This window comes from Akkermansia sp. N21116, assembly GCF_029854705.2.
GTDB lineage: Bacteria > Verrucomicrobiota > Verrucomicrobiia > Verrucomicrobiales > Akkermansiaceae > Akkermansia.
This window is the reverse complement of record NZ_CP139035.1, coordinates 1,325,529-1,440,871: the sequence shown is the minus strand read 5'-3', so window position 1 is coordinate 1,440,871 and position 115,343 is coordinate 1,325,529. Positions and strand designations below refer to the sequence as shown.

Below are 115,343 nucleotides of genomic sequence, written 5' to 3'. Positions count from 1 at the left end.
ACCAAAAGTCCCATGTCCGTTCGTGTTGCGGCCCGTATAATCCGCTCCCAGCAAAATCTCATGAGCCACGGTACCCGTACGAACCTTGGCAAGAGCCTGGCCGTACACGTTCCAGTTGGTCGAACGTGTATCCGACCATGCGTATTCATAGTACCCTTTCCCTGTTGCAATGACAGAATTGTAATACTCCAAGGCACTCACCTTCCTGTTGGGAGCCCCGGACGACAAGGCCCACAAATTATAATCCACATCACTGTAGCCCAGTCCGGCCCCGGTACGGATCGTCCAGGTACTGTCCAGTTTCTTCTCCAGATTCACCTGCATCAACGCCCCTTTGTACTCGTCGCGCGACAGAGGGCCTCCGTACCATGCATTGTATGGACCGACAAACTGTCCGCCAAGAACCGGAATCCCCTGGTAGGCAGGCATATCGATGTATTGGAAACTCAAATTCAGGGAAATCTTCGTGCGGCTGTCGGGCTTCCATAAAAATGACGGAGAGATCACATACTTCTGCCCACCGTCAGCTCCGCCTTTCAGCCAGAACGGGTGTTCGTATTCTCCGACAAAAATCGTCCGCATGCCCAACTGTCCGTTTGTCCTGTTCCAAACACGGTTATTGTCTCCCACAAGACGGTACTTTTGACCGCCGCCTTCCGTCAGACGCGTATAGGCCATAATGTCCGTTACATTTTCCATCAACGGCTGTTTCAGATTAAGCACAATTGAACCACCCGCTCCGTAAGGCCCCATGGTCGAAGTTTGTCCGCCTTCCAGCGAACCGATGGGGCCTTTAACAACTTCCACTTGTTCAATCAGGGAAGAATCCAGCACGATCCCCATTCCATCCGGCAAAGGCATCCCTTGGAGAGTCACATCGCTACCGCTATAACCGCGGATGGAATATTGACCTGCTGTCCGGGAGTACAAAGTCGAGCCTCCCGAGGAAACGGACGTATCGTACGCCAAAGCCTCATCCAAATTGTCCACGTTGGTAGCTTCCAGCAAATTGCGGGTCAACACATTGACCGTTTGAGGAGACAGTTCGGGAGCCAACTCCGTTCCCGTGGCTCCGGTTACCGTCTCTGCCCGGAAAGGATCGGGAGCCTTGTCGGCAACAACCATTTCAGTCATCGTCTGAACCGGAGCGGCATCACTTGCCCCAACCGATAAAATCCCACAAACAACAGCAAAAGCATGTCCCGGATAAGATGTAAAGTGTCGCATCGGTTTCAATGCCTAACATCAAACCAAGGCGCTGTCGAATCCAAATAATAGCCAAATTCGATCTTTTTCGGTCTTTGATTCCTGACTTGCTGTAATGCTTCTGACGAGTAAATACGCCGTTCGTCAAAGTTGCGGCATACCTTTTCGGGAAGCAACTCCGACGGCCCGCCGCCCGCTCACTCTTAAACGCACGCTGACTTAAACCCAAGCCTGGTCATCCTCTCCGGGAGGGACAGAAGTGCGGATGTCCTGAATGGAAATAGACAGAGAAGTCCTCCCTCGGAACACATTGCGGTCAATGGTAAAAGCAATGTCCCAGGGAGGTTCGGGAAGATCGAAGTCTGCTCCGTTGAAGAAAATGGCGTCGCGTTCGACAAATCCTTGCCGCATAAACAATTTCAAATGGTTATTGCCGGCACGCTTCGGCGGTTCCGTCGGGAAAATCCCGCGGGACATGAACACCGGCAGCGGATTCGCATTGCCGAAAGGTTCCAGCAACTCGTAGCTATCCAGCAAATCCAGAGTCAACTCCGCAAACGTCACTTCGGCATCAATGAGAAGAATAGGCATCCTCTGCTGAGGCGTCGTTGTCTCTTCCACATAACGGTTGAACTTCTCACGGAACATGTCCAACTGTTTTTCCTCAATGACAAGACCGGCAGCCATGTCGTGGCCGCCTCCGGAAATCAGGCAATCCGAACAATAATTGATCGCCTGCACCAGCGAGACGCCGGGAATCGCCCGCCCGGAGCCTTTGCCGACTCCCGTGGAGTCAATCGCAATGACGAAAGTCGGCTTGTAATATCTTCGCATCAACTGGGACGCCACAATACCGACCACTCCAGGATGCCAGGAACGGGAACCCAGCACAATCACATGATCCCGAGACGGATCGAAATCCTTCTGAAGCATGGCAATAGCCTCCGACCTTATCGTCTCCTCCTCCTCCTGACGCTTCTTGTTATGCCCGTCAAGCAACTGGGCAAGCTGCTGGGCACGGTCGGAATCCATCGTCAACAACAGTTCCAAGGCATCCATCGGCGCGTCCATGCGTCCTGCGGCATTAATGCGGGGACCGATGCGGAAACCGACATGGGCGGCGGTCGGCACGGCGGACAATCCCGCCAGCGTCGCCAGCATTTGCAACCCCATGTGACGGCTGCTTACCAGGCGTTTCAGGCCGTGGCGGACAAGAAGGCGGTTTTCATCTACCAGAGGAACAATATCCGCCACCGTTGCCACAGCGACGAGATCCATATATTGTTTCAGGTCGAAATCTTTCAGCTTGCGTTCCTTGAGAAGCGCGTGAGTCAGCTTGAACACCACCCCCGCACTGCATAGATAAGTATAAGGGCTGTTGTCTTCAACCTTGGGATTCACCACTGCGACTGCGGCAGGAAGCCCCTGAGGACCGGCTTCGTGATGATCCAGAATAATAACATCGATACCGCGGTCACGGAGTTCCTCCACTTCATCCACGGACGATGTGCCGCAATCCACAGTAATAATCAAAGTCGGATCGCAGTCGATTTCCTCCAGGCATCGTGCCACTCCCTGCTCGCTCAAACCGTAGCCTTCGCGAGAACGGACGGGGATAAAAAGGCGGGGTTCCAAATCGTATGCCCGCAAGATGGCTTGCAACAAGGCGACGGAGGTTACTCCGTCCACATCGTAGTCACCATAGATACATACGCTTTCGCCTGCATCCACAGCCTTGAAAATACGGTCCACGGCGGCACGCATGTCCGCAATCAGGTAAGGATCCGTCAAATCGGATAGCCGCGGATACAAAAACTGTTCCGTCTCAATGCCTCCGCCATGTCCCCTCCTCAGCAGCAAATGCCGGACAAGTTCCGGAATCCCTTCCGGGAAATCCGCATCTTTCCCGTGTTCATTCGCGCACGAAGGACGCATCTGCCAATGAAACCCGGAAATCATGCGCGCATATTCAGCCCATAACGCCAACGGGTCAAGGATGGAGTGCGATATTCTCTTCCTTGAACAAATTCCGAGTAACGAAAAGAAGTACTCCGAGCCGTACGTAGCAAGACATTTCAAATACCCGTCACATCTCATGGATGACTTCCAATAATGGATAGGCAAGAAAGTAGACACATGTAAGAAACAAACAAACCTGTAGAACAAAAAGAGCAGCAATCAAACGGAAAGGAACTTCTTTCAGAATCAGGCACAATTCCACTACGGCTGCGGCCAGCATCAGAACGAGCAACACCATCCAGGTCATCACCGGCCATGCTTTGATCGTTTCGATCATGGGAACCAATCGCACGTAATGCGTGTAAAATGCATACCCCCCGAACAATACTGCCCCCAAAAGATTCAACCAACCGCAAACGATCAAAATTTTGCGTCCCAAATTGACTAGGCTTTCCTCTGTTTGTTCATCCCCGGCTACACGGTCAACGCCGGGATCTACCCTTTTCTTCATCATAGGATATCATCTATTCTGCATAGGATGACTTGTCAACATGAATACTGGAATTAACATAGATTTCCTGGATTTTATCCATTATCAAAAAATATTTTGAACTGGATTTTCTGAAGAAACTGCTGGTCACCAAATCCGAACGATATGAATAACTATCCGGAGGAACAGAAAAACCTGCAAGCATAGTCTTTCCATGGAATATCGCCTTCTCCGTCTCTTCGGAAAAATTAAAACGACCAATGACCGAAACCTGAAGAAGAATCATTCTTCAACGGTTTCGTCCATTGATCGCAGCCGCTTCCATAAAGAAGCACGCCGGTTCAGAGTTCGTAGTATGTATAGCCGTTCAGGCCTGAACGGAACACGTCCATTGCTTTACGGCGTTCTGCGGGAGTGATCCTTCCGGATGATACAGCGTTCTCCGCCAGTGTCCGGAATTTGTCAATCAAAGCTTTGGGATCGTATTCGACATACGACAGGACATCAGCAACAGTATCTCCCTCTACCTCGTGAGTATAGACGGGACGTCCTTCTTCCAGATGGACGCCGACGACATTCGTATCTCCGAGCAAATTGTGCAGGTCTCCCAGGGTTTCCTGGTAGGCTCCGACGAGGAAAACTCCGACATAGTAGTTTTCATCCGGAGCCACATCGTGCAGAGGAAGGGCCTTGGCAACGTCTTCCCGGTCGATAAAATGGTCGATCTTCCCGTCGCAATCGCAGGTAATGTCGGCAATGACGGCTTTGTTGGTGGGCCGTTCGTCGAGACGCTGCAAAGGCATCACTGGGAACAACTGGTCAATAGCCCAGGAGTCCGGCAGGGACTGGAACAGGGAAAAGTTGCCATAGTAGAAGTCTACCATAGAACAGGACAATTCGCGCAAATCCTCGGGAATCGTCTCCATCTCGGTCAACATCAAAGAAATACGTTTGAGGATGTGCCAGTAATAAGCTTCGCCCACACCGCGTTCGCGGAGCGTACTATTGCCGTAGAAAAACTGGGCACGCAACTGGTCGCGGTAGTAGCAGGCATCGTTGTAGCATTCCTGCAGATTTTTGCGGGAAATGATGCGGTTCGTCTCTGCCAGGCATTTGAGCATTTCCGAAGCATTTTCAGGCATGGCCGGCGGTTCGTCAGTTCCGGGAGCGCTGGTCACATCCAGAATATTGAACACAAGTACGGAATAATAAGCCACGACGGCACGACCGGATTCCGTAACAAGCGTCGGATGCTCGACATCGTATTTGTTGCAGACTTCCCCGACTACTTCCACGACGTCACGGGCGAATTCCGCGATGGAGTAGTTACAGGACGAATGAAAGTTAGTCTTGGAACCATCGTAGTCCACGGCCAGCCCGCCGCCCATGTCGAGCACCTCCAATGGAGCTCCTTCCCGGACGAGATCCACATAGATGCGTGCGGCTTCCGTCAACCCCTCGCGGATCACGGAAATATTCGGAATCTGGGATCCTTGATGGAAATGAAGAAGTTTCAGGCAATCCAGATACCCTTCCTTTTTCAGTTTATCGACAGAGTCGATCACCTGGGCCGTATTCAAACCGAACACCGACTTGTCGCCGGCAGATTCCTGCCATAGGCCGGATCCCTTGGTCGCCAAACGGACACGAATTCCCAGATTGGGGCGGATCTTCAATTTTTCAGCACGGCGAAGAATCACCTCCAATTCGGAGGGCATTTCCAAGACAATGAAGATGTTGATGCCCAGTTTTTGCGCCGTCAGGGCAAGGTCGATAAATTCGTCATCCTTGTAGCCGTTGCAAATCAGATAGGCATTCGGATTATGCATGTACGACAATGCGGCAATCAGTTCCGGTTTGGAACCGGCTTCCAGACCGTAATCGTAACACGTGCCAAATTCGGTAATTTCTTCGATGACCTGTCGCTGCTGATTGACCTTGATCGGGTAAACTCCCTGATACTTACCCTGGTATTTCGCCTCTTTGATCGCATTGCGAAAACTCTCGTTGAGTTCCTTGATACGGCAGCGAAGCAAGTCGCGGAAACGGAACAGGACGGGAACCGTCGTTCCTCGTTCTGCTAGCCCCTCCACCAGATCGGTCAGGCAAACGTCCTTGCGAGAGTCATCCTTGTCCGTAAGGCGCACGGTCACTTCCCCGCTTTTATTAACGCGAAAATACCCGTTGCCCCAGTCGTCAATTCCATACAATTCTGCAGAATCGGAGTGATTCCAGCCTCGTACCTTTTGTTTGATTCCTTCCCTGCGTGTTCCCATGTTCGTAAAATTCAAAAATAATTAGAATGCCTCACCGGGCTTTTTTTATCCAAGTCGCGACCGGAAATCACCGTACGTGAACTCCCTCACCGTTTTCAGCCGCCCATCCCTATCCTGCAAGACAATATCGGGGTGGCGCACACCATTGAAAAATGTTGTTTTGACCATCGTATAATGAGACATATCGTCAAACACAAGCACGTCCCCCACGTCCAAGGCACGGCTGAATGAATAATCGCCGATCACATCCCCGGCCAGGCAGGTTGGAGAACCCAATCTGTATGTTTCCACCTGCTCTCCAGCGCCTCCCGCCCGCAAATACGATTCATCCGATAAGCGGACAGCCGGAAAATACGCCGAACAACCGGAATCACGACCACTCCCCCTCTCGACGAGAAAAACATCCGGACGATACGGCATCTCCAGAACGTCTGGCATATGGGCAGATGCGGAGATATCCAGAATGGCGTGCCGGAATCCATCCGACTCAAACACGTCCAACACGTTGCAGCGCAACACGCCCGTATGGACAGCCACAGCCTCTCCGGGTTCCAGCCAGACTTCTATTCCATATTTGAGACGAAGCCCGCGCACCAGTTCAATGAGAAGCTCCCTATTGTAGTCCGGCTTGGTAATCCAATGCCCGCCGCCGAGATTCAACCACGTAATCTCCGGACGCGACAGCACGCTTCCAAAATCCTTTTCCAAAACTTCCAGCGTCAATGCCAAATCCTCCGCTCCCTGTTCGCAAAGCGTATGCATATGCAATCCGGAAATACCGGAAATATCCGTACCAAGCACATGCCCGGCCACCACCCCCAGGCGCGAACCGGGAGCACAGGGATCGTACAAAGCCGTATGTCCGGTCGAACACCGGGGATTGACGCGCAAGCCGCATTTCAATTCCCCCTTCTGGAAGCGGGGATGGGCCATAACGGTTGCCCGGAATTTCTCCCACTGGGTCATACTGTTAAAATCCAAATGGTTCGAGATCTCCAGCAACTCCACCAAATCATCGTCGCTGTATGCCGGAGCATAAGTCAACACCTCTCCTCCGAATTCTTCACGGGCAAGACGAGCTTCCCATACGCCGGAAGCGCAACACCCGTCCAGATACGGACGAATGGACGGAAAAGATGCCCAGGAAGAAAACCCTTTCAAGGCCATGACAATCCTGCAGCCGGCGGCATCGGCGACTTGACGGAGGATACGGGCGTTGCGAACCAACGCCTCCAGATTCATAATGTAGGCTGGCATCAATGGACTGATCTCAAGCTATGCACAAAAACGCGTTTGGCGAGCAAAAATATCAATTCGGACAGCTAATAAGACCATATTGTCACACTTCTGTTCATTTTTTACCCGCACCTGACACATTTTCCCTTGAAAAAGCAGACGATTTCCAGTTTCATATAGAAACACATAAAACCTATGAGCACCATGAAGCCCCTTCGTTCCATCGCCATGCTTGCCATCGGCGTAACAGCAGGTCTGTTTGCCACCAGCTGCCATCACGTTGCGCCCAATTCCGCTTCGCAGAAACTTTACAACTCCTCAGTCACGGAAGTGTACGGATTTAATGGAAGCATGGCCCCTGCAAGTCGCCAGTTCCAAGCATACGGTCCCATCCCCGAAAAGGCGAAAGCCGCCATGGTGGAATACCTGAAGGACGCCAAATGGAAGACTGCAGACTATATCCATCCCCAGCAGTTCATCCAGGTGGATAATGCAGGCTGGATCCTCTGCACCAGCACCAACGGACAACTCGTCGGATTCCTCGTGCCAGAACGTGCCACAATCGAAAACGTTAAAAAATTCCCTACCTGCGGCAATTACAAACTGCTCGTCAACGAAACGCCCGAAGCTCCGGCCCTGGCTTATGAAATCCTGAAGGGACTTCAACATTCCGATGCCTACCGTCAGAGCATTCGCAAGAGACTCGGCCTTGAACCCACCGTGTTGACTGAGCCCGCTTCCGCAGCACTCCCCCAGAAAGAAGCACCCAAGGCTCCGGCCAAGCAGAGTGCCGCCCCCACGCCTAAGGCAGACTCAACAGCCAATGATGCTGACGAGACCGGAGCCGACAAGGAAGAACCTGCGGCTGACGGAGCCTCCTCCGCGGATACGACAGATGCCACAGCCGGTTCCGACGACATTTTCGGAGAAGGCGCTACCGCTGACGACACGAAAGATCCTGCTGCAGCTGATGACACCAAGGAACCCGCAGCTGACGACACATCTTCCAAGGACCCCGAACCTGCTGCCGATCCCGCTGCAGCCGGAGACGATCCCTTCTAAAAAATAATTCGAATCAGTTCAATCCATCAGGGAGCGGCACACACGAAATGTGGGCCGCTCCTTTTTCGTTCCCGCCACTTTCCAGAACAAAAAAAACGCAGCATTCTCTCCACTTTGTTTTCCAAAGTAAGGGTCAAGGGCAAGAGTCTCCGACACTCCATCTATTAACGGTAATTCGTCTGCAACAAATACCGTTGCACTTCCTCCAGATCCGTCGCAAGGATTGGCACTTCAAAAAACTGGGAAGGAGCAATCTTATGCTGTTCCCACATATCGAGAGAAGCATCCGGCACGCGACCGGACTCCACAATGACATCCTTGATCCACGCGGACTGGGGAAGCCTTCGGGCTGCTCTCGCTGTAACCGGCAACCTCCGTCTCCAGTTCGTTCCACCGACCGTTCCCGGCACATTGAGCCGCCAATCCAAATCGAACAACTCCGTCCACATCAAAGCCGCATAATCCGAGCGGGATTTCATCAACGCCAGGAACATGGCATTCTTTACCGCTTCATTCCACGGACAAATCATGGATTTGGCATCCACTCCGCAGTAATCGGCAAACCAGTTCAGCAGACGCAAAGAATTCGCGGCATCCCGGCGAATCCCCTCCTGTGCGGCACTGCTTGTATCAGCCAGAACTCCCCGTTTGAAAAGTCCGGCCTTCTTGGCAAGTTCCACTGCCCTGTACGCATCGTTCCACGTTTCCATGATCGTCGAAAAATCATGCGTCCCGTACGTAGCAAACGAACAGGGATTATACCTGTCTCCCTGAATAATCCTTCCATCGGAGTCGATCTCCCAGTGCGGAATCTTGAACCCGGCAATGCCAAGCTGTCTCATGTTCGGGCGGACATAGTCCGGGACGCAACCCAGATCTTCACCGACTACGCGGACGCCGGACGCCGCCGCCAGCAAGACCCGCAAGTACAGATCCCCGGCAATCAAGTTCTGCTTCCTGTCCCAGGCATTGTCGTCCCCGCGGGGCTTGAAACCGGGCAGGCGCCCTCCCGTCCGGGCCGCCGCCTCTTCATAACTCAGAGGCAGGAACGTTTCATTCTCCGTAGGCTTCCAAGGAAACGCGTAAATTCGATAAAACCCAAGGATATGATCAATCCGGTAAATTGTGAAAATAGCCGCCGTATAAGTCAGGCGCCTCCGCCACCAGGCGTAATTGTCATGAGCCATCACATCCCACCTGTACAGGGGAATTCCCCAATTCTGTCCCCATTTCGCTGTAAAGGGATCCTGTGAGAACGCTCCTTCGGCGGGAGCTCCGCCACACCAGTCCGTATCAAACAAATGCCTCTCAAAAAATACATCCGAACTCGCCATCGAAACGCCAATGGGAATATCTCCCATCAGGGCCACACCCCGGTAGTCCGCATACTTGCGCAACCGTCCGAACTGCCGGAAAGCCACCCACTGGAGCCATTTCTCGAATTCCTTTTCGTCCTCATATTCGGAGGCAATTCTGCGAGCATTATTCGGATCCTGCTCCGGCCAATGCCACCATACATCCGTACCGAACAAACTGCTCAACACCTTGAAGCAGGCAAAATCATCCAGCCATTGATCTTGCTGAGCCTTCCATTCCTCAAACTCATTCCTCAGGCCTTCCAACACCTTGTCTGTCTGAAATTCACTCCAGCACTTCCGAAACACATGATACTTGAATCGCCGCACTTTAGGATAATCGACCAGGCAATCCCCTGACGGATACTGGGAAGCCGGAGCATCATTCACATCAAAGGAAATCCTCTCCTTCATTCCCGGGAGAGACCAGGGCTCCATCGCGATATAAAGCGGCTCCAAGGCAATGGAACTAATGGCCGAATACGGAGACGGCGTCTCATCATTTCCCAAGGCATTCACCGGCAACAACTGGAGGAAGCCAACGTCATAATCAGCCGCCCAGTCGATCCATTCCCGCAGGGCAATCAAATCCCCAATGCCATGGTCGTTATTACGCCGAACGGAAAAGAGGGGAAGCACAATCCCGGCTAACCTGTGTGTGTTGGAACTGGACATGAAAAATGCGTTGGAATGGAAAAAACATCCGTCCGGTCACTTCCGCTTCGTAGCGAAGCCTCCCGACCCGATGCAGAAGAGATATTAATTGTTGTCAACATACCATGGCCCATGCATCTCAACAAGGGAAACATGTAAGGAAAGGTGTCAGAAGCGCCCCTTTCCCATTTTATACAGGGATATCCGTAAAACACTGTCCTTCATCGTCATCACTGCTCCGGCACGAAAGAGTATATGACACCGGAAAACGCGGCATCATGACGAAAGCGGAGCGCGACAGCCCCCCTTTTATCTTGAATCGGAGCACAGCTCACCTACTGTAGGCAATGTGAGTCTGGTGCTACATTACGACTGTCTTGCGGGCATTAGCGGCGACATGAATCTTGCCGCCCTTCTGAATCTTGGCGTCCCCTTCGACCATCTTGTCCGGGAATTGGCAAACCTGCCTCTGGAGGGCTATCATATCGATGTTTCCACGGATTCCAAAAACGGAATCATGGGAACGCGTGTTGATGTCGTTCTTGATGAAAAGAAACACGACCACCATCACCATGGACATCACCACCATGAACACCGGACGCTGACCAATATTGAAAGCCTCCTGGCTGCCAGTACGCTTTCAACAAATGTCATCGAAACTTCCCTTAAAATTTTCCGGCTTCTGGCAAATGCGGAAGGCAAGGTGCACGGCATGCCGCCCGAAGAAGTCCATTTCCACGAAGTAGGAGCCGTCGATTCCATTGTCGATATTGTTGGAGCCGCCATCTGCCTGGATTATTTGAAACCGGATTCCATCACCTCGTCTCTCGTGGAGCTGGGTTCCGGAACCATCCGCTGCCAGCACGGAGTCATGACCGTCCCAGCCCCGGCCACAGCGTTGCTTGCCACCGGTTTCCCTCATGGGATCGGCGGTACGGATCACGAAGCGACTACTCCGACAGGCGCCGCCTACATTGCCGCCATGGTCGGAACCTTTTCCCCCCGTATCCAAGGTATTTGCCGGGCCGCGGGCATAGGCATCGGCCACCGGGATTCCAAATGCCTGCCGAATATCCTCCGCGTCTTCCTCTACGAAACGGAAACGAACAACGCCTCCAGAGAATCCATCCTCATTCAGGAAGAAAACCTGGAAATCCATGCCAACATCGACGACATGACGCCGGAACACCTCGCCTTTCTCGCTGAGCGCCTCTTCGAAGCCGGTGCCTGCGACGTCTGGCAGGAACCCATTGTCATGAAAAAAGGGAGGCTCGCCACCAAAGTCTGTTCCCTGCTTCCCCCTTCCCGCCTGGACAATGTCCGCGACGCCTTTTTCCGGCATAGCACAACACTGGGCATACGCATCCGCACTGTCGTTAAATCCGCACTTCCTCGCAAGAAAATTACTGTAACAACCCCATGGGGGACACTTCCTGCCAAGTTGGCGGAATCACCGGACGGCGCCATCCGCCTCAAACCGGAATACGATGCCTGCCGGGACATGGCGCAGGACTACCACATCACCCTCGAACAAATACGAAAGGAAATCTCCCGTAACGAAAGCCATGATGACTAGACGCGAATCAGATCTGGAAGAAATCCTCAAGCACCACGGACGCATTGCCGTCGCCCTCTCCGGAGGCGTAGACAGCTCGGTTCTGCTCGGTTTTGCAGCTAATGTCCTCGGCAGCGACCATTGTATCGCTTTCACCATCCAATCACCCTACATGATGGAGGAAGAAGTCGAGGATGCACGAGAATTGTGCTCCCACCTCCATGTCCGCCACCGCGTTCTGGAAGTCGGCATCCCGGAAGATATCGCCACGAATCCGCCCGATCGTTGCTACCTGTGCAAAAAAAGACTCTTTAACGTCTTGCGCGAAGAAGCATCCCGGGAAGGATTCCGCTATCTGGCGGACGGCACCAATGCCGATGACTCCCCGGAAGACCGCCCGGGTATGCGAGCCCTTGTCGAAGCGGGTATCGCCAGCCCGCTCCGCGAAGCAAGGATCGGAAAGGCCGACATCCGCGAACTCGGGCGCAAACTGGGCATCCAGGCAAAAATTACCGAAAAACCTGCGTATTCCTGCCTGCTGACCAGACTGGAACACAACCGCCCCGTCCAGGAAACCCTCCTCACCAATGTGGATCGGGCGGAACAATTCCTGCGCGACGCCGGATTCCTCTCCTGCCGGGTCCGCGTCCACGGAACACTGGCACGCATTGAACTCAGCCGCGACTCATGGCCCGCATTCTTCACTCGGGATATGCCTCCTGCCGTTTTCGAACGCTTTTCCCAGTTGGGTTTTGCCTTCGTCACTCTCGACCTGCGGGATTACACCATGGGCAATATGACTCCCCCGACGCCTCCCTCCACCCCATGAACCCGGACGAACAAATCCTCCGCGATTTCAAATGCGGAGCCCTGACTCTCGAAGAAACGCTCGCCAACCTGAAAGCCAACCGCCTCGCCAATCTGGGCCATACGCGGCTTGATCTCGCCCGCAAGGAACGGACGGGAATCTCAGAAGTGATCTATGGCGAAGGAAAAACACCCGCCCAGATTCTGGAAATCGCAGAACGCCTGCTCAATGCCGGTCATAATGTCCTTGCCACACGCTTGACACCCGAAGGACTCGACGCCTTCGGATCCCGCTTCCCCGAAGCGGCGCTCTCCCCGACAGCCCGGCTCGTTTCTATCGTCAGGACGCCTGTACCCGTTTCAGGCGGAACAGTCGGCATCGTCAGTGCGGGGACATCGGACATGCCGGTCGCGGAAGAAGCGGCGCTCACCGCCACATTCCTCGGCAGCCGTGTCGAACGCTTTTACGACTGTGGAGTTGCAGGATTGCACCGCCTGCTGGATGAATTGGAGAATATTCGCCGAGCCAAAGTCCTGATTGCCGTCGCCGGAATGGAAGGTGCCCTCCCAACCGTTCTGGCCGGACTCGTCCGAGTCCCGGTCATTGCCGTACCTACCAGCATCGGTTACGGCACAGGATTCAAGGGACTCTCCGCTTTGCTCTCCATGCTTAATTCGTGCGCTAACGGCGTCAGTGTCGTCAACATCGACAACGGATTTGGCGCCGGATTCAACGCCCATTTAATCAATACCCTCGCCTAAAAATTCTGGGAAAATTCCCGATTCCTTCCATGAACTCTCTTGACTCCCGAAAATGATTCGCGTAATTACGTAACAAGTTACGTAATCAATTACACAATTATGCCAGCCATTGATTTTTTTAAGCGGACGGGGCAGATGGCCATCGGAAGCCGGCTACGAATGCTCACCGACAAGATCACCGAAGATGCCGGTCGGATTTTCACTCTGTACGGCGTATCCATCAAGCCGAAGTGGTTTCCGGTCTTCTTCGTTCTATCTCAAGGAAAAACAGGCACAGTAACGGACATAGCCAAGGAAATAGGGCATTCTCATCCGTCCGTCAGTAAAATCGTCAGGGAAATGCTTACCGGCGGTCTTGTTCAGGAAATCCGGGATGAGACTGACAAGAGGAGGAATGTCATTATGCTGTCTTCCCAAGGACAACTCATGGCGGAAGCCATCAAGGCCCCGTATGCCGATGTCACCGAAGCCATCGAAAGAATTTCCGAAGAAACGCAGCACGACCTGTGGGAAGCGCTTGGCGAATGGGAGCAACTTCTAGAAAAACAGCCACTCATTCAGCGCGTTCGGGAAGTCAAAAAAGCGAGGGAGAGTAAATCCATTGCTATCGTTCCCTACGAACCACGGTATCAACCCGTATTCCGTTCCCTCAATGAAGAATGGATTACCGCACATTGGCAAATGGAAAAATCGGACTACAAGGCACTGGATCATCCCCAGGAGTACATTCTAGACAAAGGAGGGTACATCTTCGTCGCCCTGGACGCGGGAGCACCGGTCGGAGTCTGCGCCCTGTGTAAACTGGATGATCCGGATTATGATTATGAACTCGCCAAACTGGCGGTTAGTCCGAAGGCGCAGGGCAAAGGCATCGGTATTCTACTGGGAGAAACAGTCATCCGAAAAGCCATGGAATTGGGAGCTCAAAAAATATTTCTGGAAAGCAACACCATTCTGGAACCAGCCACCCATCTCTACCGGAAACTGGGGTTCCAGGAATTAAAAGGCCATCATTTATCCTATGCAAGAGGCAACATCCAAATGAAATTGACACTGGTTCCATTCCGAAACAAAGAATAGGACACAATTTGCATACAGACACAAATAGGTAAGACTCAATGCTTGCCTCCAACTAAAAATAACTTAGGATAGGGATGCTCTTCAAGGAGAGAAGCGCATTTCACCCCCCGATCACCCCCAATTTTATGAACGCTGATTTGCAAAGGAGAGAATTCCTTAAAAAGGGATTTGCCGTTGGTGCGGCATTTTCCCTGATCGATCTCGGCGGCCTGTTCGCCGCAGAAACTCCGGCTTCCCCGTCCGCTCCGGCAGGGAAGTCCTCCGGCACGCCGGATCTCGTCGCCGTTCGCGGCGAAGACCGCGTCGCCATGCTGGATGCCGCCCTTGAGGCCCTCGGCGGCATTACCGCCTTCGTCAAACCGGGACAAACGGTCGTTATCAAACCTAACGCCGCATGGGATAAACCTGCCGATCTGGCAGCCAACACCCACCCCAGCCTCGTCAGCCACATGGTTGAACTTTGCAAAAAAGCCGGGGCCAAGGAAGTTTGCGTCTTCGACCACACATGCGATGCATGGCAGCGTTCCTACGCCAATAGCGGCATTCAGGAAGCTGTCGAAAAAGCAGGCGGTCAGATGGTTCCCGGCAACGACGAAAGCATGTACGTGGATCGCGAAGCCCCCAATGCCGTCAAACTCAAGCAGGCCAAGATCCACAAGCTTATCGCAGAATCCGACGTCTACATCAACATGCCCGTTCTCAAGCATCACGGCGGAGCTGTCATGACAGGGTGTCTCAAAAACGTCATGGGTCTCGTTTGGGATCGCGGATTCTTCCACAAAAACGACCTCCAGCAATGCATCAGCGACGGAGTCCTGCTCCGTAAGCCGGACCTGAACATCCTGGATGCTTTTACCCCGATGATGCGCAACGGTCCCAAGGGCAAGGATGCTACAGACCTCCTGTCTACCAAGACCCTGATCGTCTCCCGCGATCCCGTCGCTTGCGATGCGGCTGGCGCCATGATCCTGGGACATAAGGCAAACGGCATCAAGCACGTTGAACTAGCCGCGGCCGCCGGACATGGCCGTTGCGACATTGACCAACTCAATATCAAACGCATCAAACAGGCCTAACGTCCGTTGAACAGTCTTGCACAGGATATCCGGCCCTCCCGGCTCGGGTATACTGGATATCCTGTCGCATTTTGGCAAACAAATTCTACACCGTGGCAACCCAAGTTCCGTTCCGGTGTTTGATCTCTTAGAGCATGAACGATATTCCCCCAGCCAATTCCCCATCACAGTCCCGACGGAAGAAGCCAGCCCCCGCCGGCAAACACTTCTATCTCCTGCGAGTATTGAGGATCATCATCGCCGCCATCGTTCTAGGACTCTTCACAATTGCCTTCGCAAACATTTTCCAGCTTCTGCCTAACTCCTGGGGTCATACGCTGGCCGAGTTCCAATTCACCCCTGCCCTGCAAAGCACACTTTCCGGTGTCATCGTACCATCCGCTATCATTCTGGCAGGACTGCTGGCAGCCACTCTTCTTTTCGGACGAGTATACTGCTCGTTCCTCTGTCCGCTGGGGATTTTCCAGGATGTACTGATCCGCATTTCCCGGATGCTTAAAACAGGCAAGGCAAAAGCATTCCGCTACGCTCCTCCCGTCCGCTGGATTCGGGGAACCGTCCTCGCTCTGGTTATCCTCTCCATGTTAACCGGCATCGGCAATCTGCTCATGTGGCTGGATCCATACAGCCAGTTCGGACGCATGATGAGCATGGTCTTCCGCCCGGCACTGGCTGAAATCAACAACGTATTCGCCGGACTCAGCGACACCTTTTATCATATCCCTCCGGACTGGATCTATGTCGGAGCCGTCACATTCATCCCGTTGGCCTTGCTGGCTGTCATCTGGATCATGGCTCTGCGCAAAGGCCGCCTCTATTGCAACACCTTGTGCCCCGTCGGCGCCTTTCTCGGCCTGATTTCCCGGTACTCCGCCTTCCGTCCGACCATCGACAAATCGGCATGTATCAAATGCGGCATGTGCATGAAGTCCTGCAAATCCCAATGTATCGACTTGAAAAAGGGAGACATCGATTACAGCCGTTGCGTCAACTGTTTTGACTGCTCTTCCTCCTGCAATGAACGCGGCATCCACTACCGCTTCACCTGGCGTACCCGCAAAGAAGGTTCTCCGAAGGACAGGTCTGAAAAATCCGGCGGACGCACCGGAAAGAAAACCGAAAAGCCCCAGGCTCCATCCGCGGAACAAGTCATGAACGCCCTGCCCTCCGGTAACAGGCGAGCCTTCCTGGGAGCTACATTGCTCGGTGCCGCTGCGACCATCAACACCAAAACCGGGAACAAATTCACCCGTACCGCCTCTTCTCCGGCAGCTCCGTCCGCCCATGCCATCTCGCCTCCGGGCAGTAAAAGCGTCCGGCACTTCCTCGATTTCTGCACAGCCTGCCACCTCTGTCTGGAAGCCTGCCCGACCAAATGTCTTCGTCCCGCCTACATGGAATACGGTTTGAACGGCATCCTCAAACCACACATGGACTTTTCGGAAGGCTTCTGCAACTTCGACTGTACTTCCTGCGCCGATGTCTGTCCGGCCGGAGCCATCCGCCCGATTGATCTTGCCGAAAAGAAACATACGCGCATCGCCAAAGCGGAACTACACCTGCCCGAATGCATTGCGGCCTGCGACAAAACAGACTGCGGAGCCTGCTCGGAACACTGCCCGACCAAGGCACTGGACATGGTAGACATCCAGCAACCCTCCTGGGACGCAGACAGCTGCATTCTCTGCGGAGACTGCACCCATACCTGCAAGGTAAAGGCTGTCTCCATCGTCAAAGACCGCATCGTCATCGACTACGACAAATGCACCGGCTGCGGAGATTGTATCAAAACCTGCCAGGGTTCTGCCCTGGAAATGAAAAAATCCCGCTGGAACATCCGTATCCCGAAACTTTCCGTCCAATACTGCATCGGCTGCGGTGCCTGTGAATTTGCCTGTCCCGTCAAAGCGGTACGCATTCATGCCATCCCCGTCCACGAACAAGCGGAGGTACTCGTCCAAAAACAGGTCGAAGACCCTAATGCCGGTAAAGATTTCGCATTCTGATGTTCATTCACCATGTCCTGGATCTACCTCATTCTGGCCGGATTGTTTGAAATAGGTTGGCCCCTCGGGTTCAAACTGTCGCAAACAGGCCCTCAGTCGGGCAGCAAAATGCTGGCATGGATATCCTTTTCCGTTGCCAGCATGGCCGCCAGCGGTTTTTTCCTCTGGTTGGCCCAGCGTTCCATCCCTATCGGTACAGCCTATGCCGTCTGGACGGGTATCGGTGCTCTCGGTACATTCACCATAGGCATCGCTTTCTTCGGTGATTCCAACAATGTCTGGCGCATGATGGCTGCCACATGCCTCCTTATCGGGATTATCGGACTTAAACTGGCACCCGCGCATTCGTGAATGTTCCAAGCGGGTCCAAAAAATTCTGTATGACACAGGAGTTCTTTGCACATCGATCCGATGAGCAGTAGTAATTCTCGCGAATGCAACCCTGCACGCCAACCATCAACATAACGACAACCAAAGGATTTACCTTTGGCTACTATTGGTGGCGTACCTTTTCTTCGGAACGGGGGAATCCCGCTGTGCAGGCGTAACATTATCATGCCAATAAAGTTTTTCTGAAAACTGCTTTGATTCCCCCGCAAGAATCAAAGCAGTTTTTTTATTGTCCCTATCCAACCCTCCACCCCAAACATCCCTCTATGGAACCCACTCCAACAATCACCCTGGAACAAAAAAGCAGACGGCTGAATGCCGACCTGGAAACCCCGATCAGTCTGTTCCTGAACGTCACCCGAAACGGAGACAAGGCCCTGCTCTTTGAAAGCGCCGAAGTGGACGGCAAATGGGGCCGTTTCAGCGTTATTGCCTGCGATTTCCTTCTGACGGCATCCTGCGCTAACGGAAAGCTTGACGTGAAAACGGAAGACAAAAGGCTTAGCACCCTGACCTCCCTAACCGGCATGCCCTACCCGGATGGCATCCGGCGGATAATGCAAGCCATCACCCTCATTCCCGACGACAAAAAACAGCCCCCGATTACTCGTGCCCTCTACGGCTACTTCGGTTACGAAACATCCGCCCTCTTCCTGCCCAAGCTGCAAAACTCCATCCATGTCTCCGACGCGGAAGCCTGCCTGGTTCTGCCCGGCACCGTCATCGTCTTCGATCACCTTTACAACCGACTCACGCAAATAAGCCTGGGCGATCACCGAGACCTCTCCTTCCGCCACCCGGGGGAAACGGCCGCTCCCGTCATCGGTCCGGTCACTCGTACCCCCGATCAACAGGGATATATGGACGGCGTCCGCAAAGTGCGGGAACTTCTCCACGACGGAGAAGGCATCCAGGTCGTCCTCGCTACCCAGGCTTCGGCCGATTTCCAGGGAGATCCCTTTACCCTGTACCGCCGGATGCGCAGCATCAATCCCTCCCCTTACATGTTCTACATGGATCTTCCCGGCCTGCGTCTTTTCGGTTCCTCTCCGGAACTCCTTGTTCGCTGTACCGGAGGCACCCTCCAGCTTTCCCCCATTGCCGGAACGCGCAAGCGTGGTGCCACGGAAGTGGAAGACTCCGAACTCGCCGCCGACCTCCTGCAGGATCCCAAGGAACGAGCTGAACACGTCATGCTCGTCGATCTCGGCAGAAACGACCTCGGCCGTCTTGCCACACCCGGCTCCGTCAAAGTGGAAAGACTCATGGAAATCGAACGCTTTTCCCACGTTATGCACATGACGTCCCGAGTCATGGCCCGCCTCCAGCCTGATCTGGAACCCATCGACATCCTTGCGGCAACCTTCCCCGCCGGTACCGTCAGCGGTGCCCCCAAAGTCCGGGCCATGGAAATCATCGCCGACACCGAACCCCTCCCTCGCGGGCCCTACGCCGGATGTATCGGATGGCTCGGACTCGATAAGGATACCGTCCACATGGACGCCGGTATCACCATCCGCAGCATGTGGGAACGCAACGGAAAGATCTACTGGCAGGCAGGCGCCGGCCTCGTATACGACTCCAAGCCGGAGAACGAATGGCAGGAATGCTTGAACAAAGGGAAAATTATTGACGTCATTTTAACCGGAGAAGACCATGTTTCTACTCATTGATAACTACGATTCATTCACTTACAACCTCGTCCAGGCATTCTACACGCTGGGCCGAAACCCCGTTGTCCTCACCAACGACGACCCCCGTATCCTAGAACTTGCGACGGATCCCGAACTGACAGAAGTCTGCCTTTCTCCAGGACCCAGCCATCCCGCCAACGCCGGATTATGCCTGGAATTCCTCAAGAGATTGCCGGCACACATCCCGGTACTCGGAGTCTGCCTCGGACACCAGCTTCTGGGGCATTTTGCCGGAGCGGAAGTCAGCCGCGCCCCCTATGTGATGCACGGTAAATGTTCCGACATCGACCACGATGAACAGGGCTTGTTCGAGGGAATCTCCAATCCGATGAAAGTGGGCAGGTACCACTCTCTTGTCGTCCAATCTCCGGAAAACGCACCCAATCCCCGTTTCACCGTCACCGCCCGAGGCCCGGAAAACGAAGTGATGGCTCTCCGCTATAATGACCGCCCGTGGGTTGGCGTCCAGTTCCACCCGGAATCCATCCTGACTCCGGAAGGTCTTACCCTCCTGGCCAACTTCCCCAACACAATCCTCCCCGATCAGCACCGGGAACGCCGTGTCTCGAACATCCTTGATACACTGGCCGAAGGCAACGACCTGAGCGCGGAAATAGCCGCCTCCGCCTTTGCCAGCCTGATGGACGGACACATGACCTCCTCGCAGGCAGGCTCCTTCCTGATGGGGCTGCGCATGAAAGGAGAAACACCTCTGGAACTAGCCTGCGCCATGAACATCGGCCTCAACCGTGCCGTCCGCGTCAACGGTATCGAAGGTAAAGCCATCGACATCGTCGGCACAGGCGGCGACGGCCGTTCGTCCTTCAACTGCTCCACCGTCACTGCCTTGACAATGGCAGGTATGGGTTACAAAGTCATCAAGCACGGTAACCGAGCCGTCTCGTCTACATGCGGTTCCGCCGATGCTATTGAAGCTCTGGGGCTTCCCCTTGACACCACTCCGGATCAAGTCAAAGACATGCTCTCCCAGCGTAACTTCACTTTCCTCTTCGCTCCGAACTACCACCCGGCCTTCCGCAATGTCGGTCTCATCCGGAGGGAACTGGGAGTCCGCACCATATTCAATCTCCTGGGTCCTCTGCTCAATCCGGCCCGTCCATCCCACATCCTGCTGGGAGTCGCACGGCCGGAACTTGTCGGTCTCATCGCCGAAGCCCTCAAAAAGTCGCACTTCGAAAAAGCCGCCGTTGTCCACGGGGCCGGAGGCTATGACGAACTCACTCCCATCGGTCCGGCCATGGTAGCCATCGTCCGCAACGGCAAACGCGAAGACATCACGGTCGAACCCTCCTCCTTCGGCATCGCACCATGTACTCCTGAGGAACTCACCGTCCGAACCAAGGACGCCGCCGTCCGCGTCCTCCACGAGCTGCTCGAAGGCAGAGGTACCCGCCCCATGCAGGACATGGTAGCCCTCAATCTCGGACTGGCCATCTACCTGATGGAGGACGACCAGTCCCTGCCCCTCTGCATAGCTCGTGCCAGGGAAGCCGTTACAGCCGGCGTAGGAAGGAAACCGCTCCATGTTGCTTGATAACTTCAAAAAAGCCAAGGAACCGGAAATCCGGGAACTCCGCCGTCTGGAACGGGCGGGCCTTTTGCCGGTTCCTCGGCAGGGCCGCCGTCCGGATTTTCTCCAGGCCTTGCAGGCTCCTCCTTCCGACCAGTCCCTGGCTATCATCGCGGAGTTCAAGCAGGCTTCTCCTTCCCGCGGAATCATCGCCGAAGGGTTAAGTCCGGAACTCGTCGCCGAACAATACGCCCACGCCGGAGCTTCATGTATTTCGGTATTGACGGAAGAACAATTCTTCAAAGGAGAACTGGGATTCCTGGATCGCATGGCAGCTCCCGGAGTTCCACTCCTGCGCAAAGACTTCATCATGGATCCTCTGCAAGTGACGGCCACAGCCGCCACAGCTGCCTCGGCTATGCTCCTGATCGTCCGTTTTACTCCGGATGCCGGGTTGTTGCGGACCCTCCGGGAACAAGCTGAAAGCTTCGGCATCCATGCCGTTGTCGAAATCTTCGATGAAGCAGACTTGATACTTGCCCGCCAATCCGGAGCGCGCATCATCCAAGTCAATGCCCGCGACCTCGACACGCTGAAAACCGACCGGCAAATCTGCCTTGATCTCGTCCGGTTCCGCCAGGATGGAGAAATATGGATCGCCGCCTCGGCCATGGAACAACCATCCCACCTCACCGCCGCCGCACAAGCCGGTTACCACGCAGCCCTCATCGGTACGGCCCTCATGCAAAACGGCAAACCGGGAGACAACCTCTCCTCCCTCATCGCCAACCTTCACTAATTTTATCATGAACCAATCACTTCGCATCAAAGTATGCGGCATCACCCACCAGAGCAATCTGGACACCTGCATGGGCATGGGCGCCCAATTCTGCGGTTTCATCTTCCACAGTCGCAGTTCCAGATATATCTCCCCCAACCGGGCAGCAGGGCTTCAAAGCGCCCATCTCAAACGAGTCGGTGTTTTCGTCAAACAAGACGAACAGGAAATCAAACGCATCATGGACATCGCACGCCTAGACTTTGCACAGCTTCACGGTCCCCAGTCCATCGCCTGTGCCAAAGGCATTGGAGCAGACAAAATCATCCGTGTCCTCTGGCCGCAGCAATACGCCTCCGTACGGGAACTTCAAGCCGACATGGAACGCCATGCCGACTCCTGCTCATGGTTCCTCCTGGACGCTGGTTTCCACGGGGGAGGTAGCGGGAAACCACTTGACTGGAATGCTTTGAACACGCTGCAATCTCCCCGTCCCTGGTTCCTTGCAGGCGGACTTTCCTCCGCCTCCCTCGCCCAGGCTTTGACCTCCTGCAAACCGGATGGAGTCGACCTCAACTCGGGTGTCGAATGGGCACCCGGCCACAAATCTGCCTCTTCGATTCTTTCCGCCATGCGGGCTATCGACCCCTATCGTCACCGTCAACTTACCCCCATCACAACACATGAATAAAAAAGGATACTTCGGCAACTTCGGCGGCCAATTCGTCCCGGAAGCACTCATGCCCCTTCTCACCGAATTAGAACGCGCCATGGGGACCATCATGCAAAGCCCCGAGTATAAAACGGCCTACCAGGACTTGCTCGTCAACTATGTCGGCAGGGAATCCCCTCTGACTTTCTGTCCCAATCTTTCGGAAAAACTAGGCATCCGCCTATGGCTCAAACGGGAAGACCTCAACCACACGGGAGCCCACAAAATCAATAATGCCCTTGGACAGGCCCTCCTCGCCAAGATGATGGGTAAAACCCACCTCATCGCCGAAACAGGTGCCGGTCAGCATGGTGTCGCCACCGCCACTGCGGCAGCGCGCCTCAACATGCGCTGCACCATTTTCATGGGAGCTGAAGATGTTGAACGGCAGGCAACCAATGTCATGCGCATGAAGCTCCTCGGAGCAGAAGTATTCCCCGTGGAAACAGGATCCCGCACACTCAAGGATGCTATCAATGAAGCTCTGCGCTACTGGATCGCCCACCAGCACGATACCCTGTACTGTTTCGGTACGGCAGCCGGGCCCCATCCTTTCCCGATTCTCGTTCGTGAACTCCAATCCATTATAGGCAAGGAAGCCCGTGCCCAAATGCTGAAACGGGCAGGCAAACTGCCGGATTATGTCGTCGCCTGCGTCGGCGGCGGCTCTAACGCTATCGGTATTCTACACCCCTTCATCAAAGACACGGATGTCAAACTCATCGGTGTCGAAGCAGGGGGCACCGGAGAACCCGGATGCCAAAACTCCGCCCCGATCAACCTGGGGTCCCCCGGAGTCCTGCACGGTCACATCACCATGCTTCTGCAAACCGGAGACGGGCAGATCATGCCCTCAAGCTCCATCTCCGCCGGACTGGACTACCCGGGCGTCGGACCGGAACACGCCCACCTCGCAGAAACGGGACGCGTTCACTACGGTATCGTGTACGACCAGGATGCGCTTGAGGCATTTTCATCCCTTTGCCGGGAAGAAGGCATCATCCCGGCTCTGGAATCCTCCCATGCCCTGGCCTGGGTTCTCAAAAATGCCGAGACTCTCCCCGAAGGATGCGACGTACTCGTCAACCTCTCCGGACGCGGAGACAAAGACCTAGGCATTGTCAGCCAATATATCCAATTCTGATCTGCTACCACTTCACTCATTTATCATGAATACGATTCATCCGCTTCACCAAGCCATTCTGGATGCCCATGAACAGAAAAGGAAAGCAGTCATTCCTTTCCTGACAGCCGGATTCCCTACCCCGGACACCTTCTGGTCCGTTATGGAGAATATGGACCAAGCCGGTGTTGACATCATCGAAATCGGAGTTCCCTTTTCCGATCCCGTCGCCGACGGCCCCGTTATCGAGAACGCCTCCCGCAATGCTCTTGAAAACGGCATCTCGCTCCGCTGGATCATCGATGGGCTCAAGCAAAGGCGCGGCAAGTTCCGCGCTAAAATCGTTCTGATGGGATATGCCAACCCCTTCCTCCAATACGGGCCGGACAAACTGGCTCTCGATGCTGCCATCGCGGGTATTTCCGGTTTCATCGTTCCCGATATGCCTCTGGAGGAAAGCGGCATCTTCCGCAAACCATTCGATGCCCACAACCTGGCTCTAATCACGCTCGTCGCTCCCAACACGACGGAAGAACGCATGCGTGAATATGCTGCCATATCCAAAGGATTCGTGTACGTCGTCTCCGTCCTTGGCATTACAGGAGGCAAAACCAGCCTGACAGACACTGTTATCGAAACCATGCGCCGTGCCCGAGCCTGTTTCGACATCCCGCTCGCTCTCGGATTCGGTCTCCAAAATCCGGAGCAACTTGAAGAACTCCCCTTCGACGCCCAGCCCAACGCCGCCGTTCTCGGCAGTGCCCTGATCCGCCACATTGAGGCAGGGCATTTAGCCGGCGACTTCCTGCGCCCCTGGGTAAAACGCTAAAAAGAACCTTCCTTCTTCTTTCTCCCATCGCCGCCCGTTGCCTTTGTAGCAGAGGGCGGCGATTGCATTCCTGAAAGAAAGACCTCTTCTCACGCGTAGTTTCTTACGAGTGAATAGGAAAACCATACATCAGCCATTCTTCGTTTCGGCATGGATCGTCCTGACATGCAGCTTCGCTGCCTTATGCCCGGCAAAAATACCTCAGGAACACATGGAGCACATCCCGGGTCTCCTCTCCGAAGGAGTCCCTTCCTCCAAGTCTCCCGAGCAGGACTGGGAAGAAGAATTTTCTTACCTCGAACAGGAAATTACCAGGATCGGCAGCAATCATTTCAATTTGGAAAGGCTAACTCGGGAAGCCCTACGCCCCGACTCCGTTTACCGAACTACGGATAAAACGCCATCCGACATCGTACTTAGACGGACAAAAGCCCTGCTGAAATACCTGCAACAACATCAAGGTAAAACCGACTCCGACGATCTCAGCAAAATCCAACAGAAACTAGAGGACTGGGAGCGACGCCAAACAGTCACCCCCCCTGTTGAACGAACAGGCAGGTTGCAAGCCTTCAAAGAACTTTGTGCCATCAGAAGGACCTTGTCCTTCCGTAATCCCTTGCTTGCAGAATTAGACGCCATCGTCTTCCTGACTCATTACAGTCAACGCCAGGGACAAGGAGAAATCCATATCGTCGACCAATACTTCGGATTCAATGCCAAGCCCGGAGGATCTCCTTTCATCCTGCAGCAGCCATTTTCCTCCCATCCCGTTGCCCGCCCCCTGATACGGGAAACACCGGTCTCTCATGGAAAAAACAAAGGGAAACCCTTAAAAAACGGTTCTTTCCTCTCACTGGAATTGAACTACGATGCGGACAAACTTTATTTTGCCTGGACCCAGGCCGTCCATACCCCAGTTACAGGCAAAGAAGACTGGTCGCACAATTTCGGAACCTACGACGACCTGATGCGGCGTCCCCCAGACTACCACCATTACTTCTGGGAACCGGACAGGGTATACCACATCTACAGCCTGGATTTGAAAAACGGAGAACTCCGGCAACTCACCGACGGCAACTTCAATACGATTGATCCATGCGAACTCCCCAATGGCCGCATCGTTTATATTTCCGACGAACAAGGAGCCAATCAAAGGTGCGGAGCCAGGTGGATCGGAGCAGGTGTCTTGCACTCCATGAAACCGGACGGTACCGACGCCTACCCCCTTAGTTTCCACGAAACCAACGAATGGCAGCCCAGCGTCACCAATGAAGGCATGATCGCCTATACCCGATGGGACTATGTCGATCGTGACGATGACGGGGCTCATCACCTGTGGCAATGCTATCCGGATGGAAGAGACCCGAGAGCCCTCCATGGCAACTATGCCGAAAAACGGGAAAACCGCCCCTGGGCGGAATTGGGGTATCGCTCCGTCCCCGACAGTCATAAACTCGTCGCCGTTGCCGCACCTCATCACGGTATTGCCTATGGATCGCTGATTCTCGTCGATCCCTCGATTCCCGATGATGGAGCTATGTCACAGGTCAAAAGAATCACTCCGGAAATTCATTTTCCGGAAGCCGAAAGAAGCCCCGGATACCCATTCGACAGAGGCCAGGCTTCCGGAGGCGAACATTTCGGGACTCCATGGCCATTGAGCGAAGACTTCTACCTCTGCGTCTATGACCGAGACGGTCATGACTACGGACTATACCTCGTTGACAGTTTTGGCAACAAGGAACTTCTTTGGCAGGATGCCCAGGTTCCCTGCCTCGATCCCATCCCTTTCACTCCCCGCAAACGCCCGGGAATCATCCCCGACATGACCACTCAGTCAGCAGATGCCCGTAAGCCGGAAGAAGCTCCGTCGAATATTGCAGAAACATTTATCCTCAACGTTTACGATACGGAACGCCCTCTACCTCCCGGAGTCAAGGTAAAATGGATCCGCATCGTCAACCTGTTTCCAAAATCCAATGTCTTCGCCAATGAACCGAACATTGGTATGGGAGATCAAAGCCTGGCGCGCGGAAGCCTCGGCATCGTTCCCGTGGAAAAAGACGGAAGCGCCTTCTTCCTCATGCCTACCAATGTCAACGTTTACTTCCAGCTTCTGGATGAAAACAAACAGGCTATCCACTCCATGAGGTCATCCACCTACGCCCATTCCGGAGAAAGGTTATCCTGCATGGGGTGCCATGAAAACCGGTTCACCGCACCAAAAAGCCTGCGACAGGGGACTGCACTGGCACTTCGGAGAAAGCCCTCTCTCCTGTCTCCCGAGCCGGACGGTTCCTATCCCATGACATTCGCAAGGCTCGTCCAACCGGTACTGGATAAAAATTGCGTCCGATGCCACAGCAAACATGTCTCCAAGGCCCCGCGTCTCGACGGGGACACATTCTACATCACCCAAAATGCCCAGGGAGAACCCCAACGTACCGACATCAGACACGGGTGGAGCAATGGATACGAGACTCTCCACAGATGGGCATGGACCCGGCATGGAGGCAATGGCATCTATTGGAACCAAAACAAGTTCACCTACTCAGTACCCGGCGAAGTTGGAGCTCAGGCCTCTAAATTGCTGCCCTTCCTGCAACAAGGGCACAAAAACCTGAAGCTCGCTCCAACAGACCTTTACCGGATTACTCTGTGGATGGATTTGAATTCCAACTTTTACGGCGACTACAAAGACGAAAAGGCTCAGGCGCGCGGCGAAATCGTCACACCGAAATTCGGAGTCCCAAAGCCCCCCTACCTTTTTCTGGAACAAGGTCTCTCGTATGGGAATGAATTTTGACGTTCTATCACTTACCTCATGTCTCGATCCATTTCCGTCACTAACATCCGCACATTTCAAAATGTCACGGAGTTTCGGAAAAATGGTTGATAGACGCTACACGAAATGTCTTATTTGATTGCGTTTTTCCCCCTTCTCCATCCATGTCTGCTACACCATCAAGACGTTCCGCTTTGAAAAAAACCATTTCCTTCGTATTGCTGGCCTGTGTCGCCGGATTCGCACTCACGCCGGGAGGCAGGCAAACCATTGCAGGGTTCATCCAAATGACACCCATTGAAAAACCGAAAATCGCCAAACCGCAAACACCGACTGGTTATCTCACCGTCAAAAATGCCAATGTCGATATCTTCATTGATGCCTTGGGAACGGTCACTCCCCTGCAAACAGTCACCGTCCGAAGCCGGGTGGAAGGCGAACTCATGAAACTAAACTTCAAAGAAGGTTCAATAGTCCGGCAAGGTCAGATCATAGCCGAACTCGACCCGAGACCGTACGAGGCGGCGCTCATGCAGGTTGAAGGCCAGCTTGCCAAAAACAAAGCTTTGCTCGACAATGCCCAAAGAGATTTGGAACGCTATCAGTCTCTGCTCCGGGAGAACGCTATCGCCAGCCAGGAAGTCGATACCCAGGCAGCCCTGAAGAATCAGTATGAGGCTGCTATCATCTCCGATAGAGGCAATGTCGATGCAGCCAAACTGGAACTCGGCTATACCAAGATCACATCTCCCCTGACCGGACGCGTCGGTTTGCGGCAGGTGGACATCGGCAACATCATCCGTCCGTCCGATGCGGAAGGAATCGTGACCATCACACAAGAAGATCCCATCTCCGTCCTCTTCTCTGTTCCATCACAATACCTCTCGGATATCACAGCTCCGGTACGCGCCGGCCAAAAATTGGAAGTTGAAGCCTGGGACCGGGACAACAGAAACAAGATCGCAGACGGGTTCCTAAAAACAATCGACAATGCGGTCGATCCCGGCAGCGATATGCTAAAGCTCCGCGCCGTTTTTGACAATCCCGAGGGAATTCTCTTCCCCAACCAGTTCGTCAACATCAAACTGAAGATCGACACACTGGAAAATATCCCCCTCGTCCGTGACATTGCCATCAGAAGGGGGACCTCGGGGGAGTTCGTCTATATCATCACCGACGAAAACAAGGTGAAAATGCGCCCCGTCACCACAGGTCCCGCCAAGAATAACATGATTGCCATCATCAACGGCATCAAGGCAGGAGAACGCGTTGCCATCGACGGGCTTGACCGCCTGAGAGACGGAACGGATATCATCCCCATCGATCGAGAAGCCCAGGCACGGGAAGAAACACCCCGGACTGATTCCGTCCAGTAACCGGAAATCCCGCATTTCTTCACCGAAACCATGAACTTCTCACGGCTGTTCATTCTGCGCCCCATCGCAACAACGCTGCTCATGGTAGCGTTGCTACTGTCCGGCCTGATCGCTTATAAACAACTCCCTGTATCCGCTCTCCCTCAGGTGGATTACCCCACGATCCAGGTCCTGACGATGTATCCCGGAGCAAGCCCGGACGTCATGAACGCCGCAGTCACAGCCCCCCTGGAACGCCAGTTCGGACAAATGCCCGGATTGACGCGCATGACATCCTCCAGTTCAGGAGGAACCAGCACCGTCACCTTGCGATTCGGGCTGGATATCCCCATGGACGTCGCCGAACAGCAGGTACAGGCCGCCATCAATGCGGCGGACTCCATGTTGCCCAAGGACCTGCCCTATCCTCCCATTTACAATAAGGTCAACCCGGCCGATGCCCCTATCCTGACTCTGGCCATTACCTCCGAATCCCTTCCTCTCCCTAAAATGAGGGACTTCGTCGATACCCGCCTCGCGCAGAAACTCTCCCAAATCAGCGGAGTCGGTCTCGTTACCCTCAGTGGCGGACAACGCCAGGCCATACGCATCCAAGTCAATCCTACCGTCCTCGCATCCAAAGGGTTGACGTTGGAAGACGTCCGTACCACCATCGACAACAACAATCTCAACCAGGCAAAAGGCAGCTTCGACGGACCAACCATGAGTTCAACGATCAACGCCAACGACCAGCTCCGCAATGCGGAAGAATACATGGAGCTGATCATTGCTTATAAAAATGGAGCCCCCATCCGCATCCGCGATGTCGCGACCGTCGTTGAAGGTCCGGAGAATGAATTCCAGGCGGGATGGGCCAATGCGACTCCGGCTATTATCGTTAATATCCAGCGACAACCCGAGGCAAACGTCATTGAAGTAGTGGACAAAATACATGCCTTGCTCCCCACTCTCCAACAGAATCTTCCGGGAGATATCGACGTCACCGAGCTAAGTGACCGGACAGTCACCATCCGGGCCTCGGTCCATGATGTCCAGAAGGAACTGATCATGTCGGTCATCCTCGTCGTTCTGGTCGTTTTCCTTTTCCTGAGGAATATTTCCGCAACGTTGATTCCCGGATTTGCCGTACCCCTTTCCCTGATAGGAACCTTCGGCATTATGTACCTTTTGGGCTACAGCCTGAACAATTTGACGTTGATGGCCCTGACCATTGCCACCGGTTTCGTCGTGGACGATGCCATCGTTGTCGTAGAAAACATCGCCCGATACCTGGAAAAAGGGGAATCCCCCCTGCAGGCAGCCTTAAAAGGAGCCAAACAAATCGGATTTACCATCATCTCGCTTACGGTCTCCCTCATTGCCGTTCTGATTCCTCTGCTCTTCATGCAGGATGTCGTCGGCCGCCTCTTCCGGGAATTCTCCGTCACCCTCGCCGTCGCCATTCTCATCTCCGGCTTTATTTCCCTGACGCTGACGCCGATGATGTCTGCCAAACTCCTGAAACCCGCCTCGGAACAACGGAACCAAAACCGTCTCTATCGGGCTACGGGAGCTATGTTCGACGGTATGATTTCCCTGTACGGGAAAATCCTGGAAGTCGTTCTCAGGCACAAAACAGCCACCATGGCTGTCGCCGCCATCACCCTGTTAATGACCGTCTGGCTCTATGTAATCATTCCCAAAGGATTCTTCCCCACACAGGATACGGGAATCATCCAAGCCATTACCGAAGCACCCGAAGACATTTCCTTCTCGGCGATGGCAAAAAAACAACAGGAACTGGCTGCCATCATTCTGGAAGATCCCGATGTCCAAAGCCTATCGTCCTTCATCGGAGTTGACGGAGACAATAACGCTCTGAACACGGGGCGCATGCTCATCACCTTGAAACCTCTTGAAAAGCGCCATTCGCGAGCCCCCGGTATCATTCAGCGCATTCAGAAAAAAACGGAGGGCATTACAGACATGTCCCTCTTCATGCAGCCGGTTCAGGACCTCTCCGTAGAAGACCGTGTCAGCAGTACGCAGTTTCAAATGACTCTCGACTGCCCGCAGTCCGAAATCTTGGAAGAATGGGTTCCCAAACTCATCGACAGTCTCAATGCCCTGCCCGAGTTATCGGACGTAGCGGATGACTTCCACAATGATGGCAGACAAGTCTTCGTCGAAATCAACCGCGATCAGGCCGCACGCCTCGGCATCACGACGGCAGATGTCGACAACGCCCTTTACGATGCTTTCGGACAACGTCTCGTCTCGACAATCTTCACGCAGACCAACCAATACAGAGTCGTTCTGGAAGTCGGGAAAAACTTCAGGATGTCGCCAAGCTCTCTCAACAACATCTACGTCACGTCATCTTCCGGGCAACCTGTTCCCTTGAACAACATTGCCAGGATCACCGAGAAAAAAGCGTCCCTTGCCATCCATCGCAAAGGTCAATTCCCCTGTGCGACCGTCTCGTTCAATCTCGCTCCCGGCTACGCCTTGGGAGAAGCGGTTGAAGCGATCAAAAAGACTGAAAACGATATCGCTCTTCCGGCATCCATCCGTTCCGAATTCGAAGGCTCCGCCCAGGCTTTCCAGGCTTCTCTAAGCAACACCCTGTGGCTCATCATCGCCGCCGTCGTCACGATGTACATTGTCCTGGGCGTGCTCTATGAAAGTTATATCCATCCCATTACCATCCTCTCCACCCTGCCCTCTGCCGGAGTCGGAGCCTTGTTTGCCCTGTTCATCAGCAGAAGCGGCCTGGATATCATCGGTATTATCGGCATTATCCTCTTGATCGGCATCGTCAAAAAGAACGCCATCATGATGATCGACTTTGCCCTGGATGCTGAACGAAGACATGGACTTTCTCCCCGGGATGCCATTTTCCAGGCCTGCATCCTGCGTTTTCGTCCCATTCTCATGACAACCATGGCCGCCCTGTTCGCCGCTATTCCTCTGATGATGTCCAGTGGCGTCGGGGCGGAACTGAGAAGCCCCCTCGGTATCGCCATGGTCGGAGGACTGCTCTTCAGCCAGTTGCTGACACTGTTCACCACCCCCGTCATCTATCTGTTCTTCGACCGCTTCACTGGTTCCCGCCACAACCGTCCCGCCCCGCAGGAGCAGGAAACTATCCAATAGCCACCCCCGCGCCATGGAGTTCCTGGAAATCTTTATCAAAAGACCCGTTGCAACAACCCTGCTTTCGCTGGGACTGGCTCTCCTCGGACTCGTTGCATTCAATCTCCTGCCCATCGCTCCGCTGCCGGAAGTAGACTACCCTACTATCAATGTACGAGCCAACTTCCCCGGAGCCAGTCCGGAAACCATGGCAGCAACCGTCGCCACTCCGCTGGAACGTTCTTTAGGGCGCATCTCCGGTATCTCGGAAATGACCTCCTACAGTTCTCTTGGACGTTCGAACATCACCATCCAATTCGACCTCGACAAAAACATCGACCAAGCCGCCCGGGAAGTCCAGGCTGCCATCAACTCTTCCCGTGCCATGCTGCCGTCGGGTATGCCTAACAACCCGACCTACCGAAAGGTCAACCCGTCCGACGCCCCCATCCTCATCCTCGCTCTCACTTCCGATACTCAGTCCAGAGCCAGGATGTACGATGTTGCCTCCACTCTCCTTTCCCAAAAACTCTCCCAGATCGAAGGCATAGGCGAAGTCACTATCGGAGGAGGTTCCCTGCCTGCCGTACGGGTTCGAGTCAACCCTGCCTCACTCGCTAAATACGACCTGAACTTCGAAGACATCAGGAAAGCCCTGACAACTGCAAATCTCACCATTCCCAAGGGGTTCATCCATGGAGAAGATCTTTCATGGAGCATTTACACCAACGACAAACTCAGTACCGCCGATGAATTCGCCCCTCTCATCGTGGCCTACAAGGACGGAGTACCCATCCGTCTCTGCGACATCGCATCCGTCACCGATGCGATGGAAAACGACCGTAACTACGGCCTTTGCAACGGACGCGAATCAATCATTCTCATACTTTTCCGAGAAAGTAACGCCAATATCATCGAAACGATCAAACGCGTTTACGACACTCTCCCGGCACTCAAAGCCCTCATCCCGGCAGAAATGAACATTGAGCCGACCCTGGACCGGACCCCTTCCATCAAAGGAGCCCTTCATGAAGTGGAACGGTCATTGATCCTCTCCGTCTCTCTGGTCATCCTGGTCGTCTTCCTTTTCCTGAGAAAAATCAAGGCCACCCTCGTCCCGGCCGTTACCGTTCCCCTGTCGCTGCTGGGAACCTTTGCCGTCATGTATGCCTGTGGATACAGCATCAACCAAATATCCATGATGGCCCTCATTGTCGCAACGGGGTTTGTCGTAGACGATGCTATCGTCGTTTTGGAAAATATCTCCCGTCACCTCGAAACCGGACTCTCTCCTCTGCAAGCTTCGCTTAAAGGTGTCCGGGAAGTCGGATTCACCGTCATCTCCATCAGTCTCTCCCTCGTGGCCGTTTTCATTCCCCTCCTGCTGATGCAAGGTATTATCGGACGGTTATTCCGGGAATTTTCCATCACACTGGCCGCAGCCGTTCTAATCTCGATGGTCATATCCCTTACAACAACTCCCATGATGTGCACCCGCCTCCTGAGCGGGAAAAAGAATAAGCCAACCCGGCAAGAGCCGCAAAAAAACACCCTGGCTCGAACGGCAGCCACATTCAGCAATACCCTGACCTCGCTCTACGAAGCTTCCCTCAAACTGGCCCTGGCTCACAAGCGAATCATGATGACGATCTTCTTCCTCGTTATCGGACTGAACGGCTACCTCTACTACATCATCCCCAAAGGCTTCTTCCCCGAACAAGATCTGGGACGCCTGCGAGCATCCATCCGTCCTGACCAGAATACCTCTTTCCAAACGGCCAAAGACCATCTGATCCGCTTTGGCGAAATTCTCTATAACGATCCCGATGTCACCACAGTCTCCGGTCACACCACAGGATCCGGAGGAGCAAGCTTCTTCGTTGCCCTCAAACCCTTGGACGAACGCCGGAACCGGGCTTCTTCGCGCGACATCGCCACCCGTATCCGGAACAGCACGATCAATCTCCCCGGAGGCCCGATCTACGTCAACGTCCCCCAGGAAATCCGCATCGGAGGTCGCTCCAGCGACTCACTCTATCAATACACCTTGCTCTCCGACAATGTCGATGACCTCCGGGAATGGGTGCCCCGTCTTGAAGATGCCTTCAAATCCGTTGAAGGCATCACAGACGTCATCAGCGACCAGCAAATCCAAGGCAAGGAAGTATTCCTCGACGTCAACCGGGATGCCTCCACCCGATGGGGAATCGACTTCCGCTCCATCAACTCCGCTCTCAACAGTGCCTTCGGGCAAAGACAAGTCGCCACCATTTACAATCCTCTTAACCAGTATAGGGTCGTCCTGGAGGCGGAAGGAAACTATCTTGAATACCCCACATCGTTAAAATCCATCTACGTCCGCAATAAAGCCGGGCAATCCGTCTCCCTCAGCAGCATCTCGGAAACCGTTTCATCCGTTACTCCTCTTTCGGTCAACCATCAGTCCCAATTTGCAGCAGGCACCATCTCCTTCAACCTGAAACCCGGCTACGCTCTCAGCGATGTCTCGCCCATTATCGAAAACCTCGTTCAAACCATGAATCCTCCCGATACCATGAGAGGTAGCTTCCAGGGCACCGCCAAAGCCTACAAGGATCTCACCTCTAGTCAGATCATTCTGGTTATCTCCGCCATCCTGGCCGTCTACATCGTTTTGGGCATCCTTTACGAAAGCTACATCCACCCCCTGACCATACTCTCCACATTGCCGTCCGCCGGTGTCGGGGCTTTGCTGGCCCTGCTTCTGTTCAAGACAGAATTCACAGTCATGGCTCTCATCGGAGTCGTCCTCCTGATTGGCATCGTCAAAAAAAACGCTATCATGATGGTAGACTTTGCCCTGGCAGCCGAACGCAATGAGGGTTTGTCTTCCCGTGAAGCGATCCTCAAAGCATGTATGCTGCGTATCCGTCCCATTCTCATGACCACCATGGCCGCTATCTTCGGAGCTGTTCCCCTGGTTATCAGCCGGGGAGATGGAGCCGAAACGCGCCAACCCCTCGGAATGGCCATCATCGGAGGACTTATTCTCAGCCAGCTCCTGACCCTCTATACAACGCCCGTCGTCTACCTGTACATGGAACGTTTCCAGAGATGGTGGAACACCCGGCGCCATCCTTATTCCCCGGCATCCGCCCAACCACAGATACACCCGTGAACACCTGCCTCCTCATTACCATTCTCTGCGGAATCCTGCTTCTCTACCCTTCCTGCAGCGTGGCTCCTCCCTATCGTATCCCGGAAGTATCCATGCCGGTACATTATAAAAACATCGGACAATGGCACGCCCCCGCTCCCAGCGACCATGTCCAACGCGGGAATTGGTGGAAAATCTTCAAGGATCCCGTCCTCAGCAAACTCATGGACGAACTCAACACCGGAAATCTGGATATAGTCATGGCCGAAGCCCGCTATCGACAGTCGGAAGCCCTCCTTCGCCAGACAGCCGGTTCCTTTCTGCCGCAGATAGATGCCGGCCTCACCACACAATCCTCGCACAGTACTTCCGCTAAAAACTCTGGTAACATCAGCAATAACTATGACCTGCAAGCCGCCGCTTCTTGGGATGCAGACCTCTGGGGAAAAATCCGCAGCCGCATCGCGGGAGCGGCAGCCGATACCGATGCCAGCAAAGCAGAGCTCGAATCCGTCCGATTGAGCATGCAAACCCAGCTTGCCATGGCGTATTTTGAAATCCGCATCCTTGACACCCAACGCGATTTCTACGCTAAAACCATTGAGAGCTACAGACAGGCCCTCCACGTTACAAGCGTACGATTCAAACAAGGAGTCGACAGCCCGGCTGCCGTCATGCAGGCGGAAACCCAACTGAAATCCACCGAAGCCCAGGCGATCGAACTCGATATCACCCGAAACCGGCTTGAAAACAGCATTGCCGTCCTCCTCGGCAAATCAGCTTCATCCTTCTCCCTGCCCCAGCAGTCAAACTGGGATGCAATCCTTCCCAACATCCCCGCAGGCATACCCACCACCCTCCTTCAAAGACGACCGGATGTCGCTGCTGCGGAACGCGCCGTCGCCTCGGCAAATGCCAGAATAGGAGAAACGCGCGCAGCCCTCTACCCATCCTTCATCATTTCCTCCAATGCCCGCTTGCAGCAAACCAGCTTCGGGAACTGGCTAAGCTCACCCAATACCGGATGGTCCATCGGAGCCGACTTCATCGGTCCCGTCTTTGACGGAGGAACACGTCGCGCCGCTGTCAGCGAAGCGGAAGCCGCCTATGACGAAGCCGTCGCCAACTACAAAAATACAGTTCTCAACAGCATTCGCGAAGTAGAAGACTCCCTCGCCGCTCTGAATCTCCTAGACGACAAAGCCGCTGCCCAAGAAGCCGCCCTCAAAGCCGCCATCCAATCAGAAGACACAACAAGCAAACAATACCGTGCCGGTAAAATCAACTACCTCGACGTCGTCACAGTCCAAGCCATCACCCTCACTAACGAGCGCAATGCCGCAGAAGTACGAAACACACGCTATATCGCTCTGATTCAGCTCATTCGAGCTCTCGGAGGCACTTGGTAGGAAACTTGTAATCTTCCGGAAACGGAATGGGCAATTCCATTAATCGTGGATAACTCTCCCGGTGAAACACCATTTGAAGAAGGAAAGCATATATGCCGGAATTACTAAAAAACAAATATAATTACGAGTCTCTTCACGAGTTGGCCCTGCGCATTCAAACCGTATATCATTCGTTTCAAGTGAACGATTTTATCGACACCACTATGGATAAAACATGGGATGCGTTGGAACTAAAAGCCCGAATGCGTCAAATCGCCATCAATTTAGGAAAGTATTTGCCAACCGATTATGAACAGGCGCTTGGTATCATTGATAAAGTCGTTGAGAGTTATCCTGCAGGATGTAATGATTTCACTTTAATATGCTTTCCGGATTTTGTTGAAGTCTATGGTCAAGATGAGAGTCATTGGGATTTGTCAATGGCTGCATTGGAAAGGTATACCTCATCCTCATCTTCCGAATTTGCCGTAAGGCCATTTATCATCAACCATGAAAAACGAATGATGCAGCAGATGGCCGTTTGGGCCAGGCATGGCAATGAGCACGTCCGGAGGCTTGCCAGCGAGGGTTGCCGGCCCCAACTCCCCTGGGGACAAGCATTAGCCAGCTTTAAAAAAGATCCGTCTCCTATTCTTGGTATTTTAGAGAAGCTTAAAGCCGATCCTTCACTGTATGTCCGTAAAAGCGTGGCCAACAACCTGAACGATATTTCCAAAACACACCCTGATCTGGTCGTAAAAATAGCAAAGGATTGGTACGGTCAAAACAAGCATACAGATTGGATTGTCAAGCACGGGTGCAGAACACTCCTAAAAAAGGGCAACAGGGATGTGCTGGATATTCTGGGGTTTGCAGATGCCGCTTGTGTGAATGTTGACGACTTTGTGTTGGATGTTGCTCCTGTCTTCATTGGGGGACATATGACCTTTTCCTTTACGATTGGCGCAAAAAAAGCAGCTAGGATACGGCTGGAATATGGCATTGATTACGTGAAAGCAAATGCTAGACGAAATCGAAAGATATTCCAAATATCCGAAATCTCTTTAAATGAAAACGGGAAGAAATTTTATACAAAAAACCATTCCTTTGCAGATGCAAGCACAAGAAAGCATTATCCCGGTACTCATTCGGTTACTCTTATTGTGAACGGTACCGAGCGAGGTACATTGGATTTTGAGGTATTTACCAAATAACCTCCTGGAAAAATATCAGCAACCTTTTTTTGCTGTACACATCAGCCTTAGCAAGCCAAGAGAGCCTCCACGATAATCCTCCGTCAATATTCCTTTTCCGAGATCATTTCGATTTTTCTGCATTCGTCACATTTCGCGGGGATGAGGATTCGAGTATAAACAGAGAAGCCCCGCCTTGCATGGTGACAAGGCGGGGCTTCATGATCAATCCCGGCGACGACCTACTCTCACAAGAGCTATACTCTCACTACCATCGGCGCGCCAGCGTTTCACTGCCGGGTTCGGAACGGGACCGGGTGGGACCACTGGGCTAAGATCACCGGGCTTCAGGGCGGAGGCTCCCGTTTTCTGGGGAGGGGGGGGTGTCCGTTCTGCCTGCCCGGGGGTCTCTCGGGGGGGGGATGATGGGGATTGATCTTCTTCTGTTTTGGACGCGGAGGCAAGGGAAAAAGGGGAGGAAGCCGGGCTCGAAGCCTGACATCCGCGTGGCGGGGTGTTTCTGCTGTTATGGGTCTTACTTTCCACTCTTTCATACCATGCAAGGCTTCTTCACAATACCTTCACATGAGGATTGCTCCCTTTCCTAAAAGGGAGGAATCAAGTCTTTCGGAGTTTAGTATCGCTCGGCTCAACACATTGCTGCGCTTCCACCTGCGACCTATCGACGTGGTCGTCTTCCACGTTCCTATGGGGAAAATTCATCTTGGGAGGGACTTGGCGCTTAGATGCTTTCAGCGCTTATTCCTTCCGCACTTAGCTACCCGGCCGTGCATTTGACAATACAACCGGTGCACCAGTGGTGCGTCAGACCCGGTCCTCTCGTACTAAGGTCTGAACCCCTCAATTTTCCAACGCCCACAGAGGATAGAGGACCGAACTGTCTCGCGACGTTCTGAACCCAGCTCGCGTGCCGCTTTAACCGGCGAACAGCCGGACCCTTGGGACCTTCTCCAGCCCCAGGATGCGACGAGCCGACATCGAGGTGCCAAACCACGCCGTCGATATGAACTCTTGGGCGTGATCAGCCTGTTATCCCTAAGGTACCTTTTATCCGTTGAGCGACGGCAATTCCACTTTCTACCGCCGGATCACTTGGGCCTGCTTTCGCATCTGATCGACTTGTCGGTCTCACAGTTAGGCTGGTTTATGCCCATGCACTCGTCACGCGGTTGCCAACCGCGCTGAACCAACCTTCGCGCTCCTCCGTTACTCTTTGGGAGGATACCGCCCCAGTAAAACTGACCGGCTGACACGGTCCCCTGGCCGGTTTCACGGCTCAGCGTTAGATTCTCCAGTCTCAAAGGGTGGTGTCTCATTGATGACTCTTCCGGCCCCTAAAGGCCGGCTTCAACGTCTCCCACTTACTCTGAGCATTGAGACCGAAGAAACAATGACAGCTTACAGTTAAGGTCTATAGGGTCTTTCCGTCCTTCTGCGGGTAGGCGGCATCTTCACCGCCACTACAATTTCACTGAGCGTCTGGTTGAGACAGTGCCCAACTCGTTTCACGATTCGTGCAGGTCGGAACTTACCCGACAAGGAATTTCGCTACCTTAGGACCGTTATAGTTACGGCCGACATTCACCGGGACTTGGGTTCAGAGCTTCGCCTTGCGGCTAACACCTTGCCTTAATCTTTCGGCATTGGTCACGTGTCACACCCTATACTTCGACTTGCGTCTTTGCAGAGTGCTGTGTTTTTGATAAACAGTCGGTTGGGCCATTTCTCTGCGGCCTGCATCTCTGCAGGCACCCCTTCTTCCGAAGTTACGGGGCTAATTTGCCGAGTTCCTTAACCAGAGTTCACTCTTGCGCCTTGGTATATTCTACCCACCCACCTGTGTCGGTTTGCGGTACGGGTTCCTTAGCATACGCTGGGGCTTTTCTTGGCACTCGCTTTGATGGTGCGGCCAGTCCGTAAACCGGCCTCGGAATTCAATAACCTGTCCATCTCTACTCATGCGTCCCCCCAGTTTAAGGGTCGGAAGCTCAGGATTATTAACCTGATGTCCATCGCCTACGCCTCTCGGCCTCGGCTTAGGTCCCGGCTAACCCAGGGACGAATCTCGTTGCCCTGGAAACCTCGGGTTTACGGCGGCCGGGGATTTCACCCGGCTTAACGTTACTCATGTCTGCATACTCACTTCCGTGCTCTCCAGGGTCAGTCGCCATCGCCCTTCAACGTACACGGAACGCTCTTCTACCACTCCTCCCTTGCAGGAGAAATCCAGAGCTTCGGTACAACGTTTCATCGCCAATCATTTTCGGCGCAGGATCACTCGATGAGTAAGCTATTACGCATTTTTTAAATGGTGGCTGCTTCTAAGCCAACATCCTCACTGTCTGTGTAATCCCACATCCTTTCCACTCAACGTTGTTTGGGCACCTTAGCTGCTGGTCTGGGTTGTTTCCCTCTCGACAATGAAGCTTATCCCCCACTGTCTCACTGCTACGCTCCATTGTGCGGTATTCGGAGTTTGATAAGGGTTGGTAGGCGGGTGTGCCCCCTAGCCTTGTCAGTGCTCTACCCCCGCACATCAGCACGTAACGCTGCACCTAAATGCATTTCGAAGAGAACCAGCTATCACGGGGTTTGATTAGCCTTTCACTCCTACCCTCAGCTCATCAGAGAACTTTTCAACGTTCACCTGTTCGGTCCTCCACGGCGTTTTACCGACGCTTCAACCTGGCCAAGGGTAGGTCACCTCCGCTTCGGGTCCAGTACCTGCGACTAAAAACCGCCCTGTTCGGACTTGCTTTCGCTTCGACTCCGGGCCGGAAGCCCTTAGTCTTGCCACAGACACTGACTCGCAGACTCATTAAACAAAAGGCACGCCATCGCAGCTTGCGCTGCTCTGACACTTTGTAGACATACGGTTTCAGGTTCTATTTCACTCCGCTCACAGCGGTTCTTTTCACCTTTCCCTCGCGGTACTTGTTCACTATCGGTCGCCGACTAGTATTTAGCCTTGCGCGGTGGTCCGCGCGGATTCATACACCGTTCCACGTGTGGTGTATTACTCAGGAGTCCACTAGATCTCACAAAAGATTTCGCTTACGAGGCTTTCACTCTCTCCGGCCAGTCTTTCCAAACTGTTCTGCTATCTTTCATGATCGATCATGGCGTGGTCCTACAACCCCGAAAGAAGTACTTTCGGTTTGGGCTCTTCCGCTTTCGCTCGCCACTACTTACGGAATCGATTTCTCTTTCTTTTCCTCCGCTTACTGAGATGTTTCACTTCAGCGGGTCTCGCGATCGTTGTCCTATGTATTCAGACAACGTCAACCGGGCTTTCCCCCGGTTAGGTTACCCCATTCGGATACCCCCGGATCGTAGCTCATTTGCAGCTCCCCGAGGCTTTTCGCAGCTTATCGCGTCCTTCTTCGCCTGTCGGCACCAAGGCATTCACCGTACGCCCTTGGTTTCTTGATTCCATTCCTTCAGAAAGGAAAGCAAGTCCCCATGTGATGATACTGTTAAATCTTGTATGCTTGCGTGTTATTCAATATGTGTTTTGTAGTTTCCCACTTCAGGGTTTTCTTGATCTCCTTTGAAAATGTCTCACGACTTTCTCCTAGGTACAAGAACCCTTTTGCCACGCGGATGTCAATCTTCGCTTCGCTTCTTTTCTTCTCCGGGCTTATGAGCCGGCTTGTCTTTATATGGTGGGCCTGACAGGACTTGAACCTGTGACCCCGCGCTTATCAAGCGCGTGCTCTAACCAACTGAGCTACAGGCCCATGGTTTTCTCTATAGGCCAAGTCTTCCTTACATGCCTTTTTCCTTAAACTTCCTACCTTTCAAGGGCTTTACGAGGTTTGGGGTGGTGGAGGCACGGGGACTCGAACCCCGGACATCCAGCTTGCAAAGCTGGCGCTCTACCAACTGAGCTATACCCCCAATTGGATCCGGTTACGGGTTGGTTTTTACAGGAAAGGTCGTCACGCACGTCGTACTTGCCTTGCGCTTGCGCTTCAAGGACTTCTTTTTCTTACACATCTTGTAATATCGTTGCCGGGCCTTGCGAACCCGGCTTTCCCGTCCCTAAAGAACGGGATCGACCTGGACAGGAACTCTCGCCCCTGTCTTTTCTCCATAGAAAGGAGGTGATCCAGCCGCAGGTTCCCCTACGGCTACCTTGTTACGACTTCATCCCAGTTACCAGTCTCACCTTAGGACCCTGCCTCCTTGCGGTTGGCTCTAGATACTTCGGGTGCGACCGGCTTCCATGATGTGACGGGCGGTGTGTACAAGACCCGGGAACGTATTCACGGCGCCGTAGCTGATGCGCCATTACTAGCGATTCCGGCTTCGTGTAGGCGGGTTGCAGCCTACAGTCCGAACTGGGCCCAGTTTTCAGGATTTCCTCCGCCTCACGGCTTCGGCCCCCTCTGTTCTGGGCATTGTAGTACGTGTGCAGCCCTGGGCATAAGGGCCATACTGACCTGACGTCGTCCCCACCTTCCTCCCAGTTGATCTGGGCAGTCTTGCCAGAGTCCCCACCATAACGTGCTGGTAACTGGCCACAGGGGTTGCGCTCGTTGCTGGACTTAACCAAACATCTCACGACACGAGCTGACGACGGCCATGCAGCACCTGTGTAACGCCTCCGAAGAGTCGCATGCTTTCACATGTTGTTCATTACATGTCAAGCCCAGGTAAGGTTCTTCGCGTTGCATCGAATTAAGCCACATACTCCACCGCTTGTGCGGGTCCCCGTCAATTTCTTTGAGTTTTAATCTTGCGACCGTACTCCCCAGGCGGCACGCTTAACGCGTTAGCTCCGGCACGAGGGGGGTCGAGTCCCCTCACACCAAGCGTGCACCGTTTACTGCCAGGACTACAGGGGTATCTAATCCCTTTCGCTACCCTGGCCTTCGTACCTCAGCGTCAGTTAATGTCCAGGAACCCGCCTTCGCCACGAGTGTTCCTCTCGATATCTACGCATTTCACTGCTACACCGAGAATTCCGGTTCCCCCTCCATTACTCCAGTCTCCCAGTATCATGTGCAGTCCAGGGGTTGAGCCCCTGCCTTTCACACCTGACTTAGAAAACAGCCTACGTACTCTTTACGCCCAGTGATTCCGAACAACGCTTGAGACCTCTGTATTACCGCGGCTGCTGGCACAGAGTTAGCCGTCTCTTCCTCTTGTGGTACTATCAACATTGCTGCTTGCTCCCACATGACAGGGGTTTACAATCCGAAGACCTTCTTCCCCCACGCGGCGTCGCACCATCAGGGTTGCCCCCATTGTGAATGATTCTCGACTGCTGCCACCCGTAGGTGTCTGGACCGTGTCTCAGTTCCAGTGTGGCCGGACATCCTCTCAGACCGGCTACCCGTCATCGCCTTGGTGAGCCGTTACCTCACCAACTAACTAATAGGACGCGAGCCCATCTTCAAGCGCATTGCTGCTTTGATCTTTCGACCTCATGCGGTATTAATCCCAGTTTCCCGGGGCTATCCCCCACTCGAAGGTAGGTTGCTCACGTGTTACTCACCCGTGCGCCACTGAAGAATATTAGCAAGCTAGCATTCTTCCGTTCGACTTGCATGTCTTATCCACGCCGCCAGCGTTCGTTCTGAGCCAGAATCAAACTCTCCATCAAATAATCTATCTATTTGAAATTGCTGGACCAACAGGATCCATTTCCTGGATTCTGTCAGCGCCATGCCCTTTCGCTACACCAGGGATTCTCAACCCTGGCTTCTTCGCTGAAAACAAGCACGGCGCGCGTCACGACCTTCCCTTCCCCATTTCCTCCTCCAAACGCTCCCTCTCAGACAGGTTGTCCTTGTGCTCGAAATCTCGCTCACCTCGCGGCTCGCTCAACCCCTCGCATCTCGGCGTTTCGGAAGTCATTCCCTTTGACAAGCTTCTCTCCGCTCCGGACAAGCGCCCCTTTCTCGGAACCTTTTCCTTCGCTCTCACCCGGCCGGCCAGCCCTCCGTCCCTCTCGCTTTCTTCAAGCTCCGGGTCGTTGCAGGTCTGCCCTTTCGGCGTGATCCCCTCGGTTGGGGTGCCGCTCATAGTAACGGTCACATGGTTTTTGTCAATCAGTCTTTGTAATTATTTTTTGAAATGCTTCCCCAACATTTCCATAACATCATTACAATGAGATCTAAATGAGCAATTATTTTTTCTTCTCTTCCTGTTTTCCCTTGAGAAGAGGCCAATAGGTTCTCATGCTTTCATCGACGTTATTCGAACGAGCCCAGTTCTCATAACGTTTGGCTAAGTCTGCCACAACATCTTCATGGACAGAAGCAACATTTTTTAGTTCACAACGATCATCGCTGGCAAACAGAGACCATTGCCGTTCTCGGACATTTTTATGCAGCTTCCAATACAAAGAATGAACAGATCTTTTCTTTTCATGTTCAGTATATAAGATACGTTCAGGCAGGCTCGCGGCTACGGAATTTTTCCAAGGAGAAGGACTTCCAAACCGATTTTCCTGCCAATAGGGAAGCAGATTGATGCCATTCATTTCAGCAAGCGCCGGCACTCCGGCGCATTCCAACAAAGTCGGAGCAATGTCAATCATGTGCATCATACCATCAAAACGTTTACCGGCAGGTATTTTACCAGGGTATTTTACCAGACAAGGGATAGATTCCCCTCCTTCGTACGTCCCGGATTTGAACCCGAAATACGGAGTATTGGAAACGACTGCCCAGTTTTTGCCATACCCGGCGCGCGTCCACTTCTCTCCCGGATAAGGGCTGTAGACTCGAGCCGGATTTTCGTTCGTCGCCCCATTGTCGGAAAGAAACAAGACAATAGTCTTATCTTCCATTCCGTATTTTTTCAACCGATCAAGAATTTGTCCGATTCCTTCGTCCATGTCCGTGATCTGGGCGGCGTAAATAGCCATCCGCATATCTTCTTCGCGTGTTGTTGTATCAGGAAGTTTTCTATTTTCAGGTATTTGCGTGTCTGCCGGAATGATATGAAGAGACTTCTGTTTCTTAAACCGCTTGAGGCGGACGGCCTCAAAGCCTTCGGAATAGGTGCCTTTGTACGAATCAATTGTCCTCCTGCTTGCCTGCAACGGCGTATGGGGAGCCGTGTAGGCAACATACATGAAAAAAGGCATATCCGGATGTTTTGCAGCGTCATCCAAGTACGAGAGCGCTTTCCGTGTAATTGCCTCGGTCATGTAAAAATCTTCCGGCAAATCAGCCGCTTCGAGTATTTTGCCGTCTTCTGCCATCAGACGTCCCTTGTCAAGGGTCACATAAGAATTCGCGCCGCTCAAAAGCCCGAAGTAGCGTTGAAATCCACGTTCCCAAGGGCGTTCTCCGATTTTGCTTCCCAAATGCCATTTGCCGGACATGTAGGTTCTGTAACCAGCCTTCTCACCGAGGATTTCCGGGAGAGTCCGACAGGAAGGGTCCAACCTCCCGCGGTATCCGGGCAACTCCAGATCATTATCCAAGTGTCCCATGCCCACGGATTGCGGATAACGCCCCGTCATCAATGCAGCCCGGGACGGCGAGCAGCGAGGAATCGTGTAGCAACGGGTCGATAACATTCCCTCACGCGCCAAGGAATCAATGGCAGGAGTCCTGATTTCCGAACCATAACAGCCTGCATCCGACCAACCCATATCATCTGCCAGAATGACCAGGATATTAGGTTTTTCCCCAGCAACCCCTGCATAAGAGAACAAAGTTGCCCCTCCAATCATTACAATAGGAATAAGCACCCGTAAAAACTGGAGGACAGAAAAGAGGGACATGGAACAAACTTTAGTTTTCTTTATTATTATCCCAATTCCCGACAAAGATCAATCTTTTCCCGCATCCGAAGCAGAAGCTGGAGGGATGGTGCTTTTGGCCGGAGAATTTTGCTTCATGGTGTTCAAGAATTCCTTTTGCTGCCAAATGCGAGTGATGGCCGATGTAATCAGACCAGTAGGAATGGCGATCAGGGCAATCCCCAGGAACATGATGCACCCGGAAAAGAGCTTTCCCATAGGAGTCACCGGCACGATGTCTCCATAGCCGACGGTTGTCAATGTTTCAACACCGAACCAGAGTCCATCCAAAATAGAAGCGAAATGTTCAGGCTGTACTTCGCGCTCCGCCAGGTAAGTACCCATGCCTAGAAAATAGAGAAGAAAGCAAAAGACAACAACGAAAGCCACAAATTCGTTCCGGATCATTCCAAAGGCTTTCTTTAATGGATCCAGAGCCTTATTGAACCGGGCCAATTTGAAAATACACAGCAACTGAACCATGCGAAAAGAATAGTGAACTTCCTCCGGGTTCATTCCTTCCAAAATCAGGATCACGGGCAAGCATACCAGTAAATCAATGATTCCCATGAAGCTGAATAAATACTTCAAGCGATGCCGAGAAACTATCAGACGCGTGAAAAATTCCAGCAGGAAGAAAATCCTGATCACGAAGTCATACACATTCATCGCATATGACGCCTGAGGCGAATAGTTCTTAAATTCCGGAATTGCCATCAATGTAAAACAGAGCAGCCACAACAAAATCGCATACCTGAAGACGGTTTCCCATACTCCAAAATACGCCTGCCCCTTGCTATTTCTCCATCTCGCCAGCATATGCTACCATTGATGCACCACCATGTCCCGGAAGCAATGTCAAATTGCGTTCTTGTACATCATGCCAGACAGAGTATTTCTGAAACGTTATCCGTAAGGGAAAGGTTTTTTCTTCATTCTGTTGACAGATCTCCCCGATTGGAACGTACATACTAGTCAACTTCCTCTTTTCATGTTGTCCTCCCTTTTCCATCTCCTCAGTTTCCTGGCTGCCGTCCTGTGCTGTCTGGGTATGGGGAAAGATTCCTTCCGGGAGGCGACGGGTAACGGATATCTGGCACAGACGTCTCATTGCGCAACAGCAAACGCTTCGGAAATTGCCTCCATCTGGAACGAAGAAGAACACAGACTGCAACGCCAGCGACGCGTAAGTTCCGGATCCGGCAAATACGGAATGGATCGCTATGGCAGATTCAAAAGTATCAGAAAAAACAAGGAAGAGCTGCCTGGCGATTTCAACGATGATTCCACAGAAGAATCATTAGACAGAGTATCCCTCCTCCTTGCCGGATTCCCATATCAATTTTCTTACAAAGCAGGTGCCAGTAAATACCTAACAGACGTTACTGCCGGGTTCTCCAATTCCACAGTATCTTCCTTTCCCCCATCTCCCTTGTCGGAAATTGTAGCTTCGCTCCCGGACGGGGAAACTTTAGCCATACTTGAGGACATTCCTCCCTGTCTTTCCTATCAGGAAATCATTCCCTACGACAAGCTGCGGCCTCACTGATACCACGGCAGTCCCTTATTCTCGTTTGATTCCGTCTTATATTCCGACGGTCTACTGTGCCGTATGCAACAGGCACATTCCATTTACCCTCATCAGCGCCCGTACTATCCCCCGGGCCAAACACCTTCACCCCATTTTTTTATGTTCAATTTTATCTCCACAATTTTCAGCAGCAAAAACACGCGCGAAATCAACAAACTGAAGCCTATCGTCGCAAAAATCAACGAACTCGAACGCTCCTTGCAATCCAAAAAGGACGATGAACTGCAGGCTATGACAAAAGAATGGCAGTCCTGGCTCCACCGCTTCCTCCCTCTGGAACTTCCCAGAAAAAAAATGATCGACGAAGCCGATCCCGGTCAAATAGCTGCTTGGGCCAAGACTATCCAACAAAGGTTCGATGCACTGCGCCCCGACTTCCCTTCCCTTCCCAAACATGTGGAAGCAACTCCTGCCGGCCTAGACGCGGCCAAGATAAGTTTTGCCGCCATCTCCCCGCAATTCCCGAAAATGAGGGACAAATATCTGGATAAAATTCTGCCATCCGCCTTTGCCGTCGTCAAAAACGCAGCCCGTCGCCTCTGCGGCCATTCCACCAATGTCTGCGATCAGGAAATGGTATGGGATATGGTCCACTTCGATACTCAGCTCATGGGCGGCATTGCCCTCCACCGAGGCTACATCGCCGAAATGGCAACCGGAGAAGGCAAAACTCTCGTCTCCACTCTGCCCGTCTACCTGAACGCCCTCACTGGTCAGGGAGTCCACATGGTTACAGTGAACGATTATCTCGCCCGACGGGATAGCCAATGGATGGGATTCCTCTACAACTTTCTGGGACTAACCGTTGGATGTATTGAAAACCAAATGCCCGATGCCGAGCGCAAGAGCCAATATCTCTGTGATATCACTTACGGTACCAATTCCGAATTCGGTTTCGACTACCTCCGCGACAACGGCATTGCAACCAGCCTTGACGAACAGGTCCAGCGCGGTCACTACTTCGCCCTGATTGATGAAATCGACTCTATCCTGATCGATGAAGCCCGCACTCCCCTCATTATCTCCGGCCCTGCAACCTCCGGCGACGAAACTCAATTTGCAGCAGTCAAGCCCACCGTAGAACAGCTCTACAAAAAACAAACCCTTCTCTGCAACGAATTAGTTGCCGAAGCCCAGCGCCTTTACGAGTCCGGAGACGAAAAGGCTGCCGGAAGAATCCTCTTCAAAGTAAAACTAGGACAACCACGCAACCGCATGTTCATGCGATTGATGGAAAACCCCGATCTTCTCCTTCTAGTCGAGAAAACGGAAAACCGTTTCCATCGAGGTGCAAGTAAAAAACCCCTTATTGACCTCAAGGAAGAACTCTTTTTCGTCGTTGACCGCAAACGACGCGAAGCCGAACTCATGGAACGGGGACGTCAATTCCTGGCTCCCGGGGATCCGGCCGCGTTCATCTTACCCGATATCAACAAAAAACTGGCTGAATCCCCTTACCCAGGAGAAACGCGCCAACAGCAAAAAGTCCGTGTCCAACAAGAATTGGCCGAGGCGGGAGCTTCCCTTCATGCCACCAACCAGATGCTCAAGGCATACTGCCTGTTTGAAAAAGATGTCGACTACGTGATCCGGGACGAAGAAGTCGTCATCGTCGATGAACATACGGGCCGCGAAATGCCGGGGCGCCGCTGGTCAGACGGTCTCCACCAAGCCGTTACTGCCAAAGAAGGGCTCAAACTGGAAAAGGACAATCTCACCTACGCCACGATCACAATTCAAAACTACTTCCGCATGTACAGCAAACTGGCAGGCATGACAGGCACTGCCGAAACGGAGGCTGCGGAATTCCACGACATCTACAAACTCGACGTCCTTCCTATTCCAACTCACAAACCATGCTGCCGGGTTGATCTGAATGCCCTGATTTTCAAGACTCGATACGATAAATACGTCGCATCCATTGTCCGTATTCGAGAAATCCACGCCAAAGGTCAGCCCATTCTCGTCGGTACAGCCAGTGTCGATGCCTCGGAAACGCTCTCCCGCATGATGAACAGACTTCACATCCCTCATGTCGTCCTCAACGCCAAGAACCATATGAGTGAAGCGGAAATCGTCGCCCTCGCTGGACAAAAAGGAGCCGTGACCATCTCCACCAACATGGCGGGACGCGGAACCGATATCAAACTTGGAGAGGGCGTTGCCGAACTGGGAGGCCTGTTTGTCTTAGGTACCGAGCACTATGAATCCAGACGCATCGACCGCCAGCTACGCGGACGCGCGGCACGTCAGGGAGACCCGGGCGTCACTCAGTTTTTCATTTCACTGGAAGACGACCTTCTACGCAATTTCGGCGATGTTCGGGAATCCAGCCGCATGATCGAAGATTCCCTGGACGAACCGGACTCCCGGCGCATCCCCACAAGCGCCACAGTAGAAAATGCCCAACGACAGATAGAGCAACGCAACTATTCATGGCGCAAGCATGTCCTCGACTTCGACGATGTCATGAACACTCAGCGCGAAGTCCTCTACAGCTTCCGCAACGAGGTCCTCAAAACCGAGCACCCGGAAGACATTTTCTTCGATCTCCTCCGGGATATGATCCCTCGGCAGGTTGCCGAGAACATCAAAAATGCCGAGGGAGACACGGATATCGATTCCCTTCTCGGATGGATGGGAGCTACCTATTCCATCTCCCTTCCTCAGGAACCCTCCGAACTCGAAGAGAAAACCCAGGAAGAAATCGCCGACATCATCATCGGAGAACTAACCAAAAGCTTCCATGAACAGGAACAGGTCCTTTCTCCCGAATATATGGATTATTCCCTCCGCTCCCTGATGCTCCAGATGATTGACAACAACTGGCAAGAACACCTCAGCAGCATGGAAGAATTGCGGGATGGAGTCAATCTCCGGGCTCAAGGACAAAAAAATCCGCTGACTGAATACAAAACGGATGCCTATGTCCTCTTCGAACAACTCATGACCGATATTCGCACCGGCATCATCATCAATGCCCTCAAGGCAACCCCGGCACTTCCCTCCAATTGGGAAGACTTTCTCAGCCTTCTGGAAGGCAGCCAGGAGGCAGGAGAAGAAAAACCGGAGCAAGAAGCTGCCGAAGTCAGTGTTTAACAACCGTATCGTCATGGAATCCGTTCCCGGAAACGCCTTGCGTGCAACCGGGAATGGAACTATTCCGTCTCCCCTATCAACTCTTTCAGGAAAGAGGCATATGCATCCCGCTTTGCCGAGTAGCTGATCATAGCCGCCGCAGGACTGGTGGAAGGAAGGCGGACGATCTCCCACACTTCGTTCCGAAACAACTCCGGATAAAATTTCTTCAACAGAGTATACGCCGCACCGCCATTGCAACCGATGCGCACAATCCCCGGGCAACGCCTCAACAAGGCAGGAATATCGTTCGGTTCCGCCTCCCGGATGTCCGAATCGAGGCTCCCTCTCCGGTATGCACGCGATACCACATCCCACAAGGCAATCCCCCTGAGCTTCAAAAAATTCAACCGAGCCTCATAGGGCAACTGCGGAGAAAATCCGAGCAACTCCCCCATAATCGGCCAAAAGGCATTGCGAGAATGACCGTAATATTCCGCCAGGGACAACGAAGCATCGCCCGGCAACGATCCGAGCAGCAAAACACGGGCCTTTTCATCCTCAACGGGAAGAAACGATTCTTTCATCGTCAAAACACTCCATCCTGTCATTCCATCATGCCTGGGACACCCCCAGACGGAAAGCATTCTTCAACTCTGCCGAACCGTAAAAATCAACTGTCGAAAGACGAATGTACTGACTGATCAGATCCTTGCTTGACTGGCCCGTTTTCAGATCAGTCAACTGGTTTTTCAACCGCAGGAGGTCGAGCATGGAAGGCTTGCCCGCATTGACAATTCCCTGGAGTACTTCCTCCAGAGAATGACGGTACATATAAACGCCGGACGCAGCAGAGTCGGCAGAAGCTTTATCCTGAACACCCTTGAGAATAGTCACCAAAGATTCGGTCCTCTGTACCTGGTCGGAAACCACCGACCCATAAAAGCCGGAGCAAGCACTCAAAGCTATACAACAAACAAGAAAAAATGGAAACAAAAGCAGCTTTTTCATGGAGAGATCAATGTCAAGATCATAACTGCCGTTCGACAAGCGGCAAGCCCTTTCATCCGAACCTACTTGTTTCATTCATCCAAGGCAATCATCCATCCCTGCCATTGGTTCATAAATTCCAACGTATTATCCGGGCTGGACAGAAGCCATTTTTCCATGGTCGAAACAGCAGATTCGCGTCCGCCCGCCAAAAACATAAAAACAAGGGCATCCCGATGGCGCTGTCTCTCCTCGGCGGGTTTGGCTCCAGACTGCGCCAGACACGCACGATGCAAGCGAATCATCGTATGAATCCCCAGATCATGCGCCGGACGCGAAACACGTCCACTTGGAGTCATCACGGTGATGAGATTCTTGCTCTTGTCATACCCCTGTAGCTGCACCGTCGTTCCATCCTGCAAGGCGAGCTGCCTTTTGGGCTGAGGCAGGCGAAGAGACTGTTCCAGAGTTTTCGCCATAAACCCATCCGCCAGAGAAGCCATTTCCAGATATGCCTGTACCCGGTCCTTCAACGAATCGTCATGAACGGCGAATTCTTCCACCTTGCGCAACTCCTCCATTGCCGAAGAGAAATTCCAGGACTTTTCCATCAATTCAACCGCCCTGACCACTCCCTTCTGGACAGTTTCTCGGTTCTTCTGCAGGGTTTGTTCCTGAAGCTTCAGTCGTTCAGCCTCCTGCTGCCGTTCCGCTTCCTGGGCACGGCGGATTTCTTCCTGCTCGCGCTCACGCTGAATACGAGCCTGTTCATCTTCCTGAGGCTGGCCTTGATCTTCGGGATCCTTCTGCCGGGAAGAATCCTGCCCGGATGGCGAAAGATCGCCGTCATCCCTCGATCTTTCCTTCAAATCCAGGACATGGGCCTCCTGCTGCCTGACCAGACTTGCAAGAATTCTTTTGTACGCAGTCCCCGGACTTTGCTGATCGGGCGGATTCATCAAGCCGTCCAATTTGGTACGGGCTTGCGGTAATGTCTCGTCCGGCATAGACATCAACTTTTTCACAGAGGCAGCATCCTGAATATACGAAGATAAAAGATTATTCCAGGTTCTGCCGGATATCCCCTCCCCCTCTGTCTGAGATAATTCCTCCAACCTGGCAAACAAAGAAGCTGCCCGGGTGATGTTACCCTCCTTCCATGCTTTCAAGCCCGAACCGACAAGCCAATATAACAGCATCGGATCACCCGCTTCAAAATTCCGGACATTCTCCTCTTGGGAAGAAGCCAGCAATGCCTTCATTAACTCCATGACATCTACGGCACTCCCTTTCGCTTCGGCAGATTCTCCATTTTTTTCCACTCTGTCCACCATTTGCTGCATCAGAAAACGCCCGTGGTGGTCATCCCCGAGTATCCAGCAGGCATAGGCGGCATTCAATGCCGACCAGGCCGCCGTTGCAAGAGGGCAACGCTGTTCATCCAACAGGCGTTCAAACTGCCGGCGGGCATCATCCAGATAACCGGATTTCAGCGTTTCTTCGGCATGCAAATAGGCTTGCCCTATTTCCTCTCCGTTCATCATGTGAACAACAGGGGCTTTCTCCTCCTCCTTGACAATGGGAGGAACATCCGTCTGAGAAACTTTTTGAAGGCTCGTTATCCAAAACACAATCCCTCCGGCCAAGAGTATCCCCCCAGCGCAAATCGCAGCAATCATGCGGAAACGATTCCTCTTGTACCTCCTGATAAGACTGGATCGCTTGACCCTCCAATCTCCGTCCTCCGAGGCAAGAAGCGCATGAGCCTGGATCAGATCATCCCGAAGTTCAGCATATGACTGATAGCGTTTTTCCTTGTCGAAGTTCATCAACTTATCGACAATATGACGGGTCATCGGAGACAATTCCGGAGCAACCCGCCGAACGGAAGGAATCTTCTTCTTGATATCCAGCAATGCATGAACGGAACTGGGAATCGTCTCAAAAGGAGTCTTTCCGGACAACATCTGGAACAGAGTCACACCCAGGGCATACATGTCGGAGCGGGAATCTTCCAATTCACGCCGCAGGGCTTCCGGAGATGCATAATAAGGAGTTACCCAAATCTCTTCCGAATCATCCTTTTCCGATTGCAGCAAAGAAAGACCGAAATCGACGATTTTGCATGTCCCGGATGCATCCAAAAGAATATTAGCCGGTTTGACGTCACGGTGTACAAGACCGGCGTCATCAGCCGCCATCAGGCCCTCTACCGACTGAAGAGCAATTTCCAGAGCCTCCGGTTCCGGGATAGGTTCGCCTCGCAACTTCATGAGCGTTTCAAGATCGCGCCCATTTACCAATTCCATCGCAATAAACACATGACCAAAAGCACGCCCGACCGTATAGACCTTGACAATGTTCTCATGGCGAACCTTGGCCATGATCTGAGCTTCCTGCTCGAACTTTTCTACGCGATCTTTCTGGGAAGAATAGTTTTCGTTCAGAATTTTTAACGCAATAATGCGACCGAGAATCGTATCTTCAGCCCGGAAAATTTCACTCATCCCTCCCCTGCCGACACAATCCAAAATCCGATACACCCCCAACTGGGTATGCACCCGGGTTCCCTGACCACAGGCCGGACAGTCGACTTTAGAAAATGGCCTCAATCCGGAAATATTCATCGGGTGCCCACAATGCGGACACATCATCTGCTCATTCGGGGAATTGCTGGTAGGATCGTCACTCATAGTACATGCCGGAAGACCATTCGTTATATCAGAGAATGCGTCTGACAACTTCATACCATGAGCTCCGTCAACGGACGATATAAAAAATTCGCCTATGAACCTCTCCTGCATCAAATTCGAAAAAGCCTGTCCCGAATTACACAGAACAGGCTTTTTCATCATACGGTTCCCAGAGAGGAACCTCAGGGAATATCAATTAACTGATCTTGGGCAGTGAAGCAGCCGCAACGGCCTGCCCATGGCGCTTGGTTTTTTCGTCCGGCACGCAGAGATTGATCTTGAGTTCGGGGAACTCGGCGGCAAGGACTTCATTAGCCTTGTCGATGATGATTTGTCCTCCTTCACCGGAAGCAACGCGGCCCAGGAAGAGAAGGTTCCGGATTTCATAGAAGTCCGCATAGTGAGCGATGGCATAGCCGAAATGCACGCCGATCGTTTCATAGATCTTGCGGGCGCGGTCATCGCCTTCGGCCATGGCGGCCTGCACCTTCTTGAGTTGTTCCGGGTAAGGCATGCTGCCGAATTCGAACCCGGCACGAGGAGCCAGGCGGGCAACGGCCTGCTGGGAGAAGTACATGGCACCTACCCCCATGTCCTGGGACCATTCATCTACACCGCCTTCCGAGGAATAATCCACGGGAGCAAAAGCAAGCTCATTGAGCCAGGGCATAATATGTCCTTCAGGATCCACGTAGCCGGCGGCTTCGGAGGTACCCATGGCAACACCGAGAACGGCATTGTCATTCATTCCCATGGCTCCGGCAAGAGCAGTCACTTCGCCGTCGTTGACGACTTCAAAGGGAATATTGTTCCAGCGTTCCTTGAGAGTGAAGAACACGCGGCGGATGTGCTTTTCAAAGTCTTCCGGGCTAATTCCGCGGAACAGGGAAGCGGCACGCACTTCATTATTCACATAGACACCTGCGGAAGAACCACCAATGGCATCCACACGGGGAAGGTGAGCCGCAGCGCGCTTGAGAGAATCGTCAATGCCTTCGACATGGTAGTTCGGATCGGTCTGGTGGTAGGGATCCCATACAACTTCTTCGGAATAGACAACTTCACCGTTCACAACGGCGGCGCACTTGCGATCGGAACCACCGAGGTCGAAACCGATACGGTAACCATCCAGATTGCGACCGAGAGTGACGGAATCCGTCGTTTCCTTGGGAAGATCTTCAATGGAAACGGATTTCACCGTAATCGGCGCACCATAAATTTTGGTACCGATGAAATCGCAGTCGAATGCGCGTTCCCCGGTGGGGCTGTAGCAATCGGCCAGCATGGCGGCAATGGCATCGTCTCCGGCGACAAGAATAATGTTGCCACCCTTCTGCCAGAGGAGGAACTTGACGATACGTTCCACGTATGTCTTGTTCAGGGCAACATTGTCTCCGGTATGCGGGAGAATGCGGCCACTCCAGCGGAAGCAAGTGCCATCCTGACGAGTCAAAGCAATATCAAGCTGACGGGAACCTTCCGTTGCGGCAACCTTGGCTTCATAAGCGCGGTTCCACAGAACGGCGGGGACAAAGCCCGGGTCCAATACAGGTGTGATTTTAGGTTGAATATTCATAGCAGACGAAATGCGATGTAACAAAAAAAGAGAGTCAAGGAAAGCTTATTTCGATTCTCCGGGCAATTCCATTTGCAAAACGAGATTTTATTCTGGAAAACCCCGGCAAATAGACTAGGCTGACCCGCAAATGAGTGAAGAATCCTCCGTTCCATCATCGCACAAATCATCCAAAGGATTTTTGTCCGGCTGCCTGGTCTCCCTCGCCATTCTTGCTTGTGTCGTAGCCCTGGCCATTATCTGTATTATTGCAATCTTCGGTGCTTTAGGCCGACAGATCAATTCTGAAGAATTCGCATCGACACTCAAAGAGAAAAACAATATTTCCGAGAGTCTCCTTTACGGTAATGAAGGGAGCCGGGAAACCATCGCCGTCATTGACGTCAACGGAGTCATCACCTCGGGGGATTCCTCGTCCGACACCGCTGGTTGCGACACGATCGGCCGCCTTCTGGAATATGCTGCCAATCGCCAGGATATTTCCTCCATCATCCTCCGGGTTGATTCCCCAGGAGGAGAAGTCACCGCTTCCGACATCATCTATGACGCGATCGAACGCGTCCGGGAAAAGGCCCGCAAACCCGTCGTTGTCATGATGGGTACTCTTGCCGCATCGGGAGGATACTACATCTCCAGCCATGCGGACTGGATTGTAGCCAATCCGACAACGTGGACCGGCAGCATCGGCGTCATCATCTCTGGGATTAACTTCGAAGAAGGCATGAACAGACTGGGAATCCGCAATCAGGTTTTCACCAGCGGAGCCTTCAAGGACATGCTCTCTCCGATGCGCCCGATGTCCACATCGGAAAAAGCCTACGTCCAGGAAATGGTCGATGCGACATATGCCCGCTTCGTCAACCTCGTTTCTACCGGACGTAAAATTGCCAAGGATAAACTCGAAGCCGATCACGCTATCGACGGACGTATCCTCACCGGTGCCGATGCAAAAAAACTGGGACTTGTCGACCAACTCGGATACTTCCGCGACGCCATTGCGAAAGCCGGCGATCTTGGAGGGACAACCGATCCCAAAGTCATCCTTTTGGAAGAAAAGAGGGGATTTGCCGAATTCCTCTCCCTGTTGTCTATGGAAGCCAAAACCAGTAAAAACATCTCCGTTAAAATCGGCAACGCCTCCCTACCCCAGCTTCGTCCAGGCGTTCCCTACATGCTGCCTCAACATTATGCGACAGGTTCTCTCGTCAGCGAACAATGAGCCCGTTTGAAGCCCAGTTCACTTCATGGATGGCGGCAATTCTTCTCCTCGCTATAGAAGGATTGCCCCTCCTTTTCAGCTGGCATCCGTCCTGGAGGCCGGCTCAATACGGCATCCCCGTCAAGCAATTTTCCTCCCGAGATATCCTGATCGTTACTCTGGTCATCCTCTTCTATGCCCTGACGCCGCTCAGTGCATTTAACATGCCTGGAGAAAAAGTAGGAACAATCGATATCGAGAGGATGATTATTTCGACCATTCCGCAGATTATCATCGCCATCGTCCTCTTCAAACGCCTCAGTTCAGCCCACATGTCCTCCATGGCCGGCTGGACCAAGTGGAAAACCATCCCTCAAATTTTCTACATTGCAGCAGTCATCATTCTCATGCAGTTGCTACTGGTCGCCTACCAAGATACCGGACTATCCGCATGGCTCGCCGGGAAACTGGAATCACCACTCGTCCAAACCACTGTCGATACTCTGAAAAACGGCCCCCTGCATATAAAGATTGCCATAGCCGTAAGTGCCGTCTTCATCGCTCCTGTCGTCGAGGAATTGTGTTTCCGAGGCTTCATCTACCCCTATTTGAAACGTTACACCGGGAGTATCATCGCCATAACCGCCACATCGCTGTTTTTCGGGATAATTCACCTGAACCTGGTTCAATCTCTTCCTCTGGCCTGTTTCAGCCTGCTACTCATCTTTCTTTACGAAAAGACCAAGACACTACTGGTTCCCATCGTCACACATTCCATCTTCAATTTCCTGACCGTTCTCCATATGTTCATCATCCCCTACTTCCAAAGCTGATGAAACCGGAAACACTGGCCCGACTGGGGGAAGAGGAAATTCTAGACCGACTTTTACCTTATCTGCCCGGCAATGACAGCCTTCTGGTCGGCCCCGGAGACGATTGCGCCGTCGTCACCCGCGACCACGAATTCGACACCCTGCTCAAAACCGACTGCATTGTCGAAGGTATCCACTTCACCCGGGAAACGTCTCCCGGCCTTATCGGAAGAAAAGCCCTCGCCCGGAACCTCTCCGACATCGCCGCCATGGGGGGCTCCCCCGAACATGCCCTCGTTACCGTCATGATCCATCCGGAACGGACTATGAAAACCCTGGAAGACATTTACGAGGGACTCACCCGACTCGCCTGCGAATGGAACGTCTCTGTCGCAGGAGGTGAAACGACATCCCTGCCAACGGACGGCCTTGCCCTCAGCATCGCCCTAACCGGAAAGGTTCCCAAAGGCCAAGCTATTTACAGAAGTCACGCCTCTCCGGGAGACCTGATCGTCGTCACCGGAGAATTGGGAGACACCTTCCATTCCGGTCATCACTTAACATTCCCTCCGCGTATCCGGGAAGGCATCCTTCTCCGGGAAGCCGGCATCCCCTCGGCCATGATGGATATCTCCGATGGACTCGCCGCCGACCTGCCCCGCATGGCTCGGGCTTCAGGAACCGGATTCAGGATAGCCGAAACCCTTCTCCCCTGCAGAAATGGTTGCTCACCCCGCCAGGCTGTCAGAGACGGTGAAGATTACGAACTCCTCTTTACCATTCCTCCCGGCAAATTGCCGCTGCTGGAACAAATCCGACGCAATCTCCCCCATACTCCCCTGACCATCATCGGCACCATGACGCCACCAGAACAAGGAGATACCATTGATGGAGGATGGATTCATTTCTCTTCCAGCCCAAAGGATTGAATCACAATACAAGATATACATCGTCAACGAGACGTGATTTGCCATTGCCTCTGCCGCATCTTCATATTACTATCCGGAAAGATAGATCATCCGCTTCATGGCTCATCATGTATCCCCACTCCCTATTCAATTCCTCCTGGAAGGGTACCGCATCTCGGCCCATCAGGAATCGACAGAGTTGTACCATTTATATCAAGCTGTTTCCCCGCAGGGTGAAACCGTATTGATTCATGAATTCTGTCCACAGGAATATGCTCGCCGAGAAGAAAATTCCGGCAAGCTCGTCTTTTCTTCGGCCAATAGCCAAGCCATTTCTCAGGCTAAATCCGAATTTACGCTCAAATATGCCTCCGGTTCCATGGAGATCTCTGCTCTGGGAACCATTTTCTTTATCCAAACACCCCAGCAGACACCCGTCGTCGCTACCAGAAAAAGGGCATCAGCAGTACCCCAGGCAGCAGAAAACGCCCCCCTTCCAGCCGTACCTGTCGACTACAAGCCCAAACGAAGCAGTGTAGGATTCATGCCTGCCGTGATTCTCGGTCTGGCAGCTCTTATCGCCTATCTGGGGTATCAGATCATGAACATGGAACCGCCTCCTCCTGTGCCGGTCGTCCATAACACTCCTCCCCCCAAGCCCAAACCAAAACCTGTGGCGCCTCCCGTCGTCAAGGACGAGCCGGAACCCGAGCCTGAGCCCGACGAACCTGAGCCGGAACCCGAGCCTGAGCCGGAACCCGTTTACAATCCATCCGACAGCCTTCAGCAGCTGGAAAGAAATGTCATCCTGGCTCTTGCCAAAAGCAAAGGAGCTATCAACGATGCCGTCCTCAATGCTTACTCCCAATACGCGGAACATTTCGTCCGGGAATATATCACCGTGCGAGGGGGAGCATTTTCGCCGGCTTTTGAAAAATGGATGAAGGAGACAAAACACCAGAAGGAAATCTTCGCCAATTTCTATCCACCGGATCCCAGTGTCGCTACCAACGCAGACATCCTGATCAACGCCGTCGGTGAAAATGCTTTCAAGTACGACCAAATGGTCATTGCCTTCGCCGTCGGCAGACGCCATGTCGGCATGGGCAGCTTCGATATGGGCAAAGAGGGCAAATACCACCAATGGTACCTCAATGCGGCTTCCGGCTCCAGAGACTGGGCATCCCCTGCCGACCTCTTTATCGCGAAGAAGCCTCCCATCAACTTCTACGGCAGCAATCCAGCCAGCGTCGACGACAAAGCTTACGAAGCGCTTGCCGCCTACCTGACTGCCAAAAACATGACTGCCAAGCAGGCGTGGGTTTCCCAGGAAACTGTCGTCAAGGACCTTGCCGACAAAGGTGTCACAAAAAATAACATTGTCAGCCTCCTTCACGAACATCTCTACCGCAACAAACAGATTAAGCGCAAGAGGGACGCCTTCCCTCCTCCCGCTGAATTCTTCCAATACCTCGTCAACAAATACGAAGGCATCGGAAAAATGAGGGACGTCAAAAACCACCCGGTCGAATGGAAGGGAGTACCACTGGAATACACACCCTGGCTGGCCATGCTTCCTCTGAGCGAAACCCGCCCCATCCGCGAATGCGAATATGTATGGGACCGCTACCTCGGCAAATTCGGAGAACCCAGAATGTGGTTCTACGGTCCCTACCGCCGAGACGACGAACCGAATCCTCCTGTCCAGTTTTCCATGGATCCCAATCCCGACTGGAGCTACGATGCCTATCCTAGTTGCCTTCATGTCGGAGGCGTTTGCGGGACTATGTCGCTTATTGCCCGCGATGCGTCCATTGCACTCGGCATCCCGACACCACCCGCCGGACAGCCCGGACACGGCAACTTGATGACATTCCATTACAATGCCAGCGGCAGCATCCTGACCGTTGATCAGTCCGTCGACACTCTCAAGGTAACGACCGGCCCCCTCTACCTGAGAGATACGACCACCAAACGTGCCGGCAACGGTGAATACCATGTCGGTATTGCTGCCAGCATGAATCTGGACGATGCAGACTGGATGAACAGCCGTCTGGCCATGAATGTTTACAAAATGGCCAAAGAAAAAGAAGTACCCGACCAAGTTTTGGATACCCTTCTTCAAGGCATTCTCAAGCTCAACCCGTTCTTCACCGATGCCTGGTACACAGTCTTCGAACGCCGGGGAGAAGACCTAGCTGCCGCCATGTCCTGCATTGACGATATCTACAAAGCCATCCCTGACAGCAGCCGTGTCGCCAACCTCTGGAAACGTAAAAAAACCAACTCCAAAATGGGAAGAGCCAGCAGAAATTACAAGGACAGGCTCAATAACCAGGCCTTCGAATATACGGACACACTCAGCTCCGCCATGATCGAACTGGCCATGAAAAAGCCTCTTCCCACATACGACAAGCGCGGATGGGAAAAAGTGCTTACATGGATGCGCTCCGCTGCCAAGAAGAGCATCTATCCTGATAAGGAACAAGGCTATCAGATAGCCCTCGCCAAAACGCAGGGTTACAAGCCCATTGTCAATAGCGTCGATCATGATTTCAAGGAAATCGTCCGCCACTTGAAGAGCAAATCCAAGAATCGCCGCCCTCCCAAGAAAAAGCCTGAAGAGATGATGACCCAGCTGACTCTGGAGATCAATGCTGCCGTCATGGTCCTTCCTCCGGAAGAATCCGTCCCATGGCTTCGGAAAATGATCGATGATTCCCCTCCCAATCTGCAATTCAAACGTAAAGACAACGGTGCCAAAATTACGGAATTCTATGATTGTCTCACTGCTCACTATATCAGACTGGCTGATTCCGGATCGGCCTCTGAAATAAGGGAACTCGTAAAAAAACAGGAAAAAGAATTTATTGAAAACATGAAAGGTAAGGACGAATAACACACTCCTCAACCATTCGCCTCACCTTCAGAAGGTTCCTTTGCCGGCTCACGGCGAGGAACCTTTTTTTGTCTTCGTCATGTACTCTCAGCGACCCATAGGATAGATGCATGTCGTTCTTCCTATGTCTCATGGCCTTTGTGACTTTTCCCATTGTCAGATGAAAAGTGGAATGATAAGTTTCCCGGTAGTTGTCTCCTCTCATGATGTCTTTCCCCGTCCCCCCCCTCGCACCGGATACTCTTCTGGAAGATTTCCAAATCGTCTCCGTTGTCGAATCAACGGAACTTTACCACCTCTACAGGGCAATCACCCCGCAAGGCATTCCCATGCTCATTCGGGAATTCTGTCCCCAGGACTGCACCAGACGCACCGATGACGGGATCAAGCTCGTTTTCAACAAAGCCATGGCACCACAATTGGCAGCCGCAAAAAAACTTTTCTTAACACATTACGGACAAGGAGCAACCGAACAACACTCCCACGGAACTATCCTGTATATCACCCACTCCCCTGACAATCTCCAGGAAGAAGCAAACGCGCCGTCTATCGCGCCAGCATCTCCACAGGTTCCCAGGAACAAGCCGACACTTCAACGCGGGCATATTGCAGGAACCCCGGCCCGGCCATTACAACCTGTTGCCTACAAACCGAAAAAATCCGGAGGCGGCGCTCTTGCGATCATTATTCTCCTCTGTCTGGGCATTGCGGGATTCTTCGGTTACAAAATGTTGAACCAGCCACAGGAAGCTCTGCCTGTCGTCCAAAATACCCCGGCTCCCACGCCGATCCCCAAACCTAAACCACCGCCTGTCCCCGAGCCCGAACCTGAACCAGAACCGATTCCTGAACCAGAACCAATCCCAGAACCGGAGCCGCCTCCCGCCCCGGTTGTCGAGGAAGAACCGGAACCCGATCTCAGTCCATCGCCGGAGCTTCAGCAACTCAAGAAAAACGTTATGCTTGCCGTCGGTAAAAGCAAGGGAGCCATGACGGAGGCTATTCTTAATGCCTATACCACCTACGCAGAAAAATTCGTCCGAGAGTATTTGGAAAAACGCAAAGCCAAATTTTCTCCTACCTTCGAGAAATGGCTGGCAGACACCAAACATCAGAAGGAAATCTTTGCCAACTTCTACCCCCCCGATCCCAGCGTTGCCACCAATGCGGACATCCTCATCAACGCGGTCGGAGAAAAAAACGCCACCAAGTATGATCAGATGGTTATTGCATTCGCCATCGGCAGACGTTTTTGCGGTATGGGAGAAGTCTTCTATAACGTCCAATATAACATGGGGGAAGCGGGACTTAACCTGCGAAATACCCTGCCGACCTCTCCTCAATGGGCTTCGCCTGCTGATGTCTTCATCGCCGGCATGCCCCCCATCAACTACTACGGTCCCAATCCGGACTCGGGAAACTCAGAACAATTCGAAGCTGTCAAAAACTACCTTGCCTCCAAAAACATCACGGCAAAACAGGCGTGGATCAATAAGGAAACCACTGTCAAGGATTTGGCCGATAAAGGAGTCACCAAGGACAACATCCTCAGTGTTTTAAAATCCTACATGATCCTCTCGGGCCAAATAAAAAGCAAGAGGGACGGATTCCCCAGCCCGGCCGAATTCTTCAAATACCTCGTCTCCAAATACGAAGGTATCGGCAAAATGCGCGACGTTAAAAACCATTCCGTCGAATGGAACGGAGTCCCTCTGGACTGTACTCCGTGGCTCGCTATGCTTCCCCTGAGCGAAACCCGCCCCATCCGTGAATGCGAATACGTATGGGACCGTTACCTGGGCAAATACGGAGAGCCTCGTCTCTGGCGCTATGGCCCTTACCGTAAAGTCAGCGATCCGGAACCTCCCGCTCTGTTTTCCATGGATCCCAATCCGGATTGGAACTATATGTCCTACCCCGGTCTCATCCACATTGGCGGCATGTGCGGTACCATGTCCACCATCGCCCGCACATCCCACATTGCCATGGGAAGCCCCGCCTCCCCGGCCGGACAACCAATCCACGCCAACCTGATGACCTACCATTACGGAGCAGGAGGCAGTATTCTGTCCATCGATCAATCCGTTGCTCCCCTCAAAAAAACATTTGGAGGACAATATCTTTGCGACAATGAAGGACCGCGAAACAACTGCGGAGAATACCATGTCGGTCTTGCCGCAAGCATGAACCTCAAAGACGGAGCATGGACAGATAGCAGGATCGCCATGAACATCTATAAAATGGCAGTCGAAGAAAAAGCTCCGGAAGAAATCCAGAAAAATATGCTCGCGGAAGTCGTCAGAATCAATCCATTCTATACGGAAGCATGGTACTCGCGATTCGAAAAAGCTGGGGGAGACATGAAAGCCGCCATGGATTGCATCGATAACATCAATAAGGCAATCCCGCCCGGAGACCGCGTCGCCAGCCTCTGGCAACGCATGAAATCCAACCCAAGAATGGGAAAAGCCCCCAAAAACTATAAGCAGCGCCTTAACAATCAGGCCCATGAATACACGGATACGCTCGGGTCCGCTATGCTCGAACTGGCCTCCGACAAACCCCTGCCCAATTACACCAAGAGCGAATGGGGTAAAGTCATGGACTGGATGCGTTCCGAAGCTAAAAACAGTTCTTACCCGGACAAGGAGCAAGGATACCAGGTTGCTCTCGCCATGACACAGGGCTACAAACCCATCGTTAACAGCATCAACTACGGCTTCAAAGAAATAGTCCGCTTCTATAAAAACGCCTCGAAGAGTAAAAAGAAGAAAGAACTGAAAACAACTCCCGAACAATTGACTCTCGAAATCAACGCAGCCGCCATGGTCATGCCGCGTGCGGAACTAGTGCCATGGCTTAGAGAGATGATCGACAAGTGTCCAGAGGACCTTCTTTATACATTGAAGGACGACAAGGCAAAAATTACCGACTTTTACGACTGCCTCACCAGACATTACTTAAAACATGCCGATTCAACCGCAGCCAACGAAGTAAGGACGCTCATGAAGAAGCAGGCAGAAGACTTCCTCAAGGGAACCAAGGATAAAAAAGACTCCTGATTCCATCGCCAGCATGCATCTCTACGTTCATATCCCCTTTTGTCACCGGATCTGCCCCTACTGTTCCTTCTACAAGCATACACCGGCCTCCACGGACATGAATCTATTCGTCCGGGCTCTGCTTCGCGAAGTCGAATCACGCAAAGACGATTTGCAAAATTCCCCCGAACATGAACCCCGGACACTCTACTTCGGGGGAGGGACTCCGTCCATGCTATCCAATTCCCATCTCGGGAAAATCATCCAGGGCATCGACCATGTCGTCGATATTGCGTCGCTGGATGAATTCTCCTTTGAGTCCAATCCAACCACATTCACAATCAATAAAGTCCGAGCCTGGAAAGATATGGGAATCAATCGGGTTTCCCTCGGCATCCAATCCTGGGATCCGAGAATCCTGGCAGTATTGGGCAGAACGCATACCCCTGAAATCGCACGCCATTCCCTGGAAATGCTAAGAACAGCCGGCATCCCCGAGATCAACATCGACCTCATGTTTGCCATCCCGGGACAAACTCTCCAACTCTGGGAACAAACCCTCCTGCAAACAGTCGAAGCAAACCCGGAACATATTTCCGCCTACAACCTGACCTACGAAGAAGACACCGCCTTTTTTGAAAGCCTCGCCAAAGGGGAAATTAATCAGGATACGGAACACGATGCCGACTACTTCGAACTGGCTGACACCATTCTCACAGATGCCGGTTTCCGCCATTACGAAACTTCCAACTACGCCCGAAACAACCTCCTCTCCAAACACAACTTCGGCTATTGGCAGGGAGACGACTATATCGGCATTGGCCCCGGAGCCGTCAGTACCATCCGAGGCAGCCGCATCCAAAATACGATGGATACGAACGCCTACATCCGCTCCACACTGGAACATGGTGTGCCCGATTCCGAAACGGAAAGATTGAGAGAAGAGGACATTCTCCTGGAACGGGTAGCCCTGCTCCTCCGCACCGACACAGGGGTTCCCATGAAATGGGTCCCCCCTCGTACAGAAGCATTCATCACCAATCTGATAGATGAAAACATGGCCATCATTCTCCATTCAGCTTCAGAAGACAGCCTCGTTTTAAAAGGCAAAGGCCGACTCCTTGTCGACGAAATCGTCACAGACCTTTTTTCTATCAAATAACTTAATACCCTTCGATTTTTCGTGTGCAAAGTTGCATTCCATGACTAGTTCGTCTATAAAATACCAACAGTATTCAAAACTCCCTCATCATGAAATTAATCCCCGTTTCATTCTTTGCCATGATTTCTCTGGCGACCTTGGCAATGCCGCTCCACGCCTTAGTCCAATTCCCGGGAGAACAACCGGGACAAGCAAAGATCACATCCTCTTCCGGTCAATTCCTCCTCGGCAACAATATTCTCCAAGCCGAATTCTCCTACTCCGGAGGCAAACTCCAATTTAAAGGATTAAAAGCCGGCAAAACACCCATCGCAGCCCCGGGTGGAGAACTTTTCATCATTAAACTCAAGGATGGCACGACACTGTCCGCTTCTCAAATGCCCCTGGTTGGTCGCCCGGTTCTCACCGACATCAAAGCCAACCCCAAGGCTCTCAATTTGGCAGGTCAAGAACCCGGAAAGGCACTCGCGGCAACCTTCACCTCGCCCGATAAAAACATCCGTGTCATTTGGAGGGCCATTCTGCGGAACGGTTCCCACTATTTGAGGCAGGAAATGGTCATTTCTTCCGCAAAAGATACGGAAATGGAAGAAATCGTCGGAATGCAATACAACATCCTGCCTGATGCGGAATCGGGAGAAGGCATCTCCATCAGCGGCAATACGCGAGGACCGCTTCTGGTCGGCCCCAAAATCTTTGCTGCATTGGAAACCCCGATGGCCCTCAACACTATTGAACCTGCTGTAAACGCTCCCGACGACGTCAAAGACAAGGCTCAGATGGCCCAGGGTAAATGGATCCGCCAGGCAACCCTGCACAAAGGAAGCGTCTGGGAGGTATCCTCCGTCATCGGACTCCTTGCCCCGGAACAGGAAAGGCGTTCATTCCTCGCCTATCTCGAACGTGAAAAAGCCGTATCGTATCGTCCGTTCATCCATTACAACTCCTGGTATGAACTGAACATCAACAGTAATGACAATCCCGATCCATTAAAGCGCATGACCGAGCAGCAATGTATCGATGTCGTGAACGCATGGAACGAAAAACTCTATAAAAAACGCGGCGTCAACATTGATGCCTTTGTCTGGGACGATGGCTGGGATGATTTCAACAGCTTGTGGGGATTCCACAAGGGCTTCCCAAACGGTTTTAAAAAACTGAACGCCATGGCCGTCTCCCAAAAAGCCGGAGTCGGAGCCTGGCTCGGTCCGGTCGGCGGTTACGGAGTCTCCAAGCAACTCAGGCTTGATCACTGGAACAAAACTCACCCCAGCAACAAAATTAACAATTTTCAGCTAGCCGATCCGGAATATTATAATGCCTTCCTCGGCAGGTGCTCCCAAATGGTGCACGATTACGACATGCGTTACTTCAAGTTTGACGGCATCAGTACTATGGCACATGCCACCGGGCCGAATACCTCGCGTCTAGAAGATGCGGAAGGAATTCTCACCCTCGTCAAGGACCTTCGGAAACAGCGCGGAGATCTTTTCATCAACTGTACTGTCGGCACTTGGGCATCCCCCTTCTGGTTCCGGTTTGCCGACTCCATCTGGAGACAAAAGGGAGACTGGGGGAATACAGGCAAAGGCGATAGCCGTGAAAAATGGATTACCTACCGCGATGCCACCGTCCACGAAGTCTTCGTCGAAGGAGCTCCCTTCTGCCCGATCAATTCCATGATGACCCATGGTCTTATGATCACCAAGAATGGAGCACCGGGCTCCATGCCCAAAGACGTCGAAGGAATCAAACGCGAAATGCGCTGTGCATTTGCATGCGGCTCAGCTATTCAGGAACTCTACATTGATCATGATCTCATGGATTCTCTGGGGGAAAACGAAATCCTTTGGGACGAACTCGTCAAATGCATCAAATGGTTCCGTTCCAATGCCGATGTCCTTGATGACACCCACTGGGTCGGCGGGAATCCATGGAATGAACAAACGAAGCAGGCAGAAATCTACGGTTGGGCTTCATGGTCGCCGCAGAAAGCCGTCTTTGCTCTCCGCAATCCAGACGACAAGGAACAAACAATCAAAACGACGTTGAGAAAAATCCTCGATCTTCCTCCTCATGTGAAAACACAGTTCCAAATCAAAAATGCTTATGATGACCAGAGGGAACTGTCCGGATTCACCAACAAAACCATTGATCCCAACAAAGAAATCGAATTAAAACTCAATCCATTTGAAGTCTTTGTCTTCAATCTGAAGCCAACGCATTAGCCCTCCTCCCGCATCCCATGGGCAAGTCCTCTACACCCCAATCACGACTGACAGGCAGCATACTTCTGGCATCTCCCTCCATGGGAGATGCCATCTTCGAGCACAGCGTCATTCTGCTGGTGGATTATTCCGCTAAACAAGGTGCTTTGGGCTTCATCCTCAATCGCCCGTTCGGAAAAACAGTCGGACAGATCGCAGGCTCCTCCTCTCCCATACCTAGAGAACTTTACCACGTCGATGTCTTCGTCGGCGGACCGGTAATGACGAAAAACCTCACCTTCGCCGCCTTGACAGCCCATGACGGGCAACTCTTCTACCGGATGCAAATTTCTGCGGAAGAAGCCCTTGAACATGCCCAAACGCCGGGAACCCTCATCCGTGCCTTTATCGGAAGCTCCGGCTGGAGTCCCGGCCAACTTGAAAAAGAACTGGAACTCATGGCCTGGATACAAATCCCCTGCCCCCCCAACTTGCTCAGCTATATCCATGACGAAACCCTATGGAATACCATCCTCCGAGGGCTTTCCCCCTACCATGCACTTATTTCAACAGCGCCCAGACTATCCTTCCTCAACTGATTGCTTTCCATTATGAGTATCGGCCATAATCTGAAACATATCGAACAACTCATCCGCCAGGCGGAATCACGTTACGGGCGCCTCCCCGGATCCGTCAAGCTCATCGCCGTCAGTAAAACATTCCCCGTCGAAGACGCCATGGAATGCTACCAATGCGGACAGCGACTCTTCGGTGAAAACAAAGTCCAGGAAGCACTTTCCAAAATTCCCGTCCTTCCCAGCGATGCGCAGTGGCATCTCATCGGTCCGCTTCAGCGCAATAAAGTCCGCAAAATCATCGGCAAGGCCGCCATGATTCATACGGTAGATTCTCTTAAACTCGCAGAATACATGGATTCCGTTGCCCGGGAGCTTTCCATTGTTCAAGATGTACTCCTTGAAGTCCATGTAGGTGGAGAAGAATCCAAATTCGGATTTCACCCCGATGAATTGGAAACATCCTGGCCCGCCCTATGCAACTTGGAACACCTCAACATCCGCGGGCTTATGTGCATCCCACCACCGGTAGACAATGTGGAAGACGCTCGCCCCTACTTCCGCCAGCTCAGAGAACTTAAAGAACGTCTCAACGCCTCGGGCTCCCGACAAATCCAGGAATTATCCATGGGAATGAGCCATGATTTCGAAGCAGCCATCGCAGAAGGAGCTACTTTTGTCCGCGTTGGAACGGCTATTTTCGGAGCCAGAGACTATTCACATTAAAAAATCATTTTCTTTAAAAAAATATCTTGCACTCCGGAAAGACTTCGTGTTTAATCCGCGCACGCACTCAACGACCAGTTCGTCTAGCGGTCTAGGACTCTCGCCTTTCACGCGAGCAACACGGGTTCGATTCCCGTACTGGTTGCCAATTTTCAAGGGGCTGTTCCACATCGGAGCAGCCCTTTTTCATTGTCTGAAATAAATGAATCAACAGGAGGAAACAGACAGATGAAGTCCAATCCGAGTCAACGCAGAACCTTAGAGTCCTTAGAAGTCAAACCTGCAAGAAACGTCGGATCGGCTCTGCGTAGAGTTCCGGTTCCAAAAGAAAGGAATCATGCCCTTTGTCGGAGTGGATCGTGTGAAATTCCGTCGGAACCCCGGCCTCTTTCAATAAACGGACAAACTCTTTCTGCTCATCCGGACGGAAACAGTAATCCGTATCAATAGAAAACACCAGGAAAGGGATTTCTTCCCTGGCACAGGGGGCCAGTGCCTTCGTAAAATCATCCGTCCCCATTTGCTCGCAAATATCGAATTCCCCCCACATATCCGCAATGCGGATATAAGAATTGGCATCAAACCGCAAGGCAAACTTTGTCCCCTGATGCAGCATGTAGCTTTGGGTACTGCGCGTCGGCTTCAGCCAGGAGAGCATGCCACAGTCACTGCCCACCTCACGGCGAGCCCGGGCTTCCAAACCTTCCTGATAGACAAATGCCTTGTGTCCTATGATACGGGCAAAAGCCAGCCCACGCAAAGGTGCTGGACCATCATAATAATCCCCTCCGTTAAAATCGGGGTCCAGTTCAATAGCCAGAATCTGTTCAAATACCGACAACCTCTGTTCAATACTGCACCGATAGCCCGATCCCACTGAAATCAGACACTTCACTCTCTGCGGAAACTGAACGGCAAAGCTCAACGCCACCAGTCCTCCGATCGACGGACCAACCAGGGATACCCGGTCAATTTCCATCGTATCCAGCAGGTATGCCAGCAAACGGGCCTGATCGCGCACCGTCACATGGGGAAAACGCGAACCCCAAGGCTTGCCGTCCAGCGGATGAGGAGATGCAGGACCGGTCGAACCATAACAACTGCCCAAGTAATTCGCGCAAATGATGTAATACTTGTCCGTATCCAGAGGCTTGCCGGAACCAATGATGGAATTCCACCATCCCTCGTAATTCTCCGGTTGCCACAATGTACCGATATCCGGGACACAATCGTTCCAGCCATACGCATGCTGGCTGCCTGTCAGTGCATGAAATAGCAAAATCACATTGTCTCCATCCGGAGCCAGAGTCCCGTAGGCTTCATAAGCAAGCTGCACCTGGGGAATCACTTCTCCGTTCTCCAACGCAAAGGGAGCGGACAAAGTCATGAAACTTGTTTCGACTCGTTCTTCGGTCATGGTACAAAAGATGGAAACAACGAAAAGAGACCGGGGTCACAGGACACCGGCCTCTTTTGAAAAGAATGTTAATGGGCAGAAGGGTGAATTTTACTTCACGCCCTTCTTGCTCAGACGGGTGCCTGCCGTTGCGCCCTGACGAGCTTTGAATTTCGGATTGCTTTTGCAAATTACGTACAGCGTGCCTTTGCGCTTCACGATTTGGCAGTCAGCGTGTCGGCGCTTCATAGAGGCGAGGGAAGAAAGGACTTTCATCGTATATAACTCCTGTAGTTAGGGTTGACTTCGGGAGGCAGAAGATACCGTCTCACGCCATTTTGTAAAGACCTTTTTTGTTTCTTCCTCAAAATTTTCATCCTCAATCCGGGAAGAAACTCTTCGTAATCGATTCTATTTCCCAATGAAAAGCTGATACAGCCAGTAGAGAAGAAAAACGAGCAGGAGCACAAAAACGGCTCCCTTGATGAGCATATGGGACATGATCACCCCCATCCCTACTTCCTGGGAAGCCTCATCGTATTGGTGAAACGGCCTCTCCACGGAAGACTCGTACTTCCACTCCTTGCGGATAAAGGAAAAATCCTGACCGTCGGCAAACCGCATCATCAAACCTTTGACCTCTTCAAGCCCGGGATCCCCGGGACAGGAATAAATCGCATTCCTTCCGCCACCTTCGTCGATAGCCGCCTCCAAATAATAACCGCTGTCATCAAATGCAGCCTGGATAAATCCGTATCCAACCTCATGATTGCCAACCGTACATATCAAAAAACCTTCGCGTCCCGTTTCAAGATGGGCAAACGCCTCGGCCGCTCCCGGACAAGGGGTACCCGGTATGTTCCATTCCCAGCAAACTTCAAATCCCATGATTGGTATCCTAAAGCACGAATAAGAGCCTGTCAACCGGGCATTCCGGGCATATCCCATCGTACACCTTGATCTGCAATCATCAACAACACCAAACAGTCACGTATTCTCTGTCAGGAAAAAGAGCGTCAAGTAGATGAAATTCAAGAGGAAAGTATGTTGTACCCGGTGATTGACCTTGATGGACATGACTGGTAGTCTTTTGCGCCATGAGCGCGCCTGAGAAAAACTATAAGGACACCATTCTTCTCCCCAATACGACGTTCCCTATGCGGGGCGATCTGACACTCAACGAACCCAAACGCCTCGAAAAATGGGAAAAGGCCGGACTCTACTCCGACATTATCAAGCGACGCCAGGAACAGAACGCCCCGACGTTCATTCTTCATGACGGCCCTCCCTTCGCCAATGGCGACGTCCATATGGGCACAGCCCTCAACAAAATTCTCAAGGACATGGTCATCAAATCCAAGACCATGGCCGGATACCTTGCCCCCTACATCCCCGGCTGGGACTGCCACGGCCTGCCGATCGAATTTAAAGTCGTCCAAAAAGCCCGGGATCTCGACCCGGCGGAAATCCGCCGCCGTTGTACGGAGTTTGCCAAAGAATTTATCGATATCCAGCGCAACTCCTTCCGCCGTCTGGGGGTCTTTGGCGATTGGGATCATCCCTATCTGACGATGGATCCTGCCTACGAGGCTACCATCCTGCGCGTTTTTGCCAAACTCGTTGACATGGGAGCCGTTTATCAAAGCCGCAAACCAGTTCAATGGTCTTACGGAGCTTACACCGCCCTGGCCGAAGCCGAAGTGGAATACAAGGAAATCACCAGCACATCCATCTTTGTCGCATTCCCTATCCTCGGTGGCAAATTCGGTCTCAAAAATGCTTCCATCGTCATCTGGACAACCACCCCGTGGACACTCCCCTCCAACGTCGCCATCGCCCTGCATCCCCGCTTCACTTACGTCGCCGGTAAATTCATCAAGGAAGACAAGGTACAAACTCTGATCCTCCTGAAGGAAGCCATTGAAACGTTCACCCTCAAAACTGGCTGGGCACTGGCGGAAACCATCTGCGAATTCAAAGGTGCCGAACTGGAGGGAGAAGAGGCTTCCCACCCATTCCTTCCCCGTACGTCCAAAATCGTCATGGCGGAATTCGTCACCACGGACACCGGTACGGGTGCCGTCCACATCGCTCCGGGTCACGGAACCGATGACTATATTGTCGGTCGCCAGAACGGGCTTCCCGTACTTTCCCCCGTAGACGACGACGGGAAATACACTGATGAAGTCGGAATCCCCTCCCTTGTCGGCAAACATGTCTTCTCCGTGGAAGACGATATTATCACCATGCTCAACGGTCACATGCTGGGCAAGGAAAGCTATTCCCACCAGTACCCCCATTGCTGGCGTTCCAAAACGCCTATCATCTTCCGAGCCGTCGAACAATTCTTCATCTCGATGGACAAACTCAAACCGACCGCCCTCGAAGAAATCGACAAAGTCCAGTGGCTTCCGGCCTGGGGGCGCAACCGCATCTACGGCACCGTCGAAGCCCGGCCCGACTGGTGCATCTCCCGCCAGCGTACCTGGGGCATCCCTCTGCCCGTCTTCTTCGATGAAAACGGCCAGGCACATCTCTCAGGCGAAATCGTACGTCGGGTAGCCGACCTCGTAGAAGAAAAAGGCTCCAATATCTGGTTCGAACTCTCCGACGAGGAACTTTGCTCCCGCCTCGGGCTCGGTACCGGCCTTCGCAAAGGCCGCGACACGCTGGACGTCTGGATCGACTCCGGCTGTTCGCACGTCGCCGTTCTCGAAGGACGCCCGGAACTGCATGCTCCGTGCGACCTCTATCTTGAAGCCACTGACCAACATCGTGGCTGGTTCCAAAGCTCGCTCATGCTCTCCGTCGCCTGGCGCGGCACCGCCCCATACAAGACCGTCATGACCCATGCCTTTGTCGTCGACAAGGATACCGGTAAAAAAACATCCAAATCCGATGCCAAGACCTCCGGCAAACCTACTGACGCCAAGTATTTCTACGACAAATACGGTGCTGACATCGTCCGTCTCTGGGCCTCCTCCGTGGACTGGCAAAACGAAGTTCCTTTCGGAGAAGACCTCTTCAAACAGGTCACGGAACCTTACCGCCGCCTCCGCAACACCCTTCGCATCCTCCTGGGCAACATCTCCGACTTCGACCCGGCCACCGACGCTGTCGATCCCGGACAAATGCCCATCCTCGACCGCTGGATCATGGAACGCCTCAACAGCGTCATTGAGGAATCCCGCAAAGCCTATGAAGCGTTTGAATTCCGAAAGGTTTTCAACACGGTCAACCAGTTCTGTACCAGCGACCTCTCCGCCTTGTACGTCGATATCACCAAGGACAGGATGTACTGCGATGCCGCTACCTCCATCCGTCGGAAATCCACTCAGACGGTCATGTTCCATGTCTTCAGCTCCCTTTGCCGCCTGTTAGCCCCTATCCTCGTCTATACGGCAGACGAAGCCTGGGAACACGCCGGGTACGAAAGCAGCGTCCACCTGCAGGACTTCCCGGAAACCTTCTCCGCATTTGCCGCAAGGGAAGCCTCCGGCACCATCGCCCGACTTCAGGACATCAAAGCCGTCATCCAGATCGCCATCGAAGAACAGATCAAAGCCAAGACGTTCACCAAAAACAATGAAGCGGACGTCCTGCTCACTGTTCCCGCCAATGAAAGCGAAGATGTTGTCAGCCTTCTGGAAGACCGCATCTTCTCCACGGAATTCTTCATCATCGCCGACCTGAAGGTCAGCACTGGAGAAAACCTGGCGGCTACAGCGTCCAAAACAGTGCATGCCATGTGCCCGCGCTGCCGCCGTTATGAACCCCTCGGCAAATCCGGCCTGTGTGACCGTTGCGCCGAAGTCATGGCATAACCGCAACAGAGCTTCCACCACATTCCGGAACCATGACCAGCTCCAAAACAGCCGCCGGCCACCTCTCCAAGGGTTTGCTTGCCTTGATGATCGGATGCTTCATCCTTGACCAAGTCACCAAGCTCATCATCGTCTACAACTTCGATCTTCCGACTCCGCGCATCACTGACGCCGGATTCATGATCGCTTCGGATACAGTACCCATCATCGACGGCATATTCAACATCGTCCGCGTTCACAACACGGGGGTAGCATTTGGTCTTGGCAACGGTACGGCATGGTCCTCCTACGTCTTCATGGCAATTCCTATCGCCGCCATAAGCATTCTGGTCTGTGCCTTTCGCAGAGGCTTCTTCAACACTCCTCTCCTCAGGATTGCATGGGCGCTCCTTCTTGCAGGAGTCGCCGGCAACCTGACGGATCGCCTCATTCAAGGCTTCATCCTCAACCAGCAGCACCTGCAAGGGGCCAATTCCTTCTGGGATTGCCTGACAGGAGGCTACGTCGTGGATTTTGTAGACATCACCATCCCATGGATCAACTACACATGGCCGGCCTTCAACGTAGCCGATTCCTGCATCTGTATCGCCGCCGTCCTCTTCATCATCAGCTCCTTCCTCATTGAAAGCGGCAAAAAAAGCCCCAATCGGGGAGAAGCCCCTTCATCCTGAGCAGTCTCACACGCGCCTTTCCTCACAATGAAACTCCTTCCCCTCATTCTCCCGCCCCTCTTCCTAGTGACCTCCTCCATGGCCATAGCCGGAGAACTCGCATTTGAACGGACGGAACAAACCATCTCCGCCAAGTCTGACGAAGAAACAGTCTCATTCGCTTTTCCGTTTAAAAACACATCGGATGCTCCGGTTAAGCTGGAATCGATCAAAGCCAATTGCGAATGCACGGAAGCCGGATTCGCCGGCAATAAAAAAGTGCTCGCTCCCGGTGAAAGCTGCGTTGTCTCCGCCACTATGAAGATCGGCATGTTCTCCGGTTCCGATGCAAAAAAATTAACCGTCATTGCCGATGGGAAAACCTACGACTTGACACTCCGTGTCCGCGTTCCGGAAATCGTCCACCTCTCAACGCGCCAGCTGAACTGGCCCCAAGGTTCCCCCGCTGCCCCCCAGACCATCACCGTCACAGTTGACCCGGCCTCCGGCGTCAAACTAACAGAATTCAGCCTCGCCGGCAAAGACTTCAAGTACGAACCGGTAACCGTCCGTAAAGGAGAAGTGTACAAAATCATCATCACGCCTCTCCAAACGGCTACCCCACTCTGCAATACATTCTGGGTCCTTACGGACAGTAAAATTCCCCGCTACTCCCGCTACGTCGGCATGCTTACCATTACGCCTCCCTCCCGGGACAAATGAACAAGTATAAAGAAACCATCTACCAGGCGCTCCGCCTGATCTTCGGTGCCCTCGTCCTGGCGGCCCTCCTCGCTTATGCCGACTACCGCTGGATGGAGCCCAACCGAACCCCTCCCTGCGACCCGAGTAAACTGTCCGAAGGGCATATCTGCCTGACAACCGTCCTCAAACAATGGGGATACTCTAAAATCGTCTGGATCGATGCAAGAAATCAGGATGCCTTTGAACGCGGAACCGTCAAAAACGGTCAGGTTCTTTCCATCCGCAACGATGAAAAAGCAGCGGACCTTCTGGCCAAAGCCCTGCCAGTCCTCCACCAGGCGGGCATTGATGACAAATGCATCGTTGTCTTCTGCGACCGCAGTTGCAATGCTGCATCGGAAATCGCCGAAATGTTAAAAAGCTTCCAGCTTCAAGCCCCCATCTACATCCTCGAAGGAGGATGGGATGAAATCCGCAAAAACCCTTCCCTCGCCTCCTAGCCATGCTTGACCTATCCCATATCAGATCCCAGTTCCCGATTCTGGACACCATCGTCCATGGCAAGCAGCTGATCTATCTGGACAACGCCGCCACAACTCAAAAACCCTTGGCCGTCCTCGATGCTTCCCGAAAATACTACGAGCTTTACAACTCCAACATCCATCGTGGAGCCCACCACCTTAGCCAAATCGCTACGGAAGCCCACGAACAGGCCCGCATCGTCACGGCAAACTTCATCGGAGCCAGCCGCCCTGAAGAAGTCCTCTTCACTTCGGGTTGTACCATGGGCATCAACCTCGCCGCATCCGTCATCGGCTTCTCCGGTAGAATCGGCAAGGGGGATGAAATCATTCTATCCGCCTCGGAGCACCACTCCAACATCGTCCCATGGCAAATGATGGCCGAACGCACGGGAGCCATCATCAAAGTCATCCCCATCACCGACTCCCAAACATGGGATCTTCAGGCCTATGAACGCCTCCTGACACCGAAGACGAAAATCGTTTCAGTCGCCCATATTTCCAATGCCATCGGCATAATCAACCCCATTCGCCAAGTCATCGCCATGGCCAAGGCCAACAATCCGGACACCATCGTGCTCATTGATGCCGCCCAGTCCGTCAGCCACCACGCCATCGACGTTCAAGAACTCGGATGCGACCTACTCGCCTTCTCCGGTCACAAACTCTATGCCCCCACTGGTATTGGCGCACTTTGGGGCAAATACGACCTCCTTGACAGTCTTCCCCCCTGGATGGGCGGCGGTGAAATGATCCGCGAAGTCACTTTCGGCGGTACTATCTACAACACCCTCCCCTTCAAATACGAGGCAGGCACTCCCAATATCGAAGGCGCCATTGCCATGGCCGAAGCCATCCGCTTCGTCCAAAACATCGGACTGGACGCCATCGCCGAACACGAGCAACACCTCGTCAATACCATGCTGAGCGGCCTTCGGACCATCCCCGGCATCCGCATTCTGGGTGAAAACGGCAAGCACGGAGCCGTCATCTCCATCATCGCCGACAACATCCATCACTACGATATCGGCACCCTTCTGGATCAGATGGGGATTGCCGTCCGTACCGGCCACCACTGCTGCCAGCCCCTGATGGCATGCATCGGAGCCACCGGCACCACGCGATTCTCATTCTCCGTTTACAACACCGAGACTGAAATTTGCACCGCTCTGACGGCAGTTGAGAAAGCAGTATCCATGCTATCCTGAGCCCAGCCAAGCCCCTACAACTGCAACACCGTCGGAGTCATGAAACACCTCTTATCCATCGTCCTTCTTGCCTCCACCCTTCTGCCCCTTTCATGTTCTCCTCCGTATGCACCGGATACAAGAGAAATCTACAACTCCAGAGAACCCTCCGACATTGACCAGGTAGCCCTTGCCAAAAAGGCATGGGACATCCTCGGGAATCCCTCCAGGAAGAAGGAATGGCCCGGTGCCCTCAATCAATACAACCATGCGGTATTCACCCTTCTGGAACGCGGGCGTAAACTCAATGAGCACTCCGGAGACCGAATCCAAGCCCCTTCCGGAGCTTTCGCCGTCGAAACCTCAGCCCTTGGCAACGACCGCGACTACCGCACCTACGAAGACGTCATTCCCTGTTCCAAAATCCAGACCAGCTTTCACTTGGAAGAACGCGTTACCGTTGAAGGTCTGGGCATCCCACTGGCCGGCATCGTCAAAAGAAATAAAAATGCCGTCAAAAGACAAAACGAATCTCTAAAAGACAGCGGCAACATCCACACCCTGACGGCAATCCTGGACTTCGACCACCCTGTCAACGGCAAACCCGCCATGCGGTTCATCCCCCGTCTTCTTGAAGACTCCGTCAACGTCGGATCAACTCAACAAGCCCTGGCAGCCGACTTCTCCGCCCCTATCTCCCTGTTCTGGGATCGTGAAGACATTTCCAACGCCGGTATCCTCGGTGCCTTCCGCCCTAAAAAAGCGGTCAACTACATGGGCCTTTATTTCTCCGAGCCTTATTCTCCGAAAAAAATACCCGTCCTCTTCACCCACGGACTCATGTCCTCCCCGGCTACATTCGCCAACATCACCAATCGCCTCCTGGCCGATCCCGTTATCCGCCACAACTACCAATTCTGGTTCTTCGGCTACCCATCCGGCATTCCCTGGGCCAAATCCGCACAAGCCCAGCGCGACGCCCTTCAATACATTTTTGACGAATACGGTACTCCTGATCGTAACAGCCCCATCAACAAAATGCTCATGATCGGTCACTCCATGGGCGGCCTTATCACCAGAATGAACAACTCGGAACACCCCTGGGGAATGCTGGAAAAACTCATCAAAGGCATGAATAATGCCAGATCCCTGACGTACGACCAGGTTACAGCACGGCTTGAAGAACTGCTGCCTTCGTCCCAAGCCGACCTCGAACACGACAAAAAACTCCGGGAATCCTTCATCTTCAATCCTCCCCAACAGACATCCCGCATCGTCTTCATGGCAACTCCTCACCGGGGTTCCCGCTTTGCCGACTCATGGGTAGGACGGATTGGACAAAAACTTATCACTCTCCCGGAAGCCATCCTGTTGGAAGTAGTCCGTACAGGAACGCTCAGTAACAATATGCTCCTCCTCAATCCCATGAAAATTGAAGAGGAACTTACCAGCATCCGCCAGCTCTCCCCTTCCTCGCCATTTATCACGGGCATCCAGGAAATACGCCCCTCCGATAGAATCCCCGTCCACTCCATCATCGGAGACCGGGGACGAAACAACACCCCCAACTCTTCCGATGGCATCGTAGCCTACTACTCATCCCACCTCGACTGGGCCCAATCGGAAAAAATCGTTCCTGCCGGCCACAGCGTCCAGGAGTGTATCCCGGCCGCCCTGGAACTTCGCCGCATCCTCAGACTGCATCTTCAAGACAACAACATCCCGTTCACACGTCAGGACTTCACCGCCAAACCTGTTCTCTGGCAGTCAAATCCTCCTATGAAACTCCCCCGGACAGTCACCCACTAAACTGTCCGTGTACATTTGTTTTGCCTGTACAACCAAATCTGTTATCTTTAATAAGCATCGTCCCATTATTCTCCATGGAAACAACCGTACCTTCTGCAGAAATCCTGCAACAGTCCTTTCCGCAGTTCATCGTCACGGGGCTTATCTCCTCAGCCTCCCTGCCGGCCACCTATCAGGTCACCACTGCAAGCGGACAGAGGCAGCTCATCCTTTACATCGTCCCCACATCTCTGGCCGCCACCGTCGGATGGAGCGAATCCTTCATGATGGATGTTGCGGAAACAGTCAAATTCCAACATCCCAATCTCGTCGGGATCTCAGAAACAGGTACCTCAGCAGACGGACAATACCTCTACATTGCTGCTGAAGAAGAGCCTGCCCCCAGCCTGATTCAAATCCGCCTGGGAGAAGGCATCAAACCTAAAGATGCTCTGATCTACACCCGCGGCCTCGCCCTCGGCCTCTCCCTGGCCCACAACAAAGGCATCTACCATGGACGCATCACTCCGGCTCTCATTTCCATGGTTGGAGGCAAAATTCCCAAAATCATCCCCTTCAACATCTCCCCCCTGCTGACGGATAAAACCCAACTCGAATTCTTCGCGCCGGAATCATTGACCGCCGGGGCCCGTAAAACGTCCAAATCCGACATCTACTCTCTCGGCCTCCTCCTCTACTTCATGCTCACCGGCAAAACTCCCTCCGGAACCGGCTTTGAAATGCCCTCCAACCACTGCAAATGCAGCGAAGAAGTAGACCTCCTGACAGCCAAAGCAATCAACCCCAATCCGGACGCACGTTTTGCTTCCTGCCTGGAACTCGTCTCCGAACTGGAAAACATCCTGCCCGGATGCGACACCAAAACCGTCAGGAAACCCCGCAAATCCGCCCTTCCCAACGTAACCGCCCTCAGCAAAGAAGCCGCCAAGCGTAAGGGAGCCCCCATCCTGTACTTCTACCTCATCCCCGCTCTCATCATCGGCATAGCCTTGGCTGCCATCTCTGTTTCTTACAGGCTGGACATGCTGGATACCAGCAAGGAAATCAAAGCCCTCCAAGCTGAAAAAGCCAAAGTAGAACGCCAGAATGGCTGGATCCGCGAAGCGCAAACACGAGAAGCCAGGAAGCAGGCAGCCACCCCGGCAGCCTCTCCCGCCCCTGTTACAGCACCTACGCCAACTCCTTCTCCAGCCCCCGTTACTCCGGCCGCCGTCCAACCCGCTCCGGTTGACGTTTCCCCCACCGATACAAAAGGACTCACCAACTGGTGCCGCGAAAGCAACGTCAAAGTACGCTCCAACGAACCCTTCAAACACCTCTCCGCTTACGAAGCGGAAAAACTCATTGACGGAGATAAGGAAAGTATCGCCGCCACCAACCCGGATCCAGACAAACCCTCATGGTTCGCCGTCGACTTCGGCAAAGACAACGAACGTCCCGTCAGCCGCATCGTCATCCACGCCCCCGTTGATAACGCCCAGCTTGGTTCCATGACCAAATTCTCCATCAAATTGGCCAACGCCAACAAAGAAATCGTCGCTGAAAAAGAATTTCACTCTGACGGAACTCCCGTTCCCGGTACTGAAATATGGGAACTCCCCGAACCCGTCCAAGCACGAGGACTCCGGATCGAATCCCTGGGTACCGACCAGCCCCTCATTATCGGAGAACTGGAAGTATTCGGCAAACCGTAATAATATTCTATACAACAATTGGATTCATCATTCCCCATGGGCCTTCGGCTCATGGGGTTTTATTTTATATATAAACATAGGAAAACATTATTTTATCTAAAAATGAATAAAGTCCAACCATCATGATAAGCTTCCAAAAATATTTCATCTTAACAACTACATCAATACTATTCCTCCTGTTGTTCGAACATCAACAAAAAGAAGCAAACCATCAATTGTTGCAGTTCTCCGACAAGAGCCACTGTCCAAATAGACGGGCTCAATGCAGGAACTACACTCCTGTATCATTGAAGTTGAACGAACCACATGACCGACAAAGAAGGTTACAAGCCCTTCACCCCAAGAGACATCCGGGTGGGATTGAGGAAACCCGGTGTTTGAAATATTCTGCCTGCCGGGATAGAGAATTAATTACGGAAACTCTTCCGGGTATATCCTGAAACCAGAATTTCTCAATGCAGTACTTTCCCAATCTTCCAAAGGAGGAAGACAGGCAAAATAAAAGAGTCCGTTCTACCTTTCGCTTCATCGTCCTTGCCCAATCCCATATTCCTGAATCAGAGCGCATTCACGTTCCAGGTTCTCCCGTTCGCGCGCGATGGTTTCCTTCTTTAATTCCAGAGATGCATCGTACAGGCTTTTGAGGCTTTCAGGCTCCAATGCTCCATGCTTCCGTCGGAAAGCATCATATTCTTCCATAGCAGACTTCCACTCCCGATACATATCCCAGCTTTTAACCAGCAAAGCCGTCTTTTCCTTAAATTCAAACATTTTTTGTCGAAGCAACCGGACCAGCAATTCATGTGAAGCCTTCGCCTCCTTCAGATCCCTCCACACATCAAGGCGAGTATCCAATTGTAAATAAAAATTCATATTAATCCGCACGTCATTGCCTCCTCCCATAAATCCCGTATCATTACCGCCGCTCATACTAAACAATCTGGGGCTATAAAAATCCACCTGAACCGTTGGCCAATACCGCAACTGAACCCCGATTTTTTTAAGTCTTGAAGCCTCCAACTCCATTGCCATCATTATTTGCGTTAAATCTCCGGGAACTGTAACCAGTTTCCTGTATTGATTCCACGACACCGCCGGTACCGTCGCACCAACAGGATGCCATCTTGCCGAATAATCATTGATCAGCATACATAACTGTCCCCATTTTTTGCGCATTTCAAGTTCATGTTGTCTCTGTTGCTCCTTCCTTAGAATCTCATCGTACACGTATACATCTCCGGCTAACGCATTCTCTCTCGCATCAAGATCATATTCCCGAAATATCTGGTAAAGTTTCGCCACCAGTTCCCTCTTCTTCAATTCACAATTCTTGAGCGCTTTGAATGCAATCAAAGAACTCGTGTAATGATCAATCGGGATTTGAGTCAGCGCCGGAATATTGAATATAATATTCATATTATAATTTTTTTCATCCCCGTATCCCATTCCTCCCTGATTCAATAAAGCAGTATTGTAATAATAACCGAGATTGACCAATGGGATCAGATCACGATAAACCTTGTTCTCCTTACTTTTCGCATCACGCCATTCCTTAAGTGCCTGATTATATTCAAGATTGTTCTTCTCCAGCATCGCCAAAGCATCATTCCAGCTCAATCGGCGCTCCGGCAAAAAATCATAATTAGGAATACTGGCGTATTGTTCCATCAATTCTGTACGAGCGCGTTCGAGACGTTGTTCAGGAGAACACCCCGCCTCTATCAAAACACACAAAACAACAAGAACTCTGATAAAAGAAATCATTGCAGATACACTATTTTAAAACCCTCCCGATCGGCCTATAAATTGAACACGCAATGGGAATACAAGAGACAAGAATACAGATGCCAAACGACAGACAAAATGTCCGTATATCGTCCGACAATTCCCACCATTCAATTGTCAAACCAGGTGATTTATACAGGTCCGATGAAATAAACCTCCTCACTCCCCACAAGCACCCCAGAGACGCAGCAAAACCGCCAGAAACCAAAAGTGTATTCTCCACTAAAAACGAACCAAACAACATCATACGGCTCACCCCAAAACTCCCCATCAACGCATATACATATTCATTCTGTCGAAATTCAAGAGAAGAAATCGACGTAAGCAACAGACAAATGATTGCTGAAATACCAATGGAAACCCACACGCGAAACAAATATTGCGACGAACGCAACTGCGCCAGCTCTCCCAGAAGAGAACGGCTGCTGACAAGACCCATGCTCTTTTTATCCAGCCGAATAAGCTGATTGATCGTATCCTCCAAAATCCCTACATGCACTTCGTCCGCACATTTTACCCTCAAAACATACTTCCTTGTGAATCCAGTATTCCAAATTCCATGAAGTGTCCCATATGGGAAAAAAACTGCTCCCCCCTGATAAATCCTTCGAAGCATAGGATAGGAGGAATCAGGTAAAGTAACAGCGTGGACTAAATGATCGTCCACAGTACAATCCATGGGAGAAATAGTCTCACAAGGCTCCTTGGGAAGGATACAAATTCCATTCCCGCATCCAAGTACATTTTCAAACAATCTAGTAGAAATAGGCATATACTCAACAAGAGGATAAAACTGTTCTCCAATCATAGCAGATAGAAACGGCTCATGAAATAAATGGAGTTCATATTCGTCAGACTGAGACGGAATAATTGTATAACCGGAAGCGTGGACACAAGATGTCCCCGACACAAATTCCGTAACAACAATCAAATCCGCTCCACTGCTCTGGATACGTTCCTCCAATGCCTTAATGGAAATAATGTAGCTACTTAGGAAAACAAATGCACAAAAACAGAGAAAGAGAACCACGAGAAAACGCGATAGAGGACAGGAAATTCTCATTAACCATCGGTAAAACATGTCCTTGATCAAATAGAGGACAATGAGAAGAGTCGATTTCATGGAACCTGTTTTTTGCGGAGGCACAAATGAGTTTCCCCTACAAAAACAATACAGTAACCGGGCCTCAGTATTTCAACTAGTTTTTCCCATGTTTCGAAAGGAACGTTTTTAGCTTCGCGAGCCAATGTAAATTTCGCCTCGTAGAGGCAAGTATCGTCACCACGGTAGCATAACCGAACCACGGTATTAGAACCGAGAAGTCCCCAAGCTTTGTCTGAATCATTGTTTCCCACCTTGAAGAAATACACTAAAACTTCCTCTTGCCCGGATTTTTCTATCTTCTTGTGATCCCAGATAGCATGTAAGTTTTCACCACCACCCAATTCCAGATGGACAGATAGAAGGGTTGGATCAAGCTTGGCCAATCCTGGATCCGTTATACCAACAACAATGAAAAACGCAGAATCATCGACTGCCGTTACAATGGGAGTCGACGCCTGGACAAAAACCTTCTCTTCTTTGTGTTCCGGTAAAGAAACTTGATATTGCACACGACCATCAAAAGGCATGCATATCGTCTTCAATGCTTTTTTCTTGTGAAAAATAGTCAGAATTTTTTCATTAGCCAACTTCGTTCTATCCTGGAGAAGTCTGATTTTTTCGTTAAGTAATTTGATAGCTCGCTGGTCAATAGGAGTGTCGATCTTTTTCCCGATAAAAATTCTTTTCTCAGACGGCAATCCAGCTATGAATTCTAGTTCCTCCTTCTGACGTTTTAATTGTAAAAGGGTAGTTTCAGAATCAAGATTGTTTTGCCGAACCTGTTGCCGAATTTCTTCTTCCTCCAAGGCCAATGCATCGGCATTGACCTTGGCAAGAAGAGTTCCTCTCCTGACCCGGTTCTCTTTCGGAGGAAATAGTTCCACCTCTCCCGCCTCATCGGCAATGCCGATCTCAATGCGGTTAGGTACTATTTTAGCCTGCTGTCGGGAGATGTAATACTCATGAGCCGAGGCAACTTCTAAAAGTAAAAAAATTAAAATAAAAACATTAATCATGTTTTACCGTAAAAGAAAACGACACATTAGCAGTTTGTTTTTTTACTCCTGTCGAAGATTTTGTTTCAGTTGTATGTGACGCAGTATAAATAGCACGATCTTCTGCTGTAAATACAATAGTTCCATCAAATGAATGTTTAATGTACGTATAAGTAGGATATTGGGTCATTACAAAAGTAAGATCACTAAATTTAAGTCTTGCCTTGTTTTTTGTTGATGTATCCTTTACATAAAGACCATTACCATTATAAGATTGTCCAGCAACAGACCATCTCGCAGAATTACCAAAGAAATAAAAAATATCTCCAGCTACATTTTTTAATTCTGCATTAATTAAATTTTCTGGGGCATAATCAATCTCGACAATAGGATTTTTCTGATCTTCTTTAGTTTCATCCTTAGAAGTATCCTTCTCCTCTGTTTTTTCAGTATTGTTAGATTTGTTCCCACCTCCACCTTTGCTTTTATGGCAAGAAGTATCAAACATAACAACGGATAAGCTACAAATAGCTATTAATGCGATTTTTGTTATTTTCATGGTTGTTTTTAGATTAATTTGTTGGGAAAGAAAGAGGAAAGAGGCCGTTCAGACAACCATACGATTATGCTGAGGATGGAGCCTTTTCCGACACACTTCCTCCTTCCTGCCCCTATTATACGAATTCAGAATTCGCACTATTATTTCATTATATGTTCACTATGAATAAGAAACACCATTCCAATCTGCAATATGGCATCATAATTCCGTTTCTCCTGTAAAATTTTCAATCATCAACAAGCTAACAGAAAATAAAATCAATTCCCACATTTTAGACTTGATGCCGAATTCTGAATTCGTAGGCACAATGTAAGGCTGATGAGCACTTCCATTACCAACGACATAACATTCCGTGAAATTACCCGGGAATTGAACATTTCCATCGCAGAAGCAATCATGCTCCTGACCGAATTAATTACTGCCTCCAAAGGACGGGGCAAATCGGTTTCACGAGCAATGGAGTGTATCCGGTTGGGAAGCGAAGCGCTCAAAAATAAAGAGAAAAGTGTCCGATTCATTGACTGCGTTCATGCTTCGCTGGAAGAACGCATCCATTTAAGAGCAAGGACACAATCCGACATCCGGTACATTGCCAATCGATTCATCAAATATTGCCCGGGGCTATCGAATCGTCAAATACGTAGCATTTCCTCGGAAGATTGTCGTAAATACATTGATCAAACTTTTTCTACGCCCAGGCAACGTCAGAAAGGAAGGCTCATTCTCAGTGGAATCTTTTCGACTGGAATCCGCAAGGGATGGTGTTCAAGCAATCCTATTTCCCAGGTCAGAAGTCCCCTTATCAAGGAAACCCGCATTCGCACCCTGACTACGGGAGAAAGTAAGATACTTTTGCAAACGGCAGCCCGATTATTTAACGGGGAATGTCTTCCTGCTATTGCCATAATGCTGTACGCCGGCATTCGTCCACATGAAATCCAAAGACTGACTTGGCAAGAAGTCGATCTGCAAAACAATGCTATCTATATCCCACCTCAGCACAGTAAAACAGGAGGAGCCCGTCAAGTAACCATCCAACCTGTTCTCAAAAAACTATTGAAGCCAAAAGACAATGCACAACCGAATAATCACAAAATCTGCCCCAGGAACTGGTCGCTCAAATGGAAAAGAATCCGCCAAAATGCCGGTTGGGGAACAGAGCAACCCTGGATCCAAGATATTCTAAGACATACGTTCGCCAGTTACTACAGCGCTTATTACAAGAATTGGAATACTCTCCAATTGGAAATGGGGCATTCCGATACACACTTGCTCCGAACTCGCTATCTCAACCTGGACGGTATCACCCACACACAAGCAAAGAGATTCTGGAAAGGAGTCTAATTATCTTCTCCGTTCTTCGTCAAAATGAGCGGAGATGAAACCAACTCGCCGTTCTTGCAAACAATCCACCTCCGATCAAAAAAAGAGCTCTTGTCCCCACAATGAGTTGGTATGCAAGACTAGAAACAGGTCTTTTTTTCCACGCCACGGTATTGCCGTGCCCCCTCCGACAAAAGCCCGTGAAATCAGGACTCTCAGCTCAGTCATGGCAGAAATGGGCGAACGTCATGGCAGGATTCTCACGGACAGCTATCAGGAAGATATCGAGGTCCCTTTCGGAACAATTCATTGCATTCCCGCCCCGTATTTTCTGATGGACCGGGAATTACCTTCATCCTGATACTCAGCACTGTATCGTTCAAAAGAAAAACAAGTATGGTCGTTTGCCAAGCCTTCGTGCTGTTTTCTTTTTCCCTCATTCCTGGCTTCATTTAAGTCATGTTTTATACAATTCCTGAATTGATCGAAGTCGGGAATTGAAAATTCTTTTTCGTCAATCTGAGTATCAGCACACACCCCAAACACAAAAAAGGCACCCTAAGAAAGGATGCCTTTTTGAAACTGATGGTAGCCCCACCAGGACTCGAACCTAGAAATACTGAACCAAAATCAGGTGTGTTACCAATTACACTATGGGGCTTTTGACTGGGCTTGAGGTACAAGCGCGGGGAGAACAAATCATATTTACATGTGAATGGCAAGAAAATTCCGTTCTCTTTTGACGTTTTGTCTTCACGTTAGTTTCAAAGTACCTTAGTATGGGGGACGCTCCAATGTGGCGGTTCCCGATATGGATTATTCTTCTCTCATCGAAAAGCGGCAGCAGAGGCTGGAGGAATTGGAAACGATTATTTCCCAGCCGGACTTTTTCAACGACCAGAAGCAGGCGTCGGAAACGATGCGCGAACACGCCCATCTGAAAAAGATGATGGAAACGTGGAACGATCTCAAGAATTCCGAACGGGAATTGGCGGACAATCGTGAACTAGCCAAAGAAGAAGACCCGGAAATCGCCGAACTTGCCGAATTGGAAATTCCCGCTCTCGAGAAGAAAATCGACCACCTGACTACGGAGATTCAATATAGCCTCCTCCCCCGTGATACCACGGAAGACCGCGATGCGATCGTGGAAATACGCGCCGGAACCGGAGGAGACGAAGCATCCCTGTTCGCAGGAGATCTCCTGCGCCTGTACGAACGCTATGCCGAGCAACGCGGATGGAAGTTCGAGCATATGGAAAGTAGCCCGTCTGATGTCGGCGGCTTCAAGGAAGTCGTTTGCCGCATTGCCGGCAGCGAAGTGTTCCGTTTCATGAAGTACGAGAGTGGCGTCCACCGCGTCCAGCGCGTGCCCGAGACGGAAACCCAAGGACGCATTCACACATCGACGGCGACGGTGGCCGTCCTGCCGGAAGCAGAAGAAGTGGATATCGAAATCCGTCCGGAGGATCTGCGCATTGAAACCTGCCGTTCCGGCGGAGCTGGCGGACAGCATGTGAACCGGACGGAATCCGCCGTACAAATTTTTCACCTTCCTTCGGGCTTGATGGTACGTTGCGAAGAAGAACGCAGCCAAATGAAAAACCGGGATAAGGGGATGAAAATCCTACGCGCCAAATTGTTTGAAATGAAGCAAAGAGCGGAACACGAAAAATACTCCGCCCAGCGCAGAAGCCTGATCGGTTCCGGCGGACGCGAAGAAAAAATACGTACCTATAACTTCCCTCAAAACCGCATGACCGACCATCGCATCGGCTACACGTCGTACAATCTGGAAGGCATCATGATGGGAGAACTCCAGGAAGTCATCGAACGCCTCCAGCACGCAGAAATGCAGGAACGCTTGGTCGAAGCCGGACTGGAACAGTAAAGAATGCCATGAAAACTCTCCTCGAAGTCCTCAATAGCGGTACCGAGTATCTGACAAAACAGGGCTGTCCGGAGGCCCGTTCCGTCATGCAGCATTTGATGGCACATGTCTTGCAATGCAACAGAACGTACCTCTATTCCCATTTTGACCGCCCTCTCAGCGAAGGCGAGCTCCTCCCCCTGCGGGAACTTTTAAAGAAAAAAGCCCAAGGCATCCCTCTCCAGCATCTGCTCGGGACGACGGAATTCTACAGACGGGAGTTCCTGACGGATTCTCGTGCTCTGATTCCACGGCCCGAAACCGAGGAACTTGTCGAATTTGTGCTGAAATACGCCACAGGTTCCGGTCTCCGTGTATTGGACATGGGAACGGGCTCCGGGATCATCGGCATCACCCTCGCCTTGGAGCTTGGCTCCCGGTTACAAGACGTCACACTGGCGGACATATCCCGCCAAGCTCTTGACCTAGCCCTGGAAAATGCCATGAGACTAGGCGTCAAGGCAGCGACGGTTCAGACCGATCTTTTTGAAGCATTTGATCAGGAAGATCCTTCGGCGGCAAACACGGTCAAAATCGGAAAGCAAGAATCGGAAGCATCCGGCATCAAGGAAGAGCACTCATTCTCTCCTCCGCAGAAGTTCGATATCATTGTGGCCAATCTTCCCTACATCGCCGATCATGAACCCCTGGATCGCGAAGTAACCTTCGACCCCGCCAGCGCCCTTTACGGAGGTCCCCAGGGATGGGAAATCATCGAGAGATTCCTGTCCGAAGCCCCTGCCTACCTCACTCCGGACGGCATGGTGGCTCTGGAAATAGGCTACGACCAGGACCGGAAGGTGGAAGAAATCATGCTCTCCCTTGGCTACCGCAGTATCGCAATTCTAAGGGATCTCAATGGAATTCCCCGCTTTCCCATGGGCAAAAGACCGACAGAATCAGCCCTAAACGTCCGCACATGACACAAGCCGTACGAGTCCTGGTAGACGGGGCGTCCGACCTCGTTCTCGACTACGCCATCCCGGAAGGAATCACTACCCTCCAGCCCGGATGCCGTGTCCAGGTACCTTTGCGCAACCGCCCGGCTAACGGTACTGTCCTGCTTGTTCATGAATCTCCGGAGGAATGGAGGGACCGCCTGAAACCCTTGCTCCGCCTGATCGACCCGGAGCCCCTCATTTCCTCCCCTTTGATGGAACTGGCCCGCTGGGCTGCCGACTACTACGTCGTCCCCCTGGAACAAATGATCCGCTGCCTCCTCCCGGAAACCGTCCGGCAGGAACGAACCGCCGAAAAGACGCGGAAAGTCCTCCGCCTTCTCAAACATCCGTCTGACGACGACATCTCCACCCTGTTTGCCAAAGCTCCCAAACAGGGATCCATCCTCGATGCCCTTGCCGGAGCTGGAGAAGAAGGTCTCCCCCTGCAGGAAATCGGCGGCACTTCCTTTCTGGAACCAGCCCGGGCTCTTGTCCGTAAAGGCTGGATCAGTCTCGAAGAAGAGTCTGTCCACCGGGATCCCTGTGCGGACGAACAGTTCGTCGAAAGCAGCCCTCTTCCACTTAATCCCTGCCAACAAGCCGCTCTAAGAGGCATTCTGGATAACCACAGCTCCCCCGGACAAAAACCTATCCTCCTGCAAGGTGTCACCGGATCCGGCAAAACGGAGGTCTATCTTCAAGCCGTCGAGCACATCGTCAATCAGGGACAATCCGCACTCATTCTCGTGCCGGAAATTTCACTGACACCCCAAACTCTCCAGAGATTCAAATCGCGGTTCGCATCCCTCCCCGGTTCCGTCGCCGTTCTTCACAGCCTTTTGTCCGCCGGGGAACGCTTCGACGAATGGCATGCCATTCGCCAAGGTAAAGCCCGGATCGTCATCGGGCCGCGTTCCGCCGTGTTCGCTCCGGTACAAAACCTCGGCATTATCATCGTCGATGAAGAACACGACGGTTCCTATAAACAGGAAAACTCCCCTCGCTACCATGGCAGGGATCTCGCCGTCCTCCGTGCCCATCTGGAACACGCGTCCATCATTCTCGGTTCCGCAACTCCATCCATGGAAAGCACGCAAAACGCCATCTCCGGCAAATATGCCATGCTCCGCCTGGATGAACGCGCCGACGGGCAGAAACTACCTCTTATCCGCGTTCTGGACATGAAAACGGAAGGCCGCAACAAGCAAGGGCCGTCCATCATTTCGGAACGTCTCCGCATGGCGGTTGATTCCCGCCTTTCCAAAGGAGAGCAAGTCATCCTGCTTCTCAACAGAAGAGGATTTGCCCGCTCCCTGCAATGCCCGGAGTGCGGCTTGGTCATGACCTGCCCCCACTGTGCTCTTCCCCTTACCTACCACAAAACCGAAAACCGCCTCGTCTGCCATATGTGCGGATTCCAGGCTATCACTCCGCGAGTCTGTCCGGATTGCAAGTCAGGCAATATCCTGCTGCAGGGATACGGTACGGAAAAAGTCGAGGAAGTCCTTAGGAAAACCTTCCCATCCGCACGAATCGCACGCATCGATGCCGATATATCCAAACGGAAAAACGCCGTTCGCGACATCTTGAACCGTTTCCGGGCCAACAAAATCGATATCCTGCTCGGTACCCAGATGATCGCCAAGGGGCTGGATTTCCCAAACGTCACTCTCGTCGGAGTCCTCAATGCCGACATTAGCCTCTATATCCCCGATCTCCGAGCTGGAGAACGCACCTTCCAACTGATGACCCAGGTCGCGGGACGAGCCGGGCGCGGAGATCTGGACGGAGAAGTCATCATCCAGACATTCACGCCCCAATCTCCGGCCATCCAATATGCACGGCACCATGATTGCGACGGCTTTGCCGAGCAGGAACTTGAATTGCGCCAAGCCTTCGATCTCCCACCTTTCTCCCACATCGCCCTGCTCACGGTCCGGTCGGCCCACGACAATCTGGCTTCATTCGCGACAAAAACACTCTACCGGAAAATCAACGAAGCCGCTCCTCCCGGCATGTCTGTCACAGAACCGATGCCGGCTCCCATCCCCAAAGCCCACGGTCAATTCCGGTACCAGATCACGATGAAAGCTCCCCGTGCCCGTCTCATCTCGAAGACCGTCAGAACTGTTTTAGACAATCTCCCTCTGGGCGAAGATGTCACTGCTGTTCTCGATATTGACGCACACACATTCATGTAACGTCTCTAGCTTGACGTCAGGATGTTCCGAGAGCATGATGACATTCGCAGCGCATCCATTTCCTTTACACCGATATGCTTCTACACTTCTATAAAATGACCGGAGCCGGCAATGATTTCATCATGGTCGACAACCGGGATCTTTCTCTGACTTCCGCCCTTGATCAAGAAACCATCGAAGCACTTTGCGATCGCCGTTTCGGCATCGGCGCCGATGGACTCATCGCCGTAGAATCTCCGCTGAGCCAGGAAGCATCCTGCCGGATGCGCTACTACAATGCCGATGGAGGAGAAGCCGAAATGTGCGGTAACGGGGCACGTTGCTTCGCTGCCTTTGCCTCTGCCCTGACAGACGATGAAGCCGATACCCTTTGCTTCGATACACAGGCCGGCCTCATCCGGGCACGTTTTGGGAAAGAAGGCAACATCACGATCAGCCTTCCCACGCCCCACTCGTTGGAACTGGACAAAATCGGAGCAGACAAAGTAATTCCTGCTCCCGTCCATTCCCTGAATACGGGCGTTCCCCATGCAGTCGTCTTTCTGGATGACATCTTAAACATCGACATCGCCTCCATGGGGCCATACCTTCGTTACCACGAAGCCTTTGCCCCTGCAGGAACCAATGTTAATTTTGTCCAAGTTCTTGCACCCGACCACATCGCCATCCGTACCTACGAACGCGGCGTCGAGGACGAAACCCTTGCCTGCGGCACCGGCATGACTGCATCAGCCCTCATCCATGCGGCCAAAACAGGAGCTCCTTCTCCTATCTCCGTAGACGTTGCCGGGGGAGATACCCTCCAGGTCAGCTTCCAGCGGAACGGAGATTCATTTACCAAGGTGCACTTGACCGGGCCGGCCGACTTTGTCTTCGAAGGAGACGTAGAAATCTAAGTCTCATTTTTTCTCCTCCGTTATTTTATTCAAAAGTCACATTCATATCCTTCCGTATGACCCAATCCCCCCCACACAACCCTCACGTCTCCACAGACTGCGTTCTATTTGGTTTCGATGGATCGCGCCTCCATGTCATCCTGATTGAAAAAACCAATCTACCGACCGGAATCACCGTCACCAGAAAGCATAAACTTCCAGGTCGATTGATTTTCACAGGCGAGGACCCGGACGATGCTGCCAGTGATATCCTTGAATCCTACACGGGCATTACCCGCCAAAAGCTCAAACAATTCCATACTTTCGGTTCTCCGTCCCGCATGGCCAACGAAGAAGATCTCAAATGGATCCGCTATGATTCGGGTATGGATATAGACATGGTCATCACCGTTGCCTACATGGCAACGATCCGCATTTCCACCAAATTGCGCCAGCTTTCATCGACCTATCTTGCCAAATGGTATCCCATCGACGAACTGCCCGAACTGGCATTCGACAACGGCCTGATCATCACCACGGCCCTGGGGACTTTGAGGGAACAGCTCACAAGCGCTCCGGACAACCTCTTCAAACTCCTGTCTCCCAAATTCACCATTCAGGAACTGCGTTGCCTCCACGAAACTATCCTTGGGAAAAAGCTCGATATCCGCAACTTCCACAAAAAAGTCATGAGTACGCCCTACATCGTCCCTCTGGACGAATGGGAAACCAATGTCACCCACAGGGCTGCGCGCTACTACCACTTCGACAAGCGGAAATATAACTCCTGTTTCAGATAAAAGAACGAATAGGATTGCGCTCAAACGCACCCTCTGAAATCTTGCTCCTCCCCTCAAATCCCCTTGGCGCCATAAAATCGCCAGGGGGATTTTCATTGCCTTGTCGCAGCATTCCCAAGAAGTAAGAGTACCCCAGGGTTCCTATTCGTCTCCCGTCACTATAAAAAAACCTGTCCCGACTGTGGCCGGGACAGGTTTTACAAAACGCGTATCGAGGTTCTTTAGAGAACTTCGGGGGCAAGGGATACGATCTTCATGAACTGCTTTTCGCGGAGTTCACGAGCGACCGGTCCAAAAATACGGGTACCGCGCGGGTTGTTGTCCTTATCAATGATAACGATCGCGTTACCATCAAAGCGAAGCACGGAACCGTCGTCACGACGGATCGGGGCTGCAGTGCGGACGACGACGGCACGTACAACGGAACCCTTCTTCACGGCAGCCGTGGGAATGGATTCGCGGATGTGAGCCGTAATAATGTCTCCGATGCGGGCCTGGCGGGTACGCTTGCCGAGAACGCCAATCATTTTGGCGGAACGGGCGCCCGTGTTATCGGCCACCTGAAGAACTGTTTCCATCTGGATCATTGTATCAAGTCTCCTTCTAGTTAATGGTTATTCGTCCAATCAGGGCTTAGTGCGTGATGATGTCCACGAGCTGCCAGCGCTTCAGCTTGGAAAGCGGGCGAGTCTCAATGATACGCACCTTATCGCCAACCTTGGCTTTACTATCTTCGTCGTGAGCATAGAACTTCTTGCTCTTCTTGACGATCTTCTTGAACTTGGGATGGGGAACGCGGGCGACGTATTCCACAACGATGGTCTTGTCCATCTTGGTGGAAATGACAACACCGACGCGCGTCTTGCGAAGTCCGGGCTTTTTAGCCGTTTCAGTTTGTTCGCTCATATTGCTATCTCAAATGTTTATGTGTTAAACGACCGTGACCTTACTGAGCGGCGGATTCACCCTGAATGGTGAGGGCACGAGCAAGTTCCTTGCGGACGGCGCGGATTCTCTGGTTGTTTTCCAGCTGACCAGTGGAGAGCTGGATACGGAGATTGAAGGATTCTTCACGAAGGCTGCGGATGTGAGCGGAAAGCTCCTGGGCAGACATGGCGCGAAGGTCTTTGGCAGAATTCTTGTCAGACATTGTATTAAATATGTTCCGTGTTGAATTTTAGCCGATGTGGGTACCCGGACGAGTGACGAAGCGGGTTCTGACGCCAAGCTTGTTGGAAGCCAAACGAATAGCTTCACGGGCCTGGGACTCGGAAACGCCACCTACTTCAAACAGGATGTTGCCGGGGCGGACAACGGCCACCCAGCCTTCAACGGCACCCTTACCTTTACCCATACGGGTATCCGGGGGACGGGACGTAAAGGACTTCTGCGGGAAAATGCGGATGAAAACTTTACCTTTACGCTTGAGATAACGGTTGATGGCAATACGGCAGGCTTCAATCTGGTTGTTGGTGATCCAGCCACGGTCAAGTGTTTGAAGACCGAAATCACCGAAAGCAACCGTCGTACCGCTCGTGGCGTTACCGGAACGGCTACCGCGATGCATTTTGCGGTGCTTCACTCTTTTGGGCATTAAGGGCATGTCTTATTCCTCCTAGTATATATTGTTTAAGCTTGTTGTGGGGGACGGACTCCTCAGGAGCGGGGGGCGCGACGCGGACCACGGGGGCCTTGCGGGCGATTGCTCTGCGACTGTTGTCCCTGTTCTTCCGGGCGCTTGTTGACCCAGCATTTCACACCGATCTTACCGTACACCGTATTGGCTTCGGCGAAACCATAGTCGATCGGCACACGAAGCGTCTGAAGCGGCACTTTGCCTTCGCGGTACCATTCGGCACGGGCGATATCGGCGCCACCGAGACGACCTGCGCAACGGATACGGATACCATCGGCTCCGCGTTCCATAGCGATCTGAACGGCACGCTTCATGGCGCGGCGGAAAGAGACGCGGCGTTCAAGTTGAACGGCAACGTTTTCTGCGACGAGCTGAGCGTCTGTTTCAGGCGTACGGATTTCGACGATGTCGATGTTGACCTGGGTGGTCGTACCACAGATGGTCTGGAGATCCTGACGCATCTTTTCGATTTCTTCACCCTTGCGGCCAATGACAAGACCGGGGCGTGCGGTGTGGACGGTGATGCGGACGCTGTTCCATGCACGTTCGATCACGATGCTGGAAACGGCGGCGGTCATGAGGCGATTCTTGATGTAATCGCGCATCTTAAGGTCTTCGTGGAGCTTCTTGGCAAAGTCCTGCCCGGTAGCATACCACTTGGAGCGCCAGTCCTTATTCACGGCGAGACGGAACCCGATCGGATTTACTTTCTGTCCCATGATATTAGTTGAGCTGAATAGTGTGTAATGAGTTGAGAATGTCTTAGTCCTTTGTGCTGGCAAGGACGACGGTGATGTGGGACATGCGCTTCTGGATCATATTGGCGGATCCTCGGGCGCGGGGCATGGTGCGACGCATCATGGGGCCTTCATCGACAGTGACGGACTTGATAACGAGTTCGTCAGCGGAGAGTTCGTTGTTGTTTTCCGCGTTGGCAACGGCGGACTTCAACGTCTTGTTCAGGAGATAAGCTCCCTTCTTGGGGGTGTAGGTAAGAATGTCAGTAGCCTGAGAAACGCTCAAGCCCTGGATTTCGCGAGCCACATCACGCATTTTTTTTGCGGAGATGCGTGCGTATTTATAAACAGCTTTCACTTCCATGGGTTTTTCCTCGTGGTCGGGGGTTGGTTGAGAGAAGGTATGATTTAGTTGATAGTCTTTACTGAGGCAGAATCTCCCACGCGCACGGTTTCCGCGGGCGTCTGGAGTTTCTGGATTAGCGCGCCGCAGACTTCCTTGCGGACGTCGGTGACGACGGCTTCTCCGATGATTTGAGCTCCACGCGATACCACCAACGGCATCCCGATTCGCATTCCGGCGGCTCGGCCCGCATTGAGTACCAGCAAACCGGAGTCGCTGTCAATGCTCAAAACCTGGGCTTCCGCCAAATTACCCGCGCCATCCCGCACGGGCGCCTGCCTGAATCCAAGGACGGAATCCAGTTCGCGGAGGGAACTTTCCACCGCAAGCCTGGTAGCCGATTCCTCGGAAATGGCTTGTTTCATATAAGCGATAACAGCACCGGAGAGCTTGACGGCAACCTGTTCCAAATCCTGCACTTTTTTGTTGAGGATTTCCAGGTCCGAGACAGCTTGCACCAGTCGTTCTTCGCTGTTACCGAGCGCTGCGCCTCCCAGGGCTTCCAAGCGGGAGCGTATTTCCACCAGCTTGGCAGTCGCATCGTCAGCGTCCTTGCGAGCCTGGGCATATGATACCCGGAGCGTTGCATTCTGCTTTTCGAGGCGCTCGATTCTGCGCGTCAGTTCTGCCGTTGTCTCATCCTCTGCATGGGCAAGGCACCCCGTTGCCGCCACGGAGACGGCAAGGAATGTCTTGTATATGCTGGAGGATGAAATCGACATTGTGAATGATTAACTTAATGATTACTTCTTGCCGATACCGCCGTGCGCCTTGAAGATACGCGTGGGGGCAAATTCACCAAGCTTGTGGCCGACCATGTTTTCCGTGACGTACACGGTGGCAAATGATTTGCCGGCGTGGACGAGGAAGGTGAGGCCGACGAAGTCAGGCGTAATCATGGATGCGCGGCTCCACGTCTTGATGGGCTTGCGGTCGCCGCTTTCGATCTGAGCGTCAATCTTGGCAAGAAGCTTCTGACTGACGAAGGGGCCTTTTTTAAGAGAACGTCCCATTGTAGTTGATCCTTTATATTAGTTGAAATTACTTGGCATTGCGGCGCTGAACGATGGAAACATCGCTTGGCTTGCGCAGGCGGCGGGTTTTCTGGCCCTTGACATGTCCCCACGGGGACTTGAGGTGCTGACGGCCACCACCGGACTTGGACTTACCTTCACCACCACCGTTCGGGTGGTCGACAGGGTTCATACACATGCCGCGGACGGTCGGACGAACGCCGAGCCAGCGGGTACGGCCGGCTTTACCGGACATTTCATTCATGTGTTGGGTATTGCCGACCTGGCCGATCGTGCAGTAGCAGTCATCGTTGAAACGACGGATTTCTCCGGAGGGCATCTTGACCAGGGCATAACCGGCTTCACGGTTGGAGACGATAGCCTGCTGACCGGCAGCACGAGCCACCTTGCCGCCCGTTCCCGGACGAACTTCGATGTTGTGCACCGCGGTACCCAGGGGCACGTTTTTCAGGGGCATGGCGTTGCCGACCTTGGGGGCGACAGTCTTACCGCTCTGAACCGTAGCGCCAACTTGCAGACCGACCGGAGCCAGAATGTAGGACTTGACACCGTCGGTGTACTGAATGAGGGCGATTCGGCAGGAACGATTCGGATCATATTCGATCGCGAGCACCGTTGCAGGAACGTCGCACTTGCTGCGCTTGAAGTCGACAAGGCGATACTTGCGCTTGTGGCCGCCACCAATGTGACGGGTTGTGATACGGCCATTGTTGTTACGACCGCCGGACTTTTTCAGGGGCGTGCAAAGGCTCTTTTCAGGAGTGGTCTTCGTAATCTCATCGAAGGAGGACCAAACCTTGTATCGGTTGGAGGGGGTGACAGGCTTGAATGACTTGAGGGACATGATAACTCTTTCCTTCCTGGATTCAGGGGTTACACGAGATCAAGGGTTTCACCATCGGCAAGGCTCACATAGGCCTTTTTCCAATTGGCGGTCTTACCGGCATCGGAGCGGCGCTTGCGCTTCAACTTGCCATCGTAGTTGGCGGTGCGAACGGAAGCAACTTTCTTGCCGAAAGCCTTTTCCACAGCCTGCTTGATTTCGATCTTGGTGGCGTCGCACTGGACTTCAAGGACGATTTCGCCGGCAGCTTCGTGCAGCATGGTCGCCTTTTCGCTGATGCGGACCTTCTTAATGATTTGATAAATGTCTTTCATGGCCTTAGGCGGTGCGGCTTGCGAGGGTTTCCAAAGCGCTTTCAACAAAGATGACAGCCTTGGCGTTCATGAGTTGTTCGATATTGACTTCGGCGGCCGTCATGAGGAGGACTTCCTGCACGTTACGACCGGCAAGGTAGGTCTTTTCATCGAATGAAGCGGCGACGATAAGAACCTTGTCGGAATCCGTCAAAGCCTTGACGGCGGAAACAAAGCTCTTGGTTTTGCCATCTTCAATGGAGAAGGAGGGCACCACGCTCACAGCGCCGGCGGAGATAATGTCGCCGAGGACGCGGCGAAGAGCCAGACGACGGGTCGTCTTGTTGACCTTCTTGGTGTAGTCGCAGGGGCGGGGACCGAAGACCACACCACCACCAACCATGATGGGGGCGCGCTTGTCGCCGTGACGGGCATTACCTGTGCCCTTCTGGCGGAAGATCTTCTTGTTGCTGCCGCTCACTTCACCGCGGGTTTTGGTGTTGGCGGAACCCGTACGGCGGTTGGCCTGGTAGGCAACGATCAGATCGTGCACGGCCTGGGAGCCTTTGTCGCTACCGACAACTTGAATGTTGGCGGCGGCGGCGGCTTCGAGTGTAAAAGTATTGGCTGACATGGAATCTATTTCCTCTGGTTAAGCTTTACTTAGCCTGCTTTTTCTTGGCCGGACGGATGACGAGGTAGGAACCGCGTGCACCGGGTACGGCACCGGAAACGAGAATGACGTTGTCTTCCGGACGAATCTGGACGACTTTCAAATTCTGAACGGTACGACGGAAATTGCCGTGCTGTCCGGGCATCTTCTGTCCCTTCCAAACGCGGCCGGGAGTGGAGCAACCACCCACGCCACCTGTACGACGGTGCATCATGGAACCGTGCGTCATCGGGGAACCGTGGAAGTTGTGACGGCGCATAACGCCCTGGAAGCCTTTACCCTTGGAGGTACCAACCACGTCGACCCACTGGCCGTCCGTGAAGAGATTCACTCCGGGGTGTTCAGCGCCTTCTTCCGGAAGTTCGGAAGTTTCAACGCGGAATTCCTTGAGAAGCTTCGAAGGCTGGATGCCGAGCTTCTTGTAATGTCCGGCAACGGGGCGGGAAAGGCGGCTTTCTTTTTGGGCGGAGAAGGCAACCTGAATGGCGGTGTAGCCATCGTTGTCTTCCGTCTTGCGCTGGGCAAAGGTATTGCCGGCCACATCGATCACGGTCACGGGAACCATGGCGCCCGTTTCCTGGTCGAAGAGGCGGGTCATACCGACCTTTTTACCGATAAGTCCTAGAGCCATTGTATTGTGTCTTTCTTTTTCTTGAATTAACCTATCCTGGAGCTCACACCTGATCAGATGCGGATCGTGATGTCGACACCGGCCGGGAGATTGAGCTTCTTGAGCTCATCCACCGTACGTGCCGTAGGATCGACGATGTCGAGGAGGCGCTTGTGGGTACGGATTTCGAACTGTTCGGCCGACTTCTTGTTGACGTGAACGGAACGGTTCACGGAGAACTTCTCGATGCGGGTCGGAAGCGGAATCGGGCCGGCTACCTTGGCTCCCGTGCGCTTGGCGGTTTCGACGATTTCCTGGGCGGAACGGTCGATAGCGCGGGAATCAAAAGCGCGGAGTCTAATGCGGATTTTAGGACTTTGCATGACGTGCAGTGCTTTAAATTACTTTGTAAACTTGATGATTACTTGCCGCGTTCGTTGACGATCTGGTCAACAAGGTTCTGCGGCACTTGCTCGAAATGGGACGGTTCCATGGAGTAGGAAGCACGGCCACTGGAGAGCGTACGGACAACGGTGGAATAACCGAACATTTCGGCGAGGGGAACCATGGCCTTAAGGATGCAAACCGTACCCTTGGTTTCCATGGAGCTGATCTGGCCGCGGCGACGGTTAAGGTCACCCATGACGTCTCCCTGGTAATCGGTGGGAGTCGTCACTTCAACGGACATGATCGGTTCGAGCATGAAGGGCTTAGCCTTCTTGAAGGCATCCTTCATGGCGAAGATGGCAGCCATCTTGAACGCGTTTTCGTTGGAGTCGACTTCATGGTAGGAGCCGTCGACCACATCGACATGAACGTCAACGACGGGATAGCCGGCAACGACACCAGTCGTCATGGCTTCGTTCAGCCCGGCATAAACGGCGTTCATGTATTCCTTCGGAATAGCGCCGCCGACAATCTTGTTGGCGATGGTAAGGCCTTTACCGCGTTCGTTGGGGGCGACATCGATCACAACGTGACCGTACTGGCCGCGGCCACCCGACTGCTTGACGAGCTTGCCGTCACCGTGAGCGGGATTGGCGATACTTTCGCGATAGGCGATCTGGGGCTTGCCGACATTGGCTTCCACCTTGAATTCGCGCATCAGGCGGTCAATGATGATTTCGAGGTGAAGTTCACCCATACCGGCAATGATGGTCTGTCCGGTTTCTTCGTCCGTCTTGACCTGGAAGGTCGGGTCTTCTTCAGACAGGCGGGCAAGAGCATTGGACATCTTTTCCTGGTCGGCCTTGGTCTTGGGTTCCACGGCCATGGCGATAACCGGTTCCGGGAAGGTCGGAGGCTCGAGAACGTAGTCGTTATCGTCGCAGGTGACAGTGTCACCCGTGGTCACATTACGGAGGCCGACGATAGCGGCGATGTCACCGGAATAAACGGCATCGATGTCGTTGTGGGTATCGGCCTGCATCTGGATGAGGCGACCCACGCGTTCCGTTTTACGGGTACGGGGATTGTAGACGGTATCACCCTTCTTGATCACGCCGGAGTACACGCGAATGAAGATCAGCTTACCGACAAACTTGTCAGCCCAAAGTTTGAATGCAAGAGCAACGGGCTTTTCATTATCGCTAACGCAGAGATTTTTCTTCTCTTCGGGATCAATAGTGCTTTCAACTTCGATGGCTTTCGTTTCAAGCGGCGAGGGCAAATAGTCGATCACGGCGTCCATAAGGTACTGTACGCCCTTGTTCTTGAAAGCGGAACCACCGGCAACGGCAATAAACTCGTTGGCGATCGTGGCACGACGGATAGCCTTCTTGAGGTCTTCCGTCGAGATCGGTTCTTCCATGAGGAACTTTTCACCAAGTTCTTCATCAACATCGGCCACGCGGGAAACAAGATCTTCATAGGCTTCTTCGGCCTCGCTCTTGAGTTCTTCGGGGATGTCGACAACAGTGTAGGTGGAACCGAGACGATCGTCATCACTATACATGATGGCTTTCTGGTTGACGACGTCGATCTGACCGCGAAGCGTGTCTTCGGAACCGATCGGAATCAGAATGGCAGCGGCATTGGCGCCGAGCTTGTTCTGAATGTCGGCAAGGACATTGGCAAAGTTGGCGCCGACGCGGTCCATCTTGTTGACGAAGCAAATGCGGGGAACGCTGTACTTGGAAGCCTGACGCCAGACGGTTTCAGTCTGAGGCTGCACACCGGCAACACCGCAGAACACGACGATAGCACCGTCGAGCACGCGCAGGGAACGTTCCACTTCAGCTGTGAAGTCAACGTGTCCGGGAGTGTCAATGATGTTGATCTGGAACTGCTCGTTTTCGAAAACCTTGTAAACCCCATCATCATGGAGCTGCTTCCAGTTGGCACTCACAGCGGCGGACGTAATGGTGATGCCGCGTTCGCGTTCCTGCTCCATCCAGTCAGTCGTGGTGGAACCGTCGTGCGTTTCACCAATCTTGTGAATCATACCCGTGTAAAACAGGATACGTTCGGAAAGGGTCGTCTTGCCGGCGTCAATGTGTGCGGAGATACCGATGTTGCGGTAACGCTGCAACGGGCACTTGCGGTTGGGGCTGTTGATATTGTCGGACATTTCTAAGCTAAAGTGGAATGTTCTTGTTAAGGTGGTGTGTTACACACCGGTCATTTACCAGCGGAAGTGGGCGAAAGCACGGTTGGCCTGGGCCATCTTGTGCACATCGTCACGCTTGCGAACGGAGGAACCCTGGTTGTTGGCGGCTTCCTTGATTTCATTGGCAAGAGCCTTATGCATCGGCACACCACGACGGCTGCGGGCATAATTGACAACCCAGCGCATAGCCAGTGATTCGGAACGGGCAGGATCCACTTCCAGAGGCACCTGGTACGTGGCACCACCTACACGGCGACTCTTCACTTCAACGCGCGGCTTGGCATTTTCAATGGCACGGGTGAGAACTTCCAGAGGATCAACCGTATCCGTACCTTCATTGGCAAGATCGATTGCAGAATAAACAATACGTTCCGCAAGTGAGCGCTTGCCGCTCAACATTACCTTGCTGATCAGTTTACCAACAAGGACACTGTCGTAACGGGGGTCACGACGTTCGATTTTCTTATAGACGCGCTTACGACGGGCCATGATATCAGATTTTGAGGATTAATTGGTTGTTAAGGCTTTACTTGGCAGCAACCTTCGGGCGTTTGGCACCGTACTTGGAGCGACCCTGACGACGCTTGTCAACACCGAGGCAGTCAAGAGCGCCACGAACGATGTGATAACGGACACCGGGAAGGTCCTTGACACGACCACCGCGGACAAGAACGATGGAGTGTTCCTGAAGGTTATGTCCTTCACCGCCGATGTAGGCGATTACTTCTTCACCATTGGTCAAACGGACCTTGGCGACCTTACGAAGAGCGGAGTTAGGCTTCTTCGGCGTACGAGTCATCACCTGGAGACAAACACCACGACGCTGCGGGCAGCTGTGGAGGGCACGAGACTTGGACTTCTCTTCCGGAGTAATGCGTCCTTTGCGGACGAGCTGATTGATTGTCGGCATGTTTCCTGCTTGGTTTTAGTTCGTCGGAGTGCTTTTTCCGGTATCAAAACGAACGATCCTTGCTGAGCAGGAACCGGCCTTTTTTCCGGAGGCACCCCCGATAGAAAACTTATTTTCCTGCACCCTGCGGTGCCGTGTGGGGCAACAAATATACCGATTAATCATTCTATGACAAGACTTTTATTAGGAATTTTCAATCATTCTTTAACACAAACACAACATACTATTAATCAGCAACTTAATGGTTATTTTATGTTTGTTTCCGCCCTTTTCCTCCGCTTTTTACCCTGCCCTTTCGTCATCGGGGACGATCCCATGGGGCATTTGCCACCAAGTATCGCCTTCCACACCATGGCACAAAAAATCAACCGCTTCATCTCCGAGACAGAGATGAAGCGGTTGAAAACGGACAGAGGACAACGGAAAATTACTTCCGTTCCACCAGACTCTTTCCGGACATTTCAGCCGGTTGGGCAATGCCGAGCAACCCGAGAATAGTCGGTGCGATATCGGCCAGGATGCCATCCTTAAGAACCACATCATCCTTGTCGGCGCCTACATAGATCAGATCCACCAGATTAGTCGTATGAGCCGTATTCGGAGAACCGTCTTCATTGCGCATGTGTTCGCAATTGCCGTGGTCGGCAGTGATCAAAACCTTTCCACCCAGTTCCAGAACCTTGGAGACAACCTGTTTCAATCCCTTGTCCACAGCTTCGCAGGCCTTGATGCCGGCTTCCACGAAACCCGTGTGCCCCACCATGTCCGGATTGGCAAAATTGAGGATCGCCACATCGTAATTACCGATGGCTTCCACAAACTTGTCAGCCACGCCCTCGGCGCTCATCTGCGGTTTCAAATCGTATGTAGCCACTTCGCGAGGGGAGGGGACAAGAATACGGTCTTCCCCTTCGAACTGGGTTTCCACCCCGCCGTTGAAGAAGAAGGTAACATGCGCGTACTTTTCCGTTTCGGCGATACGAAGCTGCTTGAGTCCGGCGGAAGAAATCACCTCACCCAGAATATTGTCGAGTTCTTCCGCAGCAAATACGATCGGAGAAGGATATTTCGCATCATACTCGGTCATCGTCACGAAATGAACTTTCGGCATCACTTCACGGTCAAAGCCGTCAAACTCGGGGTAGAGGAACGCGTCCGACATCTGACGGGCACGGTCGGCTCGGAAGTTGAAGAAGAAGACAACATCGTTGTCCCGGATGCGCTGTTCGTCGCCATAGGCAAAGATGCCAGGCTTGAGGAACTCGTCCGTTTCCTTCTCGTCATAACGCTGTTCGATATACTCATGGGGAGTGCAGGAACACTGTTCACCACGGCCAAGGACAATGGCATCCCAGGCCAGCTTGTTGCGGTCCCAGCGCTTGTCGCGGTCCATGGCATAGAAGCGGCCGATCACCGTAGCGATTTTGGCACCGTACGGAGCCACTGCTTCTTCCAATTGCTTCAGGTAGCCGGCACCGCTCGTCGGGGAACAGTCTCGGCCATCCGTGATAGCATGGATGCAAATGTCGCGCACACCTGCTTCATAAGCCAGGCGCACCAGGCCGATCAAATGGTCGATATGGCTGTGGACACCGCCATCGCTCACCAGCCCCATCAAGTGCAAGCGAGACGTCTTGGCCTTTTCATAGGCTTCCATCAAAACGGGGTTCGCCGCAAGAGATCCATCCTGAATAGCATTCGCAATGCGGCAGAGATCTTGGAAAACCACTCGCCCGGCCCCCAGATTCAAGTGCCCCACTTCCGAGTTACCCATCTGCCCGTCAGGAAGTCCTACATCACTACCGGAAGCCCCGATCATGCAATGAGGGCAGGTTTCCAGCAGAGAATCGGTAAAGGGAGTTTCAGCAAGAACGGTGGCGTCACCATATTGTTCGGCAACGGAGGGGCCCAGGGGATTGCGACCCCAACCATCCCGGATAATCAGTACGACTGGCTTTTTTGACATGCCCCTCTTTATCCCTGACTCCTCCGTTTGAAAAGCCGGAATTGCGACTATTCGCATTTTATCGTGTTGACTCATGAATCAACACGGTCCTAAAACGAAAGCCTCCTAGCTTGCATGATATCAAGATCTACAAGATATAGAAGGGAAAATGATATCAAGATCTACAAGATATAGAAGGGAAAATGCCGATCGCCATGCTTCGTCCCTCTTCCCTCCCTCCACCTGCCAATCGCTTCCTGGTATGAAGCATTACCATTCGATCTCCTTGCCTATATCTATAGAAATATCAGACAGCCTCCGAACTCATAAAGACCCAGCCTCTCCAGAATCCACCGCCCCCATAACATCATCCAACTCATCATTGCAGGCATTACAGTAGCAGCATGCAGTTCATGCGCCATTCAAAAAGGCTTCGAATTTCGTGCCTTCCTCCCGTCGGATTCTCGGCAGGAATTTCAACCGGAATCCGCCAGAATATCGCACATATCCCCCTTATTCTCTCGCGGTATGCCTCCTGATTCCATGCCTCGTCATCCTGTATATCCCCCGGCCCTTCTTTCATTCATAGCTGATGACGAACCGGCCTTACCAGAACCTTCTTCTCTCCGGCTATAAACTCATCCCTGCAAACTTCACCGTATCGGCATGCGGTTCACAGACTTTCCAAGAGCTGACGTTCGCCATCCGTAAACGGATTTTTGCGGCCGTTCAGCATGCGCACCACCGTATACGAGGCACTCATGACCACCACATCACCCTTCGTCACAGTGAACGACCAAGTCAAAGCCGACTCACCGATGTGAGACGGAACGACCTGTACATCCACCAAGTCCCCCGCATACGCCGGGGACTTGTAATCCACCTCCACATGCACGCGCGGCCAAGAGTGCCCCGGAGCATACATCGGAAACCCCAACCCGCGCATGCAAACATGCTCCGCCTCTTCCAAAATGCACAACAACCGTGCAAAATGGCCTACTCCGCCTGCATCCGTATCGGCAAAACTCACCTCGCGACGGTAGTAAAACCCCGCCCCGTTTCCAAGAATTTCCTCCTGATTCATAGTTCCACACTAGGATACCTCGCCAGCTCTCGTCCAGAAACATCTGCGCCTCCGCAACATTTCTTTCCAGACTCTGATCCACCGATTTGAGCATCTAGGAATTTCTATCTATTGATCAAACAAAAACGCTACGGATTCATGTTCCAGGACGATACAAAAGAAGCCTCAGCTTTGTAATCTATCCCGTTGATACTATCATCACGGATAAATAGTGACAATTTGTCACAGCTCTTCTTGATTTACCGGAGGGATTTATGCTATAAACACGTATCTTCCCACCTCCTCCGTCCATGAAAAAGGAAACCGTTGAAAAGCTCATTGACCGTATTGGTCACTTGGAGAACAAGGAATTGCAAGCATTCCTGCTGAAGCTTTCCGAACAAAAAGGATTCTTCCAGCAGGTATTCGAAGTATTGCAGGAAGGCATCATCCTGCTGGATACGGGGGGCCATGTCGTGTACGTCAACAAGGCTGCCGCCAAAATTCTCAATAAGGAAGTGCGCGACGTCACGACGGACGACCTCGGCATCCTCTTCGGGCGCAATAACGCCTGGGGAGAAGTTGCCAAGGAAGGAGGGGCTGTCTCCCACGACACGGAAATCCACTACCCGGAACATCGCTACCTCAATCTTTACATCGCCCCCATCGGCGAGGAAACCACAACCGGCTATCTCATCCTCATCCGCGACGAAACAGCCCGTTATCTGCACACGGAAGAGATTCTCGAAGCAGAGCAACTCAACTCCCTGACTCTGCTCTCCGCCGGAGTCGCCCACGAAATCGGAAATCCTCTTAATTCCATCGGTCTTCATCTCCAGTTGCTGGACCGTAAAACGCGACAACTCCAATCTCCGGAAGCCGAACAACTGAGAGAACTCGTCCAAACTTCCCGCTCGGAAGTCAAACGCCTCGATGCCATCCTCCGTCAATTCCTCCAAGCCGTCCGCCCGACCAAGCCCAACCGGGAAAGATTGGAAATCAATGCTCTCATCGAAGAAATCATCCAATTCCTCCGTCCGGAAATCGAAGAACGCAACATCCACATCGTCCTTGATCTCTGTTCTCCCATGCCTGTCATGGACATGGATCCCGTCCAGATTAAACAAGTCTTCTACAATCTCGTCAAAAACGCCTATCAGGCCATTCCTTCCGGGGGTGGTTCCATCCTCATCAAAACGGAGTGCAATGCTTACGAAGTCCGCGTTACCGTTTCCGACACCGGCAGCGGCATTTCCCACGAAGTCATGGGCAGCATCTACGAACCCTTCCTGACGACCAAATCGGAAGGGACAGGACTGGGGCTCCTCATTGTCCGCCGCATCGTCAAAGATCACGGAGGCAACCTCACCATCGCCAGCCATGCCGGAGAAGGTACCACGATCACCATGTTCTTCCCCCGGACGGATTCCGCAGCCAGACTCCTTCAATAGTAAATGACCTTCCCTTCGCCAACAATCCATGAGCCAGCCGATCCTGTTAATTGTCGATGACGAAAAGCCCACGCGCGATGCCCTCCGCATGGCGCTGGAAGACATATACGACGTATACACGGCTTCCAACCTGACACAAGCCGCCAACATTCTGGACGCCGAACCCGTCGACTTGATTCTTACCGACCTCCGCCTCGGTGGAGAAAACGGCATGGATCTCCTCGACTCCGCCTCCGCCCGAGAACACCCGCCCGTCTGCATCGTCATGACAGCTTACGGCTCCGTTGATACCGCCGTGGAAGCCATGAAGCGAGGGGCCTACCATTTCGTCACCAAACCCCTGAACCTTGACGAAGTAGAACTCCTCCTCAAACGTGCCCAGCGCACGCGTTCCCTGGAATCTGCCAACCGCGAACTGGAGGCTACCCTCCATCCCCACAAGGGACTCGACAGGCTTCTCGGCAAATCCGAAGCCATGGAAAAAGTCTTTCGCATCATTCGTCAGGTGGCACCAGGCAAAACCACTGTCCTGATTGAGGGAGAAAGCGGTACCGGCAAAGAACTTGTCGCCCATGCCATCCACGCCCTCTCCCCCCGTGCTTCCAAGCCATTCGTCGTCGTCAACTGCGCCGCTCTTTCCCCACAACTGTTGGAAAGCGAACTTTTCGGTCATGAGAAAGGCGCCTTCACCGGAGCCGTCCAGAAAAGAATCGGCCGTTTTGAAGAAGCTAACGGAGGTTCCATTTTCCTTGATGAAATCGGAGAAATCGATCCTGCCACCCAGGTTCGTCTCTTACGCGTCCTCTCGGAACGTACCATTGAACGCGTCGGTTCCAACACCCCGGTCCCCATCGATGTACGCGTTATTGCCGCCACCAACAAATCTCTCAAAAAACTCGTCGAAGAAGGCACCTTCCGGGAAGACCTCTTCTTCCGCCTCAATGTCGTCAAAATCGATATGCCTCCTTTGCGCGAGCGCCAAGAGGATATCATTCTCCTTTCCAACGCCTTCCTCAAAGAATTTGCCGGAGAAAACGGAAAAACCGTCAAACCGCTCTCCGATCAGGCAACCCGGGCTCTACTCTCCTATCCATGGCCCGGCAATGTCCGGGAACTGCGTACAGCCATCGAACACGGTGTCGTCATGAGTAATGGAAGCACCGTAGACCTCACCCATCTCCCCGCCCAGCTGCGGACAACACAACAGGAACAACCGGAAAGTCCTCCCCCGGATCAGCCTTCTCAACCCATAACGCATATTCAGCTTGTCCATCCAGGCAGTTTGAACCTATTATCCCTTGAAAAGGAAGCCATCCGCCAGGCTCTCCGGATCACCGGAGACAATCGGACGGCGGCAGCCAAACTCCTGGGTATCAGCCGGAGAACACTCCAAAGGAAAATCGCCGAAGACTTCGACCCAACCAAGACCTCGGAATCGGATACCCGCGGGATCCAGGCAAACCAATAGCCTCCTACCTCTTCATCACATCCATGGCATCAAAATCATCCAAGGAAACACCCACCTTCGAGCAATCCATCGCCCGGCTGGAGGAAATCGTCCAATTGACGGACGCTCCCGTCACCGAATTGGAATCCATGATCTCACTCGTCGAAGAAGGTACCAAAATCATCCGCCACTGCCGGTCCATCCTGAAAAAGGCGGAGCTCCGCATAGAAGCCCTGGAAAATCCCGAATCCCCGACAACCACTTTGGACGCTCCCCAGGAACAGACGCCCGATGAACCAGACACCTTCTCCCTCTCCTGAGCTTCCGGAACTTTTGGCCTCCATCTTTTCTCCGGAGGATGTCAAAAGCATGCCGCCGGACAAACTGCCCATTCTCGCTCAAGAGATTCGGGACCTGCTCATCAATACCCTCTCTGTCACCGGAGGCCATCTCGGTCCCAACCTGGGTGTCGTCGAGCTCACTATTGCGCTGCATTACGTCTTCAATACGCCGAAGGACAAAATCCTCTTCGATGTTTCCCATCAGGGTTACATCCACAAAATCCTGACGGGCCGGGCCAACCGCATGTCCACCATCCGCCAGTTCGGAGGCCTTTCCGGTTTTCTCAAACGTTCCGAATCGGATCACGACGCTTTCGGAGCGGGCCATGCCGGTACAGCGCTCTCAGCAGCTTTAGGCATTTGTGCCGCACGCGACCGCAAGCACGACGACTTCAATGTCGTCGCCGTCGCCGGTGATGCCGCCTTTACCTGCGGTACCACGCTGGAAGCCCTCAACAACATCGCCCAGACGACCAAGCGTTTCATCGCCATCCTTAATGACAACGAGTGGGCCATCGATAAAAACGTCGGTTCCCTGGCCAACTACTTCAACTCCCTTCAAACGTCGGATACCTATGCATGGGTCCGCAAAAAAACAGCCGAATTTGTAGAACGCCTGGGCGGTCAGCAGGCCAAATCCTTCGCCAATAAAATAGAATCATCCGCAAAAGGCCTCATCCTCCCCTCCGTTCTGTTTGACAAATTCGGGCTCCGCTACTTCGGTCCGATCGATGGTCACGATATTCCCTTGCTCATCAAGACACTTGAGCACATCAAAAACCTCAACGAACCCGTCATTCTCCACATCGTCACGGAAAAAGGCCGCGGATACCAGCCCGCCCTCGACAACCCGACTAAATTCCACGGACTCGGTTCCTACTGTATTGACAACGGCAACACGGACTCTCCACCCTCTCCAACATACTCGGAAATCTTCGGACGCACCATTGCCGACCTGGCGGACCATGATGAATCCGTCGTAGCCGTCACAGCAGCCATGCCCAGTGGAACCAAGCTTGATCTCTTCAAAGAACGCCACCCTTCCCGGTTCTTCGACGTCGGGATCGCAGAAGAACACGCCGCCCTTTTTGCCTGCGGCATGGCTGCCGAAGGCCTCAAGCCCTATGTCGCTATCTATTCCACCTTCATGCAACGCTGTGTCGACATGATCCAGCACGATGCAGCTCTTCAAAAACTGCCTGTTAAATTCTGCATGGACCGGGCCGGGCTGTCTCCCGACGACGGTCCCACTCATCACGGCCTCTTTGATATTGCCATGCTCCGCTGCCTTCCCGACCTCGTCATGATGCAGCCAAAGGACGAAACCGAATTCGTCAATATGCTGTACACAATGAATGAAATCGACGACCGGGCATCTTCCATCCGCTACCCCCGGGGATGCGGCATCGGCGCCCCCATCCCGGAGATTCCTCAGCTCCTCCCCATTGGCAAGGCGGAAATCGAACGCAACGGCACGGACATCGTCTTTGTCACTCTGGGAGACATGATCGTCCTTGCACGCAATATCGCTGACCAACTGGAACGGGAAGGCTACTCCGTCGCCATCATCAATGCCCGCTTCATCAAGCCACTGGATGAAGAATGCATCCTGAAATACGCCCGCCGGGCAAAACTCGTCTGTACGATCGAAGATCACTCGATCAAAGGCGGTTTCGGCTCAACCGTCCTCGAATGTCTCAGTTCCGGAAACGTTACAACGCCCGTGGAAATTGTCGGCTGGCCCGACCGTTTCATCGAACACGGCTGTCTGAAATCGCTCCGGGAAAAATACGGTCTGACGGAACCCGACATCCTGGACAGGCTTCATGCTCGCCTGGGTGCTGCCACCTCCCATCCCGACAACGGTTGCGGTGAATGAAAGCCTTGCCACTCTCCTGAAAACCTACCCTCTGGGAGAAACCGGTCTGATCGTCGTCTGGTTCACGGAAAGCCACGGCATCATCCGCACTGCTGCCAAGGGAGCTCTTCGCCCGCAAAGCCGCTACATCGGGCAGCTTGATCTCTTCTTTCACAGCCTCATCCAGTGGAAAGAAGCCCGAACCGGAGATCTGCATACACTTTCGTCCGCCACGCTTGCCCATCCACGTTTCAACATCCGCCGGGAATACCCCAAGCTCTCGCTGGCTTCCTACTTTGCCCGCCTTATCCTGCTCGTTGTTGAAGCAGGAACCCCCGCACCGGAATTCTACGATCTTTTGGACCGCGCCCTCAATTATCTGGAGCAGGAACAGCCCTCACGCAAGGCCTTACTCCACTTCGAAAGGGAAATTATCCGGCTCCATGGCCTTCAGGGAAGCAATCTGCCCGCCCATGTCGCTATCAGACACCACTTCGGCAAAATCCCCATCCGCCAAAGGGAATCTCTTCTGGAAATACTGGGATAAATCTACCACCGAAACACCCACTTCGAGTGGGTAACCACGGAATCACGACTATCCATAAAGCGGCATTATTTGCCGGCAGCCTGGGAAATCTTCTCCACCAATTCCTTAGGAGTAATGCCCTTATGATAGCCGCCATCGCCAATCACCTTGCCATCCTTATTCAAAATCACATAGTGGGGAACCCCTTTGATTTTGAATTGCTGAGCTTTCTTCTTCCCTTCAGGCGTATAGCCTCCGGGAGTCGGACATTCATATTTGACAGCCAGCATTTTTCCGCCTGCCAATCTCTTGAATTCCGATTTGGAAAGCACTTCATTTTCAAGTTTAACGCAATACGGACACCAGCTTGTTCCTGTAAACAACACCATCACAGGAAGATCGTATTCCTTGGCATCTTTCAGTGCCGCATCAAGCTTCTTGGACCATTTGAACGACAACTTGGCTCTCTCTTCAGCCACAGCTTCAGATTTGGCCGTCTCCTGCTCCTGTTTGACAAAGTCCTGATCCTCCTGGCTCAACGAAGCCAGAGGAAGTTTGACAATCTTGCCGGAAGTCAACTTCACAGAAACATCCTTATCCGTTGCACGCAAATATTCTCCCTCAATCGTTTTACCGGCACTATTCGTCCATGTCCGGGATTCGGCAAATGAATTGCAGCAGAAGCATGCCAGGCATGTAAGTAAAAGAAAGGCAATTCTCATAATCGAAAATAAACCACATCCTGCAATCAAAAGGCAACAAAAAAGTATCCTAATATCTTCTTTCGCGAACGGTAAACACAGGATCCGGAAAGATTCACATGACAGAATCCCGTATATTTGGGCAAGACTTTGCCAGGTAGTCAGTGTAATAGACACACATGTTTAAAAGACTTGTTTCATCCATTTTGCTGGCAACAGTCCTTACTACCTATGCCACAGCGGATACTTCTCCGGAAGAACTCACGAAACGTCAGTGCAGTTCCGTCCATCTGAGACACGCCCCCATCCAGCGTAATTCGCAGGCCATCTATCTCCAGGCGGAAGCCCTGCAATCCGCACCGGGCACCTACTTCTGCGCGGCCAACATGGATAATTGCTACATTGGCTTCCAGGAAATCTCACCGGACAGAAAAGTCCTCATCTTTTCCATTTGGGATCCTATCCCCCATGGAGACAACCCCAATGAGGTTCCCGAAAATGAAAAAGTCCAATGTATCGGACAACATCAAAATGCGGAAATCTCCCGTTTCGGAGGCGAAGGTACAGGCGGTAAAAGCTTTCTTGCCTACCCTTGGAAAATCGGAGAAAAGATGCAATTCCTCATTGTCAACAAACCCCTCGGCGACAATCTCAAGGAAATCTACGGCTACTTTTTCAACAACCATACGAAAAAATGGGAATTGATTTCCGCATGGAAAACCCACAGCAAAGAAGGCGAGCTCTCCTATGCCGTCTCCTTCGTCGAAGACTTCCGGCGCAACTACGACTCCACCAAACACATTCGGTCTGCCAAATACGGTCCCAACTTTAGCTGGACAAAAGACAAGGGGTGGGTTCCTGCCACCACCGGTACCTTCACCAAAGATCCGACACCCTCGGAACATATTGCCGCACAGGTTATCCCCGCTGAACAGAGATTCCTCATCCAAACAGGCGGAGACACCAAAATGGGTAAATTCAAAGTCTGGGAAAAGCGAGAACTTCCCGCCGACTCAATCAAAATGACTGCCCCTTCCAAGGAAGTGCAGGACATCGTTGAAAAAACGTTGAAGAAATAATACGCGAAACATCTCTTCAAAAAACAGATGCGCCCCGCCCAATACAGGGAGGGGCGCATCTTATTTGTACTATATGAAGATGACATACATCAATGATTCTCATGATAGGATAAAGTTCCCTTTTCCGTATCTTATATATTATCCTTCCTTCTGACCCCCATGAAAAAATACACATCCCACATACTGACAGCCCTGGCAGTATCTTCCTTCTGCCTCACTCTGGCAGCACATACTGTTTCCATCGCTTCAGCCGAACCGTCCTCTACCGTCGCGAACGCTCCCGAAGACGCCTTCCATAAACAGTTCAGAAAGCAAATCTACGAAGCTTACCCTCCGGTATCGGCAACGGCAAAAGAACTGAAAACCAGCGGATACAACCAGTTTGAAAATCCCACCGGCATCGTTTTTGAAGAAGGAGATACCATCATTGTCAAGGCAAGCGGTATCCCCTCCAATGTCACACCGGAACTGCGCATTACCAACTTCGGTTCCGAAGATTGGAAAGACTCACGCTATCCCCTCAAAAACGGAGTCAACAAGATTAAGGCTCTCAACAAAGGCCACGGTTACATCAGCTACTATACCGACCATTACAAAACGGCGCCCAAACTTAAAATTTCTATCGAAGGCGGTAAGGCCAACGGTTATTTCGATTCCGCCATCCACAATAATGACACATGGAAGCGCCTCCTGGCAGGAGCCGTCTCCAACATCATGGACATCAAAGGCAAACGTGTCCAACTTGCCTATCCCGTCCAGGCCCTCAAGGAACAATGTCCGGAAAACGGATTCGGCCTCATCGGACTCTACGACAGAATCATCACGTTCGAACATGAAATCATGGGATTGGACAAATACAACCGGGTTCCGAAAAACCGCATGTTCGGTCGTGTCATCTGGAAGGGTTTCATGCATGCCGACGGTATCGGAGCCGCCTTCCACAATGATACCATGAAGGAATTGGCCAACATCGAAAAACTCATGAAAGGCCCTTGGGGCGTCGCTCACGAATTCGGTCATGTCAACCAGGTTCGTCCCGGCATGAAATGGGTTTCTACCACGGAAGTCACCAACAACATCTATTCCATCTGGATCCAGTTCAAACTGAATCCATCCTACATCAATCTGGAACAAGAACACCACAACGACGGCGACGGAAACCACGTCACTGGCGGCAGATTCAACAGTTTCCTCCAGGCGGCCCTCATCAACGGAGAACAATGGCTTTGCCAAAAGGGGCCGGACAAACTCACCGACTACCAGAACGGTGGCGACCATTTCGTCAAACTCTGTCCCCTCTGGCAACTCCAGCTTTACTGCAATGTTGCAGGCAAGGGTAATCCGGACACCTACCCGGACATCTTCGAAATTGTCCGCAAGCAAAACGATGCCGGTATTTCCAACGGACAGCATCAACTCAATTTCATGAAGAACGTCTGCGACGTCAACAAGCAGGACTTCACCGATTTCTTCAAAGCAGTCGGCATGCTCAAGCCCATTGACAAAGACATGGACGATTACTCCCGCGCCCAGTTGACCATTACCCAGGAACAATGCGACGCTCTGGTAGACTATGCTAAAAAGTATCCCAAGCCAGAGTCTCCCGTCGTTTACTACATTACCTCCGGTTCGGTCGATGCCTATCGCGACAAGCTGCCTGTCACCGGCACATATAATCAAGGCGTCACGGAAGAAGGAAAGACGCGCAAAATCGACCACAATGTCTGGAAAAACGTCACTGTTTTCGAAACCTACGCAGGCGATAAGATGACCAACATCGCCATCTGGGGAACAGGAGCTCCCGACAAGTCCAGCACTCTCGTCCAATATCCCGAAGGTTCCACCCGCATCGAAGCCGTCGCTTGGGACGGACAAAGGACTCTCGTTACAGGCAAGAGATAACCGAAGTAAACCCTACACAACTTCCTCAGAGCCATTCTGTTTTCGACGGAATGGCTCTTTTTTGTTCATCTTTCCACATAACATGATAGATTTTAACCACACTTAACGTACATTGTACGTAATAAATCATCATGAATGCTCTGTCTCTTTCTCTTATCGCATTCTCC

The 115,343-nt window shown here is 52.5% G+C and carries 90 protein-coding genes, 4 tRNA genes and 3 rRNA genes (2 of these 97 cut by a window edge); 53 read left to right on the top strand and 44 right to left on the bottom strand.

Going from position 1 to position 115,343, the window contains the following annotated elements; all coding sequences use genetic code 11:
• From QET93_RS05515 to nspC, 5 genes are all read right to left on the bottom strand, one after another.
• Window positions 1-1,134, bottom strand: partial view of a TonB-dependent receptor plug domain-containing protein gene (locus QET93_RS05515; protein ID WP_280131959.1) — the 5' portion only. Its footprint begins 933 nt before the window's first position; 1,134 of the gene's 2,067 nt are visible here — the first part of the coding sequence; its start codon is at window positions 1,132-1,134; its stop codon lies beyond the left edge, outside the window.
• A gap of 291 nt (window positions 1,135-1,425) precedes the next feature.
• A complete protein-coding gene (gene recJ, locus QET93_RS05510) occupies window positions 1,426-3,141 on the bottom strand; it encodes a single-stranded-DNA-specific exonuclease RecJ (RefSeq protein WP_322190130.1) in 1,716 nt (571 codons plus the stop codon).
• A gap of 151 nt (window positions 3,142-3,292) precedes the next feature.
• Entirely contained in the window at window positions 3,293-3,679 is a 387-nt protein-coding gene (locus QET93_RS05505) for a hypothetical protein (RefSeq protein ID WP_280131960.1), read from the bottom strand.
• A 317-nt stretch (window positions 3,680-3,996) separates the two neighbouring features.
• Window positions 3,997-5,931 carry a biosynthetic arginine decarboxylase gene (gene speA / locus QET93_RS05500; RefSeq protein ID WP_280131961.1) on the bottom strand — a complete coding sequence of 645 codons (1,935 nt, stop codon included), beginning with the start codon at window positions 5,929-5,931 and terminating at the stop codon, window positions 3,997-3,999.
• 45 nt (window positions 5,932-5,976) lie between these two features.
• Entirely contained in the window at window positions 5,977-7,188 is a 1,212-nt protein-coding gene (gene nspC, locus QET93_RS05495) for a carboxynorspermidine decarboxylase (RefSeq protein ID WP_280131962.1), read from the bottom strand.
• Between the two features lie 174 nt (window positions 7,189-7,362).
• Between nspC and QET93_RS05490 the strand changes: the two genes are divergently transcribed.
• Window positions 7,363-8,229 (top strand): hypothetical protein, encoded by an 867-nt coding sequence (locus tag QET93_RS05490; RefSeq protein WP_280131963.1) that lies wholly within the window; start codon window positions 7,363-7,365, stop codon window positions 8,227-8,229.
• 164 nt (window positions 8,230-8,393) lie between these two features.
• On the opposite strand, the gene QET93_RS05485 is transcribed toward QET93_RS05490, so the two are convergent.
• Complete coding sequence (locus tag QET93_RS05485; RefSeq protein ID WP_280131964.1) at window positions 8,394-10,259, bottom strand: 4-alpha-glucanotransferase; 1,866 nt, start codon at window positions 10,257-10,259, stop codon at window positions 8,394-8,396.
• Between the two features lie 328 nt (window positions 10,260-10,587).
• Between QET93_RS05485 and larC the strand changes: the two genes are divergently transcribed.
• The 19 genes from larC (at window position 10,588) to QET93_RS05390 (ending at window position 37,594) form a co-directional block, all read left to right on the top strand.
• A complete protein-coding gene (gene larC / locus QET93_RS05480; protein WP_280131965.1) occupies window positions 10,588-11,814 on the top strand; it encodes a nickel pincer cofactor biosynthesis protein LarC in 1,227 nt (408 codons plus the stop codon).
• The gene (gene larE / locus QET93_RS05475) at window positions 11,804-12,622 is read left to right on the top strand and encodes an ATP-dependent sacrificial sulfur transferase LarE (protein WP_280125735.1); all 819 of its coding nucleotides are present in this window, start codon (window positions 11,804-11,806) and stop codon (window positions 12,620-12,622) included. The genes larC and larE overlap by 11 nt, the downstream gene beginning before the upstream one ends.
• The gene (larB, locus tag QET93_RS05470; protein WP_280125734.1) at window positions 12,619-13,362 is read left to right on the top strand and encodes a nickel pincer cofactor biosynthesis protein LarB; all 744 of its coding nucleotides are present in this window, start codon (window positions 12,619-12,621) and stop codon (window positions 13,360-13,362) included. The genes larE and larB overlap by 4 nt, the downstream gene beginning before the upstream one ends.
• A 108-nt stretch (window positions 13,363-13,470) precedes the next feature.
• Window positions 13,471-14,442, top strand: coding sequence for a bifunctional helix-turn-helix transcriptional regulator/GNAT family N-acetyltransferase (locus QET93_RS05465; protein WP_345786073.1), 972 nt, complete (start codon window positions 13,471-13,473; stop codon window positions 14,440-14,442).
• A 125-nt stretch (window positions 14,443-14,567) separates the two neighbouring features.
• Window positions 14,568-15,518: a DUF362 domain-containing protein gene (locus QET93_RS05460; protein ID WP_280125732.1), complete on the top strand. Its 951-nt coding sequence runs from the start codon at window positions 14,568-14,570 to the stop codon at window positions 15,516-15,518.
• 134 nt (window positions 15,519-15,652) lie between these two features.
• A complete protein-coding gene (locus QET93_RS05455; RefSeq protein WP_280131967.1) occupies window positions 15,653-17,524 on the top strand; it encodes a 4Fe-4S dicluster domain-containing protein in 1,872 nt (623 codons plus the stop codon).
• Between the two features lie 12 nt (window positions 17,525-17,536).
• A complete protein-coding gene (locus QET93_RS05450; RefSeq protein WP_280125730.1) occupies window positions 17,537-17,875 on the top strand; it encodes a multidrug efflux SMR transporter in 339 nt (112 codons plus the stop codon).
• A 305-nt stretch (window positions 17,876-18,180) separates the two neighbouring features.
• Window positions 18,181-19,587, top strand: coding sequence for an anthranilate synthase component I family protein (locus QET93_RS05445; RefSeq protein ID WP_280131968.1), 1,407 nt, complete (start codon window positions 18,181-18,183; stop codon window positions 19,585-19,587).
• A complete protein-coding gene (gene trpD / locus QET93_RS05440) occupies window positions 19,571-21,163 on the top strand; it encodes an anthranilate phosphoribosyltransferase (RefSeq protein ID WP_280131969.1) in 1,593 nt (530 codons plus the stop codon). Before QET93_RS05445 ends, trpD begins: the two co-directional genes overlap by 17 nt.
• A complete protein-coding gene (locus QET93_RS05435) occupies window positions 21,153-21,938 on the top strand; it encodes an indole-3-glycerol-phosphate synthase (protein WP_280131970.1) in 786 nt (261 codons plus the stop codon). Before trpD ends, QET93_RS05435 begins: the two co-directional genes overlap by 11 nt.
• A 7-nt stretch (window positions 21,939-21,945) precedes the next feature.
• On the top strand, window positions 21,946-22,608 hold the full coding sequence (locus QET93_RS05430) for a phosphoribosylanthranilate isomerase (protein ID WP_280131971.1): 663 nt from the start codon (window positions 21,946-21,948) through the stop codon (window positions 22,606-22,608).
• The gene (gene trpB / locus QET93_RS05425) at window positions 22,601-23,773 is read left to right on the top strand and encodes a tryptophan synthase subunit beta (RefSeq protein ID WP_280131972.1); all 1,173 of its coding nucleotides are present in this window, start codon (window positions 22,601-22,603) and stop codon (window positions 23,771-23,773) included. The genes QET93_RS05430 and trpB overlap by 8 nt, the downstream gene beginning before the upstream one ends.
• Before the next feature lie 25 nt (window positions 23,774-23,798).
• Window positions 23,799-24,581 carry a tryptophan synthase subunit alpha gene (gene trpA / locus QET93_RS05420; protein ID WP_280131973.1) on the top strand — a complete coding sequence of 261 codons (783 nt, stop codon included), beginning with the start codon at window positions 23,799-23,801 and terminating at the stop codon, window positions 24,579-24,581.
• A 211-nt stretch (window positions 24,582-24,792) separates the two neighbouring features.
• Window positions 24,793-27,387 carry a hypothetical protein gene (locus QET93_RS05415; RefSeq protein ID WP_280131974.1) on the top strand — a complete coding sequence of 865 codons (2,595 nt, stop codon included), beginning with the start codon at window positions 24,793-24,795 and terminating at the stop codon, window positions 27,385-27,387.
• Window positions 27,388-27,530: 143 nt separating this feature from the next.
• Entirely contained in the window at window positions 27,531-28,742 is a 1,212-nt protein-coding gene (locus QET93_RS05410; RefSeq protein ID WP_280131975.1) for an efflux RND transporter periplasmic adaptor subunit, read from the top strand.
• A 30-nt stretch (window positions 28,743-28,772) separates the two neighbouring features.
• Window positions 28,773-31,877 carry an MdtB/MuxB family multidrug efflux RND transporter permease subunit gene (locus QET93_RS05405; RefSeq protein ID WP_280131976.1) on the top strand — a complete coding sequence of 1,035 codons (3,105 nt, stop codon included), beginning with the start codon at window positions 28,773-28,775 and terminating at the stop codon, window positions 31,875-31,877.
• Between the two features lie 13 nt (window positions 31,878-31,890).
• Window positions 31,891-35,013, top strand: coding sequence for an efflux RND transporter permease subunit (locus QET93_RS05400; protein ID WP_280131977.1), 3,123 nt, complete (start codon window positions 31,891-31,893; stop codon window positions 35,011-35,013).
• Window positions 35,010-36,401 (top strand): efflux transporter outer membrane subunit, encoded by a 1,392-nt coding sequence (locus QET93_RS05395; RefSeq protein WP_280131978.1) that lies wholly within the window; start codon window positions 35,010-35,012, stop codon window positions 36,399-36,401. The genes QET93_RS05400 and QET93_RS05395 overlap by 4 nt, the downstream gene beginning before the upstream one ends.
• Window positions 36,402-36,493: 92 nt before the next feature.
• The gene (locus tag QET93_RS05390; RefSeq protein ID WP_280131979.1) at window positions 36,494-37,594 is read left to right on the top strand and encodes a DNA alkylation repair protein; all 1,101 of its coding nucleotides are present in this window, start codon (window positions 36,494-36,496) and stop codon (window positions 37,592-37,594) included.
• 208 nt (window positions 37,595-37,802) lie between these two features.
• On the opposite strand, the gene rrf is transcribed toward QET93_RS05390, so the two are convergent.
• The 7 genes from rrf to QET93_RS05355 all read right to left on the bottom strand — a co-directional run bounded on the left by rrf (window position 37,803) and on the right by QET93_RS05355 (window position 46,178).
• Window positions 37,803-37,918: ribosomal RNA gene (gene rrf / locus QET93_RS05385) — 5S ribosomal RNA — on the bottom strand.
• Window positions 37,919-38,187: 269 nt separating this feature from the next.
• Window positions 38,188-41,026, bottom strand: a 23S ribosomal RNA gene (locus tag QET93_RS05380).
• Window positions 41,027-41,257: 231 nt separating this feature from the next.
• Window positions 41,258-41,334 (bottom strand) — tRNA-Ile (locus QET93_RS05375).
• An 84-nt stretch (window positions 41,335-41,418) separates the two neighbouring features.
• Window positions 41,419-41,494, bottom strand: a tRNA-Ala gene (locus QET93_RS05370).
• 199 nt (window positions 41,495-41,693) lie between these two features.
• A 16S ribosomal RNA gene (locus QET93_RS05365) occupies window positions 41,694-43,205 on the bottom strand.
• The 16S, 23S and 5S rRNA genes sit together here with 2 tRNA genes alongside, the layout of an rRNA operon.
• Window positions 43,206-43,730: 525 nt before the next feature.
• On the bottom strand, window positions 43,731-45,341 hold the full coding sequence (locus tag QET93_RS05360; protein ID WP_280132824.1) for a sulfatase-like hydrolase/transferase: 1,611 nt from the start codon (window positions 45,339-45,341) through the stop codon (window positions 43,731-43,733).
• Window positions 45,342-45,389: 48 nt separating this feature from the next.
• Window positions 45,390-46,178 carry an ion transporter gene (locus QET93_RS05355; RefSeq protein ID WP_280132823.1) on the bottom strand — a complete coding sequence of 263 codons (789 nt, stop codon included), beginning with the start codon at window positions 46,176-46,178 and terminating at the stop codon, window positions 45,390-45,392.
• Between the two features lie 172 nt (window positions 46,179-46,350).
• Here QET93_RS05355 and QET93_RS05350 point away from each other — a divergent pair, with 172 nt between their 5' ends.
• Both QET93_RS05350 and secA read left to right on the top strand, forming a co-directional pair.
• Window positions 46,351-46,908, top strand: a complete 558-nt coding sequence (locus QET93_RS05350; protein ID WP_280126884.1) for a hypothetical protein — start codon at window positions 46,351-46,353, stop codon at window positions 46,906-46,908.
• A gap of 141 nt (window positions 46,909-47,049) precedes the next feature.
• A complete protein-coding gene (secA, locus tag QET93_RS05345) occupies window positions 47,050-50,049 on the top strand; it encodes a preprotein translocase subunit SecA (RefSeq protein ID WP_280132822.1) in 3,000 nt (999 codons plus the stop codon).
• A gap of 59 nt (window positions 50,050-50,108) precedes the next feature.
• Here the strand turns inward: secA and QET93_RS05340 are convergent, their stop codons facing one another.
• The 4 genes from QET93_RS05340 to QET93_RS05325 form a co-directional block, all read right to left on the bottom strand.
• Entirely contained in the window at window positions 50,109-50,615 is a 507-nt protein-coding gene (locus QET93_RS05340; protein ID WP_280132821.1) for a DNA-deoxyinosine glycosylase, read from the bottom strand.
• 28 nt (window positions 50,616-50,643) lie between these two features.
• On the bottom strand, window positions 50,644-51,114 hold the full coding sequence (locus QET93_RS05335; protein ID WP_322190129.1) for a hypothetical protein: 471 nt from the start codon (window positions 51,112-51,114) through the stop codon (window positions 50,644-50,646).
• On the bottom strand, window positions 51,111-53,711 hold the full coding sequence (locus QET93_RS05330) for a serine/threonine-protein kinase (protein WP_280132819.1): 2,601 nt from the start codon (window positions 53,709-53,711) through the stop codon (window positions 51,111-51,113). The genes QET93_RS05335 and QET93_RS05330 overlap by 4 nt, the downstream gene beginning before the upstream one ends.
• Window positions 53,712-53,907: 196 nt before the next feature.
• A complete protein-coding gene (locus QET93_RS05325; RefSeq protein WP_280132818.1) occupies window positions 53,908-55,287 on the bottom strand; it encodes an ROK family protein in 1,380 nt (459 codons plus the stop codon).
• A gap of 130 nt (window positions 55,288-55,417) precedes the next feature.
• On the opposite strand from QET93_RS05325, the gene sppA reads away from it, so the two are divergent.
• The 10 genes from sppA to QET93_RS05275 all read left to right on the top strand — a co-directional run bounded on the left by sppA (window position 55,418) and on the right by QET93_RS05275 (window position 68,963).
• Window positions 55,418-56,506 (top strand): signal peptide peptidase SppA, encoded by a 1,089-nt coding sequence (gene sppA / locus QET93_RS05320; RefSeq protein WP_280132817.1) that lies wholly within the window; start codon window positions 55,418-55,420, stop codon window positions 56,504-56,506.
• The gene (locus tag QET93_RS05315; RefSeq protein WP_280126877.1) at window positions 56,503-57,318 is read left to right on the top strand and encodes a CPBP family intramembrane metalloprotease; all 816 of its coding nucleotides are present in this window, start codon (window positions 56,503-56,505) and stop codon (window positions 57,316-57,318) included. Before sppA ends, QET93_RS05315 begins: the two co-directional genes overlap by 4 nt.
• Entirely contained in the window at window positions 57,318-58,226 is a 909-nt protein-coding gene (thiL, locus tag QET93_RS05310) for a thiamine-phosphate kinase (protein WP_280132816.1), read from the top strand. The genes QET93_RS05315 and thiL overlap by 1 nt, the downstream gene beginning before the upstream one ends.
• Window positions 58,227-58,323: 97 nt before the next feature.
• A complete protein-coding gene (locus QET93_RS05305; RefSeq protein WP_280132815.1) occupies window positions 58,324-61,104 on the top strand; it encodes a hypothetical protein in 2,781 nt (926 codons plus the stop codon).
• Window positions 61,105-61,307: 203 nt separating this feature from the next.
• On the top strand, window positions 61,308-64,166 hold the full coding sequence (locus tag QET93_RS05300; RefSeq protein ID WP_280132814.1) for a hypothetical protein: 2,859 nt from the start codon (window positions 61,308-61,310) through the stop codon (window positions 64,164-64,166).
• A 13-nt stretch (window positions 64,167-64,179) separates the two neighbouring features.
• Entirely contained in the window at window positions 64,180-65,307 is a 1,128-nt protein-coding gene (hemW, locus tag QET93_RS05295) for a radical SAM family heme chaperone HemW (RefSeq protein WP_280132813.1), read from the top strand.
• A gap of 89 nt (window positions 65,308-65,396) precedes the next feature.
• On the top strand, window positions 65,397-67,535 hold the full coding sequence (locus tag QET93_RS05290; protein WP_280132812.1) for a hypothetical protein: 2,139 nt from the start codon (window positions 65,397-65,399) through the stop codon (window positions 67,533-67,535).
• 17 nt (window positions 67,536-67,552) lie between these two features.
• Complete coding sequence (locus QET93_RS05285) at window positions 67,553-68,113, top strand: YqgE/AlgH family protein (protein ID WP_280132811.1); 561 nt, start codon at window positions 67,553-67,555, stop codon at window positions 68,111-68,113.
• A 12-nt stretch (window positions 68,114-68,125) separates the two neighbouring features.
• Complete coding sequence (locus tag QET93_RS05280; protein ID WP_280126870.1) at window positions 68,126-68,815, top strand: YggS family pyridoxal phosphate-dependent enzyme; 690 nt, start codon at window positions 68,126-68,128, stop codon at window positions 68,813-68,815.
• 72 nt (window positions 68,816-68,887) lie between these two features.
• A tRNA-Glu gene (locus QET93_RS05275) sits at window positions 68,888-68,963 on the top strand.
• Window positions 68,964-69,089: 126 nt separating this feature from the next.
• Here QET93_RS05275 and QET93_RS05270 read toward each other — a convergent pair.
• The 3 genes from QET93_RS05270 to QET93_RS05260 form a co-directional block, all read right to left on the bottom strand.
• A complete protein-coding gene (locus QET93_RS05270; RefSeq protein WP_280126869.1) occupies window positions 69,090-70,232 on the bottom strand; it encodes a homoserine O-acetyltransferase in 1,143 nt (380 codons plus the stop codon).
• Between the two features lie 90 nt (window positions 70,233-70,322).
• On the bottom strand, window positions 70,323-70,487 hold the full coding sequence (gene ykgO, locus QET93_RS05265) for a type B 50S ribosomal protein L36 (RefSeq protein ID WP_065529996.1): 165 nt from the start codon (window positions 70,485-70,487) through the stop codon (window positions 70,323-70,325).
• A 135-nt stretch (window positions 70,488-70,622) separates the two neighbouring features.
• Complete coding sequence (locus QET93_RS05260; protein ID WP_280126868.1) at window positions 70,623-71,099, bottom strand: hypothetical protein; 477 nt, start codon at window positions 71,097-71,099, stop codon at window positions 70,623-70,625.
• A 209-nt stretch (window positions 71,100-71,308) separates the two neighbouring features.
• Here QET93_RS05260 and ileS point away from each other — a divergent pair, with 209 nt between their 5' ends.
• The 7 genes from ileS (at window position 71,309) to QET93_RS05225 (ending at window position 80,601) form a co-directional block, all read left to right on the top strand.
• Entirely contained in the window at window positions 71,309-74,035 is a 2,727-nt protein-coding gene (gene ileS, locus QET93_RS05255) for an isoleucine--tRNA ligase (RefSeq protein ID WP_280132810.1), read from the top strand.
• 32 nt (window positions 74,036-74,067) lie between these two features.
• Entirely contained in the window at window positions 74,068-74,706 is a 639-nt protein-coding gene (locus QET93_RS05250; protein ID WP_280126866.1) for a signal peptidase II, read from the top strand.
• Window positions 74,707-74,733: 27 nt separating this feature from the next.
• On the top strand, window positions 74,734-75,408 hold the full coding sequence (locus QET93_RS05245) for a DUF1573 domain-containing protein (protein ID WP_280132809.1): 675 nt from the start codon (window positions 74,734-74,736) through the stop codon (window positions 75,406-75,408).
• On the top strand, window positions 75,405-75,890 hold the full coding sequence (locus QET93_RS05240; RefSeq protein ID WP_280132808.1) for a rhodanese-like domain-containing protein: 486 nt from the start codon (window positions 75,405-75,407) through the stop codon (window positions 75,888-75,890). Before QET93_RS05245 ends, QET93_RS05240 begins: the two co-directional genes overlap by 4 nt.
• A 2-nt stretch (window positions 75,891-75,892) precedes the next feature.
• A complete protein-coding gene (locus QET93_RS05235) occupies window positions 75,893-77,119 on the top strand; it encodes a cysteine desulfurase (protein ID WP_280132807.1) in 1,227 nt (408 codons plus the stop codon).
• A gap of 39 nt (window positions 77,120-77,158) precedes the next feature.
• Window positions 77,159-78,907, top strand: a complete 1,749-nt coding sequence (locus QET93_RS05230; protein ID WP_280132806.1) for an alpha/beta hydrolase — start codon at window positions 77,159-77,161, stop codon at window positions 78,905-78,907.
• Window positions 78,908-78,981: 74 nt separating this feature from the next.
• A complete protein-coding gene (locus tag QET93_RS05225; protein ID WP_280126861.1) occupies window positions 78,982-80,601 on the top strand; it encodes a discoidin domain-containing protein in 1,620 nt (539 codons plus the stop codon).
• Between the two features lie 525 nt (window positions 80,602-81,126).
• Here QET93_RS05225 and QET93_RS05220 read toward each other — a convergent pair.
• From QET93_RS05220 to QET93_RS05205, 4 genes are read right to left on the bottom strand one after another with little or no spacing between them, the layout of a single operon-like run.
• Window positions 81,127-82,365, bottom strand: coding sequence for a hypothetical protein (locus QET93_RS05220; protein WP_280132805.1), 1,239 nt, complete (start codon window positions 82,363-82,365; stop codon window positions 81,127-81,129).
• A 10-nt stretch (window positions 82,366-82,375) separates the two neighbouring features.
• Window positions 82,376-83,509 (bottom strand): FtsX-like permease family protein, encoded by a 1,134-nt coding sequence (locus QET93_RS05215; RefSeq protein ID WP_280126859.1) that lies wholly within the window; start codon window positions 83,507-83,509, stop codon window positions 82,376-82,378.
• Entirely contained in the window at window positions 83,506-84,507 is a 1,002-nt protein-coding gene (locus tag QET93_RS05210) for a hypothetical protein (RefSeq protein ID WP_280126858.1), read from the bottom strand. Before QET93_RS05210 ends, QET93_RS05215 begins: the two co-directional genes overlap by 4 nt.
• Window positions 84,500-85,045 (bottom strand): hypothetical protein, encoded by a 546-nt coding sequence (locus tag QET93_RS05205; protein ID WP_280126857.1) that lies wholly within the window; start codon window positions 85,043-85,045, stop codon window positions 84,500-84,502. Before QET93_RS05205 ends, QET93_RS05210 begins: the two co-directional genes overlap by 8 nt.
• A gap of 318 nt (window positions 85,046-85,363) precedes the next feature.
• Between QET93_RS05205 and QET93_RS05200 the strand changes: the two genes are divergently transcribed.
• Window positions 85,364-86,389: a tyrosine-type recombinase/integrase gene (locus QET93_RS05200; protein WP_280132804.1), complete on the top strand. Its 1,026-nt coding sequence runs from the start codon at window positions 85,364-85,366 to the stop codon at window positions 86,387-86,389.
• A 565-nt stretch (window positions 86,390-86,954) separates the two neighbouring features.
• On the opposite strand, the gene QET93_RS05195 is transcribed toward QET93_RS05200, so the two are convergent.
• Window positions 86,955-87,029: transfer RNA gene (locus tag QET93_RS05195), tRNA-Gln, on the bottom strand.
• Window positions 87,030-87,179: 150 nt separating this feature from the next.
• Between QET93_RS05195 and prfA the strand changes: the two genes are divergently transcribed.
• The 5 genes from prfA to QET93_RS05170 all read left to right on the top strand — a co-directional run bounded on the left by prfA (window position 87,180) and on the right by QET93_RS05170 (window position 93,115).
• On the top strand, window positions 87,180-88,259 hold the full coding sequence (gene prfA / locus QET93_RS05190; RefSeq protein ID WP_280126855.1) for a peptide chain release factor 1: 1,080 nt from the start codon (window positions 87,180-87,182) through the stop codon (window positions 88,257-88,259).
• An 8-nt stretch (window positions 88,260-88,267) separates the two neighbouring features.
• The gene (gene prmC, locus QET93_RS05185) at window positions 88,268-89,221 is read left to right on the top strand and encodes a peptide chain release factor N(5)-glutamine methyltransferase (protein ID WP_280132803.1); all 954 of its coding nucleotides are present in this window, start codon (window positions 88,268-88,270) and stop codon (window positions 89,219-89,221) included.
• Window positions 89,218-91,440 carry a primosomal protein N' gene (priA, locus tag QET93_RS05180; RefSeq protein ID WP_280126853.1) on the top strand — a complete coding sequence of 741 codons (2,223 nt, stop codon included), beginning with the start codon at window positions 89,218-89,220 and terminating at the stop codon, window positions 91,438-91,440. Before prmC ends, priA begins: the two co-directional genes overlap by 4 nt.
• 74 nt (window positions 91,441-91,514) lie before the next feature.
• Window positions 91,515-92,336 carry a diaminopimelate epimerase gene (gene dapF / locus QET93_RS05175; RefSeq protein WP_280132802.1) on the top strand — a complete coding sequence of 274 codons (822 nt, stop codon included), beginning with the start codon at window positions 91,515-91,517 and terminating at the stop codon, window positions 92,334-92,336.
• A gap of 56 nt (window positions 92,337-92,392) precedes the next feature.
• Complete coding sequence (locus QET93_RS05170; RefSeq protein ID WP_280132801.1) at window positions 92,393-93,115, top strand: DNA mismatch repair protein MutT; 723 nt, start codon at window positions 92,393-92,395, stop codon at window positions 93,113-93,115.
• A 221-nt stretch (window positions 93,116-93,336) separates the two neighbouring features.
• On the opposite strand, the gene rplN is transcribed toward QET93_RS05170, so the two are convergent.
• From rplN to QET93_RS05080, 18 genes are all read right to left on the bottom strand, one after another.
• Complete coding sequence (gene rplN, locus QET93_RS05165; protein ID WP_280126850.1) at window positions 93,337-93,702, bottom strand: 50S ribosomal protein L14; 366 nt, start codon at window positions 93,700-93,702, stop codon at window positions 93,337-93,339.
• Between the two features lie 46 nt (window positions 93,703-93,748).
• Entirely contained in the window at window positions 93,749-94,021 is a 273-nt protein-coding gene (rpsQ, locus tag QET93_RS05160; RefSeq protein WP_280126849.1) for a 30S ribosomal protein S17, read from the bottom strand.
• Window positions 94,022-94,061: 40 nt separating this feature from the next.
• Entirely contained in the window at window positions 94,062-94,265 is a 204-nt protein-coding gene (gene rpmC, locus QET93_RS05155) for a 50S ribosomal protein L29 (RefSeq protein ID WP_280126848.1), read from the bottom strand.
• Window positions 94,266-94,292: 27 nt separating this feature from the next.
• Window positions 94,293-94,718, bottom strand: coding sequence for a 50S ribosomal protein L16 (gene rplP / locus QET93_RS05150; RefSeq protein WP_280126847.1), 426 nt, complete (start codon window positions 94,716-94,718; stop codon window positions 94,293-94,295).
• A gap of 53 nt (window positions 94,719-94,771) precedes the next feature.
• Window positions 94,772-95,470: a 30S ribosomal protein S3 gene (gene rpsC / locus QET93_RS05145; RefSeq protein ID WP_280126846.1), complete on the bottom strand. Its 699-nt coding sequence runs from the start codon at window positions 95,468-95,470 to the stop codon at window positions 94,772-94,774.
• Between the two features lie 43 nt (window positions 95,471-95,513).
• Window positions 95,514-95,852: a 50S ribosomal protein L22 gene (gene rplV / locus QET93_RS05140; RefSeq protein WP_280126845.1), complete on the bottom strand. Its 339-nt coding sequence runs from the start codon at window positions 95,850-95,852 to the stop codon at window positions 95,514-95,516.
• A gap of 44 nt (window positions 95,853-95,896) precedes the next feature.
• Window positions 95,897-96,613: a hypothetical protein gene (locus QET93_RS05135; RefSeq protein ID WP_280126844.1), complete on the bottom strand. Its 717-nt coding sequence runs from the start codon at window positions 96,611-96,613 to the stop codon at window positions 95,897-95,899.
• A 21-nt stretch (window positions 96,614-96,634) separates the two neighbouring features.
• Window positions 96,635-96,904: a 30S ribosomal protein S19 gene (gene rpsS / locus QET93_RS05130; RefSeq protein ID WP_280126843.1), complete on the bottom strand. Its 270-nt coding sequence runs from the start codon at window positions 96,902-96,904 to the stop codon at window positions 96,635-96,637.
• Between the two features lie 28 nt (window positions 96,905-96,932).
• The gene (rplB, locus tag QET93_RS05125; RefSeq protein WP_280126842.1) at window positions 96,933-97,769 is read right to left on the bottom strand and encodes a 50S ribosomal protein L2; all 837 of its coding nucleotides are present in this window, start codon (window positions 97,767-97,769) and stop codon (window positions 96,933-96,935) included.
• Between the two features lie 29 nt (window positions 97,770-97,798).
• Window positions 97,799-98,083: a 50S ribosomal protein L23 gene (rplW, locus tag QET93_RS05120; protein WP_280126841.1), complete on the bottom strand. Its 285-nt coding sequence runs from the start codon at window positions 98,081-98,083 to the stop codon at window positions 97,799-97,801.
• Between the two features lie 4 nt (window positions 98,084-98,087).
• Window positions 98,088-98,696, bottom strand: coding sequence for a 50S ribosomal protein L4 (gene rplD / locus QET93_RS05115; RefSeq protein ID WP_280126840.1), 609 nt, complete (start codon window positions 98,694-98,696; stop codon window positions 98,088-98,090).
• Window positions 98,697-98,721: 25 nt separating this feature from the next.
• On the bottom strand, window positions 98,722-99,366 hold the full coding sequence (rplC, locus tag QET93_RS05110; RefSeq protein WP_280126839.1) for a 50S ribosomal protein L3: 645 nt from the start codon (window positions 99,364-99,366) through the stop codon (window positions 98,722-98,724).
• Window positions 99,367-99,419: 53 nt separating this feature from the next.
• Window positions 99,420-99,728 carry a 30S ribosomal protein S10 gene (gene rpsJ / locus QET93_RS05105; RefSeq protein ID WP_280126838.1) on the bottom strand — a complete coding sequence of 103 codons (309 nt, stop codon included), beginning with the start codon at window positions 99,726-99,728 and terminating at the stop codon, window positions 99,420-99,422.
• A gap of 38 nt (window positions 99,729-99,766) precedes the next feature.
• Window positions 99,767-101,914, bottom strand: a complete 2,148-nt coding sequence (gene fusA, locus QET93_RS05100; RefSeq protein ID WP_280126837.1) for an elongation factor G — start codon at window positions 101,912-101,914, stop codon at window positions 99,767-99,769.
• 54 nt (window positions 101,915-101,968) lie between these two features.
• A complete protein-coding gene (gene rpsG / locus QET93_RS05095) occupies window positions 101,969-102,442 on the bottom strand; it encodes a 30S ribosomal protein S7 (RefSeq protein WP_280126836.1) in 474 nt (157 codons plus the stop codon).
• Between the two features lie 37 nt (window positions 102,443-102,479).
• A complete protein-coding gene (gene rpsL / locus QET93_RS05090) occupies window positions 102,480-102,863 on the bottom strand; it encodes a 30S ribosomal protein S12 (RefSeq protein WP_102721861.1) in 384 nt (127 codons plus the stop codon).
• Between the two features lie 427 nt (window positions 102,864-103,290).
• Window positions 103,291-104,829 (bottom strand): 2,3-bisphosphoglycerate-independent phosphoglycerate mutase, encoded by a 1,539-nt coding sequence (gene gpmI / locus QET93_RS05085; protein WP_280132800.1) that lies wholly within the window; start codon window positions 104,827-104,829, stop codon window positions 103,291-103,293.
• A 652-nt stretch (window positions 104,830-105,481) separates the two neighbouring features.
• A complete protein-coding gene (locus QET93_RS05080) occupies window positions 105,482-105,892 on the bottom strand; it encodes a thioesterase family protein (RefSeq protein ID WP_280132799.1) in 411 nt (136 codons plus the stop codon).
• A gap of 290 nt (window positions 105,893-106,182) precedes the next feature.
• Between QET93_RS05080 and QET93_RS05075 the strand changes: the two genes are divergently transcribed.
• The 5 genes from QET93_RS05075 to recO are packed head-to-tail and all read left to right on the top strand — an operon-like array spanning window position 106,183 to window position 111,515.
• On the top strand, window positions 106,183-107,322 hold the full coding sequence (locus tag QET93_RS05075) for an ATP-binding protein (protein WP_280126833.1): 1,140 nt from the start codon (window positions 106,183-106,185) through the stop codon (window positions 107,320-107,322).
• A gap of 28 nt (window positions 107,323-107,350) precedes the next feature.
• The gene (locus tag QET93_RS05070; RefSeq protein WP_280126832.1) at window positions 107,351-108,790 is read left to right on the top strand and encodes a sigma-54 dependent transcriptional regulator; all 1,440 of its coding nucleotides are present in this window, start codon (window positions 107,351-107,353) and stop codon (window positions 108,788-108,790) included.
• Between the two features lie 23 nt (window positions 108,791-108,813).
• Window positions 108,814-109,089: an exodeoxyribonuclease VII small subunit gene (gene xseB, locus QET93_RS05065; RefSeq protein WP_280126831.1), complete on the top strand. Its 276-nt coding sequence runs from the start codon at window positions 108,814-108,816 to the stop codon at window positions 109,087-109,089.
• The gene (gene dxs / locus QET93_RS05060; protein ID WP_280132798.1) at window positions 109,061-110,989 is read left to right on the top strand and encodes a 1-deoxy-D-xylulose-5-phosphate synthase; all 1,929 of its coding nucleotides are present in this window, start codon (window positions 109,061-109,063) and stop codon (window positions 110,987-110,989) included. Before xseB ends, dxs begins: the two co-directional genes overlap by 29 nt.
• Entirely contained in the window at window positions 110,937-111,515 is a 579-nt protein-coding gene (recO, locus tag QET93_RS05055; RefSeq protein ID WP_280126829.1) for a DNA repair protein RecO, read from the top strand. The genes dxs and recO overlap by 53 nt, the downstream gene beginning before the upstream one ends.
• 65 nt (window positions 111,516-111,580) lie before the next feature.
• On the opposite strand, the gene QET93_RS05050 is transcribed toward recO, so the two are convergent.
• Window positions 111,581-112,216: a thioredoxin family protein gene (locus QET93_RS05050; protein ID WP_280126828.1), complete on the bottom strand. Its 636-nt coding sequence runs from the start codon at window positions 112,214-112,216 to the stop codon at window positions 111,581-111,583.
• A gap of 158 nt (window positions 112,217-112,374) precedes the next feature.
• Here QET93_RS05050 and QET93_RS05045 point away from each other — a divergent pair, with 158 nt between their 5' ends.
• The 3 genes from QET93_RS05045 to QET93_RS05035 all read left to right on the top strand — a co-directional run.
• A complete protein-coding gene (locus QET93_RS05045; protein WP_280132797.1) occupies window positions 112,375-113,274 on the top strand; it encodes a DUF3472 domain-containing protein in 900 nt (299 codons plus the stop codon).
• A gap of 159 nt (window positions 113,275-113,433) precedes the next feature.
• Window positions 113,434-115,176, top strand: coding sequence for a M60 family metallopeptidase (locus QET93_RS05040; RefSeq protein ID WP_280132796.1), 1,743 nt, complete (start codon window positions 113,434-113,436; stop codon window positions 115,174-115,176).
• Between the two features lie 131 nt (window positions 115,177-115,307).
• Window positions 115,308-115,343, top strand: the 5' portion of a protein-coding gene (locus tag QET93_RS05035; RefSeq protein ID WP_280132795.1) for a M60 family metallopeptidase. It continues 1,743 nt past the right edge of the window; only the first 36 of its 1,779 coding nucleotides appear in the window; it begins with the start codon at window positions 115,308-115,310; its stop codon lies off the right edge, out of view.

Coding starts and splice junctions, on each gene's coding strand:
- recJ (WP_322190130.1), bottom strand. CDS start 3,141: ATGCGTCCTTCGTGCGCGAATGAACACGGGAAAGATGCGGATTTCCCG.
- QET93_RS05505 (WP_280131960.1), bottom strand. CDS start 3,679: ATGATGAAGAAAAGGGTAGATCCCGGCGTTGACCGTGTAGCCGGGGAT.
- speA (WP_280131961.1), bottom strand. CDS start 5,931: ATGGGAACACGCAGGGAAGGAATCAAACAAAAGGTACGAGGCTGGAAT.
- nspC (WP_280131962.1), bottom strand. CDS start 7,188: ATGCCAGCCTACATTATGAATCTGGAGGCGTTGGTTCGCAACGCCCGT.
- QET93_RS05490 (WP_280131963.1), top strand. CDS start 7,363: ATGAGCACCATGAAGCCCCTTCGTTCCATCGCCATGCTTGCCATCGGC.
- QET93_RS05485 (WP_280131964.1), bottom strand. CDS start 10,259: ATGTCCAGTTCCAACACACACAGGTTAGCCGGGATTGTGCTTCCCCTC.
- larE (WP_280125735.1), top strand. CDS start 11,804: ATGATGACTAGACGCGAATCAGATCTGGAAGAAATCCTCAAGCACCAC.
- larB (WP_280125734.1), top strand. CDS start 12,619: ATGAACCCGGACGAACAAATCCTCCGCGATTTCAAATGCGGAGCCCTG.
- QET93_RS05460 (WP_280125732.1), top strand. CDS start 14,568: ATGAACGCTGATTTGCAAAGGAGAGAATTCCTTAAAAAGGGATTTGCC.
- QET93_RS05455 (WP_280131967.1), top strand. CDS start 15,653: ATGAACGATATTCCCCCAGCCAATTCCCCATCACAGTCCCGACGGAAG.
- QET93_RS05450 (WP_280125730.1), top strand. CDS start 17,537: ATGTCCTGGATCTACCTCATTCTGGCCGGATTGTTTGAAATAGGTTGG.
- QET93_RS05445 (WP_280131968.1), top strand. CDS start 18,181: ATGGAACCCACTCCAACAATCACCCTGGAACAAAAAAGCAGACGGCTG.
- trpD (WP_280131969.1), top strand. CDS start 19,571: ATGTTTCTACTCATTGATAACTACGATTCATTCACTTACAACCTCGTC.
- QET93_RS05435 (WP_280131970.1), top strand. CDS start 21,153: ATGTTGCTTGATAACTTCAAAAAAGCCAAGGAACCGGAAATCCGGGAA.
- QET93_RS05430 (WP_280131971.1), top strand. CDS start 21,946: ATGAACCAATCACTTCGCATCAAAGTATGCGGCATCACCCACCAGAGC.
- trpB (WP_280131972.1), top strand. CDS start 22,601: ATGAATAAAAAAGGATACTTCGGCAACTTCGGCGGCCAATTCGTCCCG.
- trpA (WP_280131973.1), top strand. CDS start 23,799: ATGAATACGATTCATCCGCTTCACCAAGCCATTCTGGATGCCCATGAA.
- QET93_RS05415 (WP_280131974.1), top strand. CDS start 24,793: ATGGAGCACATCCCGGGTCTCCTCTCCGAAGGAGTCCCTTCCTCCAAG.
- QET93_RS05410 (WP_280131975.1), top strand. CDS start 27,531: ATGTCTGCTACACCATCAAGACGTTCCGCTTTGAAAAAAACCATTTCC.
- QET93_RS05405 (WP_280131976.1), top strand. CDS start 28,773: ATGAACTTCTCACGGCTGTTCATTCTGCGCCCCATCGCAACAACGCTG.
- QET93_RS05400 (WP_280131977.1), top strand. CDS start 31,891: ATGGAGTTCCTGGAAATCTTTATCAAAAGACCCGTTGCAACAACCCTG.
- QET93_RS05390 (WP_280131979.1), top strand. CDS start 36,494: ATGCCGGAATTACTAAAAAACAAATATAATTACGAGTCTCTTCACGAG.
- QET93_RS05360 (WP_280132824.1), bottom strand. CDS start 45,341: ATGTCCCTCTTTTCTGTCCTCCAGTTTTTACGGGTGCTTATTCCTATT.
- QET93_RS05355 (WP_280132823.1), bottom strand. CDS start 46,178: ATGCTGGCGAGATGGAGAAATAGCAAGGGGCAGGCGTATTTTGGAGTA.
- QET93_RS05350 (WP_280126884.1), top strand. CDS start 46,351: ATGTTGTCCTCCCTTTTCCATCTCCTCAGTTTCCTGGCTGCCGTCCTG.
- secA (WP_280132822.1), top strand. CDS start 47,050: ATGTTCAATTTTATCTCCACAATTTTCAGCAGCAAAAACACGCGCGAA.
- QET93_RS05340 (WP_280132821.1), bottom strand. CDS start 50,615: ATGAAAGAATCGTTTCTTCCCGTTGAGGATGAAAAGGCCCGTGTTTTG.
- QET93_RS05335 (WP_322190129.1), bottom strand. CDS start 51,114: ATGAAACAAGTAGGTTCGGATGAAAGGGCTTGCCGCTTGTCGAACGGC.
- QET93_RS05330 (WP_280132819.1), bottom strand. CDS start 53,711: ATGAGTGACGATCCTACCAGCAATTCCCCGAATGAGCAGATGATGTGT.
- QET93_RS05325 (WP_280132818.1), bottom strand. CDS start 55,287: ATGAATATTCAACCTAAAATCACACCTGTATTGGACCCGGGCTTTGTC.
- sppA (WP_280132817.1), top strand. CDS start 55,418: ATGAGTGAAGAATCCTCCGTTCCATCATCGCACAAATCATCCAAAGGA.
- QET93_RS05315 (WP_280126877.1), top strand. CDS start 56,503: ATGAGCCCGTTTGAAGCCCAGTTCACTTCATGGATGGCGGCAATTCTT.
- thiL (WP_280132816.1), top strand. CDS start 57,318: ATGAAACCGGAAACACTGGCCCGACTGGGGGAAGAGGAAATTCTAGAC.
- QET93_RS05305 (WP_280132815.1), top strand. CDS start 58,324: ATGGCTCATCATGTATCCCCACTCCCTATTCAATTCCTCCTGGAAGGG.
- QET93_RS05300 (WP_280132814.1), top strand. CDS start 61,308: ATGATGTCTTTCCCCGTCCCCCCCCTCGCACCGGATACTCTTCTGGAA.
- hemW (WP_280132813.1), top strand. CDS start 64,180: ATGCATCTCTACGTTCATATCCCCTTTTGTCACCGGATCTGCCCCTAC.
- QET93_RS05290 (WP_280132812.1), top strand. CDS start 65,397: ATGAAATTAATCCCCGTTTCATTCTTTGCCATGATTTCTCTGGCGACC.
- QET93_RS05285 (WP_280132811.1), top strand. CDS start 67,553: ATGGGCAAGTCCTCTACACCCCAATCACGACTGACAGGCAGCATACTT.
- QET93_RS05280 (WP_280126870.1), top strand. CDS start 68,126: ATGAGTATCGGCCATAATCTGAAACATATCGAACAACTCATCCGCCAG.
- QET93_RS05270 (WP_280126869.1), bottom strand. CDS start 70,232: ATGACCGAAGAACGAGTCGAAACAAGTTTCATGACTTTGTCCGCTCCC.
- ykgO (WP_065529996.1), bottom strand. CDS start 70,487: ATGAAAGTCCTTTCTTCCCTCGCCTCTATGAAGCGCCGACACGCTGAC.
- QET93_RS05260 (WP_280126868.1), bottom strand. CDS start 71,099: ATGGGATTTGAAGTTTGCTGGGAATGGAACATACCGGGTACCCCTTGT.
- ileS (WP_280132810.1), top strand. CDS start 71,309: ATGAGCGCGCCTGAGAAAAACTATAAGGACACCATTCTTCTCCCCAAT.
- QET93_RS05250 (WP_280126866.1), top strand. CDS start 74,068: ATGACCAGCTCCAAAACAGCCGCCGGCCACCTCTCCAAGGGTTTGCTT.
- QET93_RS05245 (WP_280132809.1), top strand. CDS start 74,734: ATGAAACTCCTTCCCCTCATTCTCCCGCCCCTCTTCCTAGTGACCTCC.
- QET93_RS05240 (WP_280132808.1), top strand. CDS start 75,405: ATGAACAAGTATAAAGAAACCATCTACCAGGCGCTCCGCCTGATCTTC.
- QET93_RS05235 (WP_280132807.1), top strand. CDS start 75,893: ATGCTTGACCTATCCCATATCAGATCCCAGTTCCCGATTCTGGACACC.
- QET93_RS05230 (WP_280132806.1), top strand. CDS start 77,159: ATGAAACACCTCTTATCCATCGTCCTTCTTGCCTCCACCCTTCTGCCC.
- QET93_RS05225 (WP_280126861.1), top strand. CDS start 78,982: ATGGAAACAACCGTACCTTCTGCAGAAATCCTGCAACAGTCCTTTCCG.
- QET93_RS05220 (WP_280132805.1), bottom strand. CDS start 82,365: ATGATTTCTTTTATCAGAGTTCTTGTTGTTTTGTGTGTTTTGATAGAG.
- QET93_RS05215 (WP_280126859.1), bottom strand. CDS start 83,509: ATGAAATCGACTCTTCTCATTGTCCTCTATTTGATCAAGGACATGTTT.
- QET93_RS05210 (WP_280126858.1), bottom strand. CDS start 84,507: ATGATTAATGTTTTTATTTTAATTTTTTTACTTTTAGAAGTTGCCTCG.
- QET93_RS05205 (WP_280126857.1), bottom strand. CDS start 85,045: ATGAAAATAACAAAAATCGCATTAATAGCTATTTGTAGCTTATCCGTT.
- QET93_RS05200 (WP_280132804.1), top strand. CDS start 85,364: ATGAGCACTTCCATTACCAACGACATAACATTCCGTGAAATTACCCGG.
- prfA (WP_280126855.1), top strand. CDS start 87,180: ATGGATTATTCTTCTCTCATCGAAAAGCGGCAGCAGAGGCTGGAGGAA.
- prmC (WP_280132803.1), top strand. CDS start 88,268: ATGAAAACTCTCCTCGAAGTCCTCAATAGCGGTACCGAGTATCTGACA.
- priA (WP_280126853.1), top strand. CDS start 89,218: ATGACACAAGCCGTACGAGTCCTGGTAGACGGGGCGTCCGACCTCGTT.
- dapF (WP_280132802.1), top strand. CDS start 91,515: ATGCTTCTACACTTCTATAAAATGACCGGAGCCGGCAATGATTTCATC.
- QET93_RS05170 (WP_280132801.1), top strand. CDS start 92,393: ATGACCCAATCCCCCCCACACAACCCTCACGTCTCCACAGACTGCGTT.
- rplN (WP_280126850.1), bottom strand. CDS start 93,702: ATGATCCAGATGGAAACAGTTCTTCAGGTGGCCGATAACACGGGCGCC.
- rpsQ (WP_280126849.1), bottom strand. CDS start 94,021: ATGAGCGAACAAACTGAAACGGCTAAAAAGCCCGGACTTCGCAAGACG.
- rpmC (WP_280126848.1), bottom strand. CDS start 94,265: ATGTCTGACAAGAATTCTGCCAAAGACCTTCGCGCCATGTCTGCCCAG.
- rplP (WP_280126847.1), bottom strand. CDS start 94,718: ATGCCCTTAATGCCCAAAAGAGTGAAGCACCGCAAAATGCATCGCGGT.
- rpsC (WP_280126846.1), bottom strand. CDS start 95,470: ATGGGACAGAAAGTAAATCCGATCGGGTTCCGTCTCGCCGTGAATAAG.
- rplV (WP_280126845.1), bottom strand. CDS start 95,852: ATGGAAGTGAAAGCTGTTTATAAATACGCACGCATCTCCGCAAAAAAA.
- QET93_RS05135 (WP_280126844.1), bottom strand. CDS start 96,613: ATGTCGATTTCATCCTCCAGCATATACAAGACATTCCTTGCCGTCTCC.
- rpsS (WP_280126843.1), bottom strand. CDS start 96,904: ATGGGACGTTCTCTTAAAAAAGGCCCCTTCGTCAGTCAGAAGCTTCTT.
- rplB (WP_280126842.1), bottom strand. CDS start 97,769: ATGTCCCTCAAGTCATTCAAGCCTGTCACCCCCTCCAACCGATACAAG.
- rplW (WP_280126841.1), bottom strand. CDS start 98,083: ATGAAAGACATTTATCAAATCATTAAGAAGGTCCGCATCAGCGAAAAG.
- rplD (WP_280126840.1), bottom strand. CDS start 98,696: ATGTCAGCCAATACTTTTACACTCGAAGCCGCCGCCGCCGCCAACATT.
- rplC (WP_280126839.1), bottom strand. CDS start 99,366: ATGGCTCTAGGACTTATCGGTAAAAAGGTCGGTATGACCCGCCTCTTC.
- rpsJ (WP_280126838.1), bottom strand. CDS start 99,728: ATGCAAAGTCCTAAAATCCGCATTAGACTCCGCGCTTTTGATTCCCGC.
- fusA (WP_280126837.1), bottom strand. CDS start 101,914: ATGTCCGACAATATCAACAGCCCCAACCGCAAGTGCCCGTTGCAGCGT.
- rpsG (WP_280126836.1), bottom strand. CDS start 102,442: ATGGCCCGTCGTAAGCGCGTCTATAAGAAAATCGAACGTCGTGACCCC.
- rpsL (WP_102721861.1), bottom strand. CDS start 102,863: ATGCCGACAATCAATCAGCTCGTCCGCAAAGGACGCATTACTCCGGAA.
- gpmI (WP_280132800.1), bottom strand. CDS start 104,829: ATGTCAAAAAAGCCAGTCGTACTGATTATCCGGGATGGTTGGGGTCGC.
- QET93_RS05080 (WP_280132799.1), bottom strand. CDS start 105,892: ATGAATCAGGAGGAAATTCTTGGAAACGGGGCGGGGTTTTACTACCGT.
- QET93_RS05075 (WP_280126833.1), top strand. CDS start 106,183: ATGAAAAAGGAAACCGTTGAAAAGCTCATTGACCGTATTGGTCACTTG.
- QET93_RS05070 (WP_280126832.1), top strand. CDS start 107,351: ATGAGCCAGCCGATCCTGTTAATTGTCGATGACGAAAAGCCCACGCGC.
- xseB (WP_280126831.1), top strand. CDS start 108,814: ATGGCATCAAAATCATCCAAGGAAACACCCACCTTCGAGCAATCCATC.
- dxs (WP_280132798.1), top strand. CDS start 109,061: ATGAACCAGACACCTTCTCCCTCTCCTGAGCTTCCGGAACTTTTGGCC.
- recO (WP_280126829.1), top strand. CDS start 110,937: ATGCTCGCCTGGGTGCTGCCACCTCCCATCCCGACAACGGTTGCGGTG.
- QET93_RS05050 (WP_280126828.1), bottom strand. CDS start 112,216: ATGAGAATTGCCTTTCTTTTACTTACATGCCTGGCATGCTTCTGCTGC.
- QET93_RS05045 (WP_280132797.1), top strand. CDS start 112,375: ATGTTTAAAAGACTTGTTTCATCCATTTTGCTGGCAACAGTCCTTACT.
- QET93_RS05040 (WP_280132796.1), top strand. CDS start 113,434: ATGAAAAAATACACATCCCACATACTGACAGCCCTGGCAGTATCTTCC.